114 protein-coding genes and 1 pseudogene (2 of these 115 cut by a window edge) are annotated in these 108,421 nt (G+C 72.0%); 65 read left to right on the top strand and 50 right to left on the bottom strand.

What is annotated here, in order from left to right; translation table 11 throughout:
- Positions 1 to 87 carry the 5' end (the start) of an ATP-binding cassette domain-containing protein gene (locus ACIQWX_RS17065; protein WP_400871239.1) on the bottom strand. 816 nt of this gene lie to the left of the window's left edge, so the window shows 87 of its 903 coding nt (coding positions 1-87); the start codon lies at positions 85 to 87; its stop codon lies off the left edge, out of view.
- On the bottom strand, positions 84 to 332 hold the full coding sequence (locus ACIQWX_RS17060) for a PLD nuclease N-terminal domain-containing protein (RefSeq protein ID WP_400871237.1): 249 nt from the start codon (positions 330 to 332) through the stop codon (positions 84 to 86). The genes ACIQWX_RS17065 and ACIQWX_RS17060 overlap by 4 nt, the downstream gene beginning before the upstream one ends.
- 173 nt (positions 333 to 505) lie before the next feature.
- Between ACIQWX_RS17060 and ACIQWX_RS17055 the strand changes: the two genes are divergently transcribed.
- The 4 genes from ACIQWX_RS17055 to ACIQWX_RS17040 all read left to right on the top strand — a co-directional run bounded on the left by ACIQWX_RS17055 (position 506) and on the right by ACIQWX_RS17040 (position 3,487).
- The gene (locus ACIQWX_RS17055) at positions 506 to 1,456 is read left to right on the top strand and encodes a hypothetical protein (RefSeq protein WP_400871234.1); all 951 of its coding nucleotides are present in this window, start codon (positions 506 to 508) and stop codon (positions 1,454 to 1,456) included.
- A 250-nt stretch (positions 1,457 to 1,706) separates the two neighbouring features.
- Positions 1,707 to 2,903, top strand: coding sequence for a hypothetical protein (locus ACIQWX_RS17050; protein WP_400871231.1), 1,197 nt, complete (start codon positions 1,707 to 1,709; stop codon positions 2,901 to 2,903).
- 65 nt (positions 2,904 to 2,968) lie between these two features.
- A complete protein-coding gene (locus tag ACIQWX_RS17045) occupies positions 2,969 to 3,262 on the top strand; it encodes a hypothetical protein (RefSeq protein WP_400871228.1) in 294 nt (97 codons plus the stop codon).
- 57 nt (positions 3,263 to 3,319) lie between these two features.
- Positions 3,320 to 3,487, top strand: a complete 168-nt coding sequence (locus ACIQWX_RS17040; protein WP_400871225.1) for a hypothetical protein — start codon at positions 3,320 to 3,322, stop codon at positions 3,485 to 3,487.
- On the opposite strand, the gene ACIQWX_RS17035 is transcribed toward ACIQWX_RS17040, so the two are convergent.
- The 3 genes from ACIQWX_RS17035 to ACIQWX_RS17025 are packed head-to-tail and all read right to left on the bottom strand — an operon-like array spanning position 3,484 to position 8,957.
- Complete coding sequence (locus ACIQWX_RS17035) at positions 3,484 to 5,310, bottom strand: beta-galactosidase family protein (RefSeq protein WP_400871222.1); 1,827 nt, start codon at positions 5,308 to 5,310, stop codon at positions 3,484 to 3,486. The genes ACIQWX_RS17040 and ACIQWX_RS17035 overlap by 4 nt on opposite strands.
- On the bottom strand, positions 5,307 to 7,154 hold the full coding sequence (locus tag ACIQWX_RS17030; protein WP_400871219.1) for a beta-N-acetylglucosaminidase domain-containing protein: 1,848 nt from the start codon (positions 7,152 to 7,154) through the stop codon (positions 5,307 to 5,309). Before ACIQWX_RS17030 ends, ACIQWX_RS17035 begins: the two co-directional genes overlap by 4 nt.
- Positions 7,155 to 7,163: 9 nt before the next feature.
- Positions 7,164 to 8,957 (bottom strand): alpha-L-fucosidase, encoded by a 1,794-nt coding sequence (locus tag ACIQWX_RS17025; RefSeq protein ID WP_400871216.1) that lies wholly within the window; start codon positions 8,955 to 8,957, stop codon positions 7,164 to 7,166.
- A gap of 201 nt (positions 8,958 to 9,158) precedes the next feature.
- Here ACIQWX_RS17025 and ACIQWX_RS17020 point away from each other — a divergent pair, with 201 nt between their 5' ends.
- Complete coding sequence (locus ACIQWX_RS17020; RefSeq protein ID WP_400871213.1) at positions 9,159 to 9,950, top strand: IclR family transcriptional regulator; 792 nt, start codon at positions 9,159 to 9,161, stop codon at positions 9,948 to 9,950.
- On the opposite strand, the gene ACIQWX_RS17015 is transcribed toward ACIQWX_RS17020, so the two are convergent.
- Both ACIQWX_RS17015 and ACIQWX_RS17010 read right to left on the bottom strand, forming a co-directional pair.
- A complete protein-coding gene (locus ACIQWX_RS17015) occupies positions 9,917 to 10,924 on the bottom strand; it encodes a dihydroorotate dehydrogenase (protein ID WP_400871210.1) in 1,008 nt (335 codons plus the stop codon). The genes ACIQWX_RS17020 and ACIQWX_RS17015 overlap by 34 nt on opposite strands.
- Positions 10,925 to 12,286, bottom strand: a complete 1,362-nt coding sequence (locus tag ACIQWX_RS17010; RefSeq protein WP_400871207.1) for an MFS transporter — start codon at positions 12,284 to 12,286, stop codon at positions 10,925 to 10,927.
- Positions 12,287 to 12,434: 148 nt separating this feature from the next.
- On the opposite strand from ACIQWX_RS17010, the gene ACIQWX_RS17005 reads away from it, so the two are divergent.
- Genes ACIQWX_RS17005 through ACIQWX_RS16980 form a run of 6 tightly spaced genes read left to right on the top strand, consistent with a single transcriptional unit; the run spans position 12,435 to position 17,461 of the window.
- The gene (locus ACIQWX_RS17005) at positions 12,435 to 13,319 is read left to right on the top strand and encodes a DUF6282 family protein (protein WP_400871204.1); all 885 of its coding nucleotides are present in this window, start codon (positions 12,435 to 12,437) and stop codon (positions 13,317 to 13,319) included.
- Positions 13,320 to 13,331: 12 nt separating this feature from the next.
- Positions 13,332 to 14,195 (top strand): hypothetical protein, encoded by an 864-nt coding sequence (locus tag ACIQWX_RS17000; RefSeq protein ID WP_400871202.1) that lies wholly within the window; start codon positions 13,332 to 13,334, stop codon positions 14,193 to 14,195.
- Entirely contained in the window at positions 14,192 to 14,962 is a 771-nt protein-coding gene (locus tag ACIQWX_RS16995; RefSeq protein WP_400871199.1) for an HpcH/HpaI aldolase/citrate lyase family protein, read from the top strand. Before ACIQWX_RS17000 ends, ACIQWX_RS16995 begins: the two co-directional genes overlap by 4 nt.
- Positions 14,959 to 15,798, top strand: coding sequence for an LLM class flavin-dependent oxidoreductase (locus ACIQWX_RS16990; RefSeq protein WP_400871196.1), 840 nt, complete (start codon positions 14,959 to 14,961; stop codon positions 15,796 to 15,798). Before ACIQWX_RS16995 ends, ACIQWX_RS16990 begins: the two co-directional genes overlap by 4 nt.
- A complete protein-coding gene (locus ACIQWX_RS16985; RefSeq protein ID WP_400871193.1) occupies positions 15,798 to 16,718 on the top strand; it encodes a 3-keto-5-aminohexanoate cleavage protein in 921 nt (306 codons plus the stop codon). Before ACIQWX_RS16990 ends, ACIQWX_RS16985 begins: the two co-directional genes overlap by 1 nt.
- On the top strand, positions 16,715 to 17,461 hold the full coding sequence (locus tag ACIQWX_RS16980; protein WP_400871190.1) for an SDR family NAD(P)-dependent oxidoreductase: 747 nt from the start codon (positions 16,715 to 16,717) through the stop codon (positions 17,459 to 17,461). Before ACIQWX_RS16985 ends, ACIQWX_RS16980 begins: the two co-directional genes overlap by 4 nt.
- Before the next feature lie 34 nt (positions 17,462 to 17,495).
- Here the strand turns inward: ACIQWX_RS16980 and ACIQWX_RS16975 are convergent, their stop codons facing one another.
- Positions 17,496 to 18,008: a hypothetical protein gene (locus ACIQWX_RS16975; protein ID WP_400871187.1), complete on the bottom strand. Its 513-nt coding sequence runs from the start codon at positions 18,006 to 18,008 to the stop codon at positions 17,496 to 17,498.
- 65 nt (positions 18,009 to 18,073) lie between these two features.
- On the bottom strand, positions 18,074 to 19,234 hold the full coding sequence (locus ACIQWX_RS16970) for an LLM class flavin-dependent oxidoreductase (protein WP_400871184.1): 1,161 nt from the start codon (positions 19,232 to 19,234) through the stop codon (positions 18,074 to 18,076).
- 141 nt (positions 19,235 to 19,375) lie between these two features.
- On the opposite strand from ACIQWX_RS16970, the gene ACIQWX_RS16965 reads away from it, so the two are divergent.
- The 5 genes from ACIQWX_RS16965 to ACIQWX_RS16945 all read left to right on the top strand — a co-directional run bounded on the left by ACIQWX_RS16965 (position 19,376) and on the right by ACIQWX_RS16945 (position 24,067).
- A complete protein-coding gene (locus ACIQWX_RS16965) occupies positions 19,376 to 20,932 on the top strand; it encodes an HD domain-containing phosphohydrolase (protein ID WP_400871181.1) in 1,557 nt (518 codons plus the stop codon).
- Between the two features lie 66 nt (positions 20,933 to 20,998).
- Positions 20,999 to 21,364: a DsrE family protein gene (locus ACIQWX_RS16960; RefSeq protein WP_400871178.1), complete on the top strand. Its 366-nt coding sequence runs from the start codon at positions 20,999 to 21,001 to the stop codon at positions 21,362 to 21,364.
- 2 nt (positions 21,365 to 21,366) lie between these two features.
- Positions 21,367 to 21,738, top strand: a complete 372-nt coding sequence (locus ACIQWX_RS16955; RefSeq protein WP_400871175.1) for a hypothetical protein — start codon at positions 21,367 to 21,369, stop codon at positions 21,736 to 21,738.
- A 92-nt stretch (positions 21,739 to 21,830) separates the two neighbouring features.
- Positions 21,831 to 22,097 (top strand): GlsB/YeaQ/YmgE family stress response membrane protein, encoded by a 267-nt coding sequence (locus ACIQWX_RS16950; RefSeq protein WP_400871173.1) that lies wholly within the window; start codon positions 21,831 to 21,833, stop codon positions 22,095 to 22,097.
- A 47-nt stretch (positions 22,098 to 22,144) separates the two neighbouring features.
- Entirely contained in the window at positions 22,145 to 24,067 is a 1,923-nt protein-coding gene (locus ACIQWX_RS16945; RefSeq protein WP_400871170.1) for a hypothetical protein, read from the top strand.
- Positions 24,068 to 24,111: 44 nt separating this feature from the next.
- Here ACIQWX_RS16945 and ACIQWX_RS16940 read toward each other — a convergent pair whose 3' ends face one another.
- Positions 24,112 to 25,203 (bottom strand): S1 family peptidase, encoded by a 1,092-nt coding sequence (locus ACIQWX_RS16940; protein ID WP_400871167.1) that lies wholly within the window; start codon positions 25,201 to 25,203, stop codon positions 24,112 to 24,114.
- A gap of 241 nt (positions 25,204 to 25,444) precedes the next feature.
- Positions 25,445 to 26,260 (bottom strand): helix-turn-helix domain-containing protein, encoded by an 816-nt coding sequence (locus tag ACIQWX_RS16935; protein WP_400871164.1) that lies wholly within the window; start codon positions 26,258 to 26,260, stop codon positions 25,445 to 25,447.
- A gap of 64 nt (positions 26,261 to 26,324) precedes the next feature.
- On the opposite strand from ACIQWX_RS16935, the pseudogene ACIQWX_RS16930 reads away from it, so the two are divergent.
- A pseudogene (locus ACIQWX_RS16930) lies at positions 26,325 to 27,008 on the top strand (alpha/beta fold hydrolase); the annotation flags it as partial.
- Here the strand turns inward: ACIQWX_RS16930 and ACIQWX_RS16925 are convergent.
- Together ACIQWX_RS16925 and ACIQWX_RS16920 are read right to left on the bottom strand one after the other, a co-directional pair.
- Positions 26,978 to 27,526, bottom strand: a complete 549-nt coding sequence (locus tag ACIQWX_RS16925; protein ID WP_400871161.1) for a molybdopterin-binding protein — start codon at positions 27,524 to 27,526, stop codon at positions 26,978 to 26,980. The pseudogene ACIQWX_RS16930 and the gene ACIQWX_RS16925 sit on opposite strands and share 31 nt — an antisense overlap.
- A gap of 111 nt (positions 27,527 to 27,637) precedes the next feature.
- A complete protein-coding gene (locus ACIQWX_RS16920) occupies positions 27,638 to 28,057 on the bottom strand; it encodes a molybdopterin-binding protein (RefSeq protein ID WP_400871158.1) in 420 nt (139 codons plus the stop codon).
- Positions 28,058 to 28,194: 137 nt separating this feature from the next.
- On the opposite strand from ACIQWX_RS16920, the gene ACIQWX_RS16915 reads away from it, so the two are divergent.
- Genes ACIQWX_RS16915 through ACIQWX_RS16905 form a run of 3 tightly spaced genes read left to right on the top strand, consistent with a single transcriptional unit; the run spans position 28,195 to position 30,571 of the window.
- Positions 28,195 to 28,995: an alpha/beta fold hydrolase gene (locus tag ACIQWX_RS16915; RefSeq protein ID WP_400871155.1), complete on the top strand. Its 801-nt coding sequence runs from the start codon at positions 28,195 to 28,197 to the stop codon at positions 28,993 to 28,995.
- Positions 28,992 to 30,218, top strand: a complete 1,227-nt coding sequence (locus tag ACIQWX_RS16910) for a PP2C family protein-serine/threonine phosphatase (RefSeq protein ID WP_400871152.1) — start codon at positions 28,992 to 28,994, stop codon at positions 30,216 to 30,218. The genes ACIQWX_RS16915 and ACIQWX_RS16910 overlap by 4 nt, the downstream gene beginning before the upstream one ends.
- Positions 30,215 to 30,571, top strand: coding sequence for an STAS domain-containing protein (locus ACIQWX_RS16905; RefSeq protein ID WP_400871149.1), 357 nt, complete (start codon positions 30,215 to 30,217; stop codon positions 30,569 to 30,571). The genes ACIQWX_RS16910 and ACIQWX_RS16905 overlap by 4 nt, the downstream gene beginning before the upstream one ends.
- Here ACIQWX_RS16905 and ACIQWX_RS16900 read toward each other — a convergent pair.
- Entirely contained in the window at positions 30,550 to 31,152 is a 603-nt protein-coding gene (locus tag ACIQWX_RS16900; RefSeq protein ID WP_400871146.1) for a hypothetical protein, read from the bottom strand. The two genes, ACIQWX_RS16905 and ACIQWX_RS16900, sit on opposite strands and share 22 nt — an antisense overlap.
- 100 nt (positions 31,153 to 31,252) lie before the next feature.
- Between ACIQWX_RS16900 and ACIQWX_RS16895 the strand changes: the two genes are divergently transcribed.
- Entirely contained in the window at positions 31,253 to 31,384 is a 132-nt protein-coding gene (locus ACIQWX_RS16895) for a hypothetical protein (protein ID WP_400871143.1), read from the top strand.
- A gap of 94 nt (positions 31,385 to 31,478) precedes the next feature.
- Here ACIQWX_RS16895 and ACIQWX_RS16890 read toward each other — a convergent pair whose 3' ends face one another.
- Positions 31,479 to 31,904 carry a pyridoxamine 5'-phosphate oxidase family protein gene (locus ACIQWX_RS16890; protein WP_400871140.1) on the bottom strand — a complete coding sequence of 142 codons (426 nt, stop codon included), beginning with the start codon at positions 31,902 to 31,904 and terminating at the stop codon, positions 31,479 to 31,481.
- Between the two features lie 35 nt (positions 31,905 to 31,939).
- Positions 31,940 to 32,887, bottom strand: coding sequence for a 4,5-dihydroxyphthalate decarboxylase (locus tag ACIQWX_RS16885; RefSeq protein ID WP_400871137.1), 948 nt, complete (start codon positions 32,885 to 32,887; stop codon positions 31,940 to 31,942).
- An 81-nt stretch (positions 32,888 to 32,968) separates the two neighbouring features.
- Between ACIQWX_RS16885 and ACIQWX_RS16880 the strand changes: the two genes are divergently transcribed.
- Positions 32,969 to 33,823, top strand: coding sequence for a LysR family transcriptional regulator (locus ACIQWX_RS16880; RefSeq protein WP_400871134.1), 855 nt, complete (start codon positions 32,969 to 32,971; stop codon positions 33,821 to 33,823).
- A 37-nt stretch (positions 33,824 to 33,860) separates the two neighbouring features.
- Here the strand turns inward: ACIQWX_RS16880 and ACIQWX_RS16875 are convergent, their stop codons facing one another.
- Positions 33,861 to 34,301 (bottom strand): hypothetical protein, encoded by a 441-nt coding sequence (locus tag ACIQWX_RS16875; RefSeq protein WP_400871131.1) that lies wholly within the window; start codon positions 34,299 to 34,301, stop codon positions 33,861 to 33,863.
- Between the two features lie 99 nt (positions 34,302 to 34,400).
- On the bottom strand, positions 34,401 to 35,429 hold the full coding sequence (locus ACIQWX_RS16870) for a potassium channel family protein (RefSeq protein WP_400871128.1): 1,029 nt from the start codon (positions 35,427 to 35,429) through the stop codon (positions 34,401 to 34,403).
- A gap of 186 nt (positions 35,430 to 35,615) precedes the next feature.
- On the opposite strand from ACIQWX_RS16870, the gene ACIQWX_RS16865 reads away from it, so the two are divergent.
- From ACIQWX_RS16865 to ACIQWX_RS16835, 7 genes are all read left to right on the top strand, one after another.
- Positions 35,616 to 37,631: an MGH1-like glycoside hydrolase domain-containing protein gene (locus ACIQWX_RS16865; RefSeq protein WP_400871125.1), complete on the top strand. Its 2,016-nt coding sequence runs from the start codon at positions 35,616 to 35,618 to the stop codon at positions 37,629 to 37,631.
- 147 nt (positions 37,632 to 37,778) lie between these two features.
- Positions 37,779 to 38,096, top strand: coding sequence for a hypothetical protein (locus ACIQWX_RS16860; protein WP_400871122.1), 318 nt, complete (start codon positions 37,779 to 37,781; stop codon positions 38,094 to 38,096).
- A 36-nt stretch (positions 38,097 to 38,132) separates the two neighbouring features.
- Positions 38,133 to 38,606 carry a hypothetical protein gene (locus ACIQWX_RS16855; protein WP_400871119.1) on the top strand — a complete coding sequence of 158 codons (474 nt, stop codon included), beginning with the start codon at positions 38,133 to 38,135 and terminating at the stop codon, positions 38,604 to 38,606.
- A complete protein-coding gene (locus ACIQWX_RS16850; protein ID WP_400871116.1) occupies positions 38,603 to 38,902 on the top strand; it encodes a hypothetical protein in 300 nt (99 codons plus the stop codon). The genes ACIQWX_RS16855 and ACIQWX_RS16850 overlap by 4 nt, the downstream gene beginning before the upstream one ends.
- A gap of 22 nt (positions 38,903 to 38,924) precedes the next feature.
- Positions 38,925 to 39,731 (top strand): MBL fold metallo-hydrolase, encoded by an 807-nt coding sequence (locus ACIQWX_RS16845; protein ID WP_400871113.1) that lies wholly within the window; start codon positions 38,925 to 38,927, stop codon positions 39,729 to 39,731.
- Positions 39,732 to 39,773: 42 nt separating this feature from the next.
- The gene (locus ACIQWX_RS16840; RefSeq protein ID WP_400871110.1) at positions 39,774 to 40,583 is read left to right on the top strand and encodes a nucleotidyltransferase family protein; all 810 of its coding nucleotides are present in this window, start codon (positions 39,774 to 39,776) and stop codon (positions 40,581 to 40,583) included.
- Positions 40,580 to 41,314 carry a metallophosphoesterase gene (locus ACIQWX_RS16835; protein WP_400871107.1) on the top strand — a complete coding sequence of 245 codons (735 nt, stop codon included), beginning with the start codon at positions 40,580 to 40,582 and terminating at the stop codon, positions 41,312 to 41,314. Before ACIQWX_RS16840 ends, ACIQWX_RS16835 begins: the two co-directional genes overlap by 4 nt.
- Positions 41,315 to 41,318: 4 nt before the next feature.
- On the opposite strand, the gene ACIQWX_RS16830 is transcribed toward ACIQWX_RS16835, so the two are convergent.
- Both ACIQWX_RS16830 and ACIQWX_RS16825 read right to left on the bottom strand, forming a co-directional pair.
- The gene (locus ACIQWX_RS16830) at positions 41,319 to 41,723 is read right to left on the bottom strand and encodes a ChaB family protein (protein WP_400871104.1); all 405 of its coding nucleotides are present in this window, start codon (positions 41,721 to 41,723) and stop codon (positions 41,319 to 41,321) included.
- 10 nt (positions 41,724 to 41,733) lie between these two features.
- The gene (locus tag ACIQWX_RS16825) at positions 41,734 to 42,387 is read right to left on the bottom strand and encodes a TetR/AcrR family transcriptional regulator (protein ID WP_400871101.1); all 654 of its coding nucleotides are present in this window, start codon (positions 42,385 to 42,387) and stop codon (positions 41,734 to 41,736) included.
- A gap of 113 nt (positions 42,388 to 42,500) precedes the next feature.
- Here ACIQWX_RS16825 and ACIQWX_RS16820 point away from each other — a divergent pair, with 113 nt between their 5' ends.
- Positions 42,501 to 43,097 (top strand): SRPBCC family protein, encoded by a 597-nt coding sequence (locus tag ACIQWX_RS16820; RefSeq protein WP_400871098.1) that lies wholly within the window; start codon positions 42,501 to 42,503, stop codon positions 43,095 to 43,097.
- 23 nt (positions 43,098 to 43,120) lie between these two features.
- Complete coding sequence (locus tag ACIQWX_RS16815) at positions 43,121 to 43,450, top strand: hypothetical protein (protein WP_400871096.1); 330 nt, start codon at positions 43,121 to 43,123, stop codon at positions 43,448 to 43,450.
- Here the strand turns inward: ACIQWX_RS16815 and ACIQWX_RS16810 are convergent.
- The gene (locus tag ACIQWX_RS16810; RefSeq protein WP_086673666.1) at positions 43,440 to 43,736 is read right to left on the bottom strand and encodes a DUF1540 domain-containing protein; all 297 of its coding nucleotides are present in this window, start codon (positions 43,734 to 43,736) and stop codon (positions 43,440 to 43,442) included. The genes ACIQWX_RS16815 and ACIQWX_RS16810 overlap by 11 nt on opposite strands.
- 121 nt (positions 43,737 to 43,857) lie before the next feature.
- Positions 43,858 to 44,697, bottom strand: a complete 840-nt coding sequence (locus ACIQWX_RS16805; RefSeq protein ID WP_400871093.1) for an LLM class F420-dependent oxidoreductase — start codon at positions 44,695 to 44,697, stop codon at positions 43,858 to 43,860.
- Between ACIQWX_RS16805 and ACIQWX_RS16800 the strand changes: the two genes are divergently transcribed.
- The 3 genes from ACIQWX_RS16800 (at position 44,696) to ACIQWX_RS16790 (ending at position 47,213) form a co-directional block, all read left to right on the top strand.
- Positions 44,696 to 45,343 (top strand): hypothetical protein, encoded by a 648-nt coding sequence (locus ACIQWX_RS16800; protein ID WP_400871090.1) that lies wholly within the window; start codon positions 44,696 to 44,698, stop codon positions 45,341 to 45,343. The two genes, ACIQWX_RS16805 and ACIQWX_RS16800, sit on opposite strands and share 2 nt — an antisense overlap.
- Positions 45,344 to 45,883: 540 nt before the next feature.
- Positions 45,884 to 46,645: a choice-of-anchor P family protein gene (locus tag ACIQWX_RS16795; RefSeq protein ID WP_400871087.1), complete on the top strand. Its 762-nt coding sequence runs from the start codon at positions 45,884 to 45,886 to the stop codon at positions 46,643 to 46,645.
- 4 nt (positions 46,646 to 46,649) lie between these two features.
- Positions 46,650 to 47,213, top strand: coding sequence for a class F sortase (locus ACIQWX_RS16790; RefSeq protein WP_400871084.1), 564 nt, complete (start codon positions 46,650 to 46,652; stop codon positions 47,211 to 47,213).
- Here the strand turns inward: ACIQWX_RS16790 and ACIQWX_RS16785 are convergent.
- From ACIQWX_RS16785 to ACIQWX_RS16775, 3 genes are read right to left on the bottom strand one after another with little or no spacing between them, the layout of a single operon-like run.
- Positions 47,210 to 47,956, bottom strand: a complete 747-nt coding sequence (locus ACIQWX_RS16785; protein WP_400871081.1) for a succinate dehydrogenase/fumarate reductase iron-sulfur subunit — start codon at positions 47,954 to 47,956, stop codon at positions 47,210 to 47,212. The two genes, ACIQWX_RS16790 and ACIQWX_RS16785, sit on opposite strands and share 4 nt — an antisense overlap.
- Positions 47,953 to 49,884 carry a fumarate reductase/succinate dehydrogenase flavoprotein subunit gene (locus tag ACIQWX_RS16780; RefSeq protein ID WP_400871078.1) on the bottom strand — a complete coding sequence of 644 codons (1,932 nt, stop codon included), beginning with the start codon at positions 49,882 to 49,884 and terminating at the stop codon, positions 47,953 to 47,955. Before ACIQWX_RS16780 ends, ACIQWX_RS16785 begins: the two co-directional genes overlap by 4 nt.
- Positions 49,884 to 50,582 (bottom strand): succinate dehydrogenase cytochrome b subunit, encoded by a 699-nt coding sequence (locus ACIQWX_RS16775; protein ID WP_400871075.1) that lies wholly within the window; start codon positions 50,580 to 50,582, stop codon positions 49,884 to 49,886. The genes ACIQWX_RS16780 and ACIQWX_RS16775 overlap by 1 nt, the downstream gene beginning before the upstream one ends.
- 71 nt (positions 50,583 to 50,653) lie before the next feature.
- Here ACIQWX_RS16775 and ACIQWX_RS16770 point away from each other — a divergent pair, with 71 nt between their 5' ends.
- Genes ACIQWX_RS16770 through ACIQWX_RS16760 form a run of 3 tightly spaced genes read left to right on the top strand, consistent with a single transcriptional unit; the run spans position 50,654 to position 53,676 of the window.
- Complete coding sequence (locus ACIQWX_RS16770) at positions 50,654 to 51,592, top strand: LysR family transcriptional regulator (RefSeq protein ID WP_400871072.1); 939 nt, start codon at positions 50,654 to 50,656, stop codon at positions 51,590 to 51,592.
- Positions 51,593 to 51,615: 23 nt separating this feature from the next.
- Positions 51,616 to 53,181: an amidase gene (locus ACIQWX_RS16765; RefSeq protein ID WP_400871070.1), complete on the top strand. Its 1,566-nt coding sequence runs from the start codon at positions 51,616 to 51,618 to the stop codon at positions 53,179 to 53,181.
- A gap of 30 nt (positions 53,182 to 53,211) precedes the next feature.
- Positions 53,212 to 53,676, top strand: a complete 465-nt coding sequence (locus ACIQWX_RS16760; protein WP_400871067.1) for a MarR family winged helix-turn-helix transcriptional regulator — start codon at positions 53,212 to 53,214, stop codon at positions 53,674 to 53,676.
- A 50-nt stretch (positions 53,677 to 53,726) separates the two neighbouring features.
- Here the strand turns inward: ACIQWX_RS16760 and ACIQWX_RS16755 are convergent, their stop codons facing one another.
- A complete protein-coding gene (locus ACIQWX_RS16755) occupies positions 53,727 to 54,878 on the bottom strand; it encodes an alpha/beta hydrolase family protein (RefSeq protein WP_400871064.1) in 1,152 nt (383 codons plus the stop codon).
- A gap of 34 nt (positions 54,879 to 54,912) precedes the next feature.
- On the bottom strand, positions 54,913 to 55,497 hold the full coding sequence (locus ACIQWX_RS16750) for a helix-turn-helix domain-containing protein (protein WP_400871061.1): 585 nt from the start codon (positions 55,495 to 55,497) through the stop codon (positions 54,913 to 54,915).
- Between the two features lie 65 nt (positions 55,498 to 55,562).
- Here ACIQWX_RS16750 and ACIQWX_RS16745 point away from each other — a divergent pair, with 65 nt between their 5' ends.
- The 5 genes from ACIQWX_RS16745 to ACIQWX_RS16725 are packed head-to-tail and all read left to right on the top strand — an operon-like array spanning position 55,563 to position 61,200.
- The gene (locus ACIQWX_RS16745) at positions 55,563 to 56,084 is read left to right on the top strand and encodes a class I SAM-dependent methyltransferase (RefSeq protein WP_400871058.1); all 522 of its coding nucleotides are present in this window, start codon (positions 55,563 to 55,565) and stop codon (positions 56,082 to 56,084) included.
- Entirely contained in the window at positions 56,081 to 57,628 is a 1,548-nt protein-coding gene (locus ACIQWX_RS16740) for an MFS transporter (RefSeq protein WP_400871055.1), read from the top strand. The genes ACIQWX_RS16745 and ACIQWX_RS16740 overlap by 4 nt, the downstream gene beginning before the upstream one ends.
- Positions 57,625 to 58,908 (top strand): phosphopyruvate hydratase, encoded by a 1,284-nt coding sequence (eno, locus tag ACIQWX_RS16735; protein ID WP_400871052.1) that lies wholly within the window; start codon positions 57,625 to 57,627, stop codon positions 58,906 to 58,908. The genes ACIQWX_RS16740 and eno overlap by 4 nt, the downstream gene beginning before the upstream one ends.
- A gap of 37 nt (positions 58,909 to 58,945) precedes the next feature.
- Positions 58,946 to 60,394, top strand: a complete 1,449-nt coding sequence (locus ACIQWX_RS16730; protein ID WP_400871049.1) for a phosphatidylserine/phosphatidylglycerophosphate/cardiolipin synthase family protein — start codon at positions 58,946 to 58,948, stop codon at positions 60,392 to 60,394.
- A 35-nt stretch (positions 60,395 to 60,429) separates the two neighbouring features.
- Positions 60,430 to 61,200: an isocitrate lyase/phosphoenolpyruvate mutase family protein gene (locus ACIQWX_RS16725; RefSeq protein ID WP_400871046.1), complete on the top strand. Its 771-nt coding sequence runs from the start codon at positions 60,430 to 60,432 to the stop codon at positions 61,198 to 61,200.
- A 3-nt stretch (positions 61,201 to 61,203) separates the two neighbouring features.
- Here ACIQWX_RS16725 and ACIQWX_RS16720 read toward each other — a convergent pair whose 3' ends face one another.
- The 4 genes from ACIQWX_RS16720 to ACIQWX_RS16705 all read right to left on the bottom strand — a co-directional run bounded on the left by ACIQWX_RS16720 (position 61,204) and on the right by ACIQWX_RS16705 (position 66,029).
- The gene (locus tag ACIQWX_RS16720; RefSeq protein ID WP_400871043.1) at positions 61,204 to 62,778 is read right to left on the bottom strand and encodes a succinic semialdehyde dehydrogenase; all 1,575 of its coding nucleotides are present in this window, start codon (positions 62,776 to 62,778) and stop codon (positions 61,204 to 61,206) included.
- Positions 62,775 to 64,403, bottom strand: a complete 1,629-nt coding sequence (locus tag ACIQWX_RS16715; protein WP_400871040.1) for a GMC family oxidoreductase — start codon at positions 64,401 to 64,403, stop codon at positions 62,775 to 62,777. Before ACIQWX_RS16715 ends, ACIQWX_RS16720 begins: the two co-directional genes overlap by 4 nt.
- Before the next feature lie 84 nt (positions 64,404 to 64,487).
- Positions 64,488 to 64,814 (bottom strand): hypothetical protein, encoded by a 327-nt coding sequence (locus ACIQWX_RS16710; RefSeq protein ID WP_400871037.1) that lies wholly within the window; start codon positions 64,812 to 64,814, stop codon positions 64,488 to 64,490.
- Between the two features lie 612 nt (positions 64,815 to 65,426).
- Positions 65,427 to 66,029, bottom strand: a complete 603-nt coding sequence (locus ACIQWX_RS16705; RefSeq protein ID WP_400871034.1) for a TetR/AcrR family transcriptional regulator — start codon at positions 66,027 to 66,029, stop codon at positions 65,427 to 65,429.
- Between the two features lie 59 nt (positions 66,030 to 66,088).
- Between ACIQWX_RS16705 and ACIQWX_RS16700 the strand changes: the two genes are divergently transcribed.
- Entirely contained in the window at positions 66,089 to 66,526 is a 438-nt protein-coding gene (locus ACIQWX_RS16700) for an SRPBCC domain-containing protein (RefSeq protein WP_400871031.1), read from the top strand.
- Between the two features lie 365 nt (positions 66,527 to 66,891).
- On the opposite strand, the gene mftR is transcribed toward ACIQWX_RS16700, so the two are convergent.
- Complete coding sequence (mftR, locus tag ACIQWX_RS16695; RefSeq protein ID WP_400871029.1) at positions 66,892 to 67,536, bottom strand: mycofactocin system transcriptional regulator; 645 nt, start codon at positions 67,534 to 67,536, stop codon at positions 66,892 to 66,894.
- A 105-nt stretch (positions 67,537 to 67,641) separates the two neighbouring features.
- Here mftR and mftA point away from each other — a divergent pair, with 105 nt between their 5' ends.
- From mftA to mftD, 7 genes are all read left to right on the top strand, one after another.
- Positions 67,642 to 67,740, top strand: coding sequence for a mycofactocin precursor MftA (mftA, locus tag ACIQWX_RS16690; RefSeq protein ID WP_364387502.1), 99 nt, complete (start codon positions 67,642 to 67,644; stop codon positions 67,738 to 67,740).
- Complete coding sequence (gene mftB / locus ACIQWX_RS16685; RefSeq protein WP_400871025.1) at positions 67,730 to 68,023, top strand: mycofactocin biosynthesis chaperone MftB; 294 nt, start codon at positions 67,730 to 67,732, stop codon at positions 68,021 to 68,023. Before mftA ends, mftB begins: the two co-directional genes overlap by 11 nt.
- On the top strand, positions 68,023 to 69,189 hold the full coding sequence (mftC, locus tag ACIQWX_RS16680) for a mycofactocin radical SAM maturase (RefSeq protein ID WP_400871022.1): 1,167 nt from the start codon (positions 68,023 to 68,025) through the stop codon (positions 69,187 to 69,189). Before mftB ends, mftC begins: the two co-directional genes overlap by 1 nt.
- Before the next feature lie 2 nt (positions 69,190 to 69,191).
- On the top strand, positions 69,192 to 69,857 hold the full coding sequence (gene mftE / locus ACIQWX_RS16675; protein WP_400871019.1) for a mycofactocin biosynthesis peptidyl-dipeptidase MftE: 666 nt from the start codon (positions 69,192 to 69,194) through the stop codon (positions 69,855 to 69,857).
- Positions 69,854 to 70,627, top strand: a complete 774-nt coding sequence (locus ACIQWX_RS16670) for a mycofactocin-coupled SDR family oxidoreductase (RefSeq protein ID WP_400871017.1) — start codon at positions 69,854 to 69,856, stop codon at positions 70,625 to 70,627. The genes mftE and ACIQWX_RS16670 overlap by 4 nt, the downstream gene beginning before the upstream one ends.
- Positions 70,628 to 70,757: 130 nt before the next feature.
- Positions 70,758 to 72,179 (top strand): mycofactocin biosynthesis glycosyltransferase MftF, encoded by a 1,422-nt coding sequence (gene mftF / locus ACIQWX_RS16665; protein WP_400871014.1) that lies wholly within the window; start codon positions 70,758 to 70,760, stop codon positions 72,177 to 72,179.
- Positions 72,176 to 73,366: a pre-mycofactocin synthase MftD gene (gene mftD / locus ACIQWX_RS16660; protein ID WP_400871011.1), complete on the top strand. Its 1,191-nt coding sequence runs from the start codon at positions 72,176 to 72,178 to the stop codon at positions 73,364 to 73,366. The genes mftF and mftD overlap by 4 nt, the downstream gene beginning before the upstream one ends.
- Here the strand turns inward: mftD and ACIQWX_RS16655 are convergent.
- Positions 73,358 to 73,786, bottom strand: coding sequence for a MerR family transcriptional regulator (locus ACIQWX_RS16655; protein ID WP_400871008.1), 429 nt, complete (start codon positions 73,784 to 73,786; stop codon positions 73,358 to 73,360). The two genes, mftD and ACIQWX_RS16655, sit on opposite strands and share 9 nt — an antisense overlap.
- Positions 73,787 to 73,823: 37 nt before the next feature.
- On the opposite strand from ACIQWX_RS16655, the gene ACIQWX_RS16650 reads away from it, so the two are divergent.
- Positions 73,824 to 74,441 carry a class I SAM-dependent methyltransferase gene (locus tag ACIQWX_RS16650; protein ID WP_400871005.1) on the top strand — a complete coding sequence of 206 codons (618 nt, stop codon included), beginning with the start codon at positions 73,824 to 73,826 and terminating at the stop codon, positions 74,439 to 74,441.
- On the opposite strand, the gene bglX is transcribed toward ACIQWX_RS16650, so the two are convergent.
- Entirely contained in the window at positions 74,428 to 76,692 is a 2,265-nt protein-coding gene (gene bglX / locus ACIQWX_RS16645; protein WP_400871002.1) for a beta-glucosidase BglX, read from the bottom strand. The two genes, ACIQWX_RS16650 and bglX, sit on opposite strands and share 14 nt — an antisense overlap.
- Before the next feature lie 150 nt (positions 76,693 to 76,842).
- Here bglX and ACIQWX_RS16640 point away from each other — a divergent pair, with 150 nt between their 5' ends.
- On the top strand, positions 76,843 to 78,246 hold the full coding sequence (locus tag ACIQWX_RS16640) for an alpha/beta hydrolase (RefSeq protein ID WP_400870999.1): 1,404 nt from the start codon (positions 76,843 to 76,845) through the stop codon (positions 78,244 to 78,246).
- Between the two features lie 21 nt (positions 78,247 to 78,267).
- Here the strand turns inward: ACIQWX_RS16640 and ACIQWX_RS16635 are convergent, their stop codons facing one another.
- On the bottom strand, positions 78,268 to 79,059 hold the full coding sequence (locus ACIQWX_RS16635) for a S1 family peptidase (RefSeq protein WP_400870996.1): 792 nt from the start codon (positions 79,057 to 79,059) through the stop codon (positions 78,268 to 78,270).
- Between the two features lie 230 nt (positions 79,060 to 79,289).
- Between ACIQWX_RS16635 and ACIQWX_RS16630 the strand changes: the two genes are divergently transcribed.
- Positions 79,290 to 80,051, top strand: a complete 762-nt coding sequence (locus ACIQWX_RS16630; protein ID WP_400870993.1) for a polysaccharide lyase family 7 protein — start codon at positions 79,290 to 79,292, stop codon at positions 80,049 to 80,051.
- Between the two features lie 45 nt (positions 80,052 to 80,096).
- On the opposite strand, the gene ACIQWX_RS16625 is transcribed toward ACIQWX_RS16630, so the two are convergent.
- Entirely contained in the window at positions 80,097 to 81,101 is a 1,005-nt protein-coding gene (locus tag ACIQWX_RS16625; RefSeq protein WP_400870990.1) for a zinc-binding dehydrogenase, read from the bottom strand.
- Positions 81,094 to 81,525 (bottom strand): tautomerase family protein, encoded by a 432-nt coding sequence (locus tag ACIQWX_RS16620; protein ID WP_400875788.1) that lies wholly within the window; start codon positions 81,523 to 81,525, stop codon positions 81,094 to 81,096. The genes ACIQWX_RS16625 and ACIQWX_RS16620 overlap by 8 nt, the downstream gene beginning before the upstream one ends.
- A gap of 94 nt (positions 81,526 to 81,619) precedes the next feature.
- Here ACIQWX_RS16620 and ACIQWX_RS16615 point away from each other — a divergent pair, with 94 nt between their 5' ends.
- The gene (locus tag ACIQWX_RS16615) at positions 81,620 to 82,198 is read left to right on the top strand and encodes a TetR/AcrR family transcriptional regulator (RefSeq protein ID WP_400870987.1); all 579 of its coding nucleotides are present in this window, start codon (positions 81,620 to 81,622) and stop codon (positions 82,196 to 82,198) included.
- Between the two features lie 4 nt (positions 82,199 to 82,202).
- Here the strand turns inward: ACIQWX_RS16615 and ACIQWX_RS16610 are convergent, their stop codons facing one another.
- From ACIQWX_RS16610 to ACIQWX_RS16600, 3 genes are all read right to left on the bottom strand, one after another.
- Positions 82,203 to 83,225, bottom strand: a complete 1,023-nt coding sequence (locus ACIQWX_RS16610) for an LLM class flavin-dependent oxidoreductase (protein ID WP_400870984.1) — start codon at positions 83,223 to 83,225, stop codon at positions 82,203 to 82,205.
- 90 nt (positions 83,226 to 83,315) lie between these two features.
- Positions 83,316 to 83,933, bottom strand: a complete 618-nt coding sequence (locus tag ACIQWX_RS16605; RefSeq protein ID WP_400870981.1) for a hypothetical protein — start codon at positions 83,931 to 83,933, stop codon at positions 83,316 to 83,318.
- 16 nt (positions 83,934 to 83,949) lie between these two features.
- Positions 83,950 to 84,393 (bottom strand): hypothetical protein, encoded by a 444-nt coding sequence (locus tag ACIQWX_RS16600; protein ID WP_400870978.1) that lies wholly within the window; start codon positions 84,391 to 84,393, stop codon positions 83,950 to 83,952.
- A gap of 303 nt (positions 84,394 to 84,696) precedes the next feature.
- Here ACIQWX_RS16600 and ACIQWX_RS16595 point away from each other — a divergent pair, with 303 nt between their 5' ends.
- The 6 genes from ACIQWX_RS16595 (at position 84,697) to fxsT (ending at position 96,283) form a co-directional block, all read left to right on the top strand.
- Entirely contained in the window at positions 84,697 to 85,122 is a 426-nt protein-coding gene (locus tag ACIQWX_RS16595; protein ID WP_364521905.1) for a Fur family transcriptional regulator, read from the top strand.
- Between the two features lie 22 nt (positions 85,123 to 85,144).
- Positions 85,145 to 87,403 carry a catalase/peroxidase HPI gene (gene katG / locus ACIQWX_RS16590; protein ID WP_400870975.1) on the top strand — a complete coding sequence of 753 codons (2,259 nt, stop codon included), beginning with the start codon at positions 85,145 to 85,147 and terminating at the stop codon, positions 87,401 to 87,403.
- Between the two features lie 533 nt (positions 87,404 to 87,936).
- The gene (locus tag ACIQWX_RS16585) at positions 87,937 to 89,424 is read left to right on the top strand and encodes a tetratricopeptide repeat protein (protein ID WP_400870972.1); all 1,488 of its coding nucleotides are present in this window, start codon (positions 87,937 to 87,939) and stop codon (positions 89,422 to 89,424) included.
- Positions 89,425 to 89,599: 175 nt separating this feature from the next.
- Positions 89,600 to 91,081 carry a hypothetical protein gene (locus ACIQWX_RS16580; protein ID WP_400870969.1) on the top strand — a complete coding sequence of 494 codons (1,482 nt, stop codon included), beginning with the start codon at positions 89,600 to 89,602 and terminating at the stop codon, positions 91,079 to 91,081.
- Positions 91,078 to 92,091 (top strand): AAA family ATPase, encoded by a 1,014-nt coding sequence (locus ACIQWX_RS16575; RefSeq protein WP_400870966.1) that lies wholly within the window; start codon positions 91,078 to 91,080, stop codon positions 92,089 to 92,091. Before ACIQWX_RS16580 ends, ACIQWX_RS16575 begins: the two co-directional genes overlap by 4 nt.
- A gap of 4 nt (positions 92,092 to 92,095) precedes the next feature.
- Positions 92,096 to 96,283 carry an FxSxx-COOH system tetratricopeptide repeat protein gene (gene fxsT, locus ACIQWX_RS16570; RefSeq protein ID WP_400870962.1) on the top strand — a complete coding sequence of 1,396 codons (4,188 nt, stop codon included), beginning with the start codon at positions 92,096 to 92,098 and terminating at the stop codon, positions 96,281 to 96,283.
- Between the two features lie 63 nt (positions 96,284 to 96,346).
- On the opposite strand, the gene ACIQWX_RS16565 is transcribed toward fxsT, so the two are convergent.
- From ACIQWX_RS16565 to ACIQWX_RS16545, 5 genes are all read right to left on the bottom strand, one after another.
- Positions 96,347 to 98,125: an HEXXH motif domain-containing protein gene (locus ACIQWX_RS16565; RefSeq protein WP_400870959.1), complete on the bottom strand. Its 1,779-nt coding sequence runs from the start codon at positions 98,123 to 98,125 to the stop codon at positions 96,347 to 96,349.
- A 26-nt stretch (positions 98,126 to 98,151) separates the two neighbouring features.
- On the bottom strand, positions 98,152 to 98,328 hold the full coding sequence (locus ACIQWX_RS16560; RefSeq protein ID WP_400870957.1) for a hypothetical protein: 177 nt from the start codon (positions 98,326 to 98,328) through the stop codon (positions 98,152 to 98,154).
- Positions 98,329 to 98,503: 175 nt separating this feature from the next.
- Positions 98,504 to 99,640, bottom strand: a complete 1,137-nt coding sequence (locus ACIQWX_RS16555) for an MFS transporter (RefSeq protein WP_400870954.1) — start codon at positions 99,638 to 99,640, stop codon at positions 98,504 to 98,506.
- 6 nt (positions 99,641 to 99,646) lie between these two features.
- On the bottom strand, positions 99,647 to 100,186 hold the full coding sequence (locus tag ACIQWX_RS16550) for a Chromate resistance protein ChrB (RefSeq protein WP_400870952.1): 540 nt from the start codon (positions 100,184 to 100,186) through the stop codon (positions 99,647 to 99,649).
- 20 nt (positions 100,187 to 100,206) lie between these two features.
- The gene (locus ACIQWX_RS16545; protein WP_400870949.1) at positions 100,207 to 100,752 is read right to left on the bottom strand and encodes a TetR/AcrR family transcriptional regulator; all 546 of its coding nucleotides are present in this window, start codon (positions 100,750 to 100,752) and stop codon (positions 100,207 to 100,209) included.
- Between the two features lie 122 nt (positions 100,753 to 100,874).
- Between ACIQWX_RS16545 and ACIQWX_RS16540 the strand changes: the two genes are divergently transcribed.
- On the top strand, positions 100,875 to 101,771 hold the full coding sequence (locus tag ACIQWX_RS16540; protein ID WP_400870946.1) for an aldo/keto reductase: 897 nt from the start codon (positions 100,875 to 100,877) through the stop codon (positions 101,769 to 101,771).
- Between the two features lie 4 nt (positions 101,772 to 101,775).
- On the opposite strand, the gene ACIQWX_RS16535 is transcribed toward ACIQWX_RS16540, so the two are convergent.
- On the bottom strand, positions 101,776 to 102,606 hold the full coding sequence (locus tag ACIQWX_RS16535) for an SDR family NAD(P)-dependent oxidoreductase (RefSeq protein ID WP_400870943.1): 831 nt from the start codon (positions 102,604 to 102,606) through the stop codon (positions 101,776 to 101,778).
- A gap of 122 nt (positions 102,607 to 102,728) precedes the next feature.
- Here ACIQWX_RS16535 and ACIQWX_RS16530 point away from each other — a divergent pair, with 122 nt between their 5' ends.
- Positions 102,729 to 103,634 (top strand): LysR family transcriptional regulator, encoded by a 906-nt coding sequence (locus ACIQWX_RS16530; protein ID WP_400870940.1) that lies wholly within the window; start codon positions 102,729 to 102,731, stop codon positions 103,632 to 103,634.
- Here ACIQWX_RS16530 and ACIQWX_RS16525 read toward each other — a convergent pair.
- A complete protein-coding gene (locus ACIQWX_RS16525) occupies positions 103,624 to 104,220 on the bottom strand; it encodes a LysE family translocator (RefSeq protein ID WP_400870937.1) in 597 nt (198 codons plus the stop codon). The two genes, ACIQWX_RS16530 and ACIQWX_RS16525, sit on opposite strands and share 11 nt — an antisense overlap.
- A 97-nt stretch (positions 104,221 to 104,317) precedes the next feature.
- On the opposite strand from ACIQWX_RS16525, the gene ACIQWX_RS16520 reads away from it, so the two are divergent.
- Positions 104,318 to 105,217 (top strand): LysR family transcriptional regulator, encoded by a 900-nt coding sequence (locus tag ACIQWX_RS16520; RefSeq protein ID WP_400870934.1) that lies wholly within the window; start codon positions 104,318 to 104,320, stop codon positions 105,215 to 105,217.
- 50 nt (positions 105,218 to 105,267) lie between these two features.
- Here ACIQWX_RS16520 and ACIQWX_RS16515 read toward each other — a convergent pair whose 3' ends face one another.
- Entirely contained in the window at positions 105,268 to 106,050 is a 783-nt protein-coding gene (locus ACIQWX_RS16515) for a hypothetical protein (RefSeq protein WP_400870931.1), read from the bottom strand.
- A gap of 62 nt (positions 106,051 to 106,112) precedes the next feature.
- Here ACIQWX_RS16515 and ACIQWX_RS16510 point away from each other — a divergent pair, with 62 nt between their 5' ends.
- Positions 106,113 to 106,736: a maleylpyruvate isomerase N-terminal domain-containing protein gene (locus ACIQWX_RS16510; protein ID WP_400870928.1), complete on the top strand. Its 624-nt coding sequence runs from the start codon at positions 106,113 to 106,115 to the stop codon at positions 106,734 to 106,736.
- On the opposite strand, the gene ACIQWX_RS16505 is transcribed toward ACIQWX_RS16510, so the two are convergent.
- A complete protein-coding gene (locus tag ACIQWX_RS16505; RefSeq protein WP_400870925.1) occupies positions 106,721 to 107,056 on the bottom strand; it encodes a cupin domain-containing protein in 336 nt (111 codons plus the stop codon). The two genes, ACIQWX_RS16510 and ACIQWX_RS16505, sit on opposite strands and share 16 nt — an antisense overlap.
- 71 nt (positions 107,057 to 107,127) lie before the next feature.
- On the opposite strand from ACIQWX_RS16505, the gene ACIQWX_RS16500 reads away from it, so the two are divergent.
- A complete protein-coding gene (locus ACIQWX_RS16500) occupies positions 107,128 to 108,063 on the top strand; it encodes a GlxA family transcriptional regulator (RefSeq protein WP_400870922.1) in 936 nt (311 codons plus the stop codon).
- Positions 108,064 to 108,088: 25 nt separating this feature from the next.
- Here ACIQWX_RS16500 and ACIQWX_RS16495 read toward each other — a convergent pair whose 3' ends face one another.
- Positions 108,089 to 108,421, bottom strand: partial view of an ABC transporter substrate-binding protein gene (locus tag ACIQWX_RS16495; protein ID WP_400870919.1) — the 3' portion only. It continues 609 nt past the right edge of the window; 333 of the gene's 942 nt are visible here — the last part of the coding sequence; its start codon lies beyond the right edge, outside the window — the gene reads right to left on this strand; the stop codon is at positions 108,089 to 108,091.

Genomic DNA, 108,421 nt, shown 5'->3' with positions numbered 1-108,421 from the left:
CACCACGCCGGGGCGGACGGTGAAGGACAGGTCCTCGACACCGGCGCCCCCGCGGTAGGTCTTCGCGAGCCCGTCCGCGACGATCACCGGCGCGCCGGGAGGTGCGCGTCCCGGCGGCCGACCGCGAACCACAGCAGGCTGCCCAGGAACGGCGCGCAGAAGGCGAAGATCACCCAGACGAGCTTCATGCCGCCGGTGAGCCGCGAGCCGAGGATGCTGAACAGGGCGGCCAGGAACAGCACGGCGAAGGCCAGCAGGACGGCGCCGGTCAGGCCGAGCACCAGCCACGACCAGGTCTGTTCGTGGCCTTCGATCAGGGCGGCCGGATGCATGGGTTGTCTCCTCACGTCGGTCTCTCGCATCCAAGATCGCCGATCGCGCGCGCCCGCACATCCGATCTTCGGGGAGTCCGGGATAGGCGGAAAGTACTAGGCCGCCCGGCGGGCTTGTACGGCTCTTGTACGGCGGCCGCCGACGATCCGCTGGACATCCCGATGGAGGAAACGTGAGAACCACACTCAAGGCCGCGGTCGCCACGATCGGTCTCGGCGTCGCGCTGACCGGGCTGGCCGCGCCCGCCGCCCAGGCCGCGCCGACCTACCCCGTCACGACCACAGTGGACGGCCGGACCGTCAAGGACCCGGACGTCGCGGTGGGCAAGCAGCGCATCGCGAACATGTACCCGTCCGGCACTTCGGTGACGCTGGCGTGCCAGGACACCGGCCCGGCGTACGGCGGCAGCAGCATCTGGGACCTGACCACCGACGGCGTGTGGGTGCCGGACGCCTACGTCAAGACGGGCTCGACGTCGATGGTCGCCCCACAGTGCACCACCCCGCACGCGTACCCGGCCAAGGCGGACCTCAACGGCCGCGCGAAGAAGGGCGACGCGGCGGACGCGGCGGGCAGCGTGGCGGACAAGTACCTGACCGGCGCGTCGGTGCCGGTGGTCTGCCAGGCCACGGCGTCGGAGGAGATCTGGGACTTCACCAGCGACAACCTGTGGGTGCCGGACGCCATGGTCAAGACCGGGACCGACGGGTTCGTCAGCGGCGTCCCGCACTGCGACACCGACGGCCTCAAGGCGGGCGGCACGGCGTACCCGGCCGACTCCCGCGCCGACAGCGCGATCGCGTTCGCCAAGGCGCGCCTGGGCCACACCGACTGGAACAACCAGTGCGAGCTGTTCGTCGAACGCTCCTTCGGCACCAGCGGCCGGTTCGCTTCGGCCACCACGCACTACCAGTGGCAGAAGGCCAACGGCCGGATCCACACCGGTTCGGTCGCCCCGGCCGGCACGGCCGTGTTCTTCACCAGCACGACCAGCAACGGGCACATCATGCTCGCGCTCGGCGGCGGCGTCGCGATCAGCACCGGCCCGTCGGTGTACCAGACGAGCACGTACGCGCAGCGCTCCGACTACCTCGGCTGGGCTTACGTGCCGTCGAGCTGGTAGCGCCGGCGTCCTCGAAGTCGATCTGCCACCCGGCGGGCACCAGTGCGCGCTCGAAGCACACGCGGTGCTCGCCGGGTTCGCGTTCGGGTTCGGGCTCCATGGCTGTGATCACAGCACGGCACCCGGCCCCCGCAGGTCTCAATGTGAGACGTCGCGAAAAGATCTTCCCCTTTTCATCGAGAAGCCGTTGCCCATTCACCCCGCCCGGTTCTACCGTGTTCCGGGCATTGATCGGACTACTGGGGGTCTCATGTCATTGCGCCACCGATTGCTGAACGCCGTGGTCGGGGCGGGCGTCCTCGCGAGCCTGGTCGCCGCGCCTCCGGCGGCCCTCGCCGCGGCCGGGCCGACCACCCTGCCCGCCTCGCAGTACACCCTGACCGCGAACTACAACCAGTTCGACGCCGTCAATTCGGCGCTCGTCTCGACGCTGGGCACCGCGGCCGTGCACACGGTCATGGACAACGCGAACCACGACCGCACGGCGCTGCCGTCGTCGTTCTCCGTCGCCGGCCTGTCGACCGGGTTCCGGTTCGACAGCGGCGACAACTCCGACTGCACCAACTACCCGCAGGGCATCACGACCAGCCGGGACGCGGTCGGCACCGCCAACAGCGGCAACTACGACGGGCACCAGCTCGTCGTGGTCAGCTGGTACACCAAGGACGGCTGCGACGGCGGCCAGAGCCGCAGCCGCATCACGCTGGTCGACTGGGACGCCACCTACCCGAACAAGTACCGCAAGGTGCTGCTGGTCGAGCCGACCGGCACGGCGGCGGCCCCGGACTTCAAGGACATCCCGATCCACGCCGGCGGCGTCTCCTGGTACGGCGACTACCTCTACGTCGCCGACACCGGCAAGGGCATGCGGATCTTCGACATGCGCAAGATCCTGAAGACGAACACCGGCGGCACGGCCGACCAGATCGGGCACCAGAGCGGCAGCACGTACTACGCCCACAACTACGCGTACGTCCTGCCGCAGGTGGGCTCGATCACGTCGAAGACGACGTCCGGCACGAACCTCGCGTGGTCGTCGATCTCGCTCGACCGGGTCAGCAAGTCGATCGTGATGACGGAGTACACGTGCTCCTCCGGCTGCACGGACTACCCGAACCGCGCGCCGCGGGCGATCCGCTACCCGTTCGCGTCGTCCGGCACGTTCGCGGCGGCGACGACGGCGAGCCAGGCGCTGCAGCTGCCGTGGTACAAGCTCAACGGCGTGGCGTCGCACAACGGGCGCTGGTGGTTCAACTCGTCCGGCTCGAAGCAGCTCTACTACTGGACGCCGACGGCCGGTCCGTCGACGTTCGCCTGGGTGGGCAGCGGCGAAAGCCTGTCCTACTGGGAGGACGACACCGCCGCCGACCTGCTGTGGTCGCTGCAGGAGGGCGCGGGCAGCCGCAACGTCTTCGCGGTCACCCAGGCCACCTACGGCGGTGGCTGAGGTAGCCTGACCACATCGGACGATTCGGACAGCTGAGCAACCCGGGGCGGTACCGCCGCCTCGGGTTGCTTCTTGCCGTCCTGCTGTTCTTCAGCGGCACCCCCGTTGTCCCCGCGTGGTCGTCGGCCCCCGACGGCCCGGCGGTGGCCACGGCACCGTCGCACGACCTCGTCTCGGTCCGGCCCGCCGTCCCGCGCGGCCCCGCCACCACCCCGGTCCCGTGGGCGCTCACGCCGTCCGCGTCGACCGGCGCGCCCGCCCCGAAGTGGTGGCGTGCCGAACTGCCCGGCGAAGCGCTCCGGGCCGTCGTCGTCCCGACTTCGCGGTCCACCCGCGCTCCACCTGCCTTCGCGAGCTGAACCCGTTCCACGGCGCCATGTCCGGCGCCGTGTTCACTGCTGCGCGAAGGAAATCCCGTGTCCGTTGTGTTGTTGACGCTTTTGCTCGCCGCCTTCGCCGTCGCCGTCGGGTTGATGGTGAAGATGTACCGGGACGACGAGCCCCTGCTCGGCGGGCTGGGCATCTGCCTGCTCGTCGGGCCGGGTTCGGTGCTGGCCTTCCTGTACGTGGGCTTCGCCGGCTAGCCCAGGTCGGCCTCAGGCCGCAGCTCGATCGTCGTCCCGGGCTGGTGCAGCTCGAGGACGACGATCGAGTTCGCGCCCCGGCGCCACAACGGCTTCGGCGCGTACAACGTCCGCTGAGGACCGATCTTCCAGTAGCGGCCGAGGGTGAAGCCGTTGAGCCAGACGATTCCCTTCTCCCAGCCGGGCAGGGCGAGAAAGCCGTCTTCGGGAGCCGTGATCTCGGCGGAGAAGCGGTGGAACATCGGCCCCTCCGCCTTGATGCCCGTGAACCGCAACCCCGACAGGTCGTCCAGCGGCAGCGGGCGGATCTCCCAGCCGAACAGCTTCTGCTGCGTGCTCATCGCCACCCAGCCGTCGATGCCCTTGCGGTCCGCCAGGTACGGGCCGTAGTTCACCCGGCCCATGGCGTCCACCAGGATGTCCAGCCGGGTCGACGGTTTCGTCAGCTTCAGGTCGAGCGTGCCGGCCGGCTGGTTGCGGTCCAGCACGCCCAGGAACGCGCCGTCGGCGAACACCGACGCCCGGTCGGCCAGGCCGTGGATGCTCAGCGGGCCGGAGTGCGGACCCTGGACCGTGGTCCGGTAGTGGATCAGCCCGGTCGCCTGGCCGAGCCGTTCCATCGGGACCGGCTGGGCCGACCGGACCGGCCTCGACAGCACCGGGAGCGAGTCCAGCAGCGACACCGCACCCGACGCGGTCAACGTCTGCGCGGGCAACCGAGGGGACGGAGCCGGCGCCGGGGCCGTGACGTTCGTGTACTTCCGCAGGACCGGCTGAAGCGCGGCGAACTTGGCGCCGAGGTCACCGGCTTCGCCGACCGGCGAGTCGTAGTCGTAGCTGGTCACCGTCGGCTGGTAGGTAGTACCCGAGGTGTTCGCGCCGCTCGTGAAGCCGAAGTTCGTTCCGCCGCAGGCCATGTACAGGTTCACCGACGCACCGGTGGCCAGCAGATTGTCCACATAGGACGCCATCTGGGCCGGGTCGCGCGTGTTGTGCCGCTCGCCCCAGTGGTCGAACCAGCCGTCCCAGTACTCGGCCATCATGACCGGTTTGCCCGGCTGGAACTGCTTCATCGCCGCCACACTGGGCGCCGGGTCGCCGTCGCCGGTCCCGACTTCGAGGGTGCCCGGCAGGGAACCGAAGCGCATGAAGAACTCGGACGCGCCGTCGGCCGCGAACAGCAAGCTCGTCATCCCACGACCGCGCAGGCCGTCGCGCAGGTGGGCGAGGTAGCTCGTGTCGTTGCCGTAGCTGCCGTACTCGTTCTCGATCTGCGCCGCCACGATCGGGCCGCCGTGCTGGGCCTCCAGGGGCGCCAGGCGCGGGATCAGCTGGTCGTACCAGGCGTCGACGGCCTTGAGGTACGCCGGGTCCGCGCAGCGCAGCTCCAGGTTCCGGTCCGCCAGCAGCCACGACGGCAGGCCGCCGAACTCCCACTCCGCGCAGATGTACGGGCTGGGGCGGACGATCACCGGGAACCCGAGGTCGCCCGCGAGCCGGACGAACGCGGGCAGGTCCCGCCACCCGCTGAAGTCCGCGCGGCCCGGCCGGGGCTGGTGGAAGTTCCAGGGCACGTACGTCTCGATCGTGTTCAGCCCCAGCGCCTTCAGCCTGAGGAGCCGGTCGCGCCACTGGTCCGGGTGGATGCGGAAGTAGTGGATCGCACCCGACACGATCCGAAACGGCTTGCCGTCCAGCAGGAACTGTTCGCCGGACACGCTCAGGCCGCGCCGGCCGGCCGCGCCCGCCGGGCCGGCGAGCACCGCGCCCGCCGTGATCGCCGTCGCCGCGCCGAGGAAGGTCCGCCTGCTCAATGCCGTCATGACTGCTCCCGAAGCCGGACCAGCAGGGTGTCGAGGACACCGTCGCCGACCAGGGCTTGGTGGATGCCCCAGCGGTTCGTGTTGCCGGTCTTGACCGCCGTCGCCCGGGTGACCAGGTCGTCGGCCCGAGCGGTGAGCCGCGAAGCCCGGGCGTGGTCACCCCGGGAAGCCGCGGCGAGGGCGTCGAGCCGCGTCACGAAGGCGTCGCCCCACAGCGCCGTGGCGTCCAGCCAGGGCCCGGCGTCGGTGACGAACGCGGCCTGCACCCGGCCGCCGCGGATGACGCCGGCGGCGTCGCGGATCCGGACCGCGTACGCGCGCAAGCCGGCAAGCGCGCGGTGGTCCCCCGCGTTCCAGCGCTGCCAGAAGGCAGCGGCCTTCGCGGCGAGGACCGGCGCCTGCGGCTGCCACGGCGTGGGGCCGAACGTCGGCGCCAGGTGTTCCAGGTCGGCGAACACCGTCAACGCCGCCGTCGCGCGGGGGTCGCCGCCCGCGAGGCGGGTGAGGGCCTGGGGCCACGAGCGTGCCGGTGAGTAGCCGGCGTCGTTCCACGCGAAGTCCGCCGCGCCGAACTCGGCCACCTCGCTCGCCGCCTCCTGGTTCATCGGGTTCGAGACGATCCCGTTCAGGTACCGCGACAGCCCGGCCTCGCGCTGGGCGTAGGGCGCGAGCAGCAGGCGCCCGGCGGACTGGCCGTAGTCGTTGACCGGGTAGTTGTCCCAGAGGAACACCTTGCGTCCGTACACAGTGGACACCTGCGCGGCCTCGTCGGTGGTGACGCTCGGCGGGACGACGTCGGTCCCGGTCCACTGCACGACCACCGACGGGTCGAGGTGCTCGCGCAGCTCGGTCTTGTACGGCGAGTCCTTCAGGTCGCTGTACTCGGTCGGTACCGTCTGGAGTGGACGGACGCCGTCGTGGGTCGTCACGAACCGCTCGGTGATGGTGTTGAGCAGCGACACCTGCGCGGTGCCCGCGGCGGCCTGGCCGGGCGTGCCGAAGGCGGCCTGATCGGCGTCGCAGTTCCACTTCGTGTACGAGATGTCGTCGAAGGGCAGCGAGAACGACCGGACCCCGAGGTCGTACACCGACTGGAACTTCGCCTCGACCGCCGCGACGTCGGACGGCGACGAGAAGCAGATCGAGACGCCCGGCGACAGCGCGTAGGTGAACTCGACGTGGTGCGCCGCGGCCGACCGGACGAGCTGCCCGAGCGTGCCCAGCTCGTCGGCGGGGTACGGGTCACGCCACTTCGCGCGCAGGTAGGCGTCGTCCTTGGCGCTGTAGATGTAGGTGTTGGCCTTGACCTCGCCGAGGAACGCGAGCTGCCGCAGCCGGTCGGCGGTCGTCCACGGTGGACCGTAGAAGCCTTCGATCGACCCGCGCAGGGCCATGTTCGGCCAGTCGCGCACGGTCGCGCCCCGCACGGCCCAGCCGTGTCCACTTCGGACGAACAGCTGCCGCAGCGTCTGCACGCCGTAGTACTGGCCGGCGCCGTCGCGGCCGCCGATGGTGATGCCCGCGCGCGACACGCGCAAGGCGTAGCCCTCGGCCTGCTCCGGAACGTCTTTCCCGGCACCGCCGAGCCGGACGACCAGGCCGTGGCCACCCACCTTGACGCCGTGGTCGCGCAACAACGACGTCAGCAGGTCCTTCGCCGCCGGGTCGGTGCCGGCGTCGGTGACGAGCGCGACCGACGACGGCAGCGGCACGTCCGCGGACGTCCGGCTGATCTGCTGCGGGGTGGGTGAAACGACGGGGAGCGCGCCGGTTGCGGCAGCGGATCCGGTGACGGTGAGGGTGGCGGCCACCGTGACGACGGCGGCGAACAGGGCTCGGATCATGGCTCCCTTTCAGACGGCGGTGCGGTACAGCGCGAAGGTGGCCAGGTACGGCGTGGCGCGGGACTGCGTGACGACGACGCGGAAGTGCCGGGCGGTCACCGGCGCGGGCAGCGTGACCAGGCGGGTGTAGCCGATCGTGGTCACCGTGGCGAGGGTCTGCCAGGTGCCGCCGATCTCGGCCTGCACGAGCGCGCCTTCCACGTGCTGGCCGCGCGTGATGTCCTCGCCGAGCCGGATCTGGTCGACCGTGACCGGCCGCGGCAGCCGGACGTCGAGCGGGCGGTCCAGCCGTTCCGCCGTGGTGAGCGAGGAGTCCGTGACCGCCGCGGGACCGCCGGCCGCGAGGTTGCGGCCCTGCGTCCGGGCGATCGCCCCGCCGAAGCCGGCCAGCGCGGCGGCGTCGGCGGGCGCGATCCGGCCGTCCGGGCCGGGCGGGACGTTGAGCAGCAGCGACGAATTCCGCCCGACCGTGCGACGGTAGAGGTCGACCAGCTGCGCGCTGGATTTCGGCTGCTCGTCGGGGTGGTAGAACCAGCCGGGCCGGATCGAGACGTCGGACTCGGCGGGTGCCCACTGCAGGTACCGCACCGACGGGTCGGCCAGCTTCTGCCGGGACCCGAGGTCGGCCGCGGTGGCGCCGCCGACAAACAGCTCCTCGTTGTGCGCGGTGTTCGGGTCGCCGGTCGTCGGCAGCGGGCTCCACTCGGTCTCGCGCGCCTGCCCGGCCTCGTTGCCGACCCAGCGCACGCCGGCGGGCCCGGCGAAGGTGACGGTGTCCGGCGACAGCGCGTGGATCAGCTTGAACCACGTGGTGAAGTCGTAGGTTTCGCTGATCCCGTGATCGCGCCACGGGTTGGCGCCGTCGAGCCACAGCTCGTCGATCGGGCCGTACTGGGTGAACAGCTCGTAGAGCTGGTTGAGGTAGTAGGTGTTGTAGTCGTCCTCGTCGACGGTGAACCGCGGCAGCTTCCCGGCGGCGAGCGCGGCCGCGCGGTCGTCGTGCGGCACCAGCGTCGGGATGGTCCGGCGGGTGACCGCGCTGTTCGTGCCGTAGCGGCCTTGGCCCTGCGGCGCGCTCGCGCGGTCTTCGTAGGTGGCCTGTTCTTCGATGCTCAACGGCTGTCCGGCGGCGACCTTGGCCTCGATCCGCCGCACTTCGTCGGCGAAGAACTGCTTCGGCAGCTCGGCGCCGTCGGCGGGTGACAGGTAGACGCCGACCTTGAGCCCGGCCGCGCGCGCCGAATCGACGTAGTCGCGCAGGACGTCGCTACGCGGGTTGGTGCACTCGGCCCGCGTCTGCCAGTACGCCGAGGGGTCCTGCGCGCGGCCGGCCTCGGCCGCGTCCCGGGCCGGCGCCGCGCACCACGGGCTCGCGACGACGGAGTGGTTGGTGTAGCGCGTCGGGTAGAGGACGAAGCCGTCGTGGTGCTTGGCGGTGAGCATCACCTGCGTGACGCCGGCGGCCTTCAGCGACCGCATCCACTGGGCGGTGTCGACGGCCGGCGGGTCGAACACGGCCTCCTTCTCCGCGCCGGAGCCCCATTCGCGGTCGGTGAAGGTGTTCATCCCGAAGTGCGTGAACGCGGTGACCGGCCGTTGCTGCCAGGCGAGCTGACCTTTCCGGGGGACGACGGCGGCGGCCTTGGCGACGATCCGGCTCGGGCTGTCGCACGCCTGGACGGTCATGATGGTGGCGGGCCGGATCGGCCCGCTGCACGCGTCGGCCGCAGCGGCCGAAGAAACCGCAGGTAGCGTCGCCGAGACGGCGGCGATGGCGGCGAAGACGAGAGCGCGGATCGGCATGGTGCTCCCTCGTGGCGGACCGCGGCCACGAACCCGGCGGCGGCGAGACGGGGTGGACGATCGCCAGACTAGGTCGGCCAGCCATCGGATGTCTAGACCTGACGAAGTGACAACGAATGTCGTGGAGCGGCAACCCGCGTGGGGTCCGGTAGCCTGTGTTCACCATTCGAACAGCGGTACCGGACTTCGGCGGAGGCTCCCGTGACCAAACCGACGCGGTCCCCGGACGCCCGCGCGGACCAGGCGGACATCCAGGCGGTGAGCCGGGTCAGCCAGATCCTGTCGCTGTTCGAGCCCGCGACGCCCGAGGTCACCGCCGCCGAGGTCGCCGAGCGGCTCGGCCTCAACCGCACGACGGCGTACCGGTACTGCACGTCCCTGGTCGCGGCCGGTCTCCTGGAGCGCAGCAACGACGGCGGGTACGTGCCCGGCGGGCTGCTGCTGCAGCTCGGCGCGTTCGCCATCGGGCACCGCCGCGTGGTCAACCTCGCGCCGCGGCACATGCAGGCGCTCTCGCGCGCGACGCAGACCAGCGTCGTGCTGAGCCTGTGGGGCCTCACCGGGCCGGTGGTCTCGCGGGTGGAGGAGAACGCCTCGACGATCGTCATCGTGTCCGTGCGGGTGGGCAGCCACCTGCCGCTGGACACCGCGCAGAGCAAGGTGTTCCTCGCCTACCACGCCGACCAGCTGTCGATGGAACGGCTGATCGGCAACCTGTCCGGCACCGCGCGCGACGAGCTGCGCGCCGACGTCGACCGAGTCCGCGAAGTCGGCCACTGTTCGGCGATGAGCACGCCGGGGATAGTGGCGGTGGCGGCCCCGGTCTTCGACGAGTACGGCATCTGCGCGACGATGGCGATCGTGGGCCCGGACAACACGCTGTCGATGGGCGACGACACGCCCGAGCTGCGGGTCGTGGTCGACACCGCGCGCGAGTTGACTCTCGAGCTGGGCGGGCACTACCGGCCCGACGACCTCCAGCGCGCGGTGTAGGGCAGCCACGCCGGCGACGGCAGCGGCACGACGTCCGCGTACTCCCGCGTCCCGGCCAACGCGCTCCCCACGAAATCATCGGACACCCCGGCGACTCCGTCGACCAGCTCCCGGAGCACGGCGGGACCGCCGGTCCACAACGCCGTCACGACTTCGACGGCCCGCGCGCCCGCGGCGAGGAACCGCCGGACGTCGGCCGCCGTGCGGGCGCCGTTCGTTCCTATCAGAGGCACGTCGAGCTGTTGGAAAGCCTTGCCCACCCAGTAGAGGCTCATCGGCAGGCACCCCGGTGAACTCCACGCGCCCCACGATCCCAGCACCGCGCCACCCGACAGGTCGGGAAGGAAACCCGGGTACCGGCCGACCAGCCCGACCGCGTCCGCGCCCGCCGAACGAGCCGCACGGGCCAGCGCGACGACGTCCGACGCCTGGCCCGGCAGCTTCACGAACAACGGGACGTCGACGGCCGCCCGCACGGTCCGCACCGCGTCGGCCACACCGTCCACTTCGGTCAGTTGCCGCACCGCGCGGCCCTCGCGGCCGTGCGGGGCGCCGATGTTCAGCTCGACCGCCGGCACCACCGCAGCCAACGCCCGGCCGATCTGCCCGGCCGCGGCCGGGTCGCCGAGGGTGATGCTGCCGATCACCGGACAGCCGCGGGACGTGCCGTGCGCCACCGCCGCGGCCAACATCGACACCCACTCGTCGAGGTCCACGGCCGCCAGCCCGGACCGGTTGAGCAGGCCGTCACCCGGCCGGCCCGTGCCCGGCGGCCGCACCTCGCCGTCCACGGAAACGAACGCGTAGTCCGCGATCGCCAGCTGCGCCCGGGCGGCGGCACTTTCGTTCACCGACTTGGCCACCACCGCCCCGGCGCCCGCATCGATGCACGCGGTGATCCCGTCGAGGGTCATGGTCAGCTCCGAGGAGCCGACCCACACCGGGTTGGCGGTGGCCAGTCCCCCGACGTCCATTCAGGACAGTTTCGGGATCGTGCTGTCGTCGGCCATGTCGACGTCCTTCGTCTCCGGGCCGAGGAACCCGCCCAGGCTGATCAGCAGGCCCGCCAGGACGATCAGGACACCGGGAGCCAGGTGCGCCGGCATGAACCCGTCGAACTGCTGCAGGTAGAACTGGTAGAACGCCGGCGCGATGAGCGCGAGGCTGTAGCCGACGCCGTAACCGGTCGACCGGATGCTGGCCGGGAACCGCTCGGTCAGGTACGCCGCGATCGGGCCGAACGTGCCCACCGTGAACACGCCGATCAGCACGCCGAACCCGAGCGCCGCGCCGAAACCGCCGTCCGAGGCCATCAGCAGCGTGTACGAACCAGCGCCGAGCACGACCATCGCCAGGCCGTAGCCGATGTAGAACGGCCGTCGCCCGATGCGCTGCGACAGCATGCCGAACAGCGGGTACGACAGCGCCGCGGACGCGTTGATCACCAGCATCGTCAGCGTGACCTCTTTGCTGGACAGCTCCAGGTGCGCCTTCAGCTGCGCCGGCGTCACGGCGGCTTCCATGTTGGTCGCGAGCCACGTGCCGGTCATCAGGACGAACACCTGCCCCAGCGCCCGCGGGTACTTCTTCAGCAGCCGGACGAACGGGAGCTTGTGCTTTTCGCCGGTCAGCTGGGCCGGGGGCTCGTGGACCTGCTTGAGGTAGTAGCGGAACAGCACCGCGGCCAGCAACGCGCCGACGAAGAACGGGATCCGCCAGCCCCACTGCACGTACGCGCTGTGCAGACCCGCGGCGGGCAGCAGCTGCAGCATCAGCAGGGTGAGCGCGGCGATCACCGCGTACGCGGCGGGCGAGGTCGACGTGATGATCGAGGCGTAGAGGCCGCGCTTGTGCTTCGGGCTCCACTCCATCGCCAGCGGCACCGCCGTCGTGTACTCGCCGCCGAGGAAGATCCCGTCGACGAACCGCAGCGCGATGAGGATGCCGACCGACCACATCCCGATCGTCTCGTGCCCGGGCAGGCACGCGGTCAGCAGCGTGATCGTGCCGAACCCGCCGACCGCGACCAGCGTTGTGCGCTTGCGCCCGACCGTGTCGGCGAAGTGGCCGAAGATGACCGCGCCGAGCGGGCGCCCGATCAGCGTCGAGGCGAACACCAGGGACGCCAGCAGGGCCGTCGTGCTCGCGCTCAGGTTCGCGGCCTGGAAGTACGCGGTGGCCGGCGCCAGCACGACGATCGGCAGGTAGATGTCGAACTGGTCGACGAAGTAGGCGAGCGTTCCGCCGCGGACCGCGGCGCGCACCTTCGCGGGGTCCGGGCCGTGCGGGGTGCCGGGGCGAACGGCCGCCTCCGCGGCGTCGGGCGGTGTGGACATCGGCGTCCTCCGTTTTCGAACCTAGTGTTCACGAAGCGAACGTCAGACACTCTAAATACCGCCAACCGTGAATACAAGAGCGGTCACAGGGTTGACAGCCGGTCTTATAGTGAACTTTGACTTCATAATGCGAACGAGAGGCACGCTGATGAGCCCCGCCATCGCCGCCGTCCTGGACGGCCTGGTCGACATGCACGTCCACTCCGGCCCGAGCCCGTTCCCCCGGCGCTTCGATCACGTCGAGGCCGCGCAGGACGGCGCGCGCATCGGGATGCGCGCCATGGTCGCGAAGTCCCACCACCACAACACCCAGATGGACATCCTGGCCATGAAGGGCCGCCTCGAAGGCGTCAAGGCGCAGGCCTTCGGCGGCATCGCGCTGAACAGCACGGTCGGCGGCCTCAACGTGCACGCCGTGCGGATGACCCTGCGGATGGGCGGCAAGGTCGTCTGGTTCCCGACCATCTCCTCCGGCCGGCACATCGACTGCCACCCCGAGGACGGCGCCTTCCCGACCACGACCGTCCCGCTGACGCTGGAACGCATCGACATCGTCGACGGCGAAGGCGCGCTCAAGCCCGAGGCGCTCGAGATCCTCGACGAGATCAAGGAGCAGCGGGCCGTCCTCAACGGCGGGCACATGTACCCCGAGTACATCAAGACGCTGTTCCAGGAGGCCCACGAACGCGGGATGAAGCGGATGGTCGTCAGCCACCCCGACTTCGTCATCGGCGCCGACCCGGCGCTGTGCCGCGAACTGATCGAGTTCGGCGCGTTCATCGAGCACGAGGTCGGCATGTACGACCCCGAAGGCACGCAGAAGTGGGACCCGAAGAACCTGCTGACCTGGATCGAGGCGCTCGGCCCGGAGCACACGGTGCTGGCGTCGGACTTCGGCCAGAAGGCCAACCCGAAGCCGGTCGACGCGTGGCTGCGCGTCGGTGAAGCGCTGCTCGATCTCGGCCTGCCGGAGAAGGACCTGCGGCGGATGGTCCGCGACAACCCGACGTACCTGCTGAACCTCGACGCCTGAAAGGACCCGCTCGTGTACGAAAAGGACGACCCCCGCGCGGGCCTGGCCACCGCGGCCCGGCCCGACAGCGGTGCCGCGATCACCGCCGCGCAGTACCTCGACCTGCGCGAGACGCCGGTCGTGCGGGCGCAGAACGTCATCCTCGTCCACACCGACGCCCGCGACGGCGACGACCTCGACAACGGGACGCTGGAAGGTGAGCTGGCGATCGTCGTCACCGACGCCTCCCCCGCGTTCACGGTGCTCACCGCCGGTGGCGAGACCAAAGTGGACTCGCCGGGGCTCGTCGTGGTCCCGCCCGGCGCTTCCCGGATCAGCGTGCACGGCGACGGTCCGCTGGTCCGGCTGGTCGAAGCGACCGAACCGGCGTGGCGGGATCGCGTCGGCAACGCGGACGCGTACGCCCAGGACCACCCGCGCGTCACGCTGCTGGAGCGCTGGCCCGCGCCCGCCGAAGAGCGCGTCCGCTTCTACCCGCTGTCGGACGTGCCGGACGACCCGAAGCGGTTCGGCCGCATCTTCCGGACGCGGTCGTTCATGGTGAACTTCCTGCCGCTGCAGGACGGCCCGCGCGACCCGCGCAAGCTCTCACCGCACCACCACGACGACTTCGAGCAGCTTTCCCTGGCCGTGCAAGGGGAATACGTCCACCACATCCGCACGCCGTGGCTGCCCGACAGCACGACCTGGCGGGAGGACGAGCACGTGCGGATCGGCAGCCCGTCGGTGACGGTCATCCCGCCGCCGACCGTGCACACCTCCGCGGCGAGCGACCCCGGCGTGAACCAGCTGATCGACATCTTCAGCCCGCCGCGGGTGGACTTCTCGGAGAAACCGGGCTGGGTCCTGAACGCCGACGATTACCCGATGCCGTGAGCGCGCGCACTGGCGGCGGGTTGTTCACCCGCTCGCACACCCCCGTGGGCACCTGGCTCAAGATCGCCTCGACCGAGCCGGCCGAGATCATGGCGTTCGCCGGCTTCGACTTCGTCGTCGTCGACCTGGAACACGCACCTCTGGACCTGGTGACGGCGTACCGGCTGATCAACACCGCGGCCGCGCTCGGCATGACGCCGCTGGTGCGCGTGCCGGACAAGACACCGTCGACGATCCAGAAGATCCTCGACGCGGGCGCGAGGGGCATCCTCGTCCCGCACGTCGACACGGTCGAAGAGGCGGCGGCGGTCGGGCGGGCGTGCCGGTTCCCGCCGCACGGCGTCCGCGGCGCCGGCGGCACCAGCCGGGCGGGCTCGTGGGGCCTGCGCCCGAACGCGGAGTACCTCGCGGAAGGCAACGACGACGTGCTGTGCATTCCACAGCTGGAAAGCGTCGAGGCGATCAAGGCCGCGCCGGACATGCTCGCACTGGACACAGTGGACGCCGTGTTCGTCGGCGCGGCGGACCTGTCGATGTCGATGGGCTCGACGCCCGCGTCGCCGGACGTGCTCGACCTCGTCGCCTCGGCGATCGCGGCCGCGCACGACGCCGGGAAGAAGTGCGGGCTCGCGTTCGGCGGGGCCCCGGAGAAGGCCGCGCGGGCGGTCCGGGACGGCTGCGATTTCGTCCTGCTCAGCAACGACACGACGATGCTGGCCGAAGCCGCCCGCGGCCTCGTCACGGCCTTCCGGGACGCGGCTTCATGACGCTTTCCCTGCCGCGCACGGCGTTGTCGATCGCCGAACTGGACGACCTCGACCACGACGGGGCCGTCCGGTTCGTCCGGGCGCTCGAGGAGTTCGGCCACCGGATGGTCTGGATTCCCGAGGTCAACGGCCGCGAGGCGTTCACGACGGCGGCCCTGGTCCTGGCGTCGACGTCGTCCTTGATCGTCGGCAACGGCGTCGCGCGGGCCCTGGAGCGCGTGCCGAAGTCGGCGGGCTCGGCGGCGCGGGACCTCGCCGCCGGCCACCCCGGGCGGTACGTGCTCGGGCTCGGGGTCAGCGGCGCGGTCCGCGAACGCGGGGTCGGGCCGCTGCCGTTCCTGCGGGAGTACCTCGACGGCGTCGACAAGGTGGCGCCCGGGGTGCCGAAGGTGCTCGGCGCGTACTCGGAGGGGATCACGCGGCTGGCGGCCGAGCGGGCCGACGGGCTGATCACCTTCCTCGTCACGCCGGAGCACACCCGCTGGGCGCGCGAGACGGTCGGGGACCTGTTCCTGTCCGTCGTCCAGTGGGCGGTGGTCGGCCGGTCGCGCGCCGCCGCCCGCGAGGTCGCCCGGGACCGGCTCGCCTACTACCTGACGCTCCCCCACCAGCTCGCGAAGCTGAAGCGGCTCGGCTTCACCGACGCCGATCTCACGCCGCCGGGATCCGACCGGCTCGTCGACGCGCTCGTCGCCTGCGGCACGCCTTCGCAAGTCCGGGAAGCGGTGCGGGCGCAGTACGACGCGGGTGCCACCCAGGTCGCGTTGACGCTGGTCGGCCCGCTCGACGACGCGAAGCTCGACGCCTACCGGGCCCTCGCCTTGGAGGAAAACTGATGCGCACGGCCGAGAAAGTCATCATCACCACCGCGATCACGGGCTCGGTGAACATCCCGTCGCAGAGCCCGCACCTGCCCCTGTCCGCCGACGAGGTCGCCGACGCCGCTTTGGAGGCGATCGAGGCCGGGTCGGCGATCGTCCACCTGCACGCCCGTGAGCCGGACGGCCGGCCGACGCCCGACCCCGACGTGTTCGAGAAGATCGTCGGGCGGATCACCGCGGAGTCCGACGCCGTCATCAACATCACCACCGGTGGCGCGTCGTCGATGACCATGGACGAACGGCTCGCGGCCGCCTACCGGCTGCGGCCGGAGCTCGCGTCGATGAACATGGGGTCGATGAACTTCGTCTACTCGGGCATCGCCGACAAGGTGACGGAGTGGAAGCACGACTGGGAAAAGCCGTACGTGCTCAACACTTACTCCCATCCGTTCGTGAACACGTTCGACAAGATCGAGCACACGCTGCGGACGCTCGGCGAGTCCGGGACGCGGTTCGAGTACGAGTGCTACGACATCGGGCACCTGTACTCACTGGCGTACTTCGTGGAGCTGGGCCTGGCAAAACCGCCGTTGCTGATCCAGGGCGTGTTCGGCGTCCTGGGCGGGATCGGCGCCGACCACGCGAACCTGGAACACATGGTGCGCATCGCGGACAAGCTGTTTGGCGACGACTACGCGTTTTCGGCGTTCGCCGCGGGCCGCGACCAGATCGGCTTCGGCACGCACAGCGCGTGGCTCGGCGGGCACGTGCGGGTCGGCCTGGAGGACAGCCTGTGGATCGGCAAGGGGCGGCTCGCGGAGAGCAACGCCCAGCAGGTCCGGAAGATCCGGGCGGTGGTGGAGGATCTGGGCAAGCCGATCGCCACCCCGGCCGACGCGCGCGCGATGCTGGCACTGCGAGGAGGAACGGCATGAGCTTGCTGACGGGCAAGGTGGTCCTGGTCGTCGGGGCCAGTTCGGGCATCGGCGCGGACGCCGCGCGGGTGTTCGCTTCGGACGGTGCTTCGGTGATGCTGGTGGCCCGGAACGAAGAACCGTTGGCCAAATTGGCGGCGGAGCTTTCCGACCACGACGTCGCTTACACGACGGGCGATGTGTCTTCGGCGTCCGATGTGGACGCTTTCGTTTCGGCGACGGTGTCCCGCTTCGGCCGCCTCGACGGCGCGTTCAACAACGCGGCGATGGGCGGCGGCGGCCGGCTCGACCAGGTGTCCGAAGAGGACTTCGACCGGATCATGGCGGTGAACGTCAAGGGCACGTGGCTGTGCCTGCGGGCGGAGGTCGCGGTGATGGAGAAGCAGGGATCGGGCTCGATCGTGAACGTGAGCAGCATCGGCGGCCTGCGCGGCAGCCCGGGCATGGGCGCGTACCAGGCGACGAAGCACGCGGTGATCGGCCTGACCCGCACGGCCGCCCACGACTTCGGGCCGCTGGGCATCCGGGTCAACGTGCTGGCCCCGGGCCCGACGGAAACACCGATGCTGGACGAGCTGCGCCGCACGATCCCGGGCGGGGTGGAGGCCCGGATCGCGGCGACGCCGTTGCGCAAGGCGGGCACGGGAACGGAAGTGGGCTCGACGGCGGCGTTCCTGCTGAGCGACCGGGCGAGCCACTTGAGCGGAGTGGTGGTCCCGGTCGACGGCGGCTTCACGGCGTAGTCCCGCCGGGTGGTGGCCAAGCCCCGCCACCCGGCTACGCCTCGTCAGCAACCGGCGGGATTGGCACCTTGAACCGGGGCCGCCGCCGGATGCCGGCTACTCGCAACGGGTTCAAGTACAAACGCGACCGAGCGCGCGCGATCAGCGCGAACTCGCGAAGGTAAGGCCAGACCGGCGTTCCCTCCTGCTGGGAGTCACGCAAGGCCAAGAAACCGGACTCCTCGGCGGCATCGACGATTCGAACGACAGTCAGTCCCCACAACGCGATCGCATCGGACATCGAGACGTACCGGCGGCAGCACAGGAAGCCCAGCATGTTGAGGGACGCCAGCGCGTGGTTTGCCGACCGGAAATCGTCGGCTGACAGAGCTTCGGGAGACTCCCCGGTCTCGCGCAGCTCGAAGACGACTCGCCGGCCGTGCTGGTTCTCGGGGACCAGCTGCTTCTCATGCGCGTTCAACAGCAGGTCCCGGCGGGAAGTCCGCCGGTTGTAGACGAACACGAACGTGCTGAGCAGCACCGCGATGAACGACACGACGACGGCCATGCACGGAGGATGCCCGACGATTCCGGAGGGCGGCAAGCAGCCGGTTCGCCGCCCTCCACCCCGCTTCAGGCCAGGTCGGGGATCAGCTCGCCGATCAGCCGGATGCTCTTCAGCACCTTTTCGTGCGGGATGCCGCCGATCTGCTGGAGGCACATCATCCGGTCGATGCCCAGTTCGGCGTACGCGCGCAGCTTCTTGCGGCACGTCTCCGGGCTGCCCACGATCAGCGAGTCCTGCGCGCTCAGGACCTCGAACACCTCGTCGTCCGGGACCTGCTCGCCCTGCAGGATCCGGGCGATCAGGAGGTTCGCCTCCGACGGCGAGTTCGACGCCTCGCCGCGCAGGAATTCGCCCGTCAGGCCCGGGGACTTCACCAGCTCCTCGTTGCGGGCGTTGGCGCGCACGAACTCCGTCGCCGCTTCGAAGAACGTCAGCGCCGTCACCGTGTACCACGCCGCGGCCGCCGCCGCGCCGTTGCGCATGGCCTCTTCGTCCGTGTCCGCGCAGTGGACGAACGTGAAGAAGCCGACCTGGTCGTTGACGAACGCCCCGACCGGGTCCGTGCACTCCGCGGCCGCCGCCCGGTACAGGTCGATCAGGCGGCCCGCGCGTTCCAGGGACTCCCACATGGTCGTCCCCAGTACGCCCACCCCGCGCCGGCCGGCCTCCTCGAACGACGCCGGGCTGGCGGCCGCCTGCCACAGCGGCGGGTGCGGCTTCTGCAGCGGCTTCGGCCCGATCCCGACGCCGTCGACGCGGTAGGCGTCGCTCTCGTAGGAGAACCGCTCGGAGGTCCACATCTTCGGCACCATCTCGAAGGCCTGCTGCGTCTGGGCGCGCGCGTCGTCGGGCTCGATGCCGAAGAGGCGCCACTCGGGGATGGTCGACCGGGTCAGCCCCAGCTCGACGCGCCCGCCGCTGAGGTGGTCGAGCGTCGCCGCGCGCTCGGCGACGCGGATGGGGTGGTTGAACCGCCCGGGCGCGAGCACCGCGGAGTGCCCGAGCCGGATCCGGCTGGTCCGCTGCGAAAGCGCGGCGAGCATCAGTTCGGGCGCGGACGAGAGGCTGAATTCGCCGGCGCCGTGGTGCTCGACCTGCCACCAGCACCCGTAGCCGAGCTCGTCGGCGAGGACGGCCTGGTCGATCGCCTGCCGGAACCGCAGCTGCTCGTGCCCTTCGGGCCAGGGTCGCGGGTTCTGGATTTCGTTGAACAGGTCGATCTTCATCCACGGCTCCTCTTCATCGGGGTCACCGCAAGGTCAGTCTCCGAGAGCTACCGGGTCGTTACGGATGGTCACCCGGACGGAGCAGCTTGGTCCTCGGCCCGTCCCGGTGGCACGCTTTTCACCGGACGGAAGGCGGTGCCCATGGCGATCCAGCCGGACGGGCCGCGGCGGGCCGAGGTGCTCGCCGCTCTTTCGCTCGCCGTCGATCTCGGGCTCGGGCAGCCCATGGAGCACATGCTGCGTTCCGCACTGATCGCCACGCGGCTCGCCGACCGGCTCGGGCTCGACGACGAGCAGCGCGGCACCACCTTCTACGCCACCCTCGTCGCCTGGATCGGCTGCCACGCCGACTCGCACGAACTGGCCGCGTGGTTCGGCGACGACATCGCCTTCCGCTCCGCCACCTACCGCGTCGACTGGGCCGGCCTGCCCTTCCTGCGCCTGCTCGCCACGCACGCCGGCCGGGACCGGACGCCCGTCGCGCGGGGTGTCGTCGCGGCCGCGTTCCTCCTGCGGGCCCGCGGCCGGCTCGCCGAGCTCATCCACTCCCACTGCTCGTCCGCCGGGCGGCTCGCCGACCGGCTCGGGCTCAACGAGACCGTCGCCCGGGCGCTGGCCGGCACCTTCGAACGGTGGGACGGCAGCGGCCTGCCCGCCGGCGCCCGCGGCGACCGGCTCCCGATCGAGGTGCGGGTCGTGCACCTGGCCGAGGTCGCCGAGGTCCACCTGCGCCGCGGTGGGGTCGCGGCCGCCGTCGCGATGGCCCAGGCACGCAGCGGCCGCCAGTTCGACCCCGCCGTCGTCGCGGCTTTCACCGGCGCCGCAAGCGAAATACTGGACGGCCTGCTCGACGCCGACGTCTGGACGGCCGCCCTCGAACAGGCCCCCGACCGCGACCGGACGCTGACCGGCGACGAGCTCGACGAGCTGCTCACCGCGATCGGCGACTTCGCCGACCTCAAGTGCCCGTTCGCCATCGGGCACTCGCGCGGCGTCGCGGACCTCGCCGCCGAAGCCGCCCGCCACAGTGGACTGTCCGAACCGGACGTCCGGCTCGTCCGGCGGGCCGGGCTGGTGCACAACCTCGGCCGGATGGGCGTGCCCAACAGCATCTGGGAGAAACCCGGCCCGCTGACCGAAGCCGAGCGGGAACGCGTCCGGCTGCACCCCTACCTGACCGGCCGGATCCTGCGCCGGGTAACGGGTTTGGAGCAGGTCGCCGCGGTCGCGGCGGCGCACCACGAACGGCTCGACGGCTCCGGCTATCCCCTCGGCGCGGCCGGCGCGGCGCTCAGCCCGCACGCCCGGCTGCTCGCCGCCGCCGACGTCTACCACGCGTTGCGCGAACCGCGGCCGCACCGCCCGGCGCGCGACGCCGTGGACGCGGCCGAAATCCTGCGGCAGCAGGCACGGGAGTCCAAATTGGACACTCATGCCGTCGACGCCGTGCTGCTCGCGGCCGGGCACGCGCGCCGCCGGGCGGCCCACCCCGCGGGGCTGACCGGGCGCGAGGTCGAGGTGCTGCGGCTGCTCGCCGGCGGGGGCACGAACCGGGCGATCGCGCGGGCGCTGTCGATCAGCGAGAAGACGGTCCGCAACCACGTCGAGCACATCTACGCCAAAGCCGGCGTCTCCAACCGGACCGGCGCCGGGCTGTTCGCGCTCGAACACGGCATCGCCGGCCTGCCCGGAAGATGAGGCATCCGCCCCATGCGCGGGCGGGCGGCCGGGCACGAGGCTGGGGCGCACCGAAAGGAGCCCATCATGCCCACCCGTGCCGTCATCAGCCTCACCACCGGACTCGAAGACCCCGAGAAGGTCACCGTCGCGTTCCTCGTCGCGGTCGGCGCCGCCGAACAGCACCGCGCGACCCTGATGTTCCTCACCAAGGAGGCGGTCCGCCTCGCCCTCGACGGGTTCGCCCAGGCGACGGCCTGCGAGGGCTGCCCGCCGCTGGCCGACCTGGTCAAGCGCTACGAAGCCGCCGGCGGCCGGTTCCTGGTCTGCCCGATCTGCTTCACCGCCCGCCACCTCACCGACGAAGGTCTGGTCGCGAACGCGTCCCTCGGCGGCACCGTGCCGATGTGGGAGTGGATCGGCGACGAGCCCGTCACGACGTTCAGCTACTGACGATGACCACCGCAGGAGAGAAGTTCGCCCGCGCCCTCGCGGCCCGCGACGCCGCCGGGCTGCGCGCGGTGCTGGCCGGCGAAGTCGATTTCGCCGCGCTCACCCCGGGCCGCCACTGGAGCGCCACCGATCCCGCGGAGATCGTCGACGACGTGATCTTCGGCCGCTGGTTCGGTCCCGGCCGGACGATCCACGAGCTGTGCTCGGTGACGACCGGCCGGGTCGCGGACTGCGAGCACGTCACCTACCGGCTGCGCGTCGAGCGCGACGGCGTCGACCACCTCGTCGAGCAGCAGGCGTACTACACGGCGCAAAACGGCGAAATCGGCTGGCTGCGCGTCCTCTGCTCGGGCTACCGGGCGCTCGCGGGCTGAGAATCCGATCACGTCGGCGTGGCTCGCCGCGCCGCGGGGCCGTCCGCCTGCCATCCTCTTGCGGTCAGGGAGACAGGCGGACGGAGGCACCCGTGGGCGTCATCAGCTGGATCGTGCTCGGGCTCATCGCGGGCTTGATCGCGAAGGCCCTCATGCCGGGCAAGGACCCCGGCGGCTGCATCATCACGATCCTGCTGGGCATAGCCGGCGCGTTCGTCGGCGGCTGGGTCGGCAAGACCTTGTTCCACACGGATCTCGGCACGTTCTTCGATCTCCGCACGTGGGGCCTGGCCATCCTCGGCGCGCTGATCATCCTGGTCATCTACCGAATGGTCTTCGGCCGCAGCCGCCGCGACTAGCCCGCGCCGTCGCCGCAGCCCAGGGCGGCAGGTGATAATCCACGCCCATGAGCGCGGAACTGGAAATCCTGCTGGTCGAGTACCAAGCCTTGCGCGAGGACGACCGCGGGACCTCCGGCAGCCAAAGCGCACTGGCCAGCGTGTTCGTGGCCTTGCTGGCCGGGCTGTTCGCGATCTTGGTCGGCGACTGCCGGTTCCGCGGTGCGGCGATGGCCGCGGCCAAGAGCGCCGGAAGTTGTTACGACCTTCCGGAGCCCGTGTACGTCGCGGCTCCGGCGTTGCCGTTCGCCGTGCTGTGCTACATCATCATGCTCGGCACGCAGGTGACCATCAAAAGCTTCTACATGCGAGCGATCGAGAACGAGCTGCGGCGCCACCGCACCGAGCTGCGCGCCATCCCGGGGATCCTGGCCGGCTCGGCGACCGAGCTCGTCCTGGCGATCACGAGCCCGAGGCGCGGCAGGCGCTCCTACTTCGTCATGTTGCTCTTCCTTACCTTGAGCTTCGCCGTCGCACTCGGTGGGTGGGTCGTGTTCGTGGCCCTCAGCCTGTCCGTCCCGGCCATGATCGCGATGTTCGCGCTCTACGCTCCGCTGCTGGCGCTCCTGCTCCAGCAAGGGATCCTCGCCAACACGGGTTGCCGGAAACTCCTGCACGGCGCGGCGGAACACCTGCGGAACAGCCGGGACTACCCTCTGACCGCCCTGGCGCCGGAAGCCGGGCCGATCCACCGGCCCGGCGAGCGATCGCTGCTTTCCTACCTGGTGCTCCCCCGCCCGCTCGACACGGTCAAATGGACTTTCATCCCGATCGCCTACGCGGTAGGAGCGGTCACCGCCGGCCAGTGGCCAGGCGGCTCCGGCCTGCTGGCAGCGGCCGCGGGCTGGCTGGTCTTCGAGTACCTGATCTACCAGGGCCGCTACCAGTGGAACGACATCCGCGGCCTGGCCGACGACCAGAACCACCCGGCTCGCCGCGAACGAGGGCGGCTACCGGTGAGCCGTCGGGGACCACTCCACTCGGTGGCGCTGAGCACCATCGTGATCGTGGCCCGTGCCGTGCTGGCCGTGGTCATCGCGTTCACGGTCGTTCCGTCGCCGGTCTCGGCGGTCATCCTGATCTCGTTCGCGGGCGTCTGGGTTCCGGCCTGGCTCTACGAATTCCTCCGGGCCGGGACCTCGCGCCCCGGTAGCCGGGCCGTGGCGATCTGGCTGGTGGTCGGGGTCGGGTACGCCGTGCGAGCTTCGGCCGGGTTGGCGCTGGCCGGCATCGTCCCCCATGGGCAGACCGCGGGCACGTTCTTCTTGTTCGCTGCGGCAGCCTGGGCCTTCGGGATCGTCTTCGTAACGCTGACGTGGGTCTTGGAGGCCATCGGCCACTGCGCCCAGGCTGCCGACGGGACGCTCGAGAAGCCGGCCGGTCTGGTGGCGAAGCCGCATCTGGAGCGCCTGTTGCGTTTCACACCGTTCCCGTCGCGATCGGTGCCGAGTGCCGACGGTTCGGCGGCGTCGCTGCGTGCCCTCACCGGGAAATCTGCTGTCGTGACGCCGTGGAACGCGGGGCTCGTCGTCGCCACCGTCTGCGGGATAGCCGCCTGCGCGCACGGCGGGCAGTTGCTCCTCACGGTGGCGGGTGGTCTGGCCGCGGGGTTCGTCGTCTTGACGCCGTCGGTTGCGGGACGCTGGGTCGTCACTGTGGTGACGGTCGCGGCGCTCGGCCTCACCGCCGCGTCGGTCGGCGACTGGCGCGGTACGACCGGCGCGACCGCGGTGGCAGGGCTTTTTTTCGTCGTGTACTGCGTCTTCCGCCAGTCGGCGTACCAGGATCTCCGGGACGCCCTCAAGAAAGTGGGCGTGGGAATCGCTTCGCTGAAGAACCGGGCGGGCCGGGCCGCGACCTGGCTGGTGATGCGGTTGGTCGGCCGCCGGACGTGGGCCCTCGTGACCGGCTCGGCCCCACCCGCGGAGTGACCGTGACCGTGGGGCCGAGTGTCCGGCGGCCGACCTGACACCGGTCAGTTCAGGCTCACGCCGTAGGCGCTCATCGCCTCGCCGACCGGCTGGAAGAACGACGTCCCGGTGCCCTTGCCGGACGTGATGCCGAGGCCGACGCTGCCGGCGAACAGGCAGCCGCCCGAGTCGCCCGGGTTGACCAGCGCGTTCGTCTGGATCAGCTGGGACACCGAGCCCTCGGCGTAGTTCACCGTCACGTTCGTGCGCGTGACCGAGCCCGACGTCAGGCGCGTGGTGCTGCCGCTCTTGCTGATCCGCTGGCCGACCGTCGCGGTGCCGGCCGAGCTGATCCGCTGCGTGGAGCCGTTCCACAGGGTGACCGCGCCCGGCGCGCTGCCGGTGGTGTTGCGGATCAGGCCGTAGTCGTTGCCCGGGAAGCTCGACCCCTGCGACGGGCCGACGTTCCACTGCGACACCGCGCGCGTGCAGTGGCCGGCGTCGAGGATGTAGTTCTGGCCGCCGCGGTTGGTGTTGAAGCCGACCGAACAGCGGGTGCCGCCGCCGGTGATGGCCTCGCCGTTGTAGATCGCCGTGTGCATCTCGCCGGCGACCCGCTCGACCCGGACGCGGTCGCCCAGCGACGCCGCGGCCGTCAGCAGCGCGTCGGTGCCCTTGGCCGCGTCCGCGACCGTCAGCACGACCTGGTTGGTCTTCGGGTCGAGCCCGACCGAGGTGTGCGCGACGGCGGGCAGCGCCTGCAGGGCGTTCTGCGCGCCCGCGAGCGCCGCGCTCGAGTGCTTGACGACCCGGGCCTGCGCGCCGGACGCGGTGACCCGGTCGGCGGCCGCCTGGTCGAGCACGTTCACCACGGGTTTCGCGGCGGCGTCGAGGTAGCCGTCGACCGCGCGGGTGCCGAGCGCGGCGGTGACCTGGTGCAGGGTCTCGACGCTCGCCGCCTGCGTCCGCAGCAGCGCGACCGCCGCGGACTCGCTGACGCCGGCCTCCGCGGCGAGGGACGCGACGGCGTCGCGCTGGACGTCCGGTGAGTAGCCGTCGATGGTGACCGCGCCGGCCGGGCTCGTCAGGAAGCCGGCGACCGCGGCGGTGGCCACCAGCGCGGTGGCGCTGCGGGCGAGCAGGTGTCTTGTGCGCATGCCGGTACTCGCTTTCACGGGGAACCGGCGCGAGGGATGGCCACGCCGGTCGCGATGGGGGTGTCCGCCCGAGCCTGCTGCCGCCTGGAAGACCGCGGTACCGACTTTCGTCGTACAGGACAAAAGATAGGTACCGGGCATATCGGACGCCACCCTCCGCCCGCACAGTAACCGGGCAGCGACGGCGGACCAGTCCCCTGCTGCGGTCCGCTCGACCGTCCACTTGCGACAGACCGGCGGCTCAACCCCCGGCGGGCCAGGCGATGTCGTCGATCGTCAGGAACGGCTCCCCGGCCACCAGCGCGGGCGTGCTGCCGGTGAACGCCCGGACGTCCCGGTGGAGGTGGGACTGGTCGGCGTAGCCGGCGTCGGCCGCGACGCGCGCCGCGTCCTGGCCGGCGACCAGGCGGTGCACGGCGTGGTCGAAGCGCACGAGCCGCGCCGCGCGCTTGGGTGGCAGCCCGACCTGAGCCTGGAACCGGGACCACAGGCGCTTGCGGCTCCAGCCGACCTCGGCGGCCAGCCGGTCGACGCGGACCCGGCCGCGGGTGCGGACCAGCCGGTGCCAGGCCCACGCGACCTCCGGGTCGGCCCGCGGTCCCGTCTCCCCGCGACGGGCGAGCAGCGCGTCGGTCAGCGCGAACCGCTCGTCCCACGAAGGGGTCTCGCTCAGCCGCTCGCCGAGCCGGGCCGCCTCCCGGCCCCACAGGTCGTCCAGGGTCACGAACCCGGCCAGCTCGCCCGGGCGGACGCCGAGGACCGCGCCCGCGACGACCGGCGGCAGGCGGACCTGCACGCAGGCGAAGTCCGTCGCGTGGGTGATGCGCGTCAGGCCGAACCCGAGCCCGGCCACGACGCTCCCCCGCTGCCCGCGCCCGGCGGCGTCGGCCACGGCGACGGTCCCGGCGCCGAAGATCACGGCCAGCGTCACGGCCGGGGGCGGGATCAGCCGGAGGCCGGCCGGGGTGCGGCCGCGGTCGCGGAAGCCGGCCATCGCCGCCCCGGCGACCCGGCCGGGGCGGGCCGGGCGAGCGACGTCCCACAGGGCCTCGGCCACGGCTCCAAGTTACGCGGAACATTCGTCCAAGCCACGCGGGCGGCCGCACGGCCAGGCTCGGCGCATGACGAACCTGCACGTGACCGACGACGGCCCCCGCGACGCCCCGGTCCTCCTCCTCGTCCACGGATCCGCATCCTCGACCCGATCCTGGGACGCCCTGCTGCCCCTGCTGACCGGACACCACCGCGTGGTCCGGGTCGACCTGCTCGGGCACGGCCGGTCCGGTAAGCCGGCCGACGCCGGCTACGGCGTTCCCGAGCAGGCCCGCCGGGCCGGGGCCGAGCTGGACCGGCTCGGCATCGGCCACGCCGTCGCCGTCGGCCACTCGTCCGGCGGCTTGGTCGCGACCGCGCTCGCCGAGGAGCGGCCCGGCCTGGTGACCGCGGTGGTGCTGGTGAACACGGGACCGGGGATGGACACCTACATCGGTCCGCAGACCGCGTTCGCCCCGGAACAGTGGGCGGAGCTGACCGACGGGCAGATCCGCGACGCCATGACTTCCGCGTTCGGCCGGCCCGATTGCGAAGCTCCGGCGTCGCTCGTCGAGGACGTGCGCGCGATGACCTTCGCGACGTTCACCGCGGCGCAGCGGGCGGCCGTCGAGTACCTGGTGCGGCAACCGGTCCCGGACCGCTTGACGGCGCTGGGCAAGCCGGTGCTGGTGCTCTTCGGCGAGGACGACCGGCGCTGGCGGCCGTCGACGTCCCTCGCGGCTTACCGGACCGTGCCGGGCGCGCGGGTCGTTCCACTGCCCGGCGCCGGCCATTCGCCGATCCTCGAAGACCCGGCGGCGACCGCGGCGGCGTTGCTGGCGTTCACGCTGAACAGGCGGAGTTCGGCCAGCCCGCGCACGTAGCGGCTGGCGCGCAGGTCGCTCGGCATGACGAGCGTCGGCCGCGGCAGGAGCTCGCCGTTGTACCGCGTCGCCAGCAGCGCGGCGCAGTGACCGAACTCGGGATCGATCTCCGCCAGCGACAGCACGACCCGGAAGCCGTCCTCGGCGACGGCCACCACGACCACGGTCAGGCCGGACATCTTGTGCCGCGGATCCAGCGGCAGCGGGCCCTCGCGCAGGACGTCGTAGAGGTGGACGCCGTGCACCTCGTGCCGTTCCCGCTTGCGCCGGGTGACGTATTCGACGTCGAGCCGGACCTGCGAGCGGGCCCGCAGGTCGCCGATGTCGAGCAGCCGCGAAGCACACCCCGTCCCGGTCACGAGCACGCGCCCGGCCGGCGGCGGGGGGTGCTGCTCGAGGGACGTCACGCCCCCAACGCTAAGCCGCGGCCGCGGTGCCGGGCATCCACCGATCAGGCACGAAATGGTCGCGAATGCGGCACGATCCGCGGCGGGAACCCGCAGAAGCGGAGGTACCGGTCAGCCAGTGGCGAGGGAGATCTCCGTCGACTTGACCAGCGCGACCACCGGGGTGCCCGCTTCGAGCCCCAGCTCGGCGACGGCTTCCCGGGTGATGGACGCGGTGAGCTCCCCACCGTCGACGGCGACCTTCACCGTCGCCATCGCGCCGCCGGCCGCGACGGCGGTGACCCGGCCGGGCAGCTGGTTGCGGATGCTGATGCCGGTGACCGGCCCGGTGGCCAGCGACACCTCGGTCGACTTGACCAGCGCGCGCACGGCCGTCCCCTCGGCGAGGCCGAGGTCTTCGACGGCTTCCCGCGTGACCGCGGCGGTGATCTCCTGCCCGCCGGACAAACGCGCCTTGACGGTCGCCATCGCCTCGCCGGCCGTCACGGCGGAGACCGTCCCGGCGAGCTGGTTGCGGATGCTCAAGCCCATGGGCCGCACGGTAATCGCCCGCCGGCACTCGCGCATCCCGCGCGAGCATAACCCTGTCCAATACCCACTTTCGAGCGCTCTCAAACAAGCCCGGCTCGACCTCCGCCACCCCGGCCCCGGGTGGCAGGATGTGGCCGATGAGCATGCGGACCAGGAACAACGTCGTCGAGACCGGGCGCGAAGACGGGCCGGTCGTGCTGCTCGCGCACGGCTTCGGCTGCGACCAGAACCTGTGGCGCCTCGTCGTCCCCGCCCTCGCCGAGCGGTACCGCGTCGTGCTGTTCGACCACACCGGCGCCGGGCGCTCGGACCTGTCCGCCTGGACCCCGGAGCGCTACGGCACCCTCGACGGCTACGCCGACGACGTCCTAGCCCTGTGCCGCGAACTCGACCTGACCGACGTGGTGCTCGTCGGGCACTCGGTCAGCGCGATGATCGCCGTCCTGGCCGCCAACCGCGAGCCCGAGCGGTTCGCGAAGCTCGTGCTGCTCACGCCGTCGCCGTGCTACATCGACGACGACGGCTACCGCGGCGGCTTCAGCCGCGAGGACATCGACGAGCTGCTCGAAGCGCTCGAGTCGAACTACCTCGGCTGGTCGGCGACGATGGCGCCGGTCATCATGGGCAACCCCGACCGCCCGGAGCTGGGCGAAGAGCTGACGAACAGCTTCTGCCGCACCGATCCCGCGATCGCGCGGGTCTTCGCGCGCGCCACGTTCCTTTCCGACAACCGCGCCGACCTCGCGAAGGTCTCCGTGCCGACGCTGGTCGTCCAGTGCGCGCAGGACGCCATCGCGCCGCCCGAGGTCGGGCAGTTCACCCACGACGGGATCGCCGGCAGCAGGCTGGTGACGCTCGACGCGATCGGGCACTGCCCGCAGCTGAGCGCGCCCGAAGCCACCGCGGCCGCGATCGAGGCGTTCGTGAGCGGCCCATGATGTGCGACGCCGGCGCGGGTGGCCGGGAAGACGCGGACCCGGCGTTTTCCGCGCTGCTGGAGGACAGCGCGGAGGACCTCTACGAGAACGCCCCCTGCGGCTACCTGTCGACGCTGCTGGACGGCACCGTCGCGAAGATCAACGCGACCTTGCTGGGCTGGCTCGGCTACGAGCGCGAGGAGATCGTCGGCCGACGGCAGTTCTCCGACCTGCTGACCGTCGGCGGCCGGCTGTACCACGAGACGCACTTCGCGCCGCTGCTGCGCATGCAGGGCGAGCTCGGCGGCGTCGCACTGGAGCTGAAGACGGCGAGCGGCGGCCGGCTGCCGGTGCTGGTGACCTCGAAGATCAAGACGGGGCTCGACGGCGAGGCCCAGCTCGTCCGCACCACGGTGTTCGACGCGCGCGACCGCCGCGCCTACGAACGGGAACTGCTGCGGGCGCGCGACGAGGCCGAGCGGGAACGCGACCGCGTGCAGCGCCTGGCGCGGACCCTCCAGCAGACGCTGCTGCCGCCGTCACCGGCCGAGGTGCCGGGCATGCAGGTCGCGGCGTACTACCACCCGGCGTCGGCCGACGAGGTCGGCGGCGACTTCTACGACCTGTTCCCGGTGACCGGCGACACGTGGGGGTTCTTCCTCGGCGACGTCTCGGGCAAGGGCGCGCCGGCCGCGGTGGTGACGTCGCTCGCGCGCTACACGCTCCGGGCGGCCGCGGTGCACGACCCGGACCCGGCCGTCGCGCTCGGCACCCTCAACACGGTGCTCAACCAGCAGTTCCACCGCACCGATCCGCGCTACTGCACGGTGATCAACGGCCGCATCCGGCCGGACGGCGACCACGCCGCGGTCACCCTGGCCGGCGGCGGCCACCCGCCGGCGTTGCTGATCCCGGCCGGCGGGACCGCCCGGTTCCTGCCGCTGCGGGGCGGCCAGCTGGTCGGCGCCCTGCCCAGCGCGCGGTTCGTCTCCGCCGACGTGCGCCTGGCGCCCGGCGACACGCTGCTGCTCTACACCGACGGGCTGACCGAAGCCCGCGCGAACGGCCGCACCCGCTACAGCGAGGACCGGCTTCGCGAAGACCTGACCGGCCTGGCGCCGACGACCGCCCCGGCGGTCGTCGAGGCGGTCACCACCCTGCTGGCCGGCTTCGGCGACGGCGTCGAGGACGACACCGCCCTGCTGGCGTTCAGCATCCCCCTGCCCGGAGGCGATCAGCCATGACGAGCCCGTTCTCGACGTCGACCGAACCCGCGGACACGGGCCCGATCCTGACCGTCCGGGGTGAGCTCGACGTCGCCACGGCGCCCCAGCTGCGCACCCGGATCGCGGAGCTGGTGCTGGCGGCCGGGCAGCTGCTGGTCGTCGACCTCGCCGGGGTGACGTTCTGCGACTCCAGCGGGATCTCGGCGCTGATCGCGGCGCGCAACGCCGCCGAGGCGGCCGAGGCGTCGCTCGCCCTGGTCGCCGTGCCGGCCCGGCTCACGAGGACGTTCGCGCTGACCGGGCTGTCGGACTTCTTCCCGACCTACCCGACGGCCGAGGAGGCCGTGCGTCAGAGGCAGGGCGGCCGGTAGCCGTCGACGCGCAGGCCGCGGAACTCGAGCCGGTTGGGCGTCTTGCCGACGAAGACCAGGCCGCGGGCTTCGGTGAGCGCCGACGCGAACGAGTACGCCGGCGTCCCCAGCTCCGGCAGTGACGTCCACGCGCGAGGCCGGAAGCTGAAGAACTTCGTGACGAGCTTCCCGCGCGTCGACGGCACCAGCGTGAGCCACTTGTCGCCGCCGCTCCAGTGCGACGCCGGGCGCAGCTGGACGTAGAGGTCGTCGGTCGCGCGGTAGGTCAGCCAGAAGCCCGCCGACCGCGAGAGGTCGGCCTGCGCTTCGAACTGGTTCCCCAGCCACACGACGGCCACGTGCCACTCGGCGTTCAGGAAGTCGATCTTCGCCGTGTACCCGCGTCCTTCAGGGACAAGAAGGTTCCCGGTGGCCGGGACGGTGGTGCCCTCACCGCTCGCGAGCCACTGCTGCAGCCGGTCGATCGACGGCGTCGCGCACTCGCACGGCGTCGGCGGCGACGCGTTCGCAGCCGGGGTGACCAGGGAAAACAGGAGGAGGGATGCGATGACCGCGAGCGTCCGGGCGAAGGCGAGGCGCATGCGGGGAAGCTAGCACACCGGATGTGCGCTGCGTCACGGAATGCGCGTCGATCTTGGGCGCTACACAGGGGTAGGAACCGATCGAACCCCAAGGAGGGCCATGTCCGCCACGACCACGCCGGCCGAAGCCTCGACCACCCCGGTGGTCCCGGTGCTCGACGACTTCGACTTCGACCTCACCGACGGCGCGGCCTGCCGCATCGACGACCCGGACTGCGAAGCCTGCCAGTGAGCCGGTGTCCCCGGTGCGGACCACGTCCGCCCCGGGGACTCGCGGGCACCGTCCACATCGGCTCGACGAGCCCGATCAGTCCGCAGCAGACACCTCAGATCGTGCCCATGTCCAGCGACAGCCAGCGTTCCGGCCGCAGGAACACCACGATGTGCTCGCCGACCTGGTTCCGCTCGAACTCGAGGTACTCGTCGACCTTTTCCGCCGGCAAGTACCGGCTCGCCATCTCCCGGGCCCGCTCGGGGCTGTCCTCCTCGGTCCGCAGCAGCGGTCCCTCGACCGACACGTACCGGACCGTCGGCGTGGCCCGCTGCGCCAGCAGGCTGAACCGCCCCGCCGCCTCGATCGCCTTCATCTTCCGCGACCGCGGCGAGGTCCGGACCCACAGCTCGCCGCCCGGGGTGTACTGGTACCACAGCGGTACCGTCAGCGGCGCCCGGTCCGCGCTCTCCACCACCGACAACGCCCCGATGTGGGGCTCGGCCAAAAACTTCTCGCGTTCTTCCGCCGAAAGTGCCATATCCGGGAAGCTACCCGGCACCACCGACGGCAAACTCACGTCTCCGGCAGCGCGAAGACCTCGTCCACCGAATACCGACGTGGGGACAGGCCTTGCTCGTGGTGGTACCGCAGGTACGCGTCCAAAACGACACGATTGGCTGAAATCCCGTACGGCCACCAGTCCGCACCGAACTGGGCCTCGTTGCGCTCGACCAACGCGTTCACCCACGGCACCATCGTCGGCACCTGGTACAGCCGGCGGTCGCGCCGATAGCGTTCCGCAGCCGACTCCGCCGCCGACGAGAACAGCCGGTAGACCTCCTCCGCCGAATCCAGCAGCTCGCGGCGGATCACCACCGCGTGCATGATCGGGAAGATCCCCGTGCGCCGGTGGTAGTCGCGCTCCAGCGGCTCGAAATCGGGGAACAACCGGACCACGTCCGGGGCGCCGTCCAGCACGCACTGCGGGACGTTCGCCGAGAACAGCGCGTCGATCCCGCCCGTCGCCAGCAGGTCGTTGAGCGCCCGATCGGACGTCGTGACCCGCACGTCGTCCGGGTGCGGGTGCGGGACGAACCCGAACGGTGCCGCCGGGTGCTCCAGCCCGCCGATCACCCACCGGTTCCGCGCCGGCTCGAAGCCGTACTCGTCCATGAGGATTCCCTTGGCCCACACGCCGGAGTCCTGCCCGTACGTGCCGAACTCGCCGATCGTCCGGTCCACGAGGTCGGCCGGTCCGGTGATCCCGGAGCGCTTGTTCACGAAGACGCACGAATGCCGGAACACCCGGTTGGGGAAGATGGGCAGCGCGACGTACGGCAGGCCGGACTCCAGCAGTCGCAAGTAGAAGGTCAGGCCCAGCTCGGCGACGTCGAACTCGTGGTCGCGGATCGTCCGCTCGAAGATCTCCGGCAGTGTGGCGGCCGTTTTCACCGTGACGTCCGGCCGGTCGAACAGGGCTTGCGTCGTGTCGTACCGGTAGCACCCGATCGTGAGAGTCATACCCGCGATCGTTCGCCGGGAGACCCGGCCGCGTCCAAGTCCGGCTCGGTCCACTCGATACCGCACGGGTATCGTGTCGCGGTGGACCTGCGCGCGCTCCGGTACTTCGTGGCGGTCGCCGACGAGCGGCACGTCGGCCGGGCCGCGAGCCGGCTGCACATGACGCAGCCGCCGCTGAGCCGGGCGATCCGGCAGCTGGAGGACGAGCTCGGCGCCGCGTTGTTCGAGCGCACCCCCAAGGGCGTCACCCTCACCCCCGCCGGCACCGCGCTCCACGCCGAAGCCGACGCGCTCCTGGAGCAGGCCGACCGGATCCGCGGCCGGGTCACCGCCGCGGCGGGCGCGGCGAGCCTGACGGTCGGCACCCTCGCCGACGCGGCCGAGCACGTCGGCACCCGGCTGGTCCCGCTGTTCCGGGAGCGCCACCCGCACGTCGACGTCCGCGTCCACGAAACCGGTCTCGGCGACCCGACTGCAGGCCTGCGCACCGGCCTCGTCGACGTCGCGCTGACCCGGACTCCCTTCGACACCACGGGAATCGGCACGCACGTCCTGCGTTCGGTACCGGTCGGGGTGGTGGTGCGCGACGACGACCCGCTCGCCGCCCACCCCGCGGTCCCGGCCGGTGGCCTGGCCGGCCGCCGGTGGGTCCGCCTGCCCGCCGGGACCGATCCACTGTGGACCGCCTACTGGACCGGCGGCGCGGCGGACGAGGGCGCGCCGGTGCTGCGGACCGTCCAGGAATGCCTGCAGGCGGTGCTGTGGAACGGAACCGCGGCGCTCGCCCCGGTCGACCAGCCGCTGCCGGCGGGGCTCGTCGTGGTGCCGCTGGCGGACCGGCCGCCGAGCGACCTCGTGGTCGCGTGGCCGAAGAACGGCCGCAGCCCGCTGGTCCGCAGCTTCGTCCAGGTGGCCGCAACCGGCCACCGGGAGTGATCGCCGGAAACCGGCTCAGCGACTCGAACCGCGCCGGTCAGTGGTAGGGGGCTCCACCGGGCGCCTGGCGAGCCCGAGGCGCCTGCGCCCGCGGTACCTGCCCACGCGGCTGCTGCGCCCGGGGCGCCTGCCCGCGCGGCGCCTGAGCCCGCGGTGCCTGGGCCCGTGACGCCTGCCCGCGCGGCGCCTGCGCTCGAGGCGCCTGTCCCCGCGCAGGTGGTGGCCCGGACCGTCGCACCGGGGGACGCGCCGGAGCCGGCCTCGGCTCGCGACTCTCCTCCGGTGCCCGTGACGGCCGGTTCGCCCACGAATCGAACAGCACGATCAGTCCCGCGAACACCGCGCAGCCGAGCCCGAGCGCCACGTTGACCAGTGACCCGATGATGCCGGCCACCAGCAGCACCGGCAGCACCGCCATCAGGCAGTACGGATCGATCCTGCCGAACTTCGGGCGGGCCGACCCCTCCCGGGGGCTCACCGCGCGACCTCCGCTTTCCCTCGCGCCATGGTCGCAGTATGCAACCCGCGGCGCGGTGCGGCCACCTTCCCGCCGCAAAAAACCGGACAAAGCGACCGATCACGCAGGATTGCGCAGGGCGAGCTCGACTTCGGTGCCGGTCAGCCGGCGGGGACCGACGTAGTACAGCACCGCCCCGGCCGCCAGCTCCGCGTCCCACGGCGGGTTCACCACCAGGCCCTCGCCGGTGCGGGCCGCCAGCACCGTCGCCCCGTACGCGCGCCCCAGTGCCTCGTGGCAGCGGGACGCGGGCAGGCGGCCGAGGGACTCCGGGAGCGTCACCGAGAACGTGTCCGCTCCCCCGGCCGTCATCAGCTCCGCGTACACCTCCGCGATGCCCGGGGACGTCAGCTCCTCCGTCACCATCCGCGGCGTGTGCCACTGGACGCAGCGGATGCGCCGGTCCACGTACCGCACCAGCTCGGCCCGCTCCAGGTCGCGCAGGGTGACGACCACGTGCGCCGCCGGGCTGGCGTGGTCCACCGTCACCGCGACCGCCAGCGCCTCGTTGTCGTCGGCCACGTCGACCAAGACCGCGGCCGCGCGGGCGACCCCGGCGCGCGCCAGGACGTCCGCCGCCGTCGGCTCGCCGCGGACGAACTCCACCGGCTGCCCCGGCATCGGGTGCGCCGGCACCTCGGCGCACAGCACCAGCCCGCTCACGCCGTCGGCCAGCAGCTGCGCCACGATCCGCTCGGTCCGCCCCGCCGCGTAGCCGATCAGCACCGTGTGCCCGCTCAGCCGCACCGCCTCCGTCCCCTGCATCCGCCGTCCCTTCGCCTGCTCCAGCAGCGCCGCGAGCTTCGTGAACACCGTCGTCAGCGTCGCGAGCCCGCCGGCGATGACGTACGCGCCGACGACGTGCCCGGCGGCCGTCTCGGGCGAGTAGTCGCCGTACCCGACCGTGGTCGTCGTGACGACGAAGTACCACCAGTAGTTGCCGGGGCGGACCAGCTCGCTGCCGGCCGGCTCGGCGAGCGCCATCAGCGGCCAGCTCGTCGCGAACACGACCGCCACGACCGCGACCGGCAGCAGCCACCCGCGGTTCAGCACCCAGCGCGCGAACAGCCGCGAGAGGAAGAACGACACCGGTCCTCCTCACCGAAAGCGATCACGGGTCCCGACACCCGATCACACGGTGCTACCAGGCACAACGGTGTTTACCGGACCGTGACGGCCGGACAAGAACGGACAGAATCCCCGTGCTCCCGGGGAAAAACCGGCGTTCCGTGGTGGACTGTCCCCGGTCCCCCGGCGCCGGAAGAGGGTACGCGCATGAGGAAACGGATCCGTTCGGCACTCTTCGCGACGGTGATCGCGTGCGGCGTGCTCGCCGCCCCGGCGGCGGCCGCCGCCGCGGCGCCACCGAGCCTCGAGTTCGCGAACCCCGACAGTCAGGCCTTGTTCGGCACGGCCTACCGCGAAGCGCTGGACAACCTGCTGCGCACCAACACCATCGGCTACGACGCGAAGTACGACAAGAGCGGCCTGCTCGACCCGGCCACCGGCATCGTCCGGGCGGGCGGGGGCTACGACCAGCCGTGGACGCGCGACGCGTCGATCAACAGCTGGAACGCGACGAGCCTGCTCTCCCCCTCCCTCGCCCGGAACACGCTGTGGGCGGTCGTCGACAAGGACGCCGGCGGCGCCCTGCGCGTGCAGCAGGACGACCAGCAGTGGGACCAGGTCGCCTGGGCGACGGCCGCGTGGCACCACTACCTGGTCACCGGCGACACCGCGTTCCTCGAGAACGCCTACCGCACGACGGCGAACACCCTGACCATCCGGGAACACGCCACCACGGCCGGCTTCAACGCGAAGTACAGGCTGTTCACCGGCGCGTCCTTCTTCAACGACGGCATCGCCGGCTACCCCGCCCCGCCCGCCGACGCGACCGAGTCGGTCAGCACCGGCAGCATGCCGTGGCCGGGCGTCGCGAGCGGGATGTACCTGAGCACCAACGAGGTCTACTACGCCGCTTACGTCAACGCCGCGAACATGGCGCAGAAGCTCCGGCGCCCGGGCGCGGAGGTCGCCCGCTACCGGGCGAAGGCGAACGCGCTCAAGAACGCGATCAACGCCCACTTCTGGAACGCGAAAACCGGCCTGTACGACTACCAGCTCCTCGCCGACGGTTCCCGCGGCGCGTACCAGGAAGGCACCGGGCTGGCGTTCGCCCTGCTCTTCGGCGTCGCGAACCCGGCGCAGGCACGATCGATCGTGGCCAACGCCCGGGAGATGACGTGGGGCATGCCCGACACGTTCCCGAACTGGGCCCGCTATTCGGACGCGCAACCGGGACGGCACAACGCGATCGTCTGGCCGCTGGTCCAGGGCCTGTGGGCGAAAGCACTGGCCGGGCAAGGGAACCAGAGCGCCTTCGCGTCGGAAGTGGCTCGCCTGGCGAAGCTCGCGGGTGGCAACAGCGGGTACTGGGAGATCTACAACGGCAGCACCGGTGTCGTCGACGGCGGCTACCAGAGGCTCGGCGACACCGTGAAGTTCCACTGGGGCTCCGAACCCGACCAGACCTGGTCGGCCACGGCGTTCCTCGACATGGTCCACACCGGCCTGTTCGGGTTGACGTTCACCGACCGCGGCCTGGTGTTCTCACCCGACCTCCCGGCCGGCTGGGGCGACGTCACCCTCCGGAACCTCCACTACCGCGACGCCACCCTGACGATCGCCCTGCGCGGCGCGGGCACCAAGATCGGCTCGTTCACGATCGACGGACGGCGCGCGCCCGGCAACGCCGTCCCGGCCACGCTGACCGGCGAGCACACCATCGCGATCACGCTCACCGGCGCGGCCCCCGGCGACCGCGACGGCGACGGCGTGGCCGACGCGGCCGACCGCTGCGCCGACACCGCGGGCACCGTCGGCGGCTGCCCGGCCCCGAGCCACCTCGAAGCCGAAGACGCGCTCAACACCGGCGGCGTCAAGACGAACGTGAACCACACCGGCTACTCCGGCCGGGCGTTCCTCGACGGGCTTTGGGCGGAGGGCGCGGCTTCGTCGTTCACGCTGCACCGCGTGTCGGGCGACCCGGCGACGGCCGCTCTCACCGTGCGCTACGCCAACGCCAACAGCGACCCGCGCACGATGACGCTGTCCGTCGACGGGCAGCGGCTGCGGCAGGTGAACTTCCCGAAGGTCTCCGACAGCTGGGACGCCTGGGGCACGGTGACCTTCGGCGACGTCCCGCTCAGCGGCCGGGACCCGGTGGTCACGCTGTCCTACGAAGCCGGCGACACCGGCTCGATCAACCTCGACTGGCTGGCCGCCGGCTGACGCGTCACCCGAACCGGTGAACCCCCGGCCCGGCCGTCATAGCCGGGCCGGGGCGCCCCTCTCGTTGTGTGTTGCGGTGGCCGGGCGGCACGCCCCCCGACCGGCCGGCCACCGCGCACACGTCCGCCGGCCCCGCATACTGGAGCGGTGAGCGAGCCCATCCCGCTGTTCCCCGTCGCGCGCGTCGATCCCGCGCGGTTCGCGGCCGCGCAGCACCGCCTCTTCACCGGGATGCGGCTGCGGATCGGCCGGTCCGGCATCGCGCACCGCGTCGCGTGGGTGCCCTGGCTCGACGAGCTGACCCTGCCCTCGCCCGCCTGCCACCAGGGGTGGAGCGGGCTCGGCGCGGCGGGCGAGATCACCCCGACGGACCAGCCGGTGACCTGCCGCAAGTGCCTGCGCCTCGGCGGCGAACCGGACGACCCCGCCCAGCACCCGCTCTTCGCCCTGCCGGAACCGCACTGACCGGTTAGGTCCGGACCGGCCGGGTACCTGGCCGGGATGACGGAGAACCGAGACGCCGGCACGTCGGTCCGGCAGTTCACCGCCGAGCTGGTCGGCGCGGCGATGGAAGGGGCCTACGACGACGTGGCCGACGCACTGGGCGTGGTCGCGCGCGCCGGCGCGTCCCGGGTCGCCGGCGAGATCGTCGCGGAGCTGGTCGGCCGCTGCGCCGCGGTGATCCGCGTCCGCCACCCGGCCGATCCCGGGTCGGTCTTCACCGTGGCCGTGACCGACGAGCGGGACCGGCCGGTCGAGGTGGACCGGCTGCCGCCCGGACCGCTGGCCGCCCTGCGCGCCCTGCTCGCGGACCTCGGCGAGGACGACGAAAGCCGCGACATCCAGCTGGAACTGGCGGCCCGCGGCGAGCCGGACGACGTCGTCGGCGTCGTGATCCACCTGCTCGTGTGGCTCGTGGAGCTGTCCGGCAGCCCGGCGGCGAGCTTGCCCTCGCTGAGCTGTTTCGCCCGATGAGCACGATCGAAGTCACCGGCCCGGCGGACGGCACGGTGACCGTCCGCGCGCAGGGCGCCCCGGAGGCGGCGCACCTCGCCGCGGCACTGGCCGGCGCGACGGGCAGCGCGCCGACGGTGCTGCTCGACCTGACCGCGGTCGACCACTTCACCACCGAAGCCGTCGCGGCGCTCATCCCGCACCTGCAGGGGGCCGGGTGCCGGGTGATCGTGACGGCCTCGGCCGCGGTGGAGGGGAAGTTCACCCGGCTCGGCCTGGGCGGGCTCGTCGCGCCGTCGACCGAGTCCCGCACCTGAGTCCGGCGAAAGGACCCCGCCGATGTCCCCGTTCGACCCGCCCGGCGGCAACTCCCTGATGTTCGTCGGGACCGCGACCACCGTGCTGCGGCTGGGCCCGTTCACGGTGCTGACCGACCCCAACTTCCTGCACCGCGGCCAGTGGTCGTACTTCGGCCAGGGCCTCTTCTCCCGCCGCCGCACCGAACCCGCGCTGCAGCCCGCCGAACTGCCGCCGCTGACCGCGGTGGTCCTGTCCCACCTGCACGGCGACCACTTCGACCGGATCGCCGCCCGCGAGCTGCCCCGCGACACGCCGATCCTGACGACCGAGCACGCCGCCACCCGCCTGCTCCGCCGCGGCTTCCACGCGCCGCTCCCGCTGCCGACCTGGACGGCGGAGACCTTCACCGACGGCGAAGCGCGGCTGCGCGTGACGGCCGTGCCCGCGCGGCACGCTCCCGGGCTCCTGCAGCGCGTCCTGCCGCCGGTCATGGGCAGCGTGCTGGAGTACCGCGCGACCGCGGAGGCCGATCCGCTGCGGATCTACCTCAGCGGCGACACGGTGCTGCACGACGAGCTCGCCCACATCCGCAGCCGGTTCCCCGGCCTCGACCTCGCCGTCGTGCACCTCGGCGGCACGCGGGCGTTCGGCGTGCTGGTGACGCTCGACCACCGCGGCGGCGTCGAGCTGCTGAACCTGCTGGAGCCGCGGCGGGCGGTGCCGGTGCACTTCGACGACTACGGCCTGTTCCACTCCCCCGTGTCGAACTTCCTCGAGGAGGTCCGGGTGCGGAAGCCGGCGACCCGGGTCCACCTGCTGCAGCGCGGGGAGTACCTCCCGCTGTGAGCCCGGCGGGTTGAGCCGCCGCGCAGCGGGTAATCGTCCCCCATGGGACCGGACGCCCTTCTCCAGAGCCTGACGCGTGTGGTGACCGCCCTGGACGGGACCGGGATCCGGTTCGCCGTCGCGGGCGGGCTGGCCGTGTACGCCCGCGGCGGGCCGCCGTCGGACCACGACGTCGACCTCTTCCTCAAGCCCGGGGACACCGAACGGGCGGCCGACGTGCTGACCGCCGCCGGGCTGCGGCGGGCGCACCCGCCGGAGGACTGGCTCACCAAGGTCTACGACGGCGACGTGCTCGTCGACCTCATCCACCGGCCCAACCACCGGCCGGTGACCGACGAGCTGCTCGACCGCGCCGCGCTGATGCGGGTCGGCCCGACCGCCGCGCCCGTCCTGTCCGGCACCGACCTGCTCGTGGACAAGCTGCTCGTGCTCGACCCGCACCGCTGCGACTTCGAGCCGCTGCTGCGGATCGCGCGCGACCTGCGCGAGCAGGTGAACTGGACCGACGTCGCCGTCCAGGTGTCGGCCTCGCCGTACGCGCGGGCCTTCCTGGGCCTGCTCGGCGACCTGTCCGTGATCGACCCGAAGGAGGCTCTCGTGCCCGAACCGCCGCAGTACCTCGTCGCCCGCCTGAGCCGGGCCTTGGCCGAAGACGCCCGCACCGCCGAGCTCGGCGTGCACGTGACCGTGCGCGGCGAGCACGTCCACCTGACCGGGGAGGTCACCTGCCCGGCCCGGAAGGCGGAGGTGGACGCCGTCGTCGCCGAGTACCTGACCGGGGAGCTGGTGCACAACGACGTCCGGGTCGCCGACGTCCGGGAACCGGCGAGCGCGGAGGAGATCAGCCGATGAGGATCGCCGCCGTCGGGGACGTGCACCTCGGAGAGGACTCGCGGGGCCTGTTGCGCCCCGCGCTGGAACACCTGGCCGGCACCGCGGACGTCCTGCTGCTGGCCGGCGACCTGACCCGGCACGGCACGTGCGCGGAGGCCCGCGTGGTGGCCGACGAGCTCACCGGGCTGGGCGTGCCGGTCGCCGCCGTGCTCGGCAACCACGACCACCACAGCGACGAAGCCGACGGCATCACGGACCTGCTGGGCGAAGCCGGCGTGACGATGCTGGAGGGCACCGGCGCGCGGTTCGACCTGCCGGACGGGTCCTTGGGCGTCGCCGGCGTGAAGGGGTTCGGCGGCGGGTTCGCGGGCAAGTGCGCCAGCCGGTTCGGCGAACGCGAGATGAAGGCGTTCGTCGAGACGACGATCGCGTCGGCGGATTCGCTGCGGTCGGCGCTGGCGTCGCTGGAGACGGACGTCGTCGTGGCGTTGACGCACTACGCGCCGATCCCCGGGACGCTGCACGGCGAGCCGCCGGAGATCCACCCGTTCCTGGGGTCGTACCTTCTGTGCGAGCCGATCGACGAGGCCGGGGCGGACCTGGCGTTGCACGGGCACGCGCACTTCGGCTGCGAGCAAGGGGTCACGCCGGGCGGCGTGCGGGTCCGCAACGTCGCCCAGCCGGTGATCCGGAAGGCTTACGCGCTGTACGAACTGAGTCCCGCGAAGCAGCCGGCCCGCACCACCTAGCGGCTCACTTCCCGCGGCGGGCCCGATCGGTCCGCCGCCGGTTCTCCTTCTCCAGCGCCGTCACCAAGTCCTCTTTGGACATCCGCGACCGCCCCGGGATGCCGAGCTGCTTGGCGCGCTCGTACAGGTGCTGCCGGCTCGCCGTCGCGTTCACTCCCCCGCGCGTCGGCTTGGCCGGCTGGCCCGCGCCGCGGGCGGCCTGCTCGTCCGAAGGCCCTCGCTCGGGCTTCGGCTCCCAGTGGTCGCCGACCTTCTCGAACGAGTGCTTCAACGCCGAGTAGGCCGTCTGCTGGGCGCGGCGGCCGGGGCCGTAGGTCTCCAGCGCCGAGTCGTGCGCGGCCACCCACGTGTCCTGGGCCTTGCGCGGTGAACGCAGGAGCGTGCTGGGCAGGTCGTCGCGTCCGGGCATGGGGGCTCGGCTACCCCTCGGCGCGCGGCGCCAAACCGGCGATCTCCTCGTCGATCAGCGGGTCGGTGTCGAACAGCATCCCGGCGAAGTGCCCGGCCAGCTCCAGGGACAGCACGCCGTGCAGGCGCGTCCAGAACGACAACGCGCGGTGCAGCACCGCGGCCGGCGCGGGATGGCCGTTCGCCCACGTCCGGTGCTCGCCGAGGTGGGCGTCGAACGGCGTCCCGGGCCCGCTCTCCCCCAGCGCACCGCACGCTTCGATCAGCACGGCCATCACTTCGAAGGAGATCGCGGTCGTGTCGTTGGGCGCGTGATAGCCGGGGACGGGCGTGCCGTAGATCAGGAAGTACCGCTGCGGGTCGCTGCGGGCCCAGTCCCGGATGACGTGCGCCAGGCCGGCGAGGTCCGCGCCGTCGTCGTAGGCCGTCCGGACCGTGTCGGCGACGCTGCGGTAGGCGTCCCGGATGAGCGCGGTGATCAGCTCGTCCCGGCTCGCGAAGTACCGGTAGAGCGCCGGTCCGCTCATGCCCAGCTGCTTGGCGATCGCGTTCAGCGACAACGCCGGCACGCCCGCCGCCGCGATCTGCTGCCACGCGTGCTGCTTGATCTCCGCGCGCACCTGCGCCCGGTACCGCTCGCGCGAAGTGGGTCCTGCGTCCGTCATGGCGGCTCCTTCCTGGCGAGTTAGAGGCTATCACTTTTCTTATTGACACTAAGCGGGTCGTAGTTATAGCTTCTAACTACAGCGAGAGCCGCTAACAAACCGAGGAGAATCCCATGGTCACCGCCAAGTCCGCCCTGCTCGCCGTCCCGCTGGCCGCTGCCGCCCTCTTCGCCGCTTCACCGGCCGACGCGGCCACAACGAACCCGCTGACCTGCCGCGGTCAGGGCATCGACGCCACCGCGCAGCTGCACTACAGCGCCGAAACGTTCGTCAAGGCGCCGCTGAGCACCGTCTGGAAGGTGCAGACGGGCGTCGAAGGGTGGCCCGCCTGGCAGGCCGCGGTCAGCAGCGCGAAGCGGCTCGATCCGGGTCCCCTGCACCCCGGCTCGCGGTTCCGCTGGACGACGCCCGTCCCGGCGACGCCGTCCACCCCCGCCACGACGCTCGTCATCACGTCCACGGTCCACCAGGTCCAGCGCGACCACTGCGTCCGCTGGAGCGGCCCGGCGATCGGCGAGGGCCTGCGCATCGACCGGGGCGTCCACGTCTGGACGTTCACGCCGGCCCGCGGCGGCGTCGTCGTCCGCACCGAAGAGAGCTGGACGGGCGCGCAGATCGAAGCCGATCCCGCGACGGCCGTGAAGTACCTCGCCCCGGGCCTCGACCGCTGGCTGGCCGACCTCAAGACCGCCGCCGAAGCCGCGTGCTGACCCGAATCGCGAAGGAGAAGACGATGACTGCGATCACTCGCGGCGTTCTCGTTGCCGCGTGGGCGTTTCCCGTCATGGTGCTCGGCCAGTTCGCGTTGCTCGCCGGCATCCCGGTCGCGATCGTGCTGGCGCGCACGCTGCGTTCGCCGGCGGCGCGCTGGTGGACCGGCCTGATGACGGCGGCCTACGTCGTCCCGCTGGCCGTCTGGCTCCTCGGGCCGGGTACGGTGCCGAGCCTGTCGAAGTCGTTGAGTCCCGTGGCGACCGGCGTCGTCGCCGCGGCCGGGGCCGCGGCCGCCGCCGGGCTGCACTTCGCCCGGCGGCGCGCCACGGCGCCCTCGGCTACTTCGTGAAGGTGAGGCAGTTGGCGGAGTGGCCGCCCTCCCCCGGGCCGACGCGCACGCTCGACGCCGTGCACTCCAGCGACGAGTTGTGCCGGCAGTCGGCCCGGGAGCAGGCACCGACCTGGGCCACGACGCGGTCGAGGCCGCCCTTGGTGTTCAGCGGGACGAACGTGCCGCAGTCGGCGGACCCGTTGTCGCCGCCGACGGTGATCGCGAAGGCGTGGCAGCCGTCGTGGTTGTAGGAACAACCGCTGACGGTGCATTCGTGCACGGCGGGCATTTCGGTGGTGGTCATGCGCGGCTCCTGATCCGTGGTGGGAAACAGTTCGGAGTCCCGACGCTCCCACCGGGTCCGGGGTCGCGCAATTCACGGCAACCGGCCGGGTGACCGGCGCCGCACGCCCGGGTGAAGTGCGTCAGCGCAGAGGTTCGAGCGCCTTGGCCAGCGGCTCCAGCACGGCCGGGGTGTGCGGCGGCGGCAGGTACACGATCGCGAGGTCGAGACCGGCTTCGCCGAGCGCCTCCGCCTCGGCGGCGACCTTGGCGTAGTCGCCGTCCGGGCTCAGGCGGACGTGCGAGGACAGCGTGATCTCGCTCGGGTCGCGGCCGATGTCCGCGCAGTGGCGGTGCAGGACGTCGCGCTTGTGGGCGAACTCCTCCGGCGTGCCGCCGACGAAGTTCCAGTGCTGGGCGTACTTCGCGGCGGTGCGCAGGGTGCGCTTCTCGCCGCTGCCGCCGATGCAGATCGGCGGGTGCGGCGTCTGCACGCCCTTCGGTTCGCACCGGGCGTCGGTCAGCTGGTAGTGCTCGCCCTGGAACGTCGTCGTCTCCTGCGTCAGCAGGCCGACGAGCACCTCGCAGGCTTCTTCGAAGCGGTCGCTGCGCTCCTTCACCGGGCCGAGCCGCATGCCGTACGCACCGGACTCCTCCTCGTTCCAGCCGGCGCCGATGCCGATCTCCAGCCGGCCGCCGGACACGATGTCGAGGGTCGCGGCCATGTTCGCGAGCAGCGCCGGGTGGCGGTAGTGGATCCCGCTGACGAGCGTGCCGACGCGCAGCCGCTTGGTGGCCTGCGCGAGCGCGGTGAGCGTGACCCAGCCTTCGAGGCACGGACCGGTCGGGTCGGAGAAGATCGGGTAGAAGTGGTCGAAGGTCCAGCCGGACTCGAACAGCTCGATCTCGTCGGCGGCCTGCCACACCGCGAGCATGTCCGCCCAGGCGGTGTCCTGGGGCGAGGTCTTGATGGCGAATCGCATGATCGTGATGGTAAGCCTGGAGTTCCTCCAGGTGGCGGCGTGCGGGCCGGTCGCTCGATCCGGTGAAGCAGCTCATCGCGCCGCCGTCCCCGGGTACCCCGCCGGAAAGGAGGAGGAGACGATGCCCGACAACGAGCTCCCGGGGTTCCTGATCATCGGCCTGATCTTCGTGGTCGCCGACGGCCAGGTCCTCTACCGCGGCGGCCGCCGCTACCTCAGCGGCCCGGACGGCGGCGAAGGCACCGGATCGATGGCCTGGATGGTGGTGACGGTGTTCCACCTGGTCGCGTTCGGCCTGCTGGCCCTGCTGTCGGTGGTGGGCCCGGGCTGGTCGGGCACGACGGCGGCGCTGGTCGGCCGCCTGGGCGTGTTCCTGTTGCTGCTCGCGCTGGCCCACGCGCTGACGTTGGCGGTACTGGGTCGCCGCCGGCAGGACACGATCGTGGAGACGCACTTCCAGGAGAGCGAGCGGCCGTCGGAGGTGTACGTCCAGCCGGTGGGCGAGCGGCCTTCCGAGGTGTACGTCCAGCCGGTACCGGAGCAGGCGATCGAGCGGACGACCGCCGTCACGCCGGTCCCGGGGCAGAGCGGGGCGGCGCCGCGCGTGAGCCCGGACATCGGGAACCACGGGCCTTACCGGACATAGGAACTCGCCGGCGGCCGCGGGCGAGTGCCTGCGGCGCTGTGGAAGCCGCCACGACTGCCCGCGACCGCCCGCCGCGCCGCGATGGCCGACCCAGCCACCGGCGGCCGCCCGCGACGGCGCGAAAGCCGACCGGCCGCGCCCACACCGGCCAGAGCGGAGCTTTCACGTGAAAGCTCCGCTCTGGCCCCCGCCCCATCCAGCGTCGACCGGACTGAAACCGCCGTGGTGGTCACATAACCCTGCGTGTTCGCCGCCGCCCATCCAGGTAATCACCCTTCCGTGTGCAATCGGGCCTCGCACCGCCTCGAATGCCGCAACGCGCGCTACTCCCCGTCGGCCGAACGCCAAATCCTCCGCGCCGACATAACCGCTTCGAGTCACTCACGAAGCCGGTGATCACTTTTCGCGTTCCACCAAAATCCTCGGCGCCGCAACGGATCCTTGCCCCCGGTAGCGATTTTGGTAGCGTTCGCTCGCCGCCGGGGCACGACCCCGCTGCGGCTTCTCCCCGTTTTCCGTTCCGGCGAAAGGACTTTCCCCATGCGCACGACCCTGCTCCGAGCCGGGAGCCTGGCCGGGGTGACCGTCGCCGTGCTCGCGGGCTCCGCCGGTGTCGCCACCGCGGACGACACCGTCACCGGTTCCGCCTACGGCGCCTCGGCCGGCGTCTCCCTGCTGCCCGGCGTCCTGACCAACAGCAAGGGCATCACCGTCGACACCGGACGGCTGGCCGAGTCGAGCACCGACGGTCCCGCCGAAGCCAGCATCGCCGACGTCCCGCTCAAGGGACTCGTCACCGCCAAGGCCATCAGCAGCTCCGTCGTCGGTGGCGCCGACGACGTGGCCGCCAAAGCAAGCGTCGCGGAGGCGACCCTGCCGCTGCTCGCCGCGGCCGCCGGGCGCGTGCCGTCGATCCGGCTCGTCAGCGCCCGCTGCGGGTCCGCCGACGGGCACGTCACCGGCAGCAGCGACCTCGCCGGCGTCAACCTCGGCCGCCTCGGCACACTCCCCGCCGCAACCGCGCCCAACCAGAAGCTGGGCATCCCCGGCGTCGCCGAAGTGACCGTCAACGAACAGCTCCAGCGCTACGACGGCGCCCTCGAAGTGACGGCCCTGCACATCAAACTCCTCGGCGGCAAGACCACCGGCGCGCTCGGCAGCGGCGACGTCAAGCTCGCGTCCGTCACCTGTGGCCCGTCGAAGGAACGCGCACCCGAAGCGCCGCCGCGCGGGCCCGGACAGGTCGTCGTCGTCCCCGCCGGTGCGCCGCAGACCGGCGACGGCAGCCTGGCCGAGGGCTGAGCCGATGCTGCGTCGCGCACTCCTCGTCGCCGTTTCCGCGCTGCTGCTCGCCGGCTGCGGCGCGACGGCGACCCCGGCGGCCGCCCCACCTCCGACACCGGCCGCCGCGAGCCTGACCCGGTCCCTGCCGACCGCGCTCGACGTCCCCGCGATCGACGCGAAGTCGACGCTGGTGTCGCTAGGCCTGAACGCCGATCGCACGGTCGAGGTGCCGCCGGTCGACCAGCCGCTGCAGGCCGGCTGGTACGAGTACGGCCCGACGCCCGGCGAGGTCGGGCCGGCGGTGATCCTCGGCCACATCGACGGCGACCACCGCAAGGGCATCTTCTGGCGGCTGCACGAGCTGAAGCCGGGCGACCCGGTGCACGTCGACCGCGCCGACGGCGGCAAGCTGACCTTCGAGGTGACGAAGGTCGACCAGATCGCGAAGAAGGAGTTCCCGACCGAAGCCGTGTACGGCAACACGACCGACCCCGAGCTGCGGCTGATCACTTGCGGCGGCAAGTACGACGCGGCGAACCGGAACTACCTCGACAACGTCATCGTGTACGCCAAGCTGAAGCGCTAACGGCGGCCCGAGCGGCTCGCCTTGCGGAACTCCCGGTTCAGCCCGGCGATGCTCGCGAAGGGAATCCCCTTCGGGCAGGCGGCGACGCACTCGCCGGTGTTGGTGCAGCCGCCGAAGCCCTCGGCGTCCATCGCGTCGACCATGTCGAGCACGCGCTGCGCCCGCTCCGGTTGTCCTTGCGGGAGCAGCGAAAGGTGCGTCACCTTCGCGGCGGTGAACAGCGTCGCCGAGCCGTTCGGGCACGCCGCCACGCAGGCGCCGCAGCCGATGCAGGTCGCGTTGTCGAAGGCCAGGTCCGCGTCCGGCTTCGGGACGGGCGTCGCGTGGGCGTCCGGCGCGCTGCCGGTCGGAGCGCTGACGTACCCGCCGGCCTGGACGATCCGGTCCAGGGCCGAGCGGTCGACGACCAGGTCCTTGATCACCGGGAAACCCTTGGCGCGCCACGGTTCGACGTCGATCACCTCACCGTCGCGGAACGAGCGCAGGTGCAGCTGGCACGACGTCGTGCGCTCCGGCCCGTGCGCCTGCCCGTTGATCACGACGCCGCAGGAGCCGCAGATGCCCTCGCGGCAGTCGTGGTCGAACGCGACCGGTTCCTCGCCGTTCTCGATCAGCTCCTGGTTGAGGACGTCGAGCAGTTCGAGGAAGGACATGTCGGGGCTGACGTCGGCGACCGGGTAGGACACCAGCCTGCCTTCGGAGGCCGGACCGGCCTGCCGCCAGATGCGGACGGTGAGGTTCATGTGTAGCTCCGCTGGGTGGGGTGGACGTGCTCGAAGGCGAGGTCTTCGCGGTGGAGCACCGGCAGGCCGTCCGGCCCGCCGTACTCCCACGCGGCGACGTAGGAGAACCGCTCGTCGTCGCGCCGGGCCTCGCCTTCGGGCGTTTGGTGTTCCTCGCGGAAGTGGCCGCCGCAGGACTCTTCCCGCGCGAGCGCGTCGACCAGCAGCAGCTCGGCCAGCTCCAGGAAGTCGGCCACCCGGTTGGCCTTTTCCAGCTCCTGGTTCAGTTCCGCCGCGCCGCCGGGGATGCGGACGTCCTGCCAGAACTCGGCACGCAGTTCCGGCACGCGCTCCAGGGCCTTCCGCAGGCCTTCGCGGTTGCGGGACATGCCGCAGTGGTCCCACATCAGCAGGCCCAGCTCGCGGTGGAACGAGTCGACGGACCGCGTCCCCTGGACCGCGAGCAGCCGCGTGATCCGGTCGCGCACTTCGGTTTCCACCTCGGCGACCGCGTCCGGCGGGACGTCGCCGAAGCGGTTTCCGCCGAGGTAGTCGTTCAAAGTGGCCGGGAGCACGAAGTAGCCGTCGGCGAGGCCCTGCATCAACGCCGACGCGCCGAGCCGGTTCGCGCCGTGGTCGGAGAAGTTGGCCTCGCCGATGACGAACAGCCCGGGGATCGTGCTCTGCAGGTCGTAGTCGACCCACAGCCCGCCCATCGTGTAGTGGATGGCCGGGTAGATCCGCATCGGCACGCGGTACGGGTCCTCCGCGGTGATCCGCTCGTACATCTCGAAGAGGTTCCCGTAACGCGCTTCGATCGCCGGGCGGCCCATGCGCTCGATCGCGTCGGCGAAGTCGAGGTAGACGCCGAGGCCGCCGGGGCCGACGCCGAGCCCCGCGTCGCAGACGTTCTTCGCCGCCCGCGACGCGATGTCCCGCGGCACCAGGTTCCCGAAGCTCGGGTAGAGCCGCTCGAGGTAGTAGTCGCGCTCGTCCTCGGGGATTTCCGCCGGCGGCCGGGTGTCCCCTTTCCGCTTCGGCACCCAGATCCGGCCGTCGTTGCGCAGCGACTCGCTCATCAGCGTCAGCTTCGACTGGTGCTCCCCCGACCGGGGGATGCACGTCGGGTGGATCTGCGTGAAGCACGGGTTCGCGAAGTAGGCGCCGCGCTTGTGCGCCCGCCAGATCGCGGTCGCGTTGGAGCCCTTCGCGTTGGTGGACAGGTAGAAGACGTTGCCGTAGCCGCCGGTGGCGAGGACGACGGCGTCGGCCAGGTGTGTCTCGATCTCGCCGGTGACCAGGTCGCGGGCGACGATGCCGCGCGCCCGGCCGTCGACGACGACCAGGTCGAGCATCTCCGTGCGCGGGTGCAGTTCGACGTTCCCGGCGTCGATCTGCCGCGAAAGCGCCTGGTAGGCGCCGATCAGCAGCTGCTGGCCGGTCTGGCCGCGCGCGTAGAACGTCCGCTGCACCTGGACCCCGCCGAACGAGCGGGTGTCGAGCAGGCCGCCGTACTCCCGGGCGAACGGCACGCCCTGCGCGACGGCCTGGTCGATGATCTGCGCCGACACCTGCGCCAATCGGTACACATTGGACTCCCGCGACCGGAAGTCGCCGCCCTTCACCGTGTCGTAGAACAGGCGGTATACGGAGTCGCCGTCGTTGCGGTAGTTCTTGGCCGCGTTGATCCCGCCCTGCGCGGCGACCGAGTGCGCCCGCCGGGGCGAGTCCTGGAAGCAGAACTGGACGACGTGGTAGCCCTGTTCGGCCAGCGTCGCCCCGGCCGACCCGCCGGCCAGGCCGGTGCCCACCACGATCACGCGGTGCTTGCGCCGGTTCGCCGGGTTCACCAGCTTCGCGGCGAACTTCCGTTCGTCCCAGCGGTTTTCCAGCTTGACGGCCGGTGTCTTGGTGTCGGCGATCGGGTCGCCGGTCACGTAGTCGCCCATCAGTCCACCAGTCCCGTCATGACCGCGACCGGGACGAGCGCGTAGCCGCCCGCGATCACGACCGCCATCGCGTTGCCGAAGATCTTGATCGCCCGTTCCCGCCGCGCGCTGGTGACGCCCAGCGTGCGCGCGGCGCTGGCGAAGCCGTGCTGGATGTGCAGGCCGAGCATGGCCAGGGCGGCGAGGTAGATCAGGTTCACCCACCAGACCTGGAAGTCCGCCACCAGGTTGTGGTACGGGTCGCCCGGCACGAAGTCCTGGTTCACCGTGCCGACGGTGAAGTCGAGGATGTGCCAGACGACGAACAGCGCCAGCGTCGCCCCGCCCCAGCGCATCGTGCGCACGGCGAACGTGGCGCGGACCGGCCGCCGGTGCACGTACGGCACCGGCCGGGCTTGGCGGTCGCGCCGCACCAGCTGGATCGCCGCGGTGACGTGCAGGACGAGCGCGATCAGCAGGACCACCCGCTGGATCCACAGGAACCACGAGTAGTGCAGGACCGGCTCACCGATGGTCCGCAGCCAGTGGGCGTAGTGGTTGAGGTCGTCGGCACCGAGGAACGTCTTGAGGTTGCCGACCATGTGCGCGAAGACGAAGGCGAGCAGCAGCGCGCCGGTCACCGCCATGACGATCTTCTTGCCGATCGTCGAGGCCCAGAACTGCCGGACGGGGCGCCGGCTCACGAGGTCGTTCACCACCCGATCGACGTTAGGAGCACGCCCACCAGAGGTCAAAGACATGATAACTCTACTGTCGATAGACTGTGGCTATGCAGTTCCAGCAGCTCGCCTACTTCGTCGCCGTGGCCGACGACCGGCACTTCACCCGCGCCGCCGAGCGGATGCGCGTCGCGCAGCCCTCGCTGTCCCAGCAGATCCGGGCGCTGGAGCACGACCTCGGCGCGCCGCTGTTCCACCGGATCCGCGGCAACGTCTCGCTCACCGAGGCGGGCGAAACCCTGCTGCCGATCGCGCGGCGGATCCTCGCCGAGACCGAAAGCGCGCGGCTCGCGATCCGCGAACTCGACGAGCTCGACCGCGGCCGCGTGCGGCTCGGCGCGCCGCCCAGCCTGTGCACGGGCCTGCTGCCCGCGATGCTGTCGGCGTTCCGCCGCCGCTACCCGGGCATCCAGCTGGAACTGCAGGAAAGCGGCTCGCGCGACCTGCGCCAGCGGCTGTCCGAAGGCGCCTTGGACCTGGCCCTGCTGGCCGCCGCGCCGACCGACCCGCACCTGGCGGCGACGCCGTTGCTGCTGGAGGAGCTGGTCGTCATCTCCCCCGCGGACGCGCCGGTGCGGAAGGGCCGGCTCGACGTCCGCGAGCTGGCCGACGTCCCGCTGGTGATGTTCCGCCGCGGCTACGACGTCCGCGAGGCGACGGTCAACGCCTGCCGCGCGGCCGGGTTCGAGCCGTCGTTCGCCATCGAGGGCGGCGAGATGGACGCCGTGCTGGAGCTGGTGCGCGCCGGCGTCGGGTCCGCGGTGGTGCCGAGCACCGTGGCGGGCGACCGGTTCCGGATGACGCGGTTCGTGCCGGAAGCGGGCATGACCCGGATCGTGCAGCTGGCCCACCGCAAGGAGGTGGAGCCGACGCGGGCGGTCCGCGCGCTGCGCACCGCCCTCGTCGGGTTCGTGGCCGACCGGGCGAGCCTGCCGCCCGGCATCGAGTCCCTTGTGGACAGAGGCGGCACCCGACCATCGGGGGGTTGACCGGCACCGGTTCGGGGAGTGGCATGGACGCCGTGAATCGTCTGCGCTCGGCCGCCGTGCTCGCCGCCCTCGCCGGTTCCCTCCTGGTCCCGGCCCCCGCCACCGCCGCGCCCGCCCTGGGTTTCGACCTCGACGCGGCCACCATCCCCGAACTCCAGCACCGGATGGACCACGGCGGCCTCACCGCCGTGCGGCTGACCACCGCCTACCTCCGCCGCATCGACGCGCTCGACGGCAAGATCCACTCGGTGGTCGCCGTCGACCCGGGTGCGCTCCGGGCGGCCGCCGCCAGCGACGCCCGCCGCCGCGCCGGCCACACCCTCGGGCAGCTGGACGGGATCCCGGTGCTGCTCAAGGACAACATCGACACGCACGCGCAGCCGGCGACCGCGGGATCGCGCGCGTTGCCACGCAGCCGTCCGGCCAAGGACGCGGCGCTCGTGGACCGGCTGCAGCGCGGTGGCGCCGTGAGCCTCGGCAAGACGAACCTGTCGGAGTGGGCCAACTTCCGGTCTACGCATTCGACGTCGGGCTGGTCCGCGGTCGGCGGGCAGACGAACAACCCGTACGTCCTCGACCGCAACCCGTGCGGCTCGTCGTCGGGCTCCGGCGCCGCCGTCGCGGCGACGCTGGCCCAGGTGGCGATCGGCACCGAGACCGACGGCTCGATCGTCTGCCCGGCAGGCGCCAACGACGTCGTCGGCGAGAAGCCGACGCTCGGGCTGGTCAGCCGGACCGGCGTCGTGCCGATCTCCGCGGAACAGGACACGGCCGGGCCGATGGCGCGCCACGTCGTCGACGCGGCCGTCACGCTGTCGGTGCTGCAGGGCCGCGACCCGGCCGACCCCGCGACGGCGGCGATTCCCGCGGGTCAGCCGAAGGACTACACGGCGTACCTGCGTCCGGACGCCCTGCGCGGGGCGCGGATCGGCGTCTGGCGGCTGGCCGGGCTGGACGCCGACGTCGACCGGGTCGTCGGCGACGCCGTGCGGACGCTGACGGCTCGTGGCGCGACGGTCGTCGACGTCGATCTCCCTTACCAGGACCAGATCGGCGCGGCCGAGACGCCGGCGCTGCTGACCGAGTTCAAGCGGGACCTGAACGCGTACCTGAAGCACCGGCCCGGGCACCCCGCGACGCTCGACGAGCTGATCGCGTTCAACCGCCGTGACCCGGTGGAGCTGTCGAAGTTCGGGCAGGAGCTGTTCGAGCAGGCCGCGGTGGCGCCGGCGCCGAGCGATCCGACGTACCGGCAGCAGCGCGCGACGGCGACTTCCCTGGCCCAGCGGTCGATCGACGAAACGCTGTCGCGGCTGCACCTGGACGCGATCGTGGCGCCGACCAACAGCCCGGCGTGGAAGACGGACTACGCGGCGGGCGATGCGTACGTCCTCGGTTCGTCGACCCCGGCGGCGGTCGCGGGCTACCCGAACGTGTCGGTCCCGGCGGGGTTCGCGGGCCCGTTGCCGATCGGCGTCTCGTTCTTCGCCGGCCGCTGGGCCGACGCGCGGGTGCTGGCGTTCGCGGCGGCGTTCGAGCGCGCCGCCCCGGCACGCCGGCCGCCCGCGTTCCTGCCCAGCGCTGGCTAAGGTGGGGGCCGACGGTGAGGAGGGCAGCCGATGGTCACCCGCGCGGAGCGGAACGCGACGGACCCGGACCTGGGTGTCCTTTCGGGACGGCTGCTGTTCGCGGTGCAGCGCGAGCTGTTCGCGACGTTGGCGGCGCAGGGGTTCGACGACCTGAAGCACCGCCACGGCGCAGTGCTGGCGTACCTGGATCCGGACGGCGTGCGGGCGACGGAGCTGTCCCGGCTTTCGGGGCAGTACAAGCAGATCATCGGCACGCTGATTGACGAACTGGCGGCGTTGGGCTACGTCGAGCGGAGACCGGACCCGAGTGACCGGCGGGCGAAGCTGATCTGCCCGACCGAGCGGGGATTGGCCCAGATGCGCGCGGCGGACGCGATCATGGAGGGAATCCAGCGCCGCCACGCGGACCGCCTGGGGCGCGCGGAGTACGAGCGGTTCAAGGGGCTATTGGCGGACATCACGAACCACCAGCGCAAACAGCCGGGCAACGACTGACCCCCGGTACCCGGGTCTGCCGCGGCTCGTCGTGAGTGGGAAACGGTGTTCTAACCCTGTTTCTCACTCACGACCCGCTGGGCCAGCCACTCGACCACCCGGTGCCAGCTTTCGTGCGCCGGATCCATCACCTGGAAGTGGTCCGCGCCCGGCACTTCCCGGTACTCCCCCTCCGCCACCCGCGATGCATACGTCCGGCTGTAAGCAGCCGGGACGACGTCGTCGGCGGAGCCGTGCAGGGCCAGGACCGGCACTCCTGCCCCGGCCAGCTCACTCGGCGAGGTCGTCGCGTACCGGTCGGGCACCTCGTCGACGTGCCCGCCCAGCAGCAGCTTGACCACGCCCTCGCCGACCCCCGCCGCGACCGTCGGCCAGAACTCCGGGTACGCGGGTGCCGGCGCTCCGGCCGGCCGCGCTGCCTCGCCGTCGGCCAGCACCGTGCCGAACCCCGTCCGGTCGGCCTCCGCCAGATCCAGCACCCCGGCCAGCGAAACCGCCGCCACCGGCACCACCTTCGGGGCCGCTCCCACCGCGCCCTCGGGCAGGGCCGCCCGGTGCGCGGCCCACGCCGCCAGCTGGCCACCCGCCGAGTGGCCGACCACCGCCACCCGCGCGAGATCGAGCGCCGGATCGAGGTCCGCCACCGCGTCGACCGCCGTCGCCACATCCTCGAACGTCGACGGCCAGCCGCCGCCGTCGCCGAGGCGGCGGTAGTCCGCGTTCCACACCGCGTACCCCCTGGCCACCAGGTCGTCGGCAAGCGGCGTCGCCGTGCGGCGGTCGAACATCGCCGTCCAGTACCCGCCGTGCAGCAGCACCACCACCGGGAACGGCCCCTCGCCCGCCGGCACGTACAGCTCCCCCGCCTGCGCCGGGTGCGGGCCGTACGCGACCGTGCGCACCGGGCCCGGCGGGTCGTCGTAACGGGCGCCGCGGCGCGAGCTCACCAATGCGTCGATCGTGCCGAAGAACTCCGCGACCCGCGGGTCGTCGCCGCCCTTGGCCTTCGACTCGTCCCACGCCGTGTCGTCGATCCACTCGACGACGTCCAGCCACGTCCCGGCGTCCAGGCGCACCAGCTTCGCGGAGACGAACCCGCGGCGCCCCTCGCGGAAGGCGGCCAGCATCCCGGGTCGCGCCGCGAGCATCGCCGAGGTCCGCTCGGGCCGGACGGTGAACGTGGTCAGCTCGATGACGGCCATGCACTCCCCTTAAGTTGGTCCACATTCATGACTATCATGGTTTTGGACCACTTGTCACGCGGACGTGCGCCCGCTCGCCCTGCCGCCCGACGAGGCTGAGGAACTCGACCGGCCCCGCGCTCGTGGCCCCGAACCAATGCGGCGTGCGCGTGTCGAACTCCGCCGCCTCCCCCGGCCCGAGGACCAGGTCGTGCTCGCCGAGCACCAGGCGGAGCATCCCGTTCAGCACGTAGGCCCAGTCGTGGCCCTCGTGGGTGCGCAGCTCGGGCTCGCGGTCCCCCGCGGGCAGGACGAACTTGTACGCCTGGATCCCGCCCGGCCGCCGGGTCAGCGGGATGACCGTCGAGCCGTCCGCGCCGGCGAGCGGCCGGAGGGTGACGCGCGGGTCGCCGGTCGGCGGCGCGTCGACCAGCTCGTCCAGCGTCACGCCGTAGGCGCGCGCGAGCGGCAGGAGCTGCTCCAGCGTCGGGCGGCGCAGGCCGGCCTCGAGCCGCGACAGCGTGCTCGCCGAAATCCCCGTCTGTTCGGCCAGCGCGGTGAGCGTGGTTTCCCGCTGCTGCCGGAGGCGCTTGAGCCGCGGCCCGACGGCGTCGAGGGCCCGGTCGATCGAGTCGTCCATGCCGCCATTTTGCCGATCGGCAAGAAGCTTTGCCAAATCGCCCGACCGGGAGGCACCTTGGCGGCGTGAACGACTTCGACCGGCCCTACTGGGACCAGCACTGGCGGCACGCCCGCCACCACGGCACCGCACCGAACCCCCACCTCGTCCGCGAGGTCGCCGGCCTCGCGCCGGGCACCGCACTGGACGCCGGCTGCGGCCGGGGCGCCGAAGCCGGCTGGCTCGCCGCCCGCGGCTGGGCCGTCACGGCGGTGGACATCTCCATCGAAGCCCTCACCCAGGCCACCGCGAACACCGTGGCCTGGGTCCGGGCGGACCTGACGACGTGGGCGCCCGCCACGCCGTTCGACCTGGTCACCACCCACTACGCCCACCCGGCGATGCCGCAGCTCGCCTTCTACGAACGCATTTCCGACTGGGTCGCCCCCGGCGGCACGCTGCTCGTCGTCGGCCACGCACAGGGGCACCACGTCGCCGAGGCGTCGGCCACCGCCGCGGACATCACCGCACTCCTGGGCGGCTGGGCGATCGACACGGCCGGCGACCACGGCCACGACGTCGTCGTGCGGGCCAGGAGGACGGCATGAGCACCCTCGTCGACGACCCGCGCCGGCGCCGCGCGATCCTGGTCGGCGTCTGCCTCGCCCTGATGGCGGTGGTCGCGTCCGTCTCCGGGCTCAACGTCGCCCAGCCACAGCTCGCGGTCGAGCTCGGCGCGTCGCAGGCCACCGTCCTGTGGATCGTCAACGGCTACGCCGTCACCCTGGCCGCGCTGCTCCTGCCGCTCGGTGCGGCCGGCGACCGCCTCGGCCGGAAACCCGTGCTGCTCACCGGGTTGACGCTGTTCGGGGTCGCGAACCTCGCGGCGGCCCTTGCTCCCTCCGCCGGGACGCTGCTGGCGGCCCGGCTCCTGGCCGGCGTGAGCGCGGCGATGATCATGCCGGTCACCCTCGCCGTCATCACCTCGACGTTCCCGGCCGAAGAGCGATCCCGGGCGATCGGCGTCTGGACCGGCGTCGCCGGCGGGGGCGGGATCCTCGGCATGTTCCTGTCGGCGGTCCTGGTCGACCTGGCGAGCTGGCGGTGGCTGTTCGTGCTGCCGATCGCGCTCGCCGGAGCGGCCGCCGTCGTGACGCTGCGGACGGTGCCGGACTCCCGCTCGGCGGACCGGCACCGGTTCGACACCGTCGGCGCGGGACTGTCGTCGGCCGCCGTCGTCGCGCTGGTCTTCGTCCTCCACGAAGGACCGGACCGCGGGTGGACCGCGCCGGTGACCCTGCTGAGCCTCGCCGCCGGGCTCCTCGGCGTCGCCGGGTTCGCCGCGTGGGAACAGCGCCACCCGGCACCGCTGCTCGACGTGCGGCTCTTCCGCGAGCGCGGCCTGGCCGGCGGTTCCGGGACGCTGCTGGCCGTCTTCGGCGTGCAGGCGGGGATCTTCGTGGTCCTGTTCCCGTACCTGCAGGCGGTGCTCGGCTGGTCCGGCTTCCGCGCCACGCTGGCCCTGATGCCGACGGCACTGCTGATGATGGCGGCGTCCGGTCTCGCCCCGCGGGTGGCCGCCCGGTTCGGCGGCCGCCCGGCCATGGCGGCCGGTCTCGTCGTGAGCGTGACGGGCCTGGTGCTGCTGGCCGCCTTCGTCTCCGTCGGCGGCGGCTACCCCTCGCTCCTGCCCGGGATGCTGCTCATGGGACTCGGGATGGGCCTGGCGATGACCCCGGCCACCGAGGCCATCACCGGCTCGCTGCCCCGGGACCGGCAGGGCGTGGCGTCCGCGCTCAACGACGTCACGCGGGAGCTGGGCACGGCACTCGGCGTCGCGCTGCTCGGCACGATCCTGACCGCCGGCTACCAGGGCGCCGTCGATGCCCGGCTGGCCGGGGCGGGCGCGGAGGTCGCGCGCCGGGGCATCGCCGACGCCGTCGCGGCCGGTCCGGCGGTGGCCGGCGCGGCTCGCGAGTCCTTTGTGGACGGGTGGCGGCAGTCGATGTGGGCCGGCGCGGGCATCCTGGCGCTCGTCCTCGTGCTCACCCTGGTGAAGAGCCCCTTATCGATTCAGAGATCCTCTGCTAGCCTGCGTCGCGGGACGGCTCCGGCCGGCGCCCTGGGGACCGACTCCGAGGAGATGGAATGACGGCAATCGCCCGTGTCCGTGGCCGTGAGGTGCTCGACAGCCGGGGCAACCCGACCGTCGAGGTCGACGTCGTGCTGGAGGACGGCTCGCTGGGCCGCGCCGCGGTTCCCTCGGGTGCCTCGACCGGCACGCGGGAGGCCGTCGAGCTGCGCGACGGCGACAAGAGCCGCTACCACGGCAAAGGCGTCCGCAACGCCGTCACCGCGGTCAACACCGAGCTGGCCGAGGCGGTCGTCGGGCTGAACGCCGAAGCCCAGGCCGAGGTCGACGCCGCGCTGATCGCCGCGGACGGGACGCCGAACAAGGCCCGCGTCGGCGCGAACGCGACGCTCGGGATCTCCTTGGCCGTCGCGAAGGCGGCCGCGGCGGCGAACACGCTCCCGCTGTACCGGTACGTCGGCGGGGTCTTCGCCCACCAGCTGCCGATGCCGATGATGAACATCGTCAACGGCGGCGCGCACGCCGACAACCCGATCGACTTCCAGGAGTTCATGATCGGCCCGGTCGGCGCGGAGACCTTCGCCGAAGCCGTGCGGATGGGCTCGGAGGTCTTCCACACGCTGCGCGCGTCGCTGAAGAAGGCCGGGCACGGCACCAACGTCGGCGACGAAGGCGGCTTCGCGCCCAACCTCGCCTCCGCCGACGAAGCCCTGGAGTTCGTCGTCCGCGCGATCGAGGAGAGCGGCTACACCCCCGGCGAGGACATCGCGCTGCTGCTCGACCCGGCCGCGTCGGAGTTCTACGACAACGGCGTCTACGACTACCGCGGCGAGGGCATCAAGCGCAGCGTCGAGGAGCACGTCGCCTACCTCGACGAGCTGACCACGCGGTTCCCGATCGTCTCGATCGAGGACGGCCTCGCCCAGGACGACTACGACGGCTGGAAGCAGCTGACCGACCGGATCGGCGACCGCGTGCAGCTCGTCGGCGACGACGTCTTCTGCACCAACGTCAAGCTGCTGCAGGACGGGATCGACCGCGGCATCGGGAACTCGATCCTGATCAAGGTCAACCAGATCGGCACGCTGACCGAAACGCTGCTCACGGTCGACACCGCGCACAAGGCCGGTTACTCCGCGGTGATGTCGCACCGCTCCGGCGAGACCGAGGACACCACGATCGCCGACCTCGCCGTCGCCACCGGCTGCGGCCAGATCAAGACGGGTTCGCTGTCGCGGTCCGACCGCACGGCCAAGTACAACCAGCTCATCCGCATCGAGGAGGAGCTGGGCGCGGAGGCCCGTTACGCCGGCCGGGCCACCCTGCGCGGCGCCCGCTGATCGGCGAACCCGGCCGATCTGTAGTGCCATAGGACGGGTGAGCTCATTTCACTCTTTCGTGGACAAGGTGGACGACCGGCTCGGCGACGGACTCGAGCACGTCCTGTGCGCCCACCACCGGCGGCGGCTGCGCGCGCTGGGGTGGGGTGAGGTGCTCGAGTCCGGCGACGACCGCTTCGGCGGCCGGGCACCGGTGCGCGAGGGCAACCGGGTCGAGGTGCTGATCGACGGCGAGGAGACGCTGCCGTCGATCGAAGCCGCGATCCGGCGGGCGAAGTCCCACGTGCACATCGCCAACTGGCACGCGAGCGCGGACTTCCGGCTGACGCGGGAGCCCGGCGCCCTCACCCTGCGCGAGCTGCTCGCCGAGACCGCCGACCGCGGCGTCGAGGTGCGGGTGCTGCTGTGGGCCGGGCCGCCGGTCCCCGCGTTCCAGCCGACGCGCAAGCTCGCCCGGCGCGAGCAGCGCAAGTTCACCGACGGCTCGGCCGTGCGGTGCGTGCTGGACTCCCGCGAACGGACCATGCACTGCCACCACGAGAAGCTCGTGGTGGTCGACGACGAGGTCGCGTTCGTCGGCGGCGTCGACTTCACGGCGCTGGAGGGCGACCGCCACGACAGCCCGGACCACCCGCCGCGGCCGATCGGCTGGCACGACCTGGGGTCCCGGCTCGAAGGGCCGGTCGTCGCGGACGTCGCCGACCACTTCCGGCGGCGGTGGACGGAGGTCGCCGAGGAGGACCTGCCGGCGCCGCGCGTGCCGGGACCGGCGGGCGGAAGCCGCGTCCAGCTGCTGCGCACGATCCCGAACTCGACGTACGGCTTCGCCCCGAAGGGCGAGTTCACGATCCTCGACGGCTACCTGCGTGCCCTGCGGTCCGCGCGCCGGCTGGTCTACCTGGAGAACCAGTTCCTGTGGTCGCCGGAGATCGCCGAGGTGCTGCTCGACAAGCTGCGCAACCCGCCGGACGACCGCTTCCGGGTGGTCCTGCTGCTGCCGCGCAAGCCGAGCAACGGCTCCGACACCACGCGCGGCCAGCTGGGCCGGCTCCTCGACGCCGACGACGGCAACGGCCGCCTGCTCGCGACGACGATCAGCGCGCACGACGGTGAGTCCGCCGCGCCGGTGTACGTGCACGCGAAGCTCGGCATCGTCGACGACGAGTGGCTGACGGTCGGGTCCGCGAACCTGAACGAGCACTCACTGTTCAACGACACCGAGGTCAACATCGCAACCGACGACGCCGAACTGGCCCGCTCGACGCGGCTGCGCCTGTGGGCCGAGCACCTCGGCCGCGAGATCTCGGAAGTGGACGGCGACCCGGCGGACGTCGTCGACCACCTCTGGCGGCCGCTGGCCGAGGAGCAGGCGGAGCGAGAGCGCCGGGGCGAGCACCGAACGCACCGGCTGGTGCTGCTGCCGGGCGTTTCACGGCGCGCGGGGCGGCTGCAGGGCCCACTGCGTGGACTCCTCGTCGACGGCTGAAGCGAAGATCGGCCGCCCGCTCTAGATTGGGCGGCATGACTTCCACCGCCGACAAGGCCACCCGGCTGCAGGAGCTGCACGCCGCGCCCGAGCTGCTGCTCGTCGTCAACGTCTGGGACGCCATCACCGCCAAGGTCGTCGCCGAGACGCCCGGCACCCAGGCCCTCGCGACCCCCAGCCACGGCATCGCCGCCTCGCGCGGCTACCCGGACGGCGAGAAGATCCCGCGCGACGAGATGATCGCCGAGGTCGCGCTGATCGTGCGGACGGCCGGCGACCTGCCCGTCACCGCCGACCTCGAAGCCGGCTACGGCGACCCCGGCGGCACGATCGCCCGCGCCATCGACGCCGGCGCGGTCGGCGCCAACCTCGAAGACCAGATGAAGCCCCTCGACGAAGCCGTGAAGGCCGTCGAAGCCGCCGTCGCGGCCGCGCAGAAGGCCGGCGTCGACTTCGTGCTCAACGCCCGCACCGACGCCTTCATCAAAACTGACCCGGAAACCGCGCTGGAAGAGGCCGTCACCCGCGGCCGCGCCTACCTCGACGCGGGCGCGTCCAACTTCTTCGTGCCCGGCAAGCTCGACGAGGACCAGGTCGCGCGGCTCGTCGGAGAACTGGGTGAGCGCAAGGTCAACCTGATCGGCATCCCGGGCTCGATCCCGCTGAAGCGCGCGCAGGAACTCGGCGTCTCGCGCGTGTCGTACGGGCCGTGGAGCCAGAACGTCGCCCTGACCGCGCTGGCCAAGCTCGCCGAAGACGTCTACGCCGGCGGCGGCCTGCCCGCCGACACCCGCAAGCTCAACTGAGCGCTACCGGATCCGCAGGCGACGCATGAGCTTGAGCCCGGACAGCATGCTTTCGACGTACTTGTCGTAACCCTGTCCGGGCCGCGGGCCCATGACCTGCTTCTTCAGCACGGCCAGGTTCTGCCCGTCGGTGTACTTGAGCAGGCCCTGGTCACCGTGGCGGGCGCCGACCCCGGAGCTCTTCACCCCGCCGGACGGCGTCCCCTTGGCGGCGAACGCGGTCGCGAGGATGTCGTTGATGTTGACGTTGCCGGACTCCAGCCGGGCGGCCACGGCCCGCGCGGCGCCGACGTCACGGCTCCAGACCGAGGCGTTGAGGCCGTAGTCGGTGTCGTTGGCCAGCTCGACGGCTTCGTCGACCGTGCGGTACCGGTGCAGCGCGATCACCGGACCGAACGTTTCCGTGACGCCGCAGACCATGTCCTTCGTGACGCCTTCGAGGATCGTCGGCTCGAAGAACGCGGGCCCGAGGTCCGGGCGCGGCTTGCCGCCGCACAGCACGGTCGCGCCCTTCGCGACGGCGTCGTCGACGTGCTCCTTGACCCGGCGCAGGTGATCCGGCGAGACGAGCGAGCCCATGTCGGGCCCGAAGTCGTAGGCCGCGCGGACGTCCAACGCGCTCGTGGCCGCGACGAACGCGTCCTTGAACTCGTCGTAGCGCGACTCCGGCAGGTAGATCCGCTCGATGTGCATGCAGATCTGGCCGGTGTTGCCGAACGCGCCGAAGATGGCGCCTCGCACGGCTTCGGCGATGTCGGCGTCGTCGAGGACGATCATCGGGTTCTTGCCGCCGAGCTCCAGGCAGCAGCCGATGAGGTTGCGGCCGGCCCGTTCGCCGATCACGCGTCCGGTCGCGGTCGAACCGGTGAACATCACGTAGTCGGCCTGGTCGATGAGCGTCGGGCCGACGTCCGGGCCCTCGCCGCAGACGACCCGGAACAATCCTTCCGGCAGGCCGGCCTCTTCCAGCATCCGGATGCCGTAGAGCGGCGAGAGCGCGGTCTTGTTGTCCGGCTTCAAGACCACCGCGTTGCCGGCCATCAGCGCCGGGATCGCGTCGGAAATGCCGGTGGCGAACGGGAAGTTCCACGGCGCGATGATGCCGACGACCCCCTTGGGCTGCCGGACCTCGGTCGACGTCGTCAGCAGCGGCACCGGACCGCCGCGCTTCACCGGCGCCAGCAGTTTCGCCGCCCGCCGCAGGTAGTGGCTCATCACCATGGCGGGGTCGCAGGTCTCTTCGATCGCCATCCGCCGGTTCTTGCCGCTCTCGACCTGGATGAGGTCGGCGACGTCGCGCGCGTGATCGACGAACAGCGCGTGTGCCCGCTTGAACACCGCCAGCCGCTGCTTGAGCGGCGTGGCCGCCCACTTCCGCTGTGCTTCACGGGCGGTGGCGAACGCCTGCTCGATGTCGGACGGCGTCGACTGCGGCAGGTCGACGAGCGGCTCGCCGGTGTAGACCTCGGTGAGTTTCCAGGTCTCGCCGGTCGAACCCGGTACGCGGGCGACGAGCTGCCGCAGGAAGTCGTCGGTCACCGACGCCGGACGGGTGAGCTGCAGCGGGGTCACGGTCACGATCCGCTCCCGAGGACGAGGTCCGCGCCCATCTCGCCGATCATGATGGCGGGCGCGTTGGTGTTGCCGCCGGTGATGGACGGCATGATCGAGGCGTCGCAGACCCGCAGGCCGTCGACGCCGCGCACCTTGAGGTCGGGGCCGACGACGGCGAGCTCGTCGACGCCCATCCGGCAGGTGCCGACGCCGTGGTAGACCGACGTCGCGCGGTTGAGGATCGCGTCGCGCAGCTCTTGGCCGCGCAGGTTCTTGCCCGGGTGGATCTCTTCCTTCACCGCGCCCTTGAACGCCTTTGACGCGAATATCTCGCGCACCATCTCCGAACCTTCGGCGAGCACTTCGAGGTCGGCCGGGTCGGAGAGGTACTGGAAGTCGATCAGCGGCGCGGCCGCCGGATCGGCCGACGCGAGCCGCAGCGTGCCGCGGCTCTTCGGGTAGATGAGCGTCGAAAGGACCGTGAGCGCCGGGCGCTTGTCGACGTCGTGGCGGATCGGCGCGTCCTGGTTGGGCGAGACGTAGGCCCACGGCAGCAGGTGCAGCTGCAGGTCGGGGACGGCGTCGGCCTGGGAGGTCTTGAGGAAGGCGACCGCCTCGAAGACCGAGTTGGCCAGGAACGTGCTGCCGGGCTTCAGCAGCTCTCGGGCCAGGCCGCGGGCGAAGTACGGCGCGGAGCCCTTGTTCTTGCTGGAGGACACGTGGAACGTCAGCGCGTGGAACATGTGGTCGTGCATGTTGTCCCCGACCGGCAGGTCGGCGAGCACGTCGATGCCGTGTTCCTTGAGGTGTTCGGCGTGCCCGATGCCGGACAGCATGAGCAGCTGCGCGGAGCCGGCGAACCCGGCCGAGAGGATGACCTCCTTGCCGGCGCGGATCGTGCGGTGCCGGCCGCGGTCGACGACTTCGACGCCGGCCGCGCGGCCGTTCTCGAAGAGCACCTTCTTGACGAGCACCCCGGACTGCAGCTGCAGCGTCGGCGGGGCGAGGTGGTGGATGTAGCCGCGGGAGGCGCTGTAGCGCAGGCCGTCGGCAGCGTTCTGCTGCATCCGGCTGACGCCTTCCTGGGATTCGGCGTTGTAGTCGTCGAGGATCTTGCAGCCGAGCGCGTCGGACGTGGCGTCGATGAACTGCAGCGAGCCTTCCTGGGGGTTCTTCGCGCGGGTGACCCGGATGGGGCCCTTGGCGCCGCGGAACGCGTTCTCGCCGTCTTCGAAGTCCTCCATCCGCTTGTAGGCGGCGTTGACGCTGTCGGCGTCCCAGCCGGTGTTGCCCTCGGCGGCCCAGGAGTCGAAGTTGGCGCGGTTGCCGCGGACGTAGACCATGCCGTTGATGGAGCTGGAGCCGCCGACGACCCGGCCGCGCGGCACCGGCATCCGGCGATCGAGAACGTGTTTCTGCGGAATGCCGTAGAAGCCCCAGTCGAAGGGCTTCTTGAGCTGCGGCACGGCGTGCATCGGACCGACCAGGCCCGGCTTCTTGATGAGCAGCCGCTCGTCGCTCTTCCCGGCTTCGAGCACGATCACGCTGGCCCCGGCCTGCGCCAGCCGGCCCGCGACCGCCGCTCCCGAGCTCCCCGACCCGACGACGACGTAGTCGGCCTCGTCGCCGCGCGGCGCCCTGTTCGCCATGTCCGCTCCTCGGTCCCGCCCGTGCCGAACTATAACCTGTTCTAGTTTGGCACGGTATAGCGTCGCCGCCTCGGAGCGCAACGGCTAGGTCCCGTCCATGGCCTTCTCGATCTCCGCGACCAGCTTGCGCACCCGGCCGGCGTCGAGGCCGCCGTAGCAGAACGTGTTCATGTCGACCCGGTCGCCGCCACTGGCGGGGTTCTCCACGACATCGGTGGACGCGCCTTCGACGGTGAACGTCAACCGCCCGGGGCGCGAGAACCCGGGTGGTTCGTTGCTGATGTTCCTGATCTTGGTGACGCTGAAGGTGTGCTTGCGGTCGTTGCCGAAGACGCCGTCCTTGACCGCCGCGCTGATCGTGACTTCCCTGCCGCTGAACCGGATGGACCGCCGTCTGGCTCTGGCGTGCATGCTTCCTCCCCAAGGAAACCGGAGGAAAAACTGTAAGCAGTCACCCGGTCGAGCGACAAGCGGCCAAGCGTGCAGGTTTCGCTGCTACTGAGGCGAGATCTTCGGCATCGGCGCGCCGGTGCGCGATCGGCGGTCGGCGAGCTGGGAGGGGGCGGGCTGTCGACGAGCTGGCGCACGAGCGGCGGGCGGCGAGTTGGGGGACGGCGGGCGGTCTGCGCGCTGGGGCACGAGCGGCGGCCGGGCGCGCCGGCGCACAAGCGGCGGTCGGCGCGCCGGGGCACGAGCGACGGCCCGCGCGCCGGCGCACGAGCGGCGGCCGGTGAGCTGGCGCACGAGCGGCGGTCGGCGCGCCGGGGCACGAGCGACGGCCCGCGCGCCGGCGCACGAGCGGCGGCCGGTGAGCTGGCGCACGAGCGGCCGTCCGCGCGCCGGAGTACGAGCGGCGGTCGGCGCGCTGGGGAGGGGGACGGCGGGCGGTCGGTAAGTTTTGGGCACGAGCGGCCGTCGGCGCACCGGCGCACGAGCGGCGGTCGGCGCGGGTCAGCCGTCGCGGACCGCTGAACCACCTCCGCGGGCGGCCGAGGGCGCTGCCATCGCTTGAGCGGAGGTCGGTCACAGTCCCCGGCGGAGCGCATCCGCCGCGCGTGCCAGGTCGGCGCGGACCTCCTTCGCCGCTCGGGCCGCGCCTTTCCCCTGGTGCTGCCCGAGGCTGGCTGCGAAGACCGTCCACAGCCCGGCCACCGCCGCCGCCGTGATGTGCGGGACCGGGTCGCCCGGCGGCACCCCGTCCCGCTCGGCCAGCGCCTCCGCCACCGCCTGCGTCAGCCGGTCGAGGGCCTCGCGTTGGTGCGCCACCAAGGCGGGCGTCGTGCGGACCAGCTCGCCGAAGCGGCGGACCTCGTCCCAGCCGTGGCGCCGCGCCGAGGCCACGAGGAAGTCCAGCTCCTCCCCCAGCACCTCGAGCGCCGCGTCCAGGGGCGGCGCGTCGGTCAGCCGCGCGCGCAGGGCCTCCAGCTGGGTGTCCCAGCGGTCGGCCAGCAGCGCCTCCTTGCTGCCGAAGTGGTTGAAGACCGTCTTTTCCGTGACGCCGCACGCCCGCGCGACGTCCGCGACGCGGACCGCGTCGAATCCCCGCTCCAGGAACATCCGGGTCGCGGTGTCGGACAGCTCGCGTCGCAGTTCGCGCTTCCGCCGGTCACGCAACGTCTCAGGCACCGGCTCAGTCTACAGCAGGAGTACTGTTTACAGTGACTGTAACGAGCGAGAGGACCTTCATGAGCGAGTTCGAGATCGTCCGCGTGTACCCCGAGCCCCGGGCCCGCGTCTGGCGCGCCCTCACCGACCCGGCCCTGGTCCCGCGCTGGACGTCGACCGGCCGCGGCGGCCGGCCCGAAGGGTTCGCGCCGGAGGTCGGCACGCGGTTCCGCTTCATCGGCCGGCCGGTCCCCGGCTGGGACGGCATCGTCCGGTGCGAGATCCTCGCGGCCGACGCGCCCGAGCTGCTGAGTTTCAGCTGGCGCAACCAGGAGTCCGACGAGCCGAGCACGGTGACGTGCCACCTCGCCGAGACGCCGGACGGCACCCGCCTCACCTACCGGCACACGGATTTCCGCGGGGTGGGCGGGTTCTTCATGGCCCGCCTGCTGCACCGGGTCCGGCGCCGGATGCTCACCGAAGGGTTCCCGGAAGTCCTCGCCGACCGCGGCTGGTAGCGGCGATGCGGCCCGGCAGGCGGTGCCGGACAAGGTCGCCGCCGCCGAGCCCGGCGGCCCGGCCGACTCCGGCCGGCAGTGATGAAGCGGCCGACGCGGCACGAGGCCGCCGCCGCCAAACCCGGCGCCCTGCCGGGCGTCCTCGCCGACCGCGGCTGGTAGCGGCGGGCAGTACCGGACAAGGCCTTCGCCGCCGAGCCCGGCGGCCTGGCCGACCGCAGCCGGCAATGGTCAAGCGGCCGGCGCCGCGCGAGACCGTCGGCGCCAAACCGACGCTGCCAGGCGTCCTCGCCGGCCGCAGCCGGTAGCGACAGCACCACACGAGGCCGCCGCCGGCCCGGCGCCGCGGTCGTCGTCGCCTGCCGCTAGTCCGCCGCCACCGGGTCCGGCTCCGCCCCCAGCACCTCGTCGGTCAACCCCGCCGCCAGCGCGCGCAATGCCGCGTCCAGGTACACCGTCAAGTCCGCGTCCGCGCGGGCCGACCAGCGGTCGTACGCCGCTCGGCAGGCCGCCAGGACCGCCCTCCCCACCACCAGTGGGTACAGCGACTCCTCCGGCTGCCCCGAGCGGCGGGCGACGAACGCGCTGATCGCGCGCTCCCACGCGTCGTAGTGGACCGCTGCGCTCGCCGCCAGGTCCGGGACCGCGCTCAGGAGCGTCATCCGCCGGCGCAGCTCCGGCACGTCCGCCGCGCGGTAGTGGTTGGCCTCCAGGACCGCGCGGCGCACCGCCTCCAGCACCGGCAGGTCCGCCGGCGTCCCGGCGAGCAGCGACCGGATCGTCTGGACCTCGGTGTCGAACTCGTTCCAGAGGACGTCGGCCTTGGCGTCGTAGTAGCGGAAGAACGTCCGCCTGCTGACACCCGCCGCCGCGGCGATCTGGTCGACCGTCGTCTCGTGGAAGCCCTGGTCGGTGAACAAGCGCAGCGCGGCGACCTCGAGTTCGCGGGCGCTCGTGCCCGGCGGACGGCCCCGGCGGTTCGCGGGGCGGGCGAGCACGTCATCGGTCATCCGGGTGCCGTTCCGTTGTGAGCCTTGATTATCGACACGCGGTGACATTACTCTCCCCCTATTCGTCACTGAGTGCCGAAAATCATCACTGCCGAAGGAGCCAGGATGAGCGAGAACCAGACCACGCCCGAGACCGACGAGCCCTTGACCGAGGAACTGCTGGTCGAAGAGGTCTCCATCGACGGCATGTGCGGTGTCTACTGACGACGTGCCGGCGGGTTTCGACCTCGACGCCGCGTGGCGCCTGGACGACCGGGTCTCCATCCGGCCCGAGCGGTTCGGTGCCCTGCTGTACCACTTCGGCACCCGCCGGCTTTCCTTCCTGAAGAGCCCGACGCTGCTGGCCGTCGTCCGCGGCCTCGCCACGCACCCGGACGCGAGGGCCGCGTGCGCCGGAGCCGGCGTCGGCCCCGGTGAGCTGCCGCGGTACCGCGCGGCGCTGGCCGCACTCGCCGACTCGCGCATGATCCAGCCGAGGAGCCGCTGATGTCCCTTGTGGACGAATTCCAGTACGGGCTCGACGCCCCGATCTGCCTCACCTGGGAACTGACCTACGCCTGCAACCTTTCCTGCGTGCACTGCCTTTCCTCATCCGGACGGCGAGACCCGCGCGAACTGTCCACAGTGGAGTGTAAAGCGCTGATCGACGAGTTCGAACGCATGCAGGTCTTCTACGTCAACATCGGCGGCGGCGAACCGACCGTCCGCCCGGACTTCTGGGAGCTCGTCGACTACGCCACCGGCCACCACGTCGGCGTCAAGTTCTCCACCAACGGCGTGAAGATCACGCCCGAGGCGGCGCGCCGGCTGGCGGCCAGTGACTACGTCGACGTCCAGATCTCCCTGGACGGCGCCACCGCCGAGGTCAACGACCACGTCCGCGGCCCCGGCTCGTACGCCACCGCGATCCGCGCCATGGAACACCTTTCGGACGCGGGGTTCGCGAACTTCAAGATTTCCGTGGTGATGACGCGCCACAACGTCGGCCAGCTCGACGCGTTCAAGGCCATCGCCGACCGCTACGGCGCCCAGCTGCGCATCACCCGCCTGCGCCCGTCCGGCCGCGGCGCCGACACCTGGGACGAGTTGCACCCCACCGCCGCGCAACAACGAGAACTCTACGACTGGCTGGTGGCGCACGGCGAGAACGTCCTCACCGGCGACTCGTTCTTCCACCTCGCCGGCTACGGCGACGGCGGACTGCCCGGGCTGAACCTCTGCGGCGCCGGGCGGGTCGTCTGCCTGGTCGACCCGGTCGGCGACGTCTACGCGTGCCCGTTCGCCATCCACGACACGTTCCTGGCCGGCACCGTCCGCGGCGACGGCGGGTTCACGTCGGTCTGGCGCGAATCGGAACTGTTCACGTCGCTGCGGTCACCGCAGAGCGGTGGCGCGTGCGAGTCGTGTTCGGCGTTCGACGCCTGCCGCGGCGGCTGCATGGCCGCGAAGTTCTTCACCGGCCTGCCGCTGGACGGCCCGGACCCGGAGTGCGTGCGCGGCCACGGCGAACCGGCGCTCGCGAGCGTCACGAGCGTTCCGAAGCCGTCGCTGGACCACTCGCACCGGCGGCGCCCGGTCCCGGTCACCATCGGGATGCGCCGGCCGCCGGAACGCGCGTGCGACGAGAACCCCCTCGCCGGGTTCAGGCGCTGACCATGCGGCTCGCGGACCTCTCCTGGCCGGACGTCGCCGTGCGGGCGGCGATCCTGGCCGTGCCGGTGGGCGCGACCGAGCAGCACGGGCCGCACCTGCCGCTGTCGACCGACACGGACATCGCGCTCGCGCTGTGCGACCGGCTGGCAGCCGCGCGCACCGACGTGCTGGTGGCCCCGCCGGTGGCCTACGGCTCCAGCGGTGAGCACGCCGGCTTCGCCGGGACGCTCTCGATCGGCCGGGAGGCGACCGAGCTGCTGTTGCTGGAACTGGGCCGGTCGGCGGCGGAGACGTTCCCGCGGCTGCTGTTCGTCTCCGCGCACGGCGGCAACGCGGCGCCGGTCGCCCGGGCCGTCGCGCGCCTGCGGGCGGAGTCGCGGGACGTCCGGGTGTTCCAGCCGCACTGGGACGGCGATCCGCACGCCGGGCGCCCGGAAACCGCGCTGCAGCTGGCTTTGCGGCCCGGCGGGGTCCGGATGGACCGGGCGGTGGCGGGCGATCGGCGGCCCCTCGCCGAGGTCCTGCCCGTGCTGCGCGAAGGCGGGGTGCGAGCGGTGACGCCGACCGGTGTGCTCGGCGACCCGACCACCGCGACGGCGGCCGACGGCCGGGCCTTGCTGGCCGACCTGACCGCGCAGCTGTTGTCCTGTGTGGACGGTTGGGCATGAGGACCGCGCTCGTCACCGGCGCGGCCCGGGGCATCGGTGCCGCGACTGTTTCTCGCTTGGCAGCACAGGGTTACGCCGTGCTCGCGGTCGACGTCGCGGCCGATGATCCCGCGCTGCCGTACGGGCTGGGGAGCGAGGCGGAACTGGCGGCCGTCGCGTCGGAGACGGGCGCCGAGGCGTTCGTGGCCGACGTCCGGGATCCGGCGGCGCTGGCCGCTGCGGTGGCCGCGGCCGAGGACCGCTGGGGTGGCCTCGACGTCGCGATCGCGGCCGCCGGGGTGATCGCCGGGGGCGTGCCGCAGTGGGAGGTGCCGCCGGAGCAGGAGGAAGCGGTGCTCGACGTGGACCTGCGCGGGGTGCTGAACCTGGCGCGGGCGGCGATCCCGGCGTTGCTGCGCCGCGCGGAGCCGAGGTCGGGCCGGTTCTTGGCGGTGGCGTCCGCGGCGGCGACGCGCGGGTTGCCGATGCTCGCGGCCTACTGCGCGGCGAAGGCCGGGGTGGCGGGTTTGATGCGTGCGCTGGGTGCCGAGCTGGGCGGGACGGGGGTGACCGCCAACGCGGTCAGCCCGGGGTCGACGGATACGCCGATCCTGGCCGAGAGCGCCCGGCTGTACGGCTTGCCGGGCGCGCAGGATTTCGCTGGGCAGCAACCGGTCGGGCGGTTGCTCGAGCCGGCCGAGATCGCGCGGGTGCTGGCGTTCCTGGCCGATCCGGACAGCGGCGCGACAACCGGCGCGGTGGTGCCGGTGGACGGAGGACTGGCGTTGTGACGTCTCCCCAGCCCGCCGCGCGGGAGTTCGCCGGGCCGCAGCCGGACCCGGACGGCGCACCCGCAGCATTCGGAGAAGCCACCCGCGATCCAATCATCGGCGCCCTGATGCCGGTCGGAGGGGCGGCCCGATGACCACTCCCCTCCCCGCCGGCTTCCGGGTCGTCCTCGATCAAGACACCAAACAACTCCGCGAAAACCTCTGGTTCGGCGGCTCACCCGCCCGCGTCCTCCGCCTCACCGCGGCCGGCCGAAAAGCGTGGCGAGAACTCGCCGACGGGCCCGTCACCTCCACGCCAGCCGGGGCGCTCGCCCGGCGGCTCACCGACGCCGGCCTCGCTCACCCCATCCCGCCCGAACCCACCAGCCCCGCCGATCTCACCTTCGTCGTCCCCGTCCTCGACCGGCCCGGCTCCCTCGCCCGCTGCCTGGCCTCCCTCGACAGCCATCACCCCGTCCTCGTCGTCGACGACGGCTCGAAAGATCCGCAAGCGATCGCGAAAGTAGCCGCCGCCCATGGAGCCAAACTCGTCCGCCGGAACGAAAACGGCGGCCCCGGCGCGGCCCGGAACACCGCGCTCGACCACGTCACCACCGAGCTGGTGGCCTTTGTGGACAGTGACTGCGTCGCCCCCGGTGACTGGACCGAAGCCCTCGCCGCCCACTTCGCCGACCCCCTGCTCGCCGCGATCGCTCCCCGCGTCCGCCCGCTGGCGAAGAACACCACCGCCGGCCGGTACACGAACGTCGCCGGCAGTCTCGACCTCGGGGACCGGCCCGCGCGCGTCGCTCCGCGGACCCGGACCTCCTACGTCCCCACCGCCGCCCTGGTCGCCCGCCGGGCCGCTCTCCGGGAGGTCGGCGGGTTCGACCCCGGGCTCCGCGTCGGCGAGGACGTCGACCTCGGCTGGCGGCTGCACGCGGCGGGCCACCGGGTCCGGTACGCCCCGGACGTCCACGTCGGCCACCACGAACCCGGGACCTGGCGCGAACTCCTCGGCCGCCGCGCGCGGTACGGCACGTCCGCCGCGCCCCTTTCCCGGCGCCACCCCGGGAACCTCGCGCCGCTCGTGCTGCACCCGTGGCCGGCCCTGACCGTCGGCGCGCTGCTCGCCCGGCGGCCCCTGCTCGCGGCCGGCGGCTTCGGCGGCGCCGTCCTGAACATGCTGAAAACCCTCCGGCACAACGACATCCCCACCGAAGGCGTCGTCCGCGCGATGGGCACCGCCGTCCACCAGACCTGGCTCGGCGCCGGCCGGTGCGGGACGCAGTTCGCCGCGCCGGTCCTCGCCGCGCTGCTGGTGCCCCGCGGGTGGGGCCGCCGGGCCGCCGTCGCATCACTGGTGCTCGGCCCGCCGCTGACCGCGTGGGCGAAGCAACGCCCCGACCTGGACCCGGTCCGCTACACCGCGGCCGCCCTCGCCGACGACATCGCCTACGGCGCCGGCGTCTGGGCCGGCTGCCTGATCCACCGGACCGCCGCGCCGGTGCTGCCCGAGATCTCCTGGCGCCCGTTGCGCGTCGACAGCAAGGAAAAGCGAGGCCCCGCATGAGCAACGCCTGGTTCGAATCGATCGCCGAAGCCCAGCGGCGCGCGAAGAAGCGCCTGCCCGCGTCCGTCTACTCGGCACTGATCGCCGGTTCCGAAAAAGGCTTGACGCTCAAGGACAACCTCGACGCGTTCGACGAGCTGACGTTCGCGCCGCGCACCGCCGGGCAGTCCGGCGAACGCGCGCTCGCCACGACGGTCCTCGGCCGCGAGATCGCGCTGCCGGTGGTCATCTCCCCCACCGGCGTGCAGGCGGTGCACCCGGACGGCGAGGTCGCCGTCGCCCGCGCGGCGGCTGCCCGCGGCACCGCGATCGGCCTCAGTTCCTTCGCCAGCAAGCCGATCGAGGAGGTCGTCGCCGCCAACCCGAACACGTTCTTCCAGATCTACTGGACCGGCAGCCGGGACGACATCCTCGGCCGGCTCGACCGCGCCCGCCGCGCCGGCGCCGCCGGGCTCGTCCTCACGCTCGACTGGTCGTTCTCCCACAGCCGCGACTGGGGCAGCCCGCACATCCCCGAAAAGCTGACCTTTCGCGAGCTGCTGCGCTTCGCGCCCGAAGGGCTGGCCCGCCCGCGTTGGCTGCTGGACTACGCGCGCACCCGCCGGCTGCCCGACCTCAGCGTCCCGAACATGGCCGAGCCCGGCACCCCGGTCCCCACCTTCTTCGGCGCCTACGGCCAGTGGATGCAGACGCCCCCGCCGTCGTGGGACGACGTGGCCTGGCTGCGTTCGCAGTGGGACGGGCCGTTCCTGCTCAAGGGCGTCATCCGCGTCGACGAAGCCCGGCGCGCGGTCGACGCCGGGGTCAGCGCGATCTCCGTGTCGAACCACGGCGGCAACAACCTCGACGGCACCCCGGCGACGATCCGCGCGCTCCCGGCGGTCGCCGACGCCGTCGGCGACCAGGTGGAAGTCCTGCTGGACGGCGGGATCCGCCGCGGCAGCGACGTGGTGAAGGCGCTCGCACTCGGGGCGCGGGCGGTCCTCATCGGCCGCGCGTACCTGTGGGGCCTGGCGGCGAACGGCCAGGCCGGCGTCGAAAACGTCCTGGACGTGCTGCGCAACGGCATCGACTCGACGCTGCTGGCGCTCGGCCGCCGGAGCGTGCACGACCTGAGCCGCGACGACGTCCGGATCCCGGAGACGTTCCCCCGCGCTCTGGGTCAAGGGACCCGGAGCTCAGTGTGAGTGGGCTTCTTCCAGCGTCGCCCCGGCCAGGCGGGCCGCGACGCCGCGGCGGAAGTTCGGGCAGTCGTGGACGTCTTCGTGCGGGCAGTCCAGGCCGTGCGCGATCGCCGTGCGGGCGGCTTGGGCACGGGCGATCCGGGCGTCCAGTTCGGCGAGCTTGCGCTGCTGCAGCTCGCGCCACGCCGGCGCGGCCGACGTGCGCACGGCGATCAGCGTCTTGAGTTCGCGGACGGTGAACCCGACATCGCGCAGGATCAGGATTTCCCCCACCTGCGTGATGGCCGACAGCGGATAACGGCGCTGACCGGCGACGCGCTCGGGCGCGGGGAGCAGGCCCTGGTCCTCCCAGTAGCGCAGCGCCGAAGTGGCCACGCCGGTGCGGCGGGCCAGCTCGCCGATCGTCAGCTGCTCCTCGGGCATTTGACTTCGAGCGTACTTGAAGCCGTTCACTCGCGGCATGGTCAAGACGAGTCTCAAGCACCGGATGATCGGGCAGTTCCACCACCCGCGCGGCCTCGGCGGGCGGGTGGCCGGGTGGGTGATGGCCCACCGCAGTTCGAACCGCAGGCGCAACGTCTGGGTGGTCTCCCTCCTCGACGTCCAGCCGGACGAGCGGGTGCTCGAAGTCGGCTTCGGCCCCGGGATCGCGCTCGGCGAGCTGGCCGCCCGCGCGACCCGGGGCCGCGTCTACGGCGTCGACCACTCGGCGGTGATGGTGGACCGGGCGGCCCGGCGCAACCGGGCCGTGGCCGGCCGGATCGAGCTGGTCCATACGTCGGTGGACCGGCTGCCGCCGTTCGGCGAACCGCTCGACGCCGTCCTCGCCGTCAACAACGCGGGCTTCTGGCCCGATCCGCCGGCCCGGCTGCGCGAGCTGCGCGGCCGGTTGCGGCCGGGTGGCCGGATCGCGCTCGCGTCCCAGCCGCGGTGTCCCGGCGCCGACCGGGGCACCACGGCCCGGGCCGCCCGGGAGCTGCAGGACTTGCTCGCGCAGGCGGGGTTCGTCGAACTGCGGGTCGAGACGCTCGAGCTCGACCCGCCGGTCGCGTGCGTCCTCGGGGTCACCCCACGGTGAAGCTCGCGGTGAGCGTGGCCGCCGAGCTGGTGCCGACGTAGACCTCGATCTTGCCCGGCTCCACCCGGAACTTCGCGGCGTTGTCGTAGAAGCCGACGTCGTCCGGCGTCAGCGTGAACGACACCGTCCGCGACGCGCCCGCGGCGAGGGTCACCCGCTCGAACCCGCGCAGCCGCCGGACCGGCTGGACGATGCTCGCGACCGGGTCGCGCAGGTAGAGCTGGACGACCTCGTCGCCCGCGCGGGAACCGGTGTTGGTCACCGTCGCCGTCACCTGGAGCCGGCCGCCGCGGATCGGCAGGCGGGTGCCCGACAGGCGCAGGCCGTCGACGCGGAACGTCGTGTACGACAGGCCGAAGCCGAACTCGTAGAGCGGGCCGGTCTCCAGGTCGAGGTACTTCGACGTGTACTTGTTGTCCGGATCGGCGGGCCGGCCGGTGTTCTCGTGGTTGTAGTAGATCGGGATCTGCCCGACCGCCCGCGGGAAGCTCACCGGCAGCTTGCCGCCCGGGTTGACCGTGCCGAACAGGACGTCGGCAACCGCGTGCCCGCCCTGCACGCCCGGCGCCCACGCCTCCAGGATCGCGGGCGCGTTGTCGTGCAGGTACGGGATCGTCAGCGGCCGGCCGTTGACCAGCACCACGACGAACGGCTTGCCGGTGTCCTTGATCGCGGCGACGAGCTGCTGCTGGACGCCGGGCAAATCGATGGTGCTGCGCGCAGCCGCTTCGCCGCTCATCGCGGCGGTTTCGCCGACCACGACCACGGTCACGTCGGCCGCGCGGGCGGCCTGCTGGGCGGCGGCGAACCCGCTGGTGTCCTTCCCGTCGACCGTGCAGCCCGCGGTGTAGGTGACGGCCGCGCCCGGCGCCGCGGCCTTGATCCCGTCCACCACGGTCACCGGCGGCGTGGTGCCCGCGCCGGTGCCCAGGCCGGCCCAGGTGCCGTTGAGGTCGTAGGTCGCCGCGCCGAGCGGGCCGACGACGGCCACCGAGCCCACGGACTTGGCCAGCGGCAGCACCGGCCCGTCGTTCTTGAGCAGCACCATGCACCGCCCGGCGGCCTGTCGCGACGCGGCCAGCGCGGCCGGCGACGGCGCCTTCACCTCGCCCGCCTCGTCGACGTACGGCCGCTCGAAGAGGCCGAGCTTGACCTTGACCAGCAGGATCCGGCGGACGGCGTCGTCGAGCTGGTCGCGGGTGATCCGGCGCCGGTCCAGCAGCTGCCTCCCGTAGGTGACGTAGTTCGTGCTGACCATTTCCATGTCGACGCCGGCGGGCAGCGCGGCCGCCGCGGCGTCCGCGCCGTCACCGGCGAGGCCGTGGTTGATCAGCTCTTCGATGCCGGTGTAGTCGCTGACGACGAACCCGCGGAACCCGTAGGCCCCCTTGAGGACGTCGTGCAGGACGTAGCCGTTGCCGTGCGCGGGGACCCCGCTGATCGTGTTGAAGCTGGCCATCACGGTCGCCACCCCGGCCTCGACGCTCGCCTTGAACGGCGGCAGGTAGAGGTTGTGCAGCCGCTGGAGCGAGACGTCGACGGTGTTGTAGTCGCGGCCGCCTTCGGCACCGCCGTAGGCGACGAAGTGCTTGGCGCAGGCGGCGAGGCGGTCGGGTGAGGAGTAGTCGTCACCCTGGTAGCCGCGGACCTTCGCCGCGGCCATCCGCGAGACGAGGTAAGGGTCTTCGCCGTTTCCCTCGGCGATGCGCCCCCAGCGCGGCTCGTGGGTGACGTCCATCATCGGCGCGTACGTCCAGTGGATGCCGCTGCGCCGGGCCTCCTTCGCCGACACCGTCGCGTCGGCGGCCGGCACGCCGGGGTCGAAGCTCGCGCCCTGGGCCAGCGGGATCGGGAAGTTGGTGGTGTAGCCGTGGATCACGTCGAGGCCGAAGATCAGCGGGATGCGCAGCCGGGTCCGCTCGACGGCGATCTTCTGCAGGGCGTTGAGCTTCGCGGCGCCGACGACGGAGAAGACCCCGCCCAGCTGGCCGGTCGCGAGAGCCGTCCGGGCGAGGTCTTCGGTGCCGACCAGCTGCAGCTGCCCGAGCTTCTCGGCGAGGGTCATCTTCCCGAGCAGGTCCTCGACCCGCGGGTTCCGTTCGGGCCGCGCGGCGGGGTCCGCGGCGGCGGGCGGGGCGAGCGCCGAAGCGACGCCTCCGGCGGCGAGGAGACCGCCGACGCCGGCGAGCAGGCTGCGCCGGTTGACGCCGTCGGCGGTCGAAGTGGCTGCGTGGCTCTCGGGCTGTTCCATGGCGGGGACCCTTTCGCGAGAGAACGAAGGCCGCCAGCATAAGCACGATCGGCGCGCCCGGCCGGTTCGTTCTTTCCCGCCCCGGAACGCTTGTGGTCCCGCCGCGAGCGGCCTACGGTCGGCCGTGGACCGACACGTGGAGGGGGCGCCGTGCGGGCGTTCGGAGCTGTCCTGGCAAGCGCTTTCCTGCTGACCGGCGCGACGCCCGCCCTCGCGGACGCGGCGTGGTCGCCGTCCCCGATCGCCTGGACGACGTGTCCGGACGACCCGGACAACCCCGGCGTTCCCGACGGCGAGTGCGGCACGCTGTGGGTACCGCTGGACTGGAACCGGCCGCAGGGGCCGTCGATCGGCCTCGCGGTGGCCCGGCACCGCGCCACCGACTCCGCCCACCGCATCGGCGTGCTCATGGCCGACGCCGGCGGCCCCGGCTCGTCCGGAGCGGAGATCGCGCTTTCTCCCGGCTACTTCGGCCCGGAGGTCCGGGCCCGGTTCGACGTCGTGGGCTTCGACCTGCGCGGCACCGGCCACAGCGGCTACGTCGATTGCGACTTCCCGGCCGGCGCGCCCGGCAACGAGCCCGCCGACCGAGCGGGGTTCGAGGCACTGCGCGCGTTCAACCGGCAAGTGGTCACGGACTGCCGCGCCCGGAACCTGCCGGTCTTCGACCACGCCGACACCGCCACCAACGCCCGCGACCTGGACGCCGTCCGCCGCGCGCTGGGCGAGGCCAAGATCAGCTTCCACGGCGCCTCCTACGGCACGCTGCTCGGCCAGCAGTACGCCGAGCGCTACGGCGAGCACGTCCGCGCGATGGTGCTGGACGGCGTCATCGACCACAGCGCCGACCTCGCGCACTTCGTCGGTGACCGGGCCGCCGCCGTGGACGAGCTCTTCGGGCAGTTCACCGCGTGGTGCGCCGCCACCACGACGTGCGCGCTGCACGGCCGGGACGTCCTGGCGACCTGGCGCCGGGCGCAGGCCGCGGCCGACGCGTTGCCGTTGCCGCACAACTGGTTGCGCGACCAGGTGTACGAGGACATGCGCATCCCGGACTGGGACGACGCGGCCCGGGTGATCGCCGCCACCGCAGACGGCGGTTCGCCGGTGCGGACGCGGTTCGTCCCCAACTACGGCTCCATCCGGCTGGCCGTCGTCTGCCAGGACTTCGACCTGCGGATGCCGACGTTCGCGCGGTATTCGGCGATGCACGCCGAAGAGCTGCGCCGGTCGCCGATCATGCGCGGCAGCACGATCGGCCACGACGAAGCGACCGCCTGCCTCGGCGTCGCCGGCCCGCCCGCGAACCCGCCGCACCGGCTGAACGTCTCGAGAGCGCCGCGGATCCTGCTGCTCAGCAGCCGCTACGACCCGGCGACGCCGTACGCCTGGGCGGTGAACGCCCACCGCCAGGCGCCGGCGAACACCACGCTGCTGACCTACGAGGGTTCGGGGCACGGGGCTTACCGGCGCACCGAGTGCACCCGGGCGGCGGTGGACGGCTACCTGCTGACCGCGAAGGCACCCCACCGTGACTTCGGCTGTCCCGCCTGACCCACCACCGCCCGCGCCGGCTCAGCCCAGGTGCGAGCTGATCACCGGGTAGTCGTTGCCGACGTTGGTGTACACGCCGGGGAAGTCCTTGCGGGCACAGCCTTCGCCCCACGAGACGATCCCGGCGAGCTTGCCGTCGACGTAGGCCGGGCCGCCCGAGTCGCCCTGGCAGGAGTCCTTGCCGCCTTCGGGCACGCCCGCGCAGAACATCGAGGCCTCGTCGTACTTGGCCCCGCCGGTGCTGTACTTCTCGGCGCAGGTGGCGTTGTCCACCACCGGCACCGACACCTCGAGCAGCGTGTCGGAGACGTCGCCACCCTCGGACGTCGTGCCCCAGCCGACCACCGTGACGTCCTTGCCGGCCTGGTAGGCCGCGTCATCGGCCGACTGCACCAGCGTCGCCGGCTCGTACGGCAGGTCCTCGTCGAGCGTCAGCACGGCGTTGTCGTGCTGCATCCCGCTCATGTCGAACTCCGGGTTCTGCCAGACGTCGCTGACGCCCGCCTTCGTGCCGGACGTGTCGCTGAACTTCGTCTGCCCGCCGATGATCTCCATCTGCGCAGCTTCGACGCCGTCGGTGCAGTGCGCGGCGGTGAGCACCTTGTTCTTCGCGACCAGGGTGCCGGCGCAGTGCTGCGCGCCGTTGACGTTGAAGATGACGGTGGCCGGGAACTCCTCGATCGTGGTCGGCGTGCCGCCCACGATCCGCGGGTCACCGGCCGACGCACCGGGGGCGGCGACCACGACGACGGCGGCGGCCACGGCGAGGGCCGTCGCGGCCCGCCGGACCACGGAACGTCCGTCTACCTGCATGAACATCTCCCTTCGAGGACCTGGAAGCTGGTACCCGGGAGCAGACCAGACACGCGGCGGCCGCGGTTAGCTACGAAAGTCGCTTTCTGACGTGTTGCCAACGATGGTTGGTTTTTGTCCGACTTGAGCAGCGGGTTCGAGTCAATCCTTGACATGATGCCAACACGGCCTTACCGTTTTCCCACGCCGCCGGGTTGTCCAGACCATTTACTTCGTGAAAGGACACCTCGATGCGCTTGCGTTCCCTGCTCGTCCTGCTGGCCGTGCCGGCACTGGTCGCCACCGCGTCACCCGCGCAGGCGGCCGATCCGGGCGTGGCCCCCGGCGGAAACTTCGACCTCGGGATCTGGCAGCTGCAGGAGCCGGTCGGCTCCCCCGGCTCGCCGACCACGATCTCCTCGTCCCGGCTCAAGGGCCCGAACGGCTTCCAGGACAGCTACTTCTACACCGACACCCGCGACGGCGCGATGACCTTCTGGGCGCCGGAAAAGGGTGTCACCACCCCGAACTCGAACTACGCGCGGTCCGAGCTGCGCGAGATGAACCGCGACGGATCCGCCGCGAACTGGTCGCTGAGCGGGTCGCACAAGCTGAGCGCGACCCTGCGCGTGGTGTCGGTGACGAAGAACGTGTGCGTGGGCCAGGTCCACCTCGGCACGGGCGGCTCGTCGACGAAACCGTTGCTGGAGCTGTACTACCACTCGAACGGCGACATCGTGCTCGGCACCGAGAACTCCCCCGACGGCGGCCAGACGCCGCACACGGTGGGCCACGTGTCGATCGGCAAGACCTGGACCTACACGATCGGGATCTCGGGCGGGAACACCATCGACCTGACGGTCAACGGCAGCACGACCCACTACTCGATCCCGTCGTCGTTCAAGCCGTACAAGCAGTACTTCAAGGCCGGTTCGTACAACCAGTCCTCTTCGGACAGCACGACCAAGGGCGCGCGGGTCGCGTTCTACGGGTTGACCGTTTCGCACGGCTGACGCCGTCCGGCCCGGTGGCCGCCACCACCGGACCCGGTTTTCCCCTCACCGCTTGACGAAGACCGGTTTGAGGTGCCGCTCCGGCAGCGCCCCCGGCAGGTCCTCCCAGTCGAACACGTGCGACACCACGCGGTCCGGGGCCACCCGCCCGGACGCGGCGAGGGCGAGCGCGTCCGGCAGGTGCGCGCGCACGTTGTCGCGGGCGACGCGCAGCGTCACGCCCGTCAGGTACATCTCCAGCAGCGGCAGCTCGCCGGGCCGGAAGTGGTTGCCCGCGCTTTCGCAGAACCCCTCGGGCACCAGCGACCGCACGGCCACGGCGAGCTGGTCGACCCGGCCGGTGGACTCGATCGCCAGGTCGAACCCGTGGTGGACCGGCTCGATCGCCTCGGCCGTGCGGGCCCCGAAGCTTGCGGCGAGCGCGCGGTGCGCCGGGTCCGGGTCGACGTAGAGCACGTCCGACGCGCCGAGCGCGCGGGCGATGTCGCAGGCGTACAGGCCGATGCTGCCGCGGGCGAGCACCAGCACCCGCGCCCCCGGCCGGGCCTCGAGGTGCGGGGCGACCAGCCGCCACGCGAGCGGCCAGTTGTCGCTCGCCGAGGCCAGGGCGACCGGGTCGAGCCCGGCGGGCAGCGGGACCAGCATCGCATCCGCCCACGGGACGCGGACGAGGTCGGAGAACAACCCGCCCCAGCCGCCGCCGATCGGGGCGCCGTACATCGCCATGTGCGGCACCGACGCGCAGTGCGCCTGCCTGCCGGACCGGCAGCGGCCGCACTCGCCGCAGGAGATCGCCCACGGGACGACCACCAGGTCGCCGGGCGCCACGTGGGTGATCGCGTCGCCGGTCTCGACGACCCGCGCGACGCATTCGTGCCCGATCGCGAACGGCGGCGGGAGCGGGCTGTGCCCGGCGAGGATCGCGGAGTCGACGTCGCAGGAGGTCGCCGCGACCGGGGCGACGATCGCATCGCGGTCGGACTCGAGCCGCGGATCCGGCGCTTCCCGCCACTCGACGGCGCGCCGGGCGACGTAGGTCAGTTCACGCACCGGCCGCCTCCCGCGCCCGGGTGGCCAGGGCGACGAGGTCGGCGTAGCGGACGACCTCGCCACCCGCACCCCAGGTCCTGTCGGCTTGCTCGTGGAGCAGCACCCGCACGCGGAGCGCGTCGGTCTCGGTCAGCCCGGCCGCCTTCAGCACGACGCCGGTCGCCTCGCGCACCAGGCCGGCCTTGCGGCGGTCGGACACGGCGCCGGCGGGCACGGTGACGTCGACCAGGAACCGCGGTGCGGCGTCTTCGGCGGTGGCCTGGGCGCCGGCGGGCAGTTCACACAGGTAGGACCACGCCTGGGCGCGGAAGAACTCGGTGTCGGGTGCGCCTTCCCAGCGCAGCAGCACCGCCGCGAGCTCGCGCTGGACGGTCTCGCGCCCCTCGGCGGTCAGGGCCCCGGCGGGCACGGTCAGCTGGATCATCGGCACGGCAGGCCTCCTCGTCCGGCTATAACAGTCGTTATAACGAGCGCGGACGCTACCCTATGACGAGTGTTATAGACAAGGGAGGACTCCGATGGCCGAGCCCACACCGCCGTCGCGGCAGCAGCTCGTCGCCGGCGCGGCGGACATGATCCGGCGGCGCGGCCTCAACGCGACGAGCATCCGCGAGGTCGCCAAGCACGCCGGGACCCCGCTGGGCTCCACCTACCACTACTTCCCCGGCGGGAAGGGGCAACTGGCGGGCGAAGCGGTCCGGTTCGCCGGCGACACGGTGGCGAAGGTGCTGGCCAAGCGGCTGCGGGCGGGCCCGGTCGACGGGCTGCGCGCGTTCCTCGCGCTGTGGCGGGAAATCCTGACCGGGACCGGGTTCCGGGCCGGGTGCCCGGTGCTCGCGGTGTCCGTGGAGGAACCCGCGGACGACGACGCCGTCCTCGCGGTGGCGGCCGAGGTGTTCACGGGCTGGGAGGACCAGCTCGCCGCCGCGCTGCGGGAGCACGGCGCCGAGCCGGTCGAGGCCGGGCAACTGGCCACCCTCGTCGTCACGGCGACCGAGGGCGCGGTGGCCGTGTGCCGCGCCCAGCGGGCCACACGAGCCCTCGACCGCGTGGCCGCCCAGCTGGAGAAGCTGGTCGCGGCCGCGGTCGAGGGCTGATCGCTCAGCGCCAGCCGAGCTCCGGGGCCACGTGGGTGAGGATGCTCTCCAGCACGTGCGCGTTGTAGTCGACGCCCAGCTGGTTCGGGATGGTCAGCAGCAGGGTGTCCGCGGCCTGGACCGCCTCGTCCTCCTTAAGCTCTCGCACCAGCTCGTCCGGTTCGGCCGCGTACGACCGGCCGAAGATCGCCCGGGTGTTCTCGTCGATCATGCCGACCTGGTCGCGCGAGTTGCGGTCGCGGCCGAAGTAGGCGCGGTCGGTGTCGTTCGTCAGCGCGAAGATGCTGCGGCTGACCGACACGCGCGGCTCGCGCTCGTGGCCGGCCTCCTTCCACGCCTCGCGGTAGGCCTCGATCTGCTTGCGCTGCTGGACGTGCAGCGGCTCGCCCGTCTCGTCGTCCTTGAGCGTCGAGCTCTGCAGGTTCATGCCCAGCTTGGCGGCCCAGACGCTCGTCGCGTTCGAGCTCGACCCCCACCAGATGCGCTCGCGCAGGCCCTCGGAGTGCGGTTCGAGCCGCAGGAGCCCGGGCGGGTTGGCGAACATCGGCCGCGGGTTCGGCTGGGCGAAGCCTTCGCCGTCGAGCAGCTTGAGGAAGACCTCGGTGTGCTGCCGGGCCATGTCGGCGTCGGTCTCACCCTCGGCCGGTGCGTAGCCGAAGTAGCGCCAGCCCTCGATGACCTGCTCGGGGGATCCCCGGCTGATGCCGAGCTGGAGCCTGCCCCCGGAGATCAGGTCGGCCGCGCCCGCGTCCTCGACCATGTACAGCGGGTTCTCGTAGCGCATGTCGATCACGCCGGTGCCGATCTCGATCTTCGACGTACGCGCGCCGATGGCCGAGAGCAGCGGGAACGGGCTCGCCGCCTGCCGCGCGAAGTGGTGCACGCGGAAGTACGCGCCGTCGACGCCGAGCTCCTCGGCCGCGACCGCCAGGTCGATCGACTGGTGCAGGAAGTCGACGGCGGAGCGGGTCTCGGAGTGCGGGCTCGGCGACCAGTGGCCGAACGAGAGGAAGCCGATCTTTTTCACGCCCGGTTCAGCGTCCGCGGGCCGGGTTTGATTCCCGGTGTGAGCGGGCCGGCCGCCGCCGCACCCCGAGCGCGGCGGCGGCCGGGGCGCTCAGCCGCAGTGCTCGGCCTTCTCCTGGTCGGTCATCGGCGCGGTGTGCTGCGTGATGTCCCCGGTCGAGCCGGGCACCGGGCCGTCCGCGTCGAAGTCCTGGTACCAGATGTAGTGGTCGTAGAACTTGTCCGGGAAATGCATTTCGTAGGTGCCGTGCACCTTCTGCATCTTCGGCGCGCGTTCCACCCAGCCCTTTTCCCCGGGCCGGACGTCGACGTTGGTCGCCTGCCCTTCGGTGTGCGAAGACTCCCACGTGTGCTGGTAGGACGTCTCGATCGACACTTTGAACACTTCCGAGAACCCGTATTCGGCCGAAAGGGAAACGCCGAAGCTGTTCGACTCCCCCGTCGTGTCCGACCAGTTGACCGTGCTGCGCTGCAGATCACCGGTGCAGTTGTAGGCCGCTTCGCCGACCTGGTGGCCGGCCCCGGTGTGCTCTTCCGGCGGACCGGCCGGGTGGAACACGCAGGAATCGGTGCCGTTGTCGCACTTGTCGAGCAGTTCCCGCGCGGTCGGCCCGCCGTCGGCCGACGCGCCGGGCGCCGTGAGCACGAGGCCGGCGGCGGTCAGCAGGCCGAGGCCCGCCGCGGTCCACGCGTTTCGCTTGCTGGTCATGGTGATCACTCCTCGCTCAGCTGAACCCGATGGACTGCGTGCGGTCGTTCATGAAGGACCCGACGTTGCCGGTGTTCTCCTTGAACGGGCCGTCCCGGTCCCCGCCGAGGTTCGGCTCCGGGTAGAGCCAGACCCAGCAGTCACCCCACGGCTGCACGGACGAGATCTTGTTCTTCCAGTCGTCGCCGAGGTCGAACTGCCAGTTGACCCAGCCGTCCTTCTTGCACAGTTCGGGTCCGGTGATGGTCAGCGAGTTCCCCGTGTAGTCGGGACCGTCGAAGAACGTGCCCTGGACGACCTGACCGGCTTCCTGCGTCTCCAGCGCCGCGCGTTCGGTGCCCGTGGTGCATTTCTGCACGCCGGTTTCCGAGTTCAGCACGCAGTGCCGGGTCGTCGTCGCGGCCACCGCCGGAACGGCACCGAGCAGGCTCACGCTCGCCGCCGCGGCCGCCGCCGTCATGGCTGTTCTGGTCCATTTGCACGCCATTGTTTTCCCCTTTCCAGGGAATCGAAAAGATCTTCCCTTCCGAAAGTACGACGCTCTCGGCGGCCATGCGCGTGTGTTGCCCATCGGGGCATCGGGGTCTGCCCCATTCCCTCGCGGGCCCCGGAGCCGCCGTGCGGACCACTCGGGGCCGCGGTACAGTACGCCGTCCCGGTGACAGCTGACGTCGATCACGTCACCCTCGGTGACACGATCATGAAAATTCATCCCGCCATAACTTGACTCATTCCAGAGAAGGCCCCTAGGGTGGCCGACGTGATGACCGACTTCGAGGCACAGCTGCGAGCGGTCTCGTTGCGGGTGACGCGGCCGAGGCTGGCCGTGCTCACCGCGTTGCGGGACCACCCGCACGTGGACACCGAGACGGTGATCGAGCTGGTGCGGGCCGAGCACCCGACGGTGTCGCACCAGACGATCTACGACGTCCTGCGGGCGCTCACCGACACCGGCCTGGTGCGGCGCATCCAGCCCGCGGGCGCGACCGCCCGGTACGAGTCCCGGGTCGGGGACAACCACCACCACGTCGTGTGCCGCACCTGCGGTGCGATCGCGGACGTCGACTGCGCCGTCGGCCACACCCCGTGCCTGACCGCCTCGGACGACCACGGTTTCGTGATCGACCAGGCGGAGGTCGTGTACTGGGGCACCTGCCCCGACTGCGCGGCCGCCCGAACTCCCGAATGATCGCCGCTCCGGAAGGAAGTAGATGAGCAACACCCAGGACAACACCCCCTCGAGCGCACAGGGTGTGGACCGGAAGGCGGCGGCCGGCTGCCCGGTCGCGCACGACTCGGTGACCTCGCACGGCAGCGAGAGCGAGAACCCGGCGATCGACTCGCCGAAGTCGAAGACGGGTGGCCGTCCGCGCTCCAACAAGGACTGGTGGCCCAACCAGCTCGACCTGACCGTGCTGCACGCGCACTCGTCGAAGAGCAACCCGCTGGGCGAGAACTTCGCCTACGCCAAGGAGTTCGCGAAGCTCGACGTCGAGGCCCTCAAGCGGGACATCACCGAGGTGCTGACCACCTCGCAGGACTGGTGGCCGGCGGACTTCGGCCACTACGGCGGCCTGATGATCCGGATGAGCTGGCACGCGGCGGGCACCTACCGCATCCACGACGGCCGCGGCGGCGCCGGTGACGGCGGGCAGCGCTTCGCGCCGCTGAACAGCTGGCCGGACAACGCCAACCTCGACAAGGCGCGCCGCCTGCTCTGGCCGGTCAAGCAGAAGTACGGCCAGAAGATCTCGTGGGCCGACCTGCTGGTGCTGGCCGGCAACGTGGCCCTGGAGTCGATGGGCTTCAAGACCTTCGGCTTCGGCTTCGGCCGCGTCGACACCTGGGAGCCCGAGGAGATCTTCTGGGGCCCCGAGGACGACTGGCTGGGCGACGAGCGCTACGCGAGCGACTCGGAGATGGTGCCCGAGCTCGGCGCGACCGAGATGGGCCTCATCTACGTCAACCCCGAGGGTCCCCGCGGCAGCGCGGACTTCGAGGCGGCGGCCCACTTCATCCGCGAGACCTTCGCCCGGATGGCGATGAACGACGAGGAGACCGTCGCCCTCATCGCCGGTGGCCACACCTTCGGCAAGACCCACGGCGCCGGCGTGGCCGACGACCACGTGGGCCCGGAGCCCGAGGGCGCGCAGCTGGAGACGCAGGGCCTCGGCTGGCTGAGCACCCACGGCAGCGGCAAGGGCGCGGACGCGATCACCAGTGGCCTCGAGGTGACGTGGACCGACAAGCCGACCGAGTGGAGCAACCGCTTCTTCGAGATCCTGTTCGGCTACGAGTGGGAGCTCACGACGAGCCCGGGTGGCGGCAAGCAGTACGTCGCCAAGGACGCGCCGGAGATCATCCCGGACGCCTACGACCCGGACAAGAAGCACAAGCCGACGATGCTGACGACGGACCTGTCGCTGCGCTTCGACCCGGTGTACGGCCCGATCTCGCGCCGCTTCCTGGAGAACCCGGACGAGTTCGCGCTGGCGTTCGCCAAGGCGTGGTACAAGCTGCTGCACCGCGACATGGGCCCGGTCAGCCGCTTCCTGGGCCCGTGGGTGGCCGAGCCGCAGCTGTGGCAGGACCCGGTGCCGGCGGTCGAGGGCGAGCTCGTCGGTGACGCCGACATCACCGCGCTCAAGGCGAAGGTGCTGGAGTCCGGTCTTTCGGTGTCCCAGCTGGTTTCGACGGCGTGGGCGTCGGCCGCGAGCTTCCGCTCCACCGACAAGCGCGGTGGCGCGAACGGTGCCCGCATCCGCCTGGAGCCGCAGCGCGGCTGGGCCGTCAACGAGGGGGTCGGGCCGGTGCTCGACCGGCTCGAGGGCATCCAGCGCGAGTTCAACGAGGCGGGCGGCGCGCAGATCTCGCTGGCCGACCTGATCGTGCTGGCGGGCTCGGCGGCGGTCGAGAAGGCGGCGCGCGACGCGGGTGTCGAGACGACCGTGCCGTTCCACCCGGGCCGCACGGACGCCACGCAGGAGCAGACGGACGTCGACTCGTTCAAGGTGCTCGAGCCCCGCGCCGACGGGTTCCGCAACTACCTGCGGGCGGGCGAGAAGCTCCAGCCGGAGACGCTCCTGGTCGACCGCGCGTACCTGCTGAACCTGACGGCCCCGGAGATGACGGTGCTGGTGGGCGGGATGCGCGCCCTGTCCGACGGCGGGCACGGCGTCCTGACCGACCAGCCGGGCGTGCTGACGAACGACTTCTTCGCCAACCTGCTCGCCCCGGGCACGAAGTGGAAGGCGTCGGAGTCCGAGGAGAACGTGTACGAGATCCTCGACGTGACCACGGAGAAGCTGAAGTGGACGGCCACGGCGGTCGACCTGGTCTTCGGCGCCAACTCCCAGCTGCGGGCACTGGCCGAGGTGTACGCGAGCGACGACGCGCGCGAGAAGTTCGTGTCGGACTTCGTGGCGGCGTGGACGAAGGTCATGGAGCTGGACCGGTTCGACCTGGTCTGATTCCTTCTACGACGGGCCCGGCCGATCTTCGGCCGGGCCCGGTTCGCGATTTCGCGGGACGCGCCGAACACCTCGCCGCCCTGGACGCGCTCCTCCCCCGAAGCGGCAGCGAGGAAACATCGGGTGCTGTGGTCATCTCGGCCGTCGACGGGACAGCGGGTATCGGAAAGACGACCCTGGCCGTGCATTGGACTCATCACGTGCAGCACCTTTTCCGGACGGCACGCTGTACGTCAATCTTCGTGGGTACGGACCGGGCACGCCTGCGGCTCCCGGCGAAGTGCTCGATGGATTCCTCAGAGCCCTCGGAGTCCGTCCTGAACGGATACCGCCGAGCGTCGAGGCGCAATCCGCGCTTTTCCGGTCATTGCTGTCCGACAAAAGCGTCGTAGTCGTCCTCGACAACGCGAACAGGGCCGAGCAAGTCCGCCCGTTGCTGCCGGCGTCGCCTCGCTGTGTGGTCGTGGTGACGAGCCGCGACAGCCTGACCGGTCTGGTGGTCACCGAGGGAGCAACCCGCTTCATCGGCCCTGGTGAGCGGCATCGTCGGGACACAGCGTGCCGCAGCGGAGCCGGCCGCGCTCGGTGACTTGGTGAGGCTGTGCGCCAGGCTCCCCTTGGCGTTGAGAATCGCTGCCGGCCGGGTCACGAGCACTCCCCTCTGCACCGTCGCGGAAGTCGTCGACGAACTGGCCGACGATCGCTTCCGGCTCGACGCACTCAGCCCCGGCGGCGACGAGCGAGCGGCCGTACGAGCCGTGTTCGACTGGTCGTACCAGCAACTCGCGACCGCGCCGGCGCGCTTGTTCCGGCGGCTGGGCCTGCTTCCGGGCTCCGACTTCAGCCTGCACACCGCGGCCGCGCTCGCCGATCTGAATTCAGCCGAGGCCCGCCGGCAGCTCGAAAGCCTGACGACGGTGCACTTGATCGAGCCGTCCCGCGGAAACAGGTACCAATTCCATGATCTCCTTCGCGTATACGCCTTCGATCAAGCACATCGATACGACGACGCGCAAGAGCGGCACGAAGCGATCGAAGCCTTCCTCGGCTGGTACGCGAAGACCGCCTACCTCTGCGACGAGCTGCTGTACCCGGCTCACCCACGAACACCGGCGAAGTTCAGAACCTCGGCACACCGGACGCCGGATATCCGCGACGCCGCCCAGGCGTTGTCTTGGCTCGAGGACGAACGGGGGAACATGCTTCTGGTCCTCCAGCAAGCCGTCGAGACGCAAATGTACGACCAGGGCCTGAACCTCGCCGAAAACAGCCGCTTCCTCGGCCGGAACGGACGGTGGTACGACGAGCTCGAAGGAGCGAGGTTCGGCTTGATCTGTGCCCGGTCAACCGGAGACCGCCAGGCCGAAACCCGCTTCCACAATTGGCTGGGCGAGGTTTTGATCAACACAGGCAGGTGGGACGAAGCCCGCGACAACTTCGAACGTGCCCTCTCCGCCGCCCGGAAGCTCGCCGACGATCGACAGCTCGCCAATGCACTGAACGGGATCGGCCTCCTTCGCTCAATGCTGGGGAACCACGAGGACGCCCTACCGTGTTTCCACGAGGCGTTGCCTCTCAGCCGGGGCATCGACACCGGTCGGCTCGAATCGGTCATCGAGGGCAACATCAGCTCGGCCCTCTCCGGCCTGCACCGCTTCGAAGAGGCTCTCCGGCACGGCGAAAGAAGCCTTGAGCTCCGTCGCCGGTCCGGCGATGTCGCTGGTGCGGTCCACTCGACGCATTGCCTGGCGCGCGCCCATCTGGGGCTCGGGCAGCACGGCGAGGCGATCGCGCTCTGCAGGAAAGCGATCGCCGAGGGTCGTGGAGTGAACTACACCTCACTGGTGGTCGCCGAACCTCTCGACACGCTGGGGGTCTTGCTGAACCTCGGCGGCGACACGGCCGGCGCCATCGAGTGCTGGCGTGAAGCCGCGGCCCTCTTCGACAGCTACAGCCGGCCCCAGCGTGCTACCGAGGTCAGGGCGCGCATCGAAACAGCCGGAGCGGCCGAGGCACGGTGACCGCAGGCTTGCCTCACTCTTCGACCCTTCCGCGCAGCCGTCCGCCAGTGGTTCCGATGCGGAGTCCGTCCGGCAGCCCGCAATAGGCCGTCCGGTTGAGATAGCACCACAGCGGTTGTCCAACGGGGGCATGCTGGGATATCCCCTTAACTCCGGAGGGCGAGGGAGGGGCGGGGTGACGTCGTGGAACGGCTCTGACTACCCGAGCTCCCTGGGGTTCCTCATCGACTGCCTGGAGCAGATCCCGTCCCTGCGCGACCCGGGCAGCCGGCGCCTCTGCCTGGAGCTGCTCGCCGACCACCTCGGCATGCCGCTCGTCGTCGAGGATCTGCCGACCACACGGGCCAGCCTGATCGGCATCGTGCAGGCCTGCCGGCGGCAGCACCCGCGGGCACTCGCCGCCTTCGTCGACGCCGTCGAGCAGATGGAGCCCGGGTCCATCCCCGTGCAGCGGGCGCGGTCCGCCGTCGAGGACATGGCCACTCTCGACCTCGTCACCGAATACGACCGCCAGGAGCTGCTGACGCTGCTGGGCGAAAACCCGAGCAGCCGGCTGGCCGAGCTCGTGCGGGCCGCCGCCGGGCCCGCGGCCGAGCTGACCTCGGCCGACCACCGGCCGGCGGACGCGCTCGCGACGCTGGAACGGATGAACGCGCAGCCCGACGGGATCCCACCCTTGCTGCTGTTCGTCGAGTACCTCGCGGCCGCCGCGGACGACCAGCGCGCCGAAGGGCTGCGCAGCTGGAACGACCGCCAGGCCGCACGCCTGGAAGTGACCGAGCAGGTCCAGGCCGTCCGGTTGGCGCAGGCCACCGAACCCGCCGCCCCCGAAGAGGTTGTCGCCTACCTCGTGATCCGGATCGAGCCGGACCTGCTCGACACCGGCATGCTCGTGGTGGTGCACTGGCGGCACAACGATCCGACCGGGTGGCGGCCGCGGCGGAGCGAGCCGTTCACCGGCGATCTCGGCGACATCCGCGCGCACGTCGCCGACCTCGTCGCCGAGGCCGAAACCGGCTGGGCGAAGGACGCCACGGCGATCCGGATCGAGTTCCTGCTCCCCTATTCGCTGCTGAACCTGCCCGTCGACCAGTGGGACCTCGAGGCAGGCAGCCCCCTGCCGCGCCCGCTCGGCCTGCACTACCAAGTCGTCGTCCGCAGTCTCGACCGCGCGCGTTCGCCCCGCTGGCACCGCGAATGGCGGCGGCGCTGGGACCTGCTCAAGAAGGTGCCTCCCGGGCTGACCACGCCGGAAGAGCACTGGCTGTGGAGCGACGGCGCCCGGCGGCGGCACCTGACCGCGCTCGACGCCAAGCTGGCCGAGCAGAAGAAAGTCGTTTCGCTGGTGCTGCGCTCGGCGCCGGAGGGCCCGGACCCCGGCGAGATGCTCGTCGGCGTCCGGACGGGGATCCCGGTGATGATCTGGCACCGCACCGAGAGCGCCCGCGCGGCGTTCGAAGCGGAGATCAAGTCCCTGCAGGAGTTCCTGCCCGAGCTCGTCGAAAAGCTGCGCCTGCTGCGCAGCCGGGCCCGGCAGGTGGCCCGCCCCGATTCCCACGTGGGCAGCCGGGTTTCCCTCTTGTGGGACGACCCGGACCGGCCCGTCGAGCCGCAGGATCCCCCTGCGGCCCCGATCGAGGAGGTGCCCGCTCGATGAGCTTCGACGGGATCCCGCCATGGTGCGTCTACCGCGGCCACGGGCTGCCGCCCGCCGGTGACGAGGTCCCCGAACTGCCCGCACCGCCCAGCTGGCGCGCATTCGACGGCGGGCCGGCGCTGCCGGTCCCCTCCGCGTCCGACGCCGAGTTCGTCCGGCGGCTCGGTGTGCCGGCCATGGCCTCCGCGCGGGACGCGACGCTCGAAGAGGTGCTGACCGTGAACGCGGCGCTGTACCTGCGACGGCCGCTGCTGATCACCGGCAAGCCCGGCACCGGCAAGTCCAGCCTGGCCTACAAGATCGCGCGGGAGCTGGGGCTGGGTCCGGTGCTGCGCTGGCCGATCAGCAGCCGCACGATCTCGCGCGACGGGCTGTACACCTACGACGCCATCGGCCGGGTCCAGGCCGCCGCGACCGAGGAGGGCGCCGACATCGGCGGGTTCGTCCGCCTCGGCCCGCTCGGCACCGCGCTGCTGCCCTACGACCGGCCACGGGTGCTCCTGATCGACGAGCTCGACAAGTCGGACATCGACCTGCCCAACGACCTGCTGGCGGTGTTCGAGGACGGCGACTTCGAGATCCAGCCGCTGACCCGGATCGCCGCCACCCGGCCCGAGGTCACCGTCTTCACCCACGACCGCGGCGGCCGGGCGGCCGTGCGCGACGGGCACGTGCAGTGCCGCGCTTTCCCCGTCGTCGTGGTGACGAGCAACGGGGAACGGGACTTCCCGCCCGCGTTCCTGCGCCGCTGCCTGCGGCTCGACATGCCGCAGCCCGGTTTCGAACAGCTCGTGAGCATGGTCGCGGCGCACTTCCGCGACGTGCCGCCCCGCAGCGACGACCTGATCCACGAATTCCTCGCCAGCAGCGGCGAGGAAGGCGGTCTCGCCAACGACCAGCTGCTCAACGCCCTGCACCTGACGACGTCGGGCGCCCACCAGCACGACGCGAACTGGGAGGTGCTGCGCGGCACTTTGTGGCGGCGGCTCAACGTCCAAGGAACGGACTGAGCCGATGGCCGACCCGGTCGACCGCCTCCCCACCGAGGCGCTCAGCGCGGACGAGATCGCCGACGCGGTGTGGCTCGCCGCCCGCATCGCGGCGAGCGGATCGCCGCACGCGCGAGCGGCTCCGCGTCCCGATCCGCCGCCTCCGCCTCCGCCGCCCCCACCGGAACCGGAACCGGAACCCGAACCGGCGTCACCTGCCGAACCCCGCGTCGACCACCTGCCGCCGGGCCGCCCGGACCCGGGCCGGCCGGGCGATCACCCGGAATCGGCGCCCGCTTCACCCGAACCGGTGCCCGCGCTGCCGCGAACGCGCAAGCCCTCGGCACCACGGCCGGTCCGCGCGGTGCCGCCGAGCCTGCCGCAAGGTCTGGCGAAGGCGCTGCGGCCGTTGAACCGGCTCGTCCGGCTGAAGCACAAGGTCGAACTGGACGAGGAAGAAACGGCGGTCGCCGCGGCGGAGACCAAGGTGTGGCTGCCGGTGCACCGGGCCTCGCGAGGTCACCCGTTCGAGGTCGTGCTGGTCGTCGATCGCGGTTCCTCGATGGTGTTCTGGGAACGCACTTCCCGCGCCTTTCGCGCCCTGCTGGAAAGGCAGGGCGCGTTTTCCGACGTCAAGACGGTTTCGGTGGACACCGACGAGCTGGTCGTCCGATTCGTGGAAACCGCACCGGGTACCCGGTGCGAGCCGGCACAATTGGCCGATCCCACCGGGCGGCGCGTCATCGTCGTGCTCAGTGACGGAGTGGGCAACGCGTGGCGCAGCGGGTCCATGTTCGAGCTGCTGTCCTTGTGGGCCAAGACATGCCAGGTCAGCCTGTTCCACCTCCTGCCGGCCGAGCGCTGGAGCTGGACAGGCGTGAGCGTGGTGTCACAGGTCTTGCGAGGGGTCCGCCCCGGGACGCGCAACCCGATTCCCGTGCTGGAGCTGGAGCCCCGGCACGTGCACCGCTGGGCCGAACTCATCGCCGGTACTCCCGGTGTGCGGTTACCGGTACTGGTCCCCCCTATGAACGAAGACACCGAGGACCGCGCGGAGCATACTGGACACACACCTTCTCCGACCGAAAGGCTCGACCGGTTCCTCGCCACGGGCACCTCGCCCGCGATTCGATTGGCAGGGTTGCTCGCCGCGGCACCGCTCACCCTGCGAGTGATGCAGGCGGTGCACGGAACCCTGGTTCCCCAGGCACGGCCTGCCCACCTGGCGGAGATCCAGCTGAGCCGATTGCTGCACCGCGTACCGGCGAACCCGGGCGGCGGAAGTCCGGTCGAGTACGACTTCGCACCGGGACTGCGGCGGCGGTTGCTCGCTCTGGCTTCACGTGCGGACACCGCACGGGTCCTGCGAGTGGTTCAAGACGTCCTGGGTTCGCAAGAGCCGGCGGTCGCGAATCTGAGAGAAGTGCTGAACAAGCCGGATAAAACCGATCTACCTGCGGTGACAGTGCAGAATGAACCTTTCTTGACCGTTCAGCGTGACACTTTGAGAGCCCTCTCCGGACCGTACACCCGGAGGGCGAACCGATTGGGTGAAGCCTTGGACCGGTTCCGGAACTCGCGTAACGACCTCACCGCGGGTGCGATTGACGGTGATGTAAGGTCCGCCGCATCCGATTCCCAAGCTGAACCGATCAAGCCTCGAGGGACTTCAGTGACCACCACGAGTTCGGAGCCGGGCACCGAGGTCCGCCACTCCGGCCAGCAGCCCGCCGTCTGGGGCGGCGTTCCGCTGCGCAATGTCAACTTCATCGGGCGCGGGGACATCCTGCGGGCGTTGCACGATGAACTGTCCAAATCCACCCGTACAGCCGTACTGCCCGGCGCGCTGCACGGGATGGGCGGCATCGGCAAATCGCAGATCGCGGTCGAGTACGTCTACCGCCACGCCGAAGAATACGACCTGATCTGGTGGATTCCCTCGGAGAACCAGTCGGAAATCCAAGCGTCGCTGGTGAAACTCGCGAAGCGGCTCGACCTTCCGGTGGAGCAGTCCGTCGACACCGCGGTGCCCGCCGCGCTCGAGGCGCTGGGCAGCGGCGAACCGTACCGCCGCTGGCTGCTGGTGTTCGACAACGCCGACCGGCCCGAGGACGTCCGCAAGTTCTGGCCGCGGCGCGGTGAGGGCCACATCCTGGTGACGTCACGGAATCCGCAGTGGGGCGAGGTCTCGCAGGCGGTCGAGGTCGACGTCTTCCGGCGGTCGGAAAGCCGCGAGCTGCTGCAGCGCCGCAACCGCGATCTCGCCGACGACGACGCCGACCGGCTGGCCACCGTGCTGGGTGATCTCCCGCTGGCCGTGGAACAGGCCGCCGCGTGGCGCGCCGAGACCGGCATGGCGACCGACGAGTACCTCGAACTCTTCGAGAACAAGCGGACCGAACTGCTCCAGTCGCGGCCGCCCGCGGACTACGACGTCGCGGTCGAAGCCGCGTGGAACGTCTCGCTGGACAGGCTGCGTGACGAGAACCCGGGCGCGCTGGAACTGCTCGAAGTCTGCGCCTTCTTCTCCCCCGAGCCGATTCCCCGGGCGATGTTCAGCGGTGTCCGCAACGTCCCGACGTCCGAAGCCCTCGAGCAGACGCTGGGCGACCCCATCCAGCTCGGTCGCGCGATTCGCGAAATCAACCGCTACAGCCTCGCCAAGATCGACCACCGCAGCGACACCCTGCAGCTCCACCGGCTGGTGCAGCTGGTGCTGCGCAACAAACTCGGGCCGGAGGACCAGGAGCGCGTCCGGCACACCGCGCACCTGCTGCTCGCCAACCGGGACCCCAAACAACCCGACTCGGTCGACTACTGGCCGCGCTACGCGGAAATGCTGCCGCACATCCGCGCCGTCGACGCCCGCAACTGCACCGACCGCTGGGTGCGCCGGATGGCGATCAACGCCGTCAACTACCTCTTCGCGTTCGGCGACCCGGCGGGCGCCCTGGAAATGGCCAGGGACTACGCGCAGTTCTGGAACGAGAAACTCGGCGAGAAGCACGCCGACACGCTCGTCATTTCCCGTTGGTGGGGCCGCATGCTCCGCGCGCTCGGCCGGTTCGAGGAAGGCCGCAACGTCGCGGAGCGGACCTTGGCGCTGATGCGGGAAACACTGGGCGAAACGCACGAAGAAACGCTGCTCACCATGCACGGCGTAGCCTCGGACCTGCGGGCGAAGGGCGACTTCGAGCGAGCCCGCAAGATGAACGAGTCCGCCTACCTGAGTGCACTGGACCGGTTCGGCGACGAAGATCCGGACACCCTGGCCGCGGCCAACAACTACGCACTCAGCCTCCGGCTGGTCGGTGACTTCCGCGGGGCCCGCGAGCTGGACGAACGGACGGCGCAGCGCAAACAGACCGTCCTGGGCGCGGACCACCGGCACACGCTGCTGACGCTGGACAACTGGTCGGTCGACCTGCGGGAAACGGGTGACTACCTGCGGGCGCGGACCGAGCAGGAGGACACTGTCCGGCGCATGCGGGCCCAGCTCGGCGGCCGGCACCCGATGACGCTGTCGGCCATCAAGAACCTCGCGATCGCGTACCGCAAGGCCGGTCAGCACCGCGACAAGAAGGCGCTGACCCTGGCCATGGAGGCCACCGACGGGCTGGTCACCAAGTACGGGGAATCCCACCCGGACGCGATGTCCGCGGCGATGGACCTGTCGATCGAGCACCGCCAGGACCACAACCTCGCCGAAGCGCGGCGGCTGGGTGAACACGTCAAGGGCCTGTACGAGGCGAGCTGGGGCGAGAAGCACCCGTTCAGCGTGGCCGCCGCGACCAACCTCGCCGTCACGCTGCGCCTGCTCGGATCGGTCGAACAAGCGCGGGAACTGAGCGAACGCGCCTTGGCCGACATGACGGAAGCGCTGGGTGCGGATCACCCGTTCACCCTGGTCTGCGCAACCAACTTCGCCAGCGACCTGGCCGAATCAGGTGACTACGAAGCCGCGTACGCGCTCGACGTCGCAACGTTCGAACGGTCCGAAACCGCACTCGGCGTGGACCACCCGTCGACGTTGGCGCTGCTGGTCAACCAAGCGCTCGACCTGCGGGGTCTCGGCCGCGAGAAAGAAGCGGACAGCCTCCAGCTGAACGTCGTCCAGCGGCTGCGCCAGGTTCTCGGTTCGGAGCACCCGGCGACCACGGACGCGCAGTTCAACCACCGCGCCAACTGCGACATCGACCCGATGCAGATCTGACCTGACAGGTCGTCGCACGGAGCCTCCGGCCGGGAAACCGCCGGAGGCTTCGTGCGTTCGTCCTCAGCCGAGCCAGCGCGCCAGCCGGTCCGGGTCGGGCGCCACCCCCCGCTGCCGGCGGACTTCGCGGTGCACCGCCGACACCAGCTCCGGGCGGCTCAGCAGCACCGGATGCCGGGTGGCCAGTGCGAACCCGGCCCAGGCAGCCGGCGAGTCGGGCGTGAGCGTGAGCTGACGCCGGTAAAGCTCGGCCGCGATCGTCGTGTCACCGTCGACCAGTGCCAGGTCCGCGGCCGACATCCCGGTGATTTCGGCCATCGCCAGTTCCGGCTCGGCGCGGTAGACGTCGTACAGGTCCGGGTCGGTCAGCCACGTGCGGGTGAGGGTGAGCCGCGCGTGCCCGGCGGAACCCGTTGCCGGTACGAGGCTCGGGGGCGCGGCCGGAACGAACGGGCAGGGCCGGTTGCGAAGCCAGGCCGCGGCCAGTTCCGCCACGACCGCGTCCGTGCTTCGCAGGTGCCGCAGCCGCCAGGACAGGCGGTGGTCGAGGTTCGCCCGCGCGGCGGCTTCGGTGATGTCGGCCGGCAGTGGCTCGGTACCCCATTCGCGCAGCCGGTCCTGTGCCGTGGCGAGGAACCGGCGCCCCAGCGCCGACGGCACCGCTTCGGCGAGCAACGTGCCGACCGCCTGCGCCGTCTGCTCGCGCCGGTAGGCGAACTCGAACTGCGCGGCCCGGGCTGCAAGTCCCTCCGCCACCGGGTAGTGCCCGCGGTAGAACGCCGTCACTCCGAGAAAGGAATAGGCGCCGTGCAGGAGCCCGGCGGGCGGGCGTGGATCGTCGCGCCACGGGGCGTACAGCCTTGCGGAACCGTTGTCCCCGGCGGGATCGAGCAGATCGACCAGCACCAGCAAGACCCCGAGTTTGCTGTGCTGGAACTCGTGGACGAGGGTAGCGGCGAAGGTCGTCGCGTCCGGCGGCCGGGACAGCACCAGGGAGCCGAAGACGTCGTTGTGCGACGCGCTGTAAGGGGTGAAACGGTCGATCGCCGCCCTCGGTACCAGGGTGGTGAGCCCCGCGGTGAGCTCCGCCGCGATCGCGGGGTGGTGCTCGGACAGCAGCCGCCACGTGGCGTTCAGGATTTCCGACCACTGCGCCACTTCCCCGGCGTCGAGCCGCTGCGGCGGAAGCGGTCCGTCGAACTCGCGGTAGGGATCGATGTCGTCCAGGAAGAGCTCACCATCGCCGATGGGCAAAGAGCGCAGGGGGAGCCAGCCCGGTCCGTCGGCCACGCCGTCGTCGGGCAGCTGCACGCTGCCGGACGGGCCGCGCACGAGGACGTGCCCGCGTTCGGCGTGCACCTGGGCGAAATCCCAGTCCCGGCGGCTGCGGACGTCCGCGAGGCCGAGGGTCGGCAACATCAGCCGGCCGCGCCACACCGGCACCCGGGACCGGAAGTCGTGTCCGGCGCGGATCGCCGCCGCGGTGGCCAGCCGGTGGAGGCCGCCGAGGTCGGCCCACAGCGGCGGGTCGCCGGAGCCGCCTTTCGCCAGCCGCTGCAGGACGTTCGCCGCCCACAGGCCCGTGTGCGGATGCGCGAGCACGCGATCGGTCGCGGCCGGATCGCGTTGCTGCGCCTCGATCAGCAAGGTCCACGCCTCGCCGAGCGGCGGCAACGGGGCCATCGCGGGGTTCAGCTCGGCGGCGGCGTCGAGGACCGCCCGCAGCAGCGTCAGCCGCCGGCTGCGATCGGCCTGCCTGAGCTGCGCCACGACGGCCGCGTCACTCCGGCCCGCGGCCATCGCGTCGAGGTTGGTCAATGACACCCGGTGGGTGTCCAGCATCGGGTCGCGAGTTCCCTAACCCCCGCTCAACGCGCGTCCGGGGCCTGGTTTTGGAGAACGCCGGTGCGGCTGCACTCGGCTCGCCCGGCGACCAGCCGCAGCGAGTGCTGGAGCGCCGGGTCATCGCTCAGGCGCAAGTCGGCCAGGGAAACGGTGGACAGATCGACCATCCTGGTGGTGACTTCGCCCCGCGCTTGTCCCATGTCAGGTCCTCCCTCACGACGAGCCCCGCGATCAGGGGGAGTAATCATCATGCAACAACAAAACGGTTTTGTGACCGTCCGCTTGGCGGATCAATCTCCGCTGGTCCGGATACTGTGTGTTTCCGGAAGGCGGCGGTTCCGCTTGTCCGTCAGATTGAAGCGGGACTGCGGTGTCTCACCGGCGCGCGGTGATTCCGACCGCCACGGCGAAAACCGCCAGCACCGCCGCCAGCCCGCCCAGCCCGACGCCGAGCGATCCGGCCGCCGCCAATGCTCCGACGAACAGGGGGCCTCCCGCGTCGCCCAGTTCTCGGCCCACCTCGGCCGCTCCCATCGTCTGGCCCAGTCTCTCCTTCGGGGTTGCCGCTGCCAGGTGGGCGAACGCGATCGGCGTTGCCAAGCCCGTTCCGGCGCCGATCGCCACCGCGGCCACCAGCAAGCCGGCGAGTCCCGGTACCACCGTTGCCGCCGCCAGGCCGAGCGCCGCCGCCGACAGGCCCGCGGCCATGCCCGTTGCGTCGCCGATGCGGCCCGCGTCGTGGGCTCGGCCGGCCCACGGCTGGACCAGTGCTCCCGTGGCCGCCAGCACGGACACCACCGCTCCCGTCACCAGTGCTCCCCTGCCCGCGCCGGCCACCGGGAGGAAGCCCACGCCGACCGCCACCGCCGCTGTTGCCGCCGCCAGGGTGGCCGTGGGGCGCAGGAACCCGCGGCCGGTCAAGCGGCGTGCCAGGTCCAGGACCGTCTGGCGGGTTCGGGGCAACGGCGGCGCCACCGGGACCACCGCCGCGGCCCAGCCGGCGACCGCCAGCGCGAGACCGCCGAGCGTCGCGAACAGCAGCGCGTAGCCGCCCAGGGTGATCAGGACGCCGCCCAGGACCGGGCCGAGCGTGTAGCCCAGGCCCTTCCACGCGCCGTAGCCGCCGAATGCCCGGCCGTGGCCCGTTCGCGGCGTCAGCCGGGCCACCAACGCCCCCGCCGCCGGGGAGAACGCGGCCGCCGCCGCGCCCTGGCCGAACCGCGCCAGGCCGACGAGGGCCGGCTCGCCCGCGAGCACGAACGCCGCCGACGCGACGGCGAACGCCACCAGCCCGCCCAGCAGCACCGGACGCGGTCCGACGCGGTCGGCCAGCGCGCCGAACACCGGCTTCAGCACGACCTCGGCGCCGTCGTACACCGCCAGCAGGAGCCCCAACGTCAGCAGCGACGCGTGTTCGGCCTCGGCGTAGCCACCGAGCCCGGCCGCGATGCTGTGGGCACCGAACGCCGTGACGAACCCCGCCGCGTACACGGGGGCCAGCGGCCTGGTCATCCGGCGTCACATCTGGTCCAGCGCACGGAAAACCCGGTCCGTGTACTCGGCCAGCCGGCCGGCGCAGTGCTCCAGGCGTCGATCGGCCTCGGGCGCGGCCGCGGCGCCGAACACGTCGCGGGCCTTGATGTCGCGATGCCACCGGCGCAGGCGTTCCAGGCTCTGCTCCTCCTCTTCGAGCTCGGCCATGGTGAACTTCCCGACGCGGATCTCCTTGTCGATCTCGGCGTCGAACTTGCCGCAGTCGGCCAGGAACTCCGCCCACTCCTCGGCGCGCTCGGCGGTGAACAGCGCCTCCAGCCGCGCGGCGTCCGGTTCCGCCCGCCCCGCGGCGTCCAGCACGAGCACTTCGCCGTCGCCGCGTCCGGCCAGCTCGATCACGCGCGCGACGCCGTCGGCGAACACCGGCACGTCCGGCACGGCCCAGACGCCCTGGCCCAGCGACAGCGCTCCGGCCCGCCGCAGCTCGCGCCAGACGGCGACCCGGTGCCGGCTCGGCTCGGCGGGCACCCGCACCACGAGCACCGACCACCGCGAGTTCGTCACGGCGGCGAATGTAGCACGTGTTACATCGGGCGCAGGGCGTCGACGATCAGGTCGAGCAGCCGGCCGACCCGCGCCGCGTCCTGGTCGGCCGACGTCGACAGGAACACCCCGAGCAGCATCAGCGTGACGTCTTCGGGGTCGGTGCCGGCCCGGAACGTCCCGTCCGCGGCTCCCGCCGCGAGGATCGCGCCGATCGCCTCGGTGATCCGCCGCCGCGTCACCGGGGTCGTGATGCGGCCCGACGCCAGGCTCGCGCGCAGGGCGTCGCCCATCCCCCGTTTGGTGTCGATGAACGCCGCGTACCGGTCCATCCACGCGCGCAGCGCCGGCTCGGGTGGCAGCTCCTCCAGCAACGCCGGGGCGCTCGCGGTGACGTCGTCGAGCTCGGCCGCGTAGACGGCTTCGACGAGCGCCTCGCGCGTCGGGAAGTGGCGGTAGAGCGTGCCGATCCCGACGCCGGCCTCGCGGGCGATCGCTTCGAGCGCGACGGTCCCGTCGGCGACGGCGAAGGCGGCCCGAGCGACCGAGACGAGCTTTTCCCGGTTGCGGCGCGCGTCGGAGCGCACCGGCCGGTCGGAGTCGGGCGCAGAGGAAGACGATGGCAAAGCGGAGGCACCTCCGGTTGTGCTACGGTCGGCTTAGCGGAGGTTCCTCCGCTTCACCATCATCGCACGAGGACGGATCACGCATGCCATCCACGAACAGTGCCCGGCTCGCCGGCCGCACCGTCTCCCGCGTCGGCTACGGCGCGATGCAGCTCGAACGCCTCCACGCCGACCGCGACCAGGCCGTCGCGCTCCTGCGCCGCGCGTTCGACCTGGGCGTCGACCACGTCGACACCGCGCAGTTCTACGGCAACGGCTTCGTCAACGAGGTCATCCGCGAGGCCGTCCGGCCCGGCGACGACGTCCTCGTCGTCAGCAAGGTCGGCGCCGATCCCGACCCCGGCGGCCCGATCCCGCTGCGCCTGGCGCAACGCCCCGAAGAGCTGCGGGCGAGCGTTGAGGACAACCTCCGGACGCTCGGGCTGGACCGGATCCCGCTGGTGAACCTGCGCCGCGCCGACCGGCGGCCGGGCGTGCTCGCCGAGGGCGACCAGGTGGTCGGCCTCGACGACCAGCTCGCGGTCATGACGGCCCTGCGCGACGAGGGCAAGATCGGCGCGATCGGACTCAGCAGCATCACGCTCGACACCCTGCGTCGCGCTCTCCCGGCCGGCATCGCGTGCGTGCAGAACGCGTACAGCCTGGTCGGCCGCGACGACGAGGACATGGTGGAGCTCTGCGTCGCCGAGGACATCGCGTGGGTGCCGTTCTTCCCGCTCGGCGGCGCCTTCCCCGGCCTGCCGAAGGTGACCGGCGAGCCCGCGGTCCAGGCCGTCGCGCGGGACCTCGGCCGCACGCCGGCGCAGATCGGCCTCGCGTGGCTGCTGCACCACGCGCCGAACGTCCACCTCATCCCCGGCACCGCGAGCGCCGACCACTTGGAGGCCAACATCGCGGCCGGTGACGTCGTGCTGGACGCGGACGCGCTGGCCGCACTGGACGCCGTCCCGACGCGGTCGTTGGACGCCTCGCTCGGCTGAGCCGTCACCGCCAGGGCAGGACCACCCCGTCGCGGACCAGCTCGCCGTACTGCGCCGGGTCGACCGGCCGGAACACCAGCTCCAGCAAGGCGTCCGCCGCTTCGGCGGGGCTCGGCGCGGTGCTGACGTCCCACCACAGCGCGGACGTCGGCGTGTTCATCATCCCGGGGCAGACGGCGGCGAGCAGGACGTCCCGCGCCAGGTCGTCGTCGCGGCGCCGGGCGGCGAGCGTGCGCACGGCCGCGACCTGGCCGATCTTCGACGGGATGTTGACGAAGCCCGGCCAGTCGCCCGCGCGGGCGCTGCCGTCCTCGACCGCGTCACGCCAGGCGGCCACCTGCTTGTCCACCTCGTCCAAAGAGGACAGACGATCGAACCGGTCGTGCAGGGCGGGCGCCAGGTGCCGCAGCGTCCCGAACGAGCTGGCGACGACCAGGAACCGGCCGCCGTCGCGCAGCAGCGGCGCGAAGGCGCGGAGCAGGCGGGTGGTGCCGAAGTTGTTGACCTCGGCGTAGTCGCGGACGATCACGCGCGGGTCGTCGTCGGGACCGACGCGCATGACGGCGTTGCCGATGACGACGTCGACGCCGCCGTGCCGTTCGGCCAGCTTCGCGGCGAGGCGGCCGGGCGCCGCCGGCTCGGCGACGTCGAGGACTTCGCCGCGGACTTCGGCGCCACCGGCGGGCACGGCTTCGACGGCCTGGGCGACGCGCCGCGCGTCGCGCCCGGTCAGGTAGACGGTGTCCTCAGTGGACAGCCGCTGGGCGAGCCCTTCGGCCAGCGCGAGGCCGAGGCCCTGGGTGGCACCGGTGACGAGGGCGACTTTCGGGGTCATGCGATTCCTTCGCTAGCAGGGTTTCCGACAGGGTCGTTCCGATCAAGCTCACGACTCCAAGCTAGGACGGCCGGGGCCATGCGGAAAGCGAAAGAACCGCAGACCTGGTATGCGTAGATGTCATGGCCTTCTCCGACGCGTCGCTGACCGCCCTGCGGGTCTTCCGCGAGGTGGCCGAGCGCGGCACGCTCACCGCCGCGGCCGCCGCGCTCGGCTACACCCAGTCGGCCGTCTCGCGGCAGATCGCCTCGCTGGAGCGCGCCGCGGGGACGCCGTTGCTGGAACGGCGTCACGACGGTGTGCGGCTCACGCCGGCCGGGCAGGTCGTCGTGCGCCGGGCCGCCGGGGTCATCGACGCGCTCGACGCCACCGCGCGCGAGCTGGCCGGGCTGCCCGGCGAGCAGGGCACGGTCCGGCTGGGCTGGTTCCCGACCGCCGGAACCGACCTGGTGCCGCGCGCGCTGACGGCATTGCGGCGCACGCACCCGGCGATCACCGTGGTCAGCCGCGAAGGCGGCACACCGGCGCTGGTCCGCGCCCTGCGGGCCGGCACGCTCGACCTCGCGCTGGTCGCCTCGGCGCCGCCGTTCCGCCCGCCGGACACCGAAACGCCGGCGCTGGTCGTGCGGGTGCTGACCGAGCGGAGCCTGCGCGTGGCCGTGCCGTCGACCCACCCGCTCGCTCGGCAGGACTACATCGACGTGGCCGACTTGCGCGGGCAGCGCTGGATCGCCGGTTCGGGCGACGACCGGGTGATGGGTGTGTGGCCGGGCCTGGACGAGCGGCCCGAGATCGCCCACACGGCCCGCGACTGGCTGGCGAAGCTGCGCCTCGTCGCGGCCGGCTGCGGGATCACGACCGTGCCGGGTTCGCTCGACGCCGTGGTGCCGCCGGAGGTGCGGGTGCTGGCTGTGCGAGGCGGGCCTGGTGAGCAACGCCGCGTCCTGCTGGCGCACCTGCCGCGGCCGCTGTCCGACGCGGCGAGCTGCGTGGCCGCGGCCCTGCACGACGCCGCCGTCAGCGAGTGACGGCCGCCCAGCCGGCCAGTCCCCAGTAGGCCAGCCCTTCGACCCGGGGTTGCGCGGCCGCGATCCCGGGGCGCCGGCGCAGCCACGAGCCGATCGAACCGGACGCGCACGCGAAGGCGACGTCCCAGACCGCGCCGATGGCCCAGAAGACCGCGCCCAGCACCAGGATCTGGCCGGCCGCCGAACCGCGGTCCGGGTACACGAACTGCGGGAAGAACGCGAGGTGGAACGCGATCATCTTGGGGTTGGCCAGCCCGACCACGAAACCGCGTCGCGCCGAACCCGGCGCCGGGGCCGGCGGGCCGGCCCGCCAGGCTCGGACGCCGAGCACCACGAGGTAGCCGGCGCCGGCCCACCGGATGGTTTCGAACGCCACCGCGGACGACGCCGGCACCGCGGCCAGCCCGGTCGCGGCGAGCAGGATGCGCACGAGTGCGGCGGCTTCGATCCCCGCGGCGGCGGTCAGCGCGGCCCGCCGTCCGTGGCCGATCCCCTGCGCCAGCAGGAAGAAGTTCGACGGCCCGGGAACCAGCACCAGCCCGATGGCCACCACCGCGAACGCGATCACCGTCTGCTGAGTCGGCATTCGTGCTCCTTTCGACCGGCTCACCGTCGCGTGCCGATCGGTGCAGCACAAGCGAACGTTCCTACCGGACCGTTCAGCCGGACTGTACGATCGGCGGGTGCTGGACTTGCGTCACCTCCGGGCCCTGGACGCCGTGGTGGCGACCGGGTCGGTCCGGGGTGCCGCCACCCGGCTGGGGTACACGCCGTCGGCGATCAGCCAGCACCTGGGCGCGCTCGAACGCCGGACGGGCGCGGTGCTGTTCGAACCGGCGGGCCGCGGGATCCGGCCCACCGCGGCCGGGCGGCTGCTCGCCGGCCACGCCGCCGCCCTGCTGGAGCGGATGGCCGAGGCGGAGGCCGCGCTGGCGGCGTTGACGGCCGGCGAGCTGGGCGTCCTGCGGCTGGCGTCGTTCGCCACGGCGGGCGCCGAACTGGTTCCGCCGGCGCTGGCGCGGCTGCGGGCCGAGCTGCCCGGGCTCGAGATCGGCTTGCGCAGCGCCGAAACGGACCGCGCGCTCGGGCTGTTGCGCCAGGGCGAGCTGGACCTCGCGGTGATCGAAGCCCACGCGGTGCCGGACCCCGGCGACGGGCTGACGTACCACCGGCTCCTGACCGACCCGTTCCGCCTGGTGCTGCCGCGCGGTCACCGCCTGGCGGCCCGGCGCACGATCGCGCTCGCGGACGCGGCGGCCGAGCCGTGGATCGACCTGAAGTGCGAGGTCGGCTGCTGCCGCTCCGCGACCACGGCGGCGTTCGCGGAGGCGGGCTTCGAGCCGCGACGGGTGATCGAGGCGGACGAGTACTGGCCGGCGCAGGGGTTCGTGGCGGCCGGGTTGGGGCTCGCGCTGATGCCGGCGTTGGCGCTCGGGGTGCAGCACACGGGGGTGGTGGTGCGGCGGCTTCCGCGGGCGGCGCAACCGGTGCGGCACGTGCTGGCGGCGACCCGGCCGGCGGTCGAGAGGACCGCACCGGTGCGGGCGATGGTGGCGGCGCTGCTGGCGGAGGCAGCCGGCTGAGGGCGGCGCGGGCCAGGCGGTGGTCGCCGCGTGGGGACAGAGGCCGCCTGCTACGGCAGCCCCACCACGACCTTCGGCGTCAACCGGCCCTTCTCCGGGTCGCGCGCGAGCTCCCCCGCCGCGACCGCGGAACCCAGCGCCCCCAGCGCGTCCTCCGGGCGGTAGATCGTCTCCAGCAGCGTGAACCGCTGCAGCTCTACCACCGGGCACCTCCCCCGCCGTCCCAGTTCGGCGAGCAGGGCCCGGCGCAACGGCAGCAGCTGCGGCGTCAGCGAGATGTCCACCAGGGTCCGCTCCGGGTCGTGCGGGTCGCGGTAGCGGATGCCCGCGAACTCGTCCACCGCCCACAGCTCGCTCTTGAACGTCGCGAGGTGCTTCTCGTCCGCCGTGAGGAACACCAGCAGCCGCGTTTCGCCGGCTTCGGCGACCAGCTCCACCGCGCACCCCTCCGAGACCCCGTGGTCCGCCGCCGGCGCGGTGACGACCACCTCGTGGCCCTTCCCGCGGGCCATCGGCGCGACCAGCGGCCACGCCGCCGGACCGTCCAAATGGGTCAGCACGGGCCCGGCCACCTCGACGTCACGGGGATCTTCGGCGACCCGCACCGAGAGCCCCGCCGGCACGTCTTCGGGCGCCGCCGAACCGACGACCACCAGCTCCAGGTGGTGCCCGTCGAGCCGGTCGGCGAACTCGCCGAACACCCGGACCGCGTCGGCCGCGAAGCCGCCGCATTCGACGTACGTGCCGCCGCGCTGGGACCGCAGTGCCTTCGCCGTCCACGCGTCGAGGTACCGCACCAGTACGTCCCGCTCCACCGCGGCGTGCCCGGCCACGTCTCCGGTTGTACCGCAGCAAATCGTTCGGCACCAGGGTCGCTACCCGATAGGCTCGCCCGATGCCGATCACCGCGGCCGACGTCGAAGCCACCGTGCGGACGACCACCGCGACCCTCGCCGGCGCGCGGGACGCCGACTGGGACGCCCTCGCCGGCACGACGGACTGGTCCTGCTGGGAGACCGTCGAGCACCTCGCCGACAACTTCTTCTTCTACGCCGCCCAGCTCGGGCCGCGGGTCGCCGACACCGAGCGGTCGGTGCCGTTCGCGTGGGCCCAGCGCCGGGAAGGCGGCCCCGGTCTGATCCTCTACGCCGACCGGGAAGCGGGTCCGGCCGGCCTGCTGCGGTGCGTCGACGCGTGCGGTGCCCTGCTGGTGGCCGTGGTGCGGACCACGCCGCCGGACGTCCGCTCCCACCACGACGACGGCGTCCTCGACACCGAGGGCTTCGCCGCGATGGCCATCGGGGAGACGCTGGTGCACATGCACGACGTCACCACCGGACTCAGGCTTCCGTGGTCACCGCCCGCCGATCTGTGCGCCCATTTGCTCACCCGCTTCTTCCCCGGCGCGCCGGCGGACACCGATCCGTGGGCGACGCTGCTCTGGGCGACCGGGCGCGGCGACCTGCCCGGCCGCCCGCGGCAGACCGGCTGGCGGTGGGGCGTTCAGCCCTCCGGGTAGAACAGGAACAACGTGCAGCCGGTGGCGCTGGCGGGCACGTGCCACGAGCCCGCGGGCGCGTGCAGGAAGGTGCCCGCCGGGTGGTCGCGCGCGCCGTCGTGGAACGTGCCCTCGACGACGAACACCTCCTCCGGCCCGGGTTCGTGGACGTCCCGGCGCGGCCACGACGTGCCGGCGTCCATCTCGAGGACGCCCGCGTGCGCGCCGCCCGGTCCGGTCCACAGTGGACGGAATCGGATGCCGGGGAACAGGTCACGCACGGGCGCTTCTCCGACGGTGGCGGAGAAGTAGCCCGGCTGGTCGAGGATCTCGGGGTGCATGACCGCAACGATGCCGCCGCCCGCGGAGCGCGGCCAGTGTCCGCGAAGACACCTTGGGGTACTTTTCTGCCATGCATCGCGTGGTGGCCCTGGTGCGGCCGGTGCAGTCGACGTTCGAGCTCGGCTGCGCCGCCGAGGTCTTCGGCACGCCGCGCGACGGCGTGCCCGGGTACTACGAGTTCGAGGTGTGCGCGGAGACGCCCGGCCCGGTGCCGACGACCGCCGGGTACGCGATGGCCGTCCCGCGCGGCCTGGCGGCGCTGGACACCGCGGACACCGTGATCATCCCGGGCTGGGCGCCGGTGGAGGCGCCGCTGCCGCCGCGTGTGCGGCGAGCGTTGCTGCGGGCCCACGCCCGGGGCGCGCGCCTGGTCACCATCTGCTCCGGGGTGTTCGCGCTCGCCCGCACGGGGCTGCTGGACGGCCGGTCGGCCACGACCCACTGGGGCCGCGCCGAGCAGCTGCGGCGCGAGTTCCCGCGGGTGCGCGTCGAGCCGGACGTGCTGTATGTCGACCACGGCGACGTCGCCACGAGCGCCGGGGCCGGCGCGGGCATCGACCTGTGCCTGCACCTCGTCCGCAAGGACCACGGCGCCGCGCACGCCGCACTGGTGGCCCGGCACATGGTGATGCCGCCCCACCGCGAGGGTGGTCAGGTGCAGTTCGCCCCGCCTCCCCCGCCGCCGGACGCGCTCGACGGGCTCCTCGGCTGGGCGGGCGAGAGGCTCGGGACGCTGTCGGTGGCCGATTTGGCCGCGCACGCCGGTGTTTCCTCGCGCACGCTCGCCCGGCGCTTCGCCGCCCAGCTCGGCACCAGCCCGGGAGCGTGGTTGCTGGCCCGCCGGGTGACGGAGGCCCGCGTCCTGCTGGAGGACACGGACCTCCCGGTCGAGGCGATCGCGGCCCGGGTCGGGTTGACGTCGGCGGTCAACCTGCGCCGCCGCTTCCGCGCCCAGGTGGGCACGACCCCTGGTGCCTACCGGCGGGCGTTCCGCACACCGGAGTGAGGGTGCGCGCCCCGGCGCTCCCCCCTCACTTGCGCGGCAGGCCCCGCGGGTTGACCTCCGACGCCGGCAACGCCTCCGACGCCAGGTTCCAGCGCTTGAGCACCTCCGCGTACTGGCCGTTCTTGATCACCGTGTCCAGAGCCTGCTGCAGCGCCTTCACGAACCCGTTGTCCTTCTTGGTCATCGCCGCGATGTCCGCCGGGATCGTGCCGCCGCCGGAGACCGTGCCGACGATCTTCGTCTTGCCCTCGACCGCCACGTGGTAGGCCGACGTCGGGTTCGGGCCGACGTACGCGTCGATGCGGCCGGACTGCAGCGCCAGGTAGTAGTCCGAGGTCGCCTGGTAGTACTGGAACTT

Origin of the sequence: Amycolatopsis sp. NPDC098790 (assembly GCF_044759945.1) — a bacterium.
In the GTDB taxonomy this organism is placed as follows: Bacteria; Actinomycetota; Actinomycetes; order Mycobacteriales; family Pseudonocardiaceae; genus Amycolatopsis.
This window is presented reverse-complemented; position numbering and strand designations above follow the sequence as displayed.

Excerpts from the sequence above, each read along its gene's own strand:
- mftE (WP_400871019.1), top strand. The coding sequence starts at position 69,192 with ATGCGGCTCGCGGACCTCTCCTGGCCGGACGTCGCCGTGCGGGCGGCG.
- ACIQWX_RS16780 (WP_400871078.1), bottom strand. The coding sequence starts at position 49,884 with ATGGGCGACTACGTGACCGGCGACCCGATCGCCGACACCAAGACACCG.
- ACIQWX_RS16670 (WP_400871017.1), top strand. The coding sequence starts at position 69,854 with ATGAGGACCGCGCTCGTCACCGGCGCGGCCCGGGGCATCGGTGCCGCG.
- ACIQWX_RS17050 (WP_400871231.1), top strand. The coding sequence starts at position 1,707 with ATGTCATTGCGCCACCGATTGCTGAACGCCGTGGTCGGGGCGGGCGTC.
- ACIQWX_RS16855 (WP_400871119.1), top strand. The coding sequence starts at position 38,133 with ATGACGGAGAACCGAGACGCCGGCACGTCGGTCCGGCAGTTCACCGCC.
- ACIQWX_RS16800 (WP_400871090.1), top strand. The coding sequence starts at position 44,696 with ATGATCGTGATGGTAAGCCTGGAGTTCCTCCAGGTGGCGGCGTGCGGG.
- ACIQWX_RS16770 (WP_400871072.1), top strand. The coding sequence starts at position 50,654 with ATGCAGTTCCAGCAGCTCGCCTACTTCGTCGCCGTGGCCGACGACCGG.
- ACIQWX_RS16565 (WP_400870959.1), bottom strand. The coding sequence starts at position 98,125 with ATGCTGGACACCCACCGGGTGTCATTGACCAACCTCGACGCGATGGCC.
- ACIQWX_RS16885 (WP_400871137.1), bottom strand. The coding sequence starts at position 32,887 with ATGACTCTCACGATCGGGTGCTACCGGTACGACACGACGCAAGCCCTG.
- ACIQWX_RS16540 (WP_400870946.1), top strand. The coding sequence starts at position 100,875 with ATGCCATCCACGAACAGTGCCCGGCTCGCCGGCCGCACCGTCTCCCGC.
- ACIQWX_RS16815 (WP_400871096.1), top strand. The coding sequence starts at position 43,121 with ATGACTGCGATCACTCGCGGCGTTCTCGTTGCCGCGTGGGCGTTTCCC.
- ACIQWX_RS16785 (WP_400871081.1), bottom strand. The coding sequence starts at position 47,956 with ATGAACCTCACCGTCCGCATCTGGCGGCAGGCCGGTCCGGCCTCCGAA.
- ACIQWX_RS17015 (WP_400871210.1), bottom strand. The coding sequence starts at position 10,924 with ATGGACGTCGGGGGACTGGCCACCGCCAACCCGGTGTGGGTCGGCTCC.
- ACIQWX_RS16825 (WP_400871101.1), bottom strand. The coding sequence starts at position 42,387 with ATGACGGACGCAGGACCCACTTCGCGCGAGCGGTACCGGGCGCAGGTG.
- ACIQWX_RS16575 (WP_400870966.1), top strand. The coding sequence starts at position 91,078 with ATGAGCTTCGACGGGATCCCGCCATGGTGCGTCTACCGCGGCCACGGG.
- ACIQWX_RS16865 (WP_400871125.1), top strand. The coding sequence starts at position 35,616 with ATGAGGAAACGGATCCGTTCGGCACTCTTCGCGACGGTGATCGCGTGC.
- ACIQWX_RS16920 (WP_400871158.1), bottom strand. The coding sequence starts at position 28,057 with ATGGGCTTGAGCATCCGCAACCAGCTCGCCGGGACGGTCTCCGCCGTG.
- ACIQWX_RS17005 (WP_400871204.1), top strand. The coding sequence starts at position 12,435 with ATGAGCCCCGCCATCGCCGCCGTCCTGGACGGCCTGGTCGACATGCAC.
- ACIQWX_RS17030 (WP_400871219.1), bottom strand. The coding sequence starts at position 7,154 with ATGATCCGAGCCCTGTTCGCCGCCGTCGTCACGGTGGCCGCCACCCTC.
- ACIQWX_RS16615 (WP_400870987.1), top strand. The coding sequence starts at position 81,620 with ATGGCCGAGCCCACACCGCCGTCGCGGCAGCAGCTCGTCGCCGGCGCG.
- ACIQWX_RS16500 (WP_400870922.1), top strand. The coding sequence starts at position 107,128 with ATGCATCGCGTGGTGGCCCTGGTGCGGCCGGTGCAGTCGACGTTCGAG.
- ACIQWX_RS16535 (WP_400870943.1), bottom strand. The coding sequence starts at position 102,606 with ATGACCCCGAAAGTCGCCCTCGTCACCGGTGCCACCCAGGGCCTCGGC.
- ACIQWX_RS16840 (WP_400871110.1), top strand. The coding sequence starts at position 39,774 with ATGGGACCGGACGCCCTTCTCCAGAGCCTGACGCGTGTGGTGACCGCC.
- mftR (WP_400871029.1), bottom strand. The coding sequence starts at position 67,536 with ATGACCGATGACGTGCTCGCCCGCCCCGCGAACCGCCGGGGCCGTCCG.
- ACIQWX_RS16945 (WP_400871170.1), top strand. The coding sequence starts at position 22,145 with ATGAGCGCGGAACTGGAAATCCTGCTGGTCGAGTACCAAGCCTTGCGC.
- ACIQWX_RS16955 (WP_400871175.1), top strand. The coding sequence starts at position 21,367 with ATGACCACCGCAGGAGAGAAGTTCGCCCGCGCCCTCGCGGCCCGCGAC.
- ACIQWX_RS16605 (WP_400870981.1), bottom strand. The coding sequence starts at position 83,933 with ATGACCAGCAAGCGAAACGCGTGGACCGCGGCGGGCCTCGGCCTGCTG.
- bglX (WP_400871002.1), bottom strand. The coding sequence starts at position 76,692 with ATGGAACAGCCCGAGAGCCACGCAGCCACTTCGACCGCCGACGGCGTC.
- ACIQWX_RS16760 (WP_400871067.1), top strand. The coding sequence starts at position 53,212 with ATGGTCACCCGCGCGGAGCGGAACGCGACGGACCCGGACCTGGGTGTC.
- ACIQWX_RS16970 (WP_400871184.1), bottom strand. The coding sequence starts at position 19,234 with ATGAAGATCGACCTGTTCAACGAAATCCAGAACCCGCGACCCTGGCCC.
- katG (WP_400870975.1), top strand. The coding sequence starts at position 85,145 with ATGAGCAACACCCAGGACAACACCCCCTCGAGCGCACAGGGTGTGGAC.
- ACIQWX_RS16905 (WP_400871149.1), top strand. The coding sequence starts at position 30,215 with ATGACGAGCCCGTTCTCGACGTCGACCGAACCCGCGGACACGGGCCCG.
- ACIQWX_RS16915 (WP_400871155.1), top strand. The coding sequence starts at position 28,195 with ATGAGCATGCGGACCAGGAACAACGTCGTCGAGACCGGGCGCGAAGAC.
- ACIQWX_RS16895 (WP_400871143.1), top strand. The coding sequence starts at position 31,253 with ATGTCCGCCACGACCACGCCGGCCGAAGCCTCGACCACCCCGGTGGTC.
- mftF (WP_400871014.1), top strand. The coding sequence starts at position 70,758 with ATGACCACTCCCCTCCCCGCCGGCTTCCGGGTCGTCCTCGATCAAGAC.
- ACIQWX_RS16990 (WP_400871196.1), top strand. The coding sequence starts at position 14,959 with ATGACGCTTTCCCTGCCGCGCACGGCGTTGTCGATCGCCGAACTGGAC.
- ACIQWX_RS16510 (WP_400870928.1), top strand. The coding sequence starts at position 106,113 with ATGCCGATCACCGCGGCCGACGTCGAAGCCACCGTGCGGACGACCACC.
- ACIQWX_RS16790 (WP_400871084.1), top strand. The coding sequence starts at position 46,650 with ATGCTGCGTCGCGCACTCCTCGTCGCCGTTTCCGCGCTGCTGCTCGCC.
- ACIQWX_RS16555 (WP_400870954.1), bottom strand. The coding sequence starts at position 99,640 with ATGACCAGGCCGCTGGCCCCCGTGTACGCGGCGGGGTTCGTCACGGCG.
- ACIQWX_RS16810 (WP_086673666.1), bottom strand. The coding sequence starts at position 43,736 with ATGACCACCACCGAAATGCCCGCCGTGCACGAATGCACCGTCAGCGGT.
- ACIQWX_RS16795 (WP_400871087.1), top strand. The coding sequence starts at position 45,884 with ATGCGCACGACCCTGCTCCGAGCCGGGAGCCTGGCCGGGGTGACCGTC.
- ACIQWX_RS16740 (WP_400871055.1), top strand. The coding sequence starts at position 56,081 with ATGAGCACCCTCGTCGACGACCCGCGCCGGCGCCGCGCGATCCTGGTC.
- ACIQWX_RS16715 (WP_400871040.1), bottom strand. The coding sequence starts at position 64,403 with ATGGCGAACAGGGCGCCGCGCGGCGACGAGGCCGACTACGTCGTCGTC.
- ACIQWX_RS16755 (WP_400871064.1), bottom strand. The coding sequence starts at position 54,878 with ATGGCCGTCATCGAGCTGACCACGTTCACCGTCCGGCCCGAGCGGACC.
- ACIQWX_RS16725 (WP_400871046.1), top strand. The coding sequence starts at position 60,430 with ATGACTTCCACCGCCGACAAGGCCACCCGGCTGCAGGAGCTGCACGCC.
- ACIQWX_RS16635 (WP_400870996.1), bottom strand. The coding sequence starts at position 79,059 with ATGCAGGTAGACGGACGTTCCGTGGTCCGGCGGGCCGCGACGGCCCTC.
- ACIQWX_RS16750 (WP_400871061.1), bottom strand. The coding sequence starts at position 55,497 with ATGGACGACTCGATCGACCGGGCCCTCGACGCCGTCGGGCCGCGGCTC.
- ACIQWX_RS16765 (WP_400871070.1), top strand. The coding sequence starts at position 51,616 with ATGGACGCCGTGAATCGTCTGCGCTCGGCCGCCGTGCTCGCCGCCCTC.
- ACIQWX_RS17060 (WP_400871237.1), bottom strand. The coding sequence starts at position 332 with ATGCATCCGGCCGCCCTGATCGAAGGCCACGAACAGACCTGGTCGTGG.
- ACIQWX_RS16505 (WP_400870925.1), bottom strand. The coding sequence starts at position 107,056 with ATGCACCCCGAGATCCTCGACCAGCCGGGCTACTTCTCCGCCACCGTC.
- ACIQWX_RS16975 (WP_400871187.1), bottom strand. The coding sequence starts at position 18,008 with ATGGCCGTCGTCGTGTCGTTCATCGCGGTGCTGCTCAGCACGTTCGTG.
- ACIQWX_RS16965 (WP_400871181.1), top strand. The coding sequence starts at position 19,376 with ATGGCGATCCAGCCGGACGGGCCGCGGCGGGCCGAGGTGCTCGCCGCT.
- ACIQWX_RS16560 (WP_400870957.1), bottom strand. The coding sequence starts at position 98,328 with ATGGGACAAGCGCGGGGCGAAGTCACCACCAGGATGGTCGATCTGTCC.
- ACIQWX_RS16890 (WP_400871140.1), bottom strand. The coding sequence starts at position 31,904 with ATGGCACTTTCGGCGGAAGAACGCGAGAAGTTTTTGGCCGAGCCCCAC.
- ACIQWX_RS16900 (WP_400871146.1), bottom strand. The coding sequence starts at position 31,152 with ATGCGCCTCGCCTTCGCCCGGACGCTCGCGGTCATCGCATCCCTCCTC.
- ACIQWX_RS16830 (WP_400871104.1), bottom strand. The coding sequence starts at position 41,723 with ATGCCCGGACGCGACGACCTGCCCAGCACGCTCCTGCGTTCACCGCGC.
- ACIQWX_RS16700 (WP_400871031.1), top strand. The coding sequence starts at position 66,089 with ATGAGCGAGTTCGAGATCGTCCGCGTGTACCCCGAGCCCCGGGCCCGC.
- ACIQWX_RS16655 (WP_400871008.1), bottom strand. The coding sequence starts at position 73,786 with ATGCCCGAGGAGCAGCTGACGATCGGCGAGCTGGCCCGCCGCACCGGC.
- ACIQWX_RS16710 (WP_400871037.1), bottom strand. The coding sequence starts at position 64,814 with ATGCACGCCAGAGCCAGACGGCGGTCCATCCGGTTCAGCGGCAGGGAA.
- mftD (WP_400871011.1), top strand. The coding sequence starts at position 72,176 with ATGAGCAACGCCTGGTTCGAATCGATCGCCGAAGCCCAGCGGCGCGCG.
- ACIQWX_RS17010 (WP_400871207.1), bottom strand. The coding sequence starts at position 12,286 with ATGTCCACACCGCCCGACGCCGCGGAGGCGGCCGTTCGCCCCGGCACC.
- ACIQWX_RS16805 (WP_400871093.1), bottom strand. The coding sequence starts at position 44,697 with ATGCGATTCGCCATCAAGACCTCGCCCCAGGACACCGCCTGGGCGGAC.
- ACIQWX_RS16630 (WP_400870993.1), top strand. The coding sequence starts at position 79,290 with ATGCGCTTGCGTTCCCTGCTCGTCCTGCTGGCCGTGCCGGCACTGGTC.
- ACIQWX_RS16980 (WP_400871190.1), top strand. The coding sequence starts at position 16,715 with ATGAGCTTGCTGACGGGCAAGGTGGTCCTGGTCGTCGGGGCCAGTTCG.
- ACIQWX_RS16620 (WP_400875788.1), bottom strand. The coding sequence starts at position 81,525 with ATGATCCAGCTGACCGTGCCCGCCGGGGCCCTGACCGCCGAGGGGCGC.
- ACIQWX_RS16960 (WP_400871178.1), top strand. The coding sequence starts at position 20,999 with ATGCCCACCCGTGCCGTCATCAGCCTCACCACCGGACTCGAAGACCCC.
- mftC (WP_400871022.1), top strand. The coding sequence starts at position 68,023 with ATGTCCCTTGTGGACGAATTCCAGTACGGGCTCGACGCCCCGATCTGC.
- eno (WP_400871052.1), top strand. The coding sequence starts at position 57,625 with ATGACGGCAATCGCCCGTGTCCGTGGCCGTGAGGTGCTCGACAGCCGG.
- ACIQWX_RS16530 (WP_400870940.1), top strand. The coding sequence starts at position 102,729 with ATGGCCTTCTCCGACGCGTCGCTGACCGCCCTGCGGGTCTTCCGCGAG.
- ACIQWX_RS16940 (WP_400871167.1), bottom strand. The coding sequence starts at position 25,203 with ATGCGCACAAGACACCTGCTCGCCCGCAGCGCCACCGCGCTGGTGGCC.
- fxsT (WP_400870962.1), top strand. The coding sequence starts at position 92,096 with ATGGCCGACCCGGTCGACCGCCTCCCCACCGAGGCGCTCAGCGCGGAC.
- ACIQWX_RS16595 (WP_364521905.1), top strand. The coding sequence starts at position 84,697 with ATGACCGACTTCGAGGCACAGCTGCGAGCGGTCTCGTTGCGGGTGACG.
- ACIQWX_RS16835 (WP_400871107.1), top strand. The coding sequence starts at position 40,580 with ATGAGGATCGCCGCCGTCGGGGACGTGCACCTCGGAGAGGACTCGCGG.
- ACIQWX_RS16845 (WP_400871113.1), top strand. The coding sequence starts at position 38,925 with ATGTCCCCGTTCGACCCGCCCGGCGGCAACTCCCTGATGTTCGTCGGG.
- mftA (WP_364387502.1), top strand. The coding sequence starts at position 67,642 with ATGAGCGAGAACCAGACCACGCCCGAGACCGACGAGCCCTTGACCGAG.
- ACIQWX_RS17035 (WP_400871222.1), bottom strand. The coding sequence starts at position 5,310 with ATGACGGCATTGAGCAGGCGGACCTTCCTCGGCGCGGCGACGGCGATC.
- ACIQWX_RS17025 (WP_400871216.1), bottom strand. The coding sequence starts at position 8,957 with ATGCCGATCCGCGCTCTCGTCTTCGCCGCCATCGCCGCCGTCTCGGCG.
- ACIQWX_RS16600 (WP_400870978.1), bottom strand. The coding sequence starts at position 84,393 with ATGACGGCGGCGGCCGCGGCGGCGAGCGTGAGCCTGCTCGGTGCCGTT.
- ACIQWX_RS16985 (WP_400871193.1), top strand. The coding sequence starts at position 15,798 with ATGCGCACGGCCGAGAAAGTCATCATCACCACCGCGATCACGGGCTCG.
- ACIQWX_RS16910 (WP_400871152.1), top strand. The coding sequence starts at position 28,992 with ATGATGTGCGACGCCGGCGCGGGTGGCCGGGAAGACGCGGACCCGGCG.
- ACIQWX_RS16820 (WP_400871098.1), top strand. The coding sequence starts at position 42,501 with ATGGTCACCGCCAAGTCCGCCCTGCTCGCCGTCCCGCTGGCCGCTGCC.
- ACIQWX_RS16525 (WP_400870937.1), bottom strand. The coding sequence starts at position 104,220 with ATGCCGACTCAGCAGACGGTGATCGCGTTCGCGGTGGTGGCCATCGGG.
- ACIQWX_RS16850 (WP_400871116.1), top strand. The coding sequence starts at position 38,603 with ATGAGCACGATCGAAGTCACCGGCCCGGCGGACGGCACGGTGACCGTC.
- ACIQWX_RS16650 (WP_400871005.1), top strand. The coding sequence starts at position 73,824 with ATGGTCAAGACGAGTCTCAAGCACCGGATGATCGGGCAGTTCCACCAC.